This window comes from Acidovorax sp. WCS2018Noco2-16 (genome assembly GCF_031843945.1).
Classification (GTDB): Bacteria; Pseudomonadota; Gammaproteobacteria; order Burkholderiales; family Burkholderiaceae_C; genus Paracidovorax.
This window is the reverse complement of record NZ_JAVTJJ010000001.1, coordinates 401,134-516,476: the sequence shown is the minus strand read 5'-3', so window position 1 is coordinate 516,476 and position 115,343 is coordinate 401,134. Positions and strand designations below refer to the sequence as shown.

Here is a 115,343-nt window from a genome sequence, read left to right as displayed (position 1 = left end):
AGCCTATCGCTTTGCCGAACTGGTGTTTCCGCTGCTGCCGCTGGCGGTGCAGGAACAACTGGCCGGTGGCAACCCGCTGGGCCCCTTCGGCGAGACGGTGGGCAATCAGTACGTGCCGCGCTCGGCACAAAGCTGAACCGGGCCGAACCGCCCTCAGACAACGAAAGAACACTATGGCGATCCATTCCATCAACCACGTGCAGCTGGCGTTTCCGGCCGGTGCCGAAGGACAGATCCGCAATTTCTACAGCGCGCTGCTGGGCCTGACCGAGCTGCGCCACGCGGCCACCGGCAATGCGCTGCATTTCGCGGCCGGCGCACAGCGCATCGAACTGGTGCCGACGGAGCGCTGGGCTGCTGCGCCGGTGGTGTCGCACCTGGCCTTCGAAGTAGACAACCTGCCCGAGCTGCGCGGCCGCCTGTTGCAGGCCGAATTGCCGCTGGTAGAGAACCGGGCGCTGCCTGGCTACCTGCGGTTCTACGTGAAGGACCCGGCGGGCAATCAACTGGAATTTTTGGAACCCGACACTGAACAGGAGTTGCCGGTATGACGCAATCGATTCGCGAACTGCAGGTCTCCCCGCTGCCCGAAGCGCTGGAGGCGCCCGCCGGCGGCGCGCTGTCAGCCGGCGCCCGGCAGGTGCTGCTGACCGCCTGGCGCCTGTTTCTGCCCTGGCTGGTGCCGGTGGCGCTCATCGTGATCTGGCAGGTCTCGTCGTCGCAGGGCTGGCTGTCCACGCGCGTGCTGCCCGCACCTGTCGATGTGGTCAAGGCCGCCTGGACGCTGGCAGTGTCGGGCGAGCTGTGGGTTCACGTGAAGGTCAGCGCGGGCCGTGCGTTGGCAGGGCTGGCCATCGGCGGCGGGCTGGGCCTGGTGCTGGGCCTGCTCACCGGCTCGCTGCGCATCTTCGAGACGCTGCTCGACTCCACTATTCAGATGGTGCGCAACATTCCGGCGCTGGCGCTGATTCCGCTGGTGATTCTGTGGTTCGGCATCGATGAGTCGGCCAAGCTCTTTTTGATCAGCGTGTCGGTGTTCTTTCCGATCTACCTGAACACCTTCCACGGCATTCGCAATGTCGATCCGCAGCTGATCGAGATGGGCCGCACCTACGGGCTGAGCCGCTGGCAGCTGTACCGCGAAATCATCCTGCCCGGCGCGCTGTCGTCCATTCTGGTGGGCCTGCGGTTTTCGCTGGGGCTGATGTGGGTGATCTTGATCGTGGCCGAAACCATCTCGGCGCAATCGGGCATCGGCTACCTGACCATGAACGCGCGTGAATTCCTGCAGACCGACATCGTGCTGGTGGGCATCTTGTTGTATGCGCTGCTGGGCAAGCTGGCGGACGTGTTCGCCCGCGCGCTGGAGCAATGGTGGCTGCGCTGGCACCCCGGCTATCAAAAGTGAGCAACCCCCTGAGGCGCTGCGCGCCTTCCCCCTTCTCTCGCGCTGCGCGCGGGAAGGGGGACGCCGCCGGTGGCCTGGCGAAGCCAGTTCCACGGCGTCTGCTGGCTTGGGCCCGCGCCGGTTTCAGACCTCGTTACTTTTTCACAGGAACCGCTATGAGTTTGTCTTTCACTCGCCGCACGGCCCTGGCGGCCATCGGCCTGGCTACCGCGGGCGGCACTGCGCTGGCGCAGCAGCCAACCGCCTCCACCGTGCGCATCGGCTATCAGAAGTCGTCCACGCTCATCGCCGTGCTGAAGATTCAGGGCACGCTGGAAAAGCAGCTCGCGCCCCTGGGCGTGAAGACCTCCTGGCATGAGTTCACCAGCGGCCTGCCGCTGCTGGAAGCGCTGAACCTGGACAACCTCGATTTCAGCGCCGACGTGGCCGACACCGTGCCGGTCTTCGCACAGGCCGCCGGTGCGCAACTGACCTTCGTTGCGCAGGAGGCGCCTTCGCCCACCGCGCAGGCCATCCTCGTCAAGGCCGATTCGCCCTTGAAGACGGTAGCCGACCTGAAGGTCCGCAAAATCGGTTTTGCCAAGGCAGCGGGCGCGCATTACCTGTTGATTGCCGCACTGGGAAAGGCTGGCTTGTCGTTCGCCGACATTCAGCCTGCCTACCTGACGCCGGCCGATGGCCGCGCCGCTTTTGAAAAAGGCGCCATCGACGCCTGGGTGGTGTGGGACCCGTTCCTCGCCGCCGCTCGGGCGCAATCTGGCGCGCGCGTGCTGGCCGACGGCACGGGCATCGCGTCGTACCAGCGCTATTACCTGGCCAGCACCGCGTTTGCCAAGGCCCGGCCCGACGTGCTGCGCGTGATCTACGCCGAGCTGGAAAAAGTCGGCCGCTGGGTCAAGCAGAACCCGCGCGATGCCGCCGCGCTGCTGGCGCCGGTGTGGGGGCTGGACGCCGCCATCATCGAGCAGGCCAACAGCCGCCGCAGCTATTCCGTGCACCCGGTGTTCCCTGAAGGCCTGGTCGAACAGCAACGCATTGCCGACGCCTTCTTTAACGAGAAATTGCTGCCGCGCCGCGTCGATGCGCGCGACGTGCCGCTGTTTCAGCCCGGAGCCTGATCACCATGACGACGACCCCCGACACCCAACAAGCTGAAGGCTCCGGCGGCGTGCGCCTGCAGGCGCGTGGCCTGCACAAGCGCTATGGCCAGCGCGAGGTGCTACGCAACACGCAGCTCACCATCGAGCCCGGCGAATTCGTGGCCATCGTGGGCCGCAGCGGCTGCGGCAAGAGCACGCTGCTGCGCCTGGTCGCCGGCCTGGAGCCCGCCACCAGCGGGTCGCTGACCACCGATGGCAAAGACGTTCACGGCCTGCACGACGACACCCGCATCATGTTTCAGGAGGCGCGCCTGCTGCCCTGGCGCCGTGTGCTCGACAACGTCACGCTGGGCCTGCCCGCGCAGCGCCGCAACCGGGGCCGCGAGGTGCTGGCCCAAGTGGGGCTGGCCGAGCGCGAGACCGGGTGGCCCGCGCGCCTGTCGGGCGGGCAGCGCCAGCGCGTGGCCCTGGCGCGTGCGCTGGTGCACCAGCCACGCCTGCTGCTGCTGGACGAACCCCTGGGCGCACTGGACGCGCTCACCCGCATCGAGATGCACCGCCTGATCGAAGGGTTGTGGCAGCGCAGCCGCTTCACCGCGCTGCTGGTCACGCATGACGTGCAAGAGGCGGTGGCTCTGGCCGACCGCGTGATCCTGATCGAGGACGGCCGCATCGCACTGGACGAGCGCATCGACCTGGCGCGGCCCCGCTCGCAAGGCGATGCCGCATTTGCCGCCATCGAAAAACGCATCCTCGACCGCGTACTGCAAAAGCCCGATGCGGGCGGCGGCGCCCCCTCAGACAGCGGGTGACCCGGCGTTCCTGCGCACGGCCTGCGCTGGGCCGTGTAGCTGTCGTCTTCCTGCCAGTTTTTTCAGTCACCCACCACCCAGCCGTTCCCGGACTTATTCAAGGAAAAAACCATGACTATCCAAGCTATCAACGTGCGCAATCAATTCAAGGGCAAGGTACGCGAGATCGTTCGCGGCGACGTCGTGTCCGAGGTCGATGTCGAGACGCCCTGGGGCATCGTCACGTCGGTCATCACCACCCGCTCGGTTGACGAACTGGGCTTGGTCATCGGCTCCGACGTCGTGGCGCTGGTGAAGTCCACCGAAGTGTCGATCGCCAAGCTGTGAGTGGAGCTATTTAAGGTCAAAAAGGCCTGTAGCGCTTATGAATAAAGCGCTGATAGCTATAAAATAAATAGCAAAAGAAAAGGCGAGCTACGGCTCGCCTTTTTCTTTGCAACTCGCACTCCCAGTCGTTGCAGGGTGCAGCTACGAGTGCTTTAGCTCTTGCTCTTGCGCGAGGGGGCGCAGTCTGCGCAAAGGCCATAGAGCGTCAGTTCGTGGCGTTCCACCGTGAACCCTTTGGGCGCCAGGTTGCGCAGGTCGCCGGGGCATTCGTGTACGTCGAACACCCGCGAGCACGCCGTGCACTGAAAGTGGTGGTGGTGATCTTGCGCGGCGGATTCATAGCGCGGACTCTCGCCCGGCAGGTTCACCACCTGCACCGATCCATCTTCCACCAGCGCCTTGATGTTGCGATAGACCGTCGCCAGGCCCAGGCCTTCCACGCTTTCCCGTGCGCTTTCCAGCACCTCCTGGGGCGTCAGGGGACGTTGCGCGTGCGCAATGGCTTCGTTGATGGCAGTGCGTTGCTTGGTGGATCGTTCCATCGGGGCGTGTGGCGTCGGGGAGTTGGACACGAATTATCGGTGGGGTGCGTGATCGAGCCCCAGTCAGCGCCAGTTTCTGTTTTGATGATATCGATAATGCATTATCATTTTCGACTGATCTTGCAACGCCAAGTTTCCAGGGTTACGCACGGACTGTCCGGTCGTCGTAGCGAGCCTGCCTCTTTTCCTGCGTCCGACTGGAGAAAAATCCTCGTGCTTGAAGCCATCGGCCTGACCAAACGCTACGGCGCACACATCGCCCTGCATCCGCTCGACTTGCTCATCCGCCCAGGCGAGATCTACTGCCTGCTGGGCGCTAACGGGGCGGGCAAGACGACCACGGTCAACCTGTTTCTGAACTTCATCGACGCCGATGGCGGCAAGGCGTTGATCCAGGGGGTGGATGTCGCGCTGGAGCCGGTCGCCACCAAGCAGTACGTGGCCTACATCCCAGAGCAGGTGAATCTGTACGGCACGCTGACCGGTCTGGAAAACCTGCGCTACTTTGCGGCGCTGGCGCTGGGTGAGCCACCGCCACGCACGCGCCTGCTGGAGCTGATGGCGCAGGTGGGGCTCGACGCCGGCGCAGCCGACAAGCGGGTGGCCGCGTATTCCAAAGGCATGCGCCAGAAGATCTGGATCGCCGTGGCGCTGGCCAAGGACGCCAAGGCGCTGCTGCTGGACGAGCCCACCTCGGGCCTCGACCCGCATGCCGCGGCCGAGTTCACCACGCTGCTGCAGCGTGCGAGCGACGCGGGCGTGGCCATTCTGGCCACCACGCACGACCTGTTCCACGCCAAGCAGACGGCAACGCGCATTGGCATCATGAAAGAGGGGCGCCTGGTCGAGAGCCTGGACAGCCAGCAGATCAGCGACACCGACCTGCAGGCCCTGTACCTGCGGCACATGCGGGGCGGCCAATGATCTGGCTGATTGCCTTCAAGGACCTGCGCGAGCGCCTGCGCGACGGGCGGCTGTACTGGGCGGGCGGCCTGGTCATGCTGCTGCTGTTCACCGCGCTGGCCGTGGGTTACGGCCACCAGAAGGAAGCACGCGCAGAGCAGGCTGCTGCGCAGAATTCCGACTATCAGGACTGGTTGCGGCAGGGCGCACGCCATCCGCACGACGCTGCGCACCAGGGCATGCACGCCTTCAAGCCCGACGCGGCACTGGCGCTGCTGGACCCCGGCATCAACCCCTACATCGGCAGCACGGTGTGGCTGCAGGCGCACCGGCAAAGCGAGGTGAAGTTCCGCCCCGCGCAGGACGCCACCGGCCTGCAGCGCTTTGGCGATCTGTCGGTGGGCTGGATCCTGCAGGTGCTGGGCCCTTTGCTGGTGGTGGTGCTGGGCTTCAACGCGTTTGCGGGCGAGCGCGAGCAGGGCATCTTGCGCCAGACGCTGAGCCTGGGCGTGCCGCCGCTGCGCCTGCTGTGGGGCAAGGCGGCCGCGCTGGGCATGGGACTGGCGGCGTTGCTGCTGCCGGCCGCGCTGATTGCGGCGGCGGTGGTGGCGCTGTCTGCCGCCGGTGGCGAGCGCGGCGACGCCTTGCTGCGCTTTGCCGGCCTGGCGCTGGGCTATGCGCTGTACCTGGCGATCTTCGTGTTCATCACGCTCGGTGTGTCGGCCGCATCGCGCACCTCGCGCGTGGCCATCACCGTGCTGCTGGCGCTGTGGATCGCCAACACCGTAGTGGCGCCGCGCGTGATGTCCGAGCTGTCGCGCGCCGTGTTCCCCAGCCCGACGCGGCTCGAATTCAACCAGGCGCTGGATGCCGACCGCAAGGCCACCTCCGACAAGGTGTGGATGCAGGCCTTTGGCACCACCGAGCGCTGGAGCCGCGATGTGCCGCTCAACAAGTGGGGCATCGCCCTCAAGCTCGATGACCAGTCCAGCTACGCCGTGTACGACCGCCATTTCGGCCGGCTGTGGGACACCTGGGAGAACCAGCAGGCGGTGCAGGAAGCCGGTGGCCTGTTGATGCCGCTGCTGGCCATTCGCACCTTCTCCACCGCCATGGCAGGCACCGACTTTGTGCACCACCGTGATTTCACCACCGCTGCGGAGCGCCACCGCCGCGTCATCCAGGACATCGTGAGCCAGGACCTGGTGGAGCACGCCGACCCGCTGGGCCACCAGCACTTCGCCTACCAGGCCAGCCCGTCGCTGTGGGCGCGCGTGCCGGCTTTCGAGTACCACGCGCCCTCCGTGGGCTGGGCCCTGGCCCGCAGCGGCGCGAGCCTGGCGGTGCTGTGCGCCAGCCTGGCGCTGGCCGTTGCCTTCGCCTGGGCTGCCGTGGCGCGCCAGCGGGCGCTGTAAGGAAACCATCCGTGCAAGTATTTCAGTTCCAACGATTTCGCATGGTCGCCCGGCAAGAGCTGCGCTTGCTGCTCAAGGAGCGCAGCCTGTGGTGGGTGGGCGGCCTGTTCCTGCTGCTCATCGGCTACGCGCTCTTCAACGGTGTGCTGCAGACCACGCATCGCGACACTGCGCAGGCGGCCTTGGTAGCGGCCGATGTGCAGGCGCGCGCCGACCAGCTGGCGCAGCTCCAGCGCATCACGGCGGGCAGCGAAACGCCTACGCCGTTCGGCAACCCGGCCAACCCCGCCAATATGGCGAGCGGCCTGGGCGCGCAATACGCCGTGATGCCCAGCGCCGCGCTGGCGCCGGTGGCTCTGGGGCAGACCGACCTGTTCCCCGCGCAGTTCAAGGTCACGCACCAGAGCAAGGTCAACTTCCTGCACAACAACGACATCGAGAACCCCTGGCACCTGCTCAGCGGGCACTTCGACCTGGCGTTCGTGGTGGTGTACCTGCTGCCGCTGCTGATCTTCGCGCTCAGCTACAACCTGTTGTCGGGCGAGAAGGAAGACGGCACCTTGCGCCTGCTGCTCTCGCAGCCTCTGGCACTGCCCACGCTCATCGCCGGCAAAATCGCCGTGCGCGCGGCGGTGCTGCTGGGGGCCGCCGTGCTGGTGCCGCTGGCCGTGCTGCTGGTGGCCCGCCCGCAGGCCCTGGCCATGCCCGGCGCCACGCTGTGGTGGGCGCTGGTGGTGGGGGCCTATGCGCTCTTCTGGTTCACGGCGGTGGTGGCGGTGAATGCCTTCGGCCGGTCTTCGGCCACCAATGCGATGGTGCTGATCATCGGCTGGGTGGTGCTGGTGCTGGTGGTGCCGGTGCTGCTGAACATCGCGGTCACGCACACCAGCCCGGCCCCCTCGCGTGCCGAACTGGCCACGCGCACCCGCGTGGTCACCGCGCAGGCCATGTCGCAGAACGCCGCACTGCTGGCCACCGACTACGAGCATGTGGACAAGCCCGACGTGCTGGTGCCCAAGGACGGCCGCCTGGCCATGAGCGGGCGGGCCATGGCCAACTACCGCATCCAGCGCAAGGTGGACGACACGCTGCAGCCAGAGCTAGATCGCTTCGACGCGCAGCAGGCCCGCCAGCAGGCGCTGGTGGCCCGCTGGGGCGCCGTGTCTCCGGCAGCGGTGGCGTACGAGGGAATCACCGCACTGGCGGGCACGGGCCACAGCCGCAACGCCTGGTTCATGGCGCAGGTCAACGCATACCACCAGGCATGGAAGGACTTCTTCTTTCCCCGCATCGACGGCGGCCTGGCCATCACCGAGGCGGACTTCGCGCACATCCCTGCCTTTGCGTGGCGCGACGAAGCGCCGGGCACCGTGCAGGCCCAGGCCGCGCGGGCCGTGCTGCAACTGCTGCTGCCCACCCTGGTGCTGCTGGGCATAGCGCTCTGGCGGCTGCGCCGCTACCGCGTGGTGTAGCGGCCAGATCCGATCACGCCTATCCATCCCAAGAAGAACCCCGAGAAGACGATCCCATGAACCGATTCAACCGATTCAACCGATTCAACCGAACCGCCGTGGCGCTGGCGGTGGCCGCTGCCACGCAGGCCAGCTGGGCCCAGACCCCAGAGCCCGAGCGCGAACTGCCCGCCGTCAACATACAGAGCGGGCAGGACCGCGACAGCCTGCAGCTGGACAACCGCAGCACCAGCGCATCGCGCTTGGGGCTCACGCTGCGGGAAACTCCCGCATCGGTGGAAATCATTTCGCAGGACGTGATGCAAGAGCGCGGCGCACGCACCTTGAGCGAAGCGTTGCGCGGCGCGGCCGGCATGGCGGGCGGTGGCACGCCCGCGGCACCCACCACGCTGTCGATGCGCGGCTTCACCAATGTGCTGTACCTGTACGACGGCGTGCGCATGTCCGGCGCGGGCGTGACCAACCGGGTGGAAGACACCTGGAATTACGAGCGCATCGAGGTGCTCAAGGGCCCGGCGTCGGTGCTGCAGGGCGACAGCGCCATCGGCGGCATCGTCAACTTCCAGACCAAGCGGCCCGACCGCGGCAACCCCGGCCGCGAAGCCCTGTTGTCTTACGGCAGCTATGGCTCGACCCGTGCCGCCGTGGGCCTGGGCGGCGCGGTGGGCGAGACCGGCGCCTACCGCATCGACTACAGCCGCAACGACTCCCGCGTGGGAACCATCGACCGCAACAGCGAGAAGCTAGAACACCTGACCACAGGCCTGTCGTTCGACGTGGCGCGCGCTACCCGGCTCGACCTTTCGTTCGACTACTCGCGCGACGAGGGCCATGCCTACTGGGGCACGCCACTCATCCCGCGCAGCCTTTCCACCGAGCCCACCAACGTGGTCAGCACGCCCGACGGGCGCGTGGTGGACCGGCGCATCGCACGCACCAACTACAACATACTGGACGACAAGAACCAGTCCGAGGCCTACTGGCTGCGCGCCCGTATCACCAGCCGCGTGACGCCTGAATGGACGCTGCGCAATGAATTGACGGCCAACAAGGTCGACCGGCTGTGGCGCAATTCCGAGAGCGCGGCGTTCACCGCCCCCGCATCCATCACGCGCGACCAGACCACCATCGCGCACGACCAGCACTACCTGTCCAACCGGCTGGATGCGTCGCACCAGGGGCGCCTTGCGGGCATGGCAAACAAGTTCGTGGTGGGCGGCGAGATCAGCAAGACAGATTTCGACAACACGCGGCGCTTTTCGAACGGCTCGGCCGCCACCGCTGCCAGCCTTCGCGTGCCGCTGTTCGACCCGGTGGTGGGCAATTACAACGACGACCCGGCCCTCATGGCCGGCGGTGGCAACCGCACCAACTTCACCTCGGATGTGCGCAGCACCTCGGTCTTTGCCGAAGATTCGCTCAAGCTCACCCCTGCCTGGACATTGGTGGGCGGCCTGCGCCATGACCGTGTGGACGTGGACCGCAGCGTGACCGACCTCAACCTCGGCACTTTCAGCGCCTTTGGCACGAAGTACTCCGCCAACTCCGCACGCCTGGGCACGGTGTTCGACCTCAGTAAAGAGTCTTCTGTCTACGCGCAGTACACCAATGCCACCATTCCGGTGGGCTCTCTCTTCTTGCTGTCGGCGGGCAACGCGAGGTTCCCACAGTCCAAGGGCAAGCAGTTGGAGGTCGGGTTCAAGCAGAGTTTTGCCACGGTGGAATGGACGGCCGCCGCCTACCACATCACCCTGGACAACGTGCTCTCGCGCGACCCGAACGACGCGAATGTCACCGTCAACAATGGCCAGCAATCCTCGCGCGGAGTGGAGTTGGCGGCCGCCTGGCGCGCCACGAAGCAGCTCACGCTGTCGGGCAACGTGGCGGCTTTGGATGCGCGCTTCGATACGCTGACCGAGGCGGGCGGGGTATCGCGCGTGGGCAACACGCCGCCCAACGTGCCCGAGCGCATCGTGAACCTGTTCGCCAACTACCGGTTCAAGGACGTCCCGGTGGATCTGTTCCTCTCGGTCAACCGCACCGGCAAGATGTACACGGACAACGCCAATCAGATCCGTATCAACGGCTACACCACGGCCGACGTGGCGGCCAGTTGGCGCGTGAGGCCCGTGTTGCTCACCTTCCGAGTGCGCAATTTGACGGACAAGCTGTATGCCAGTTATGCAGGCCGGGCCACCAGCCAGGTGCTGCTCGCTCCACAGCGCACGTTCGAGTTGTCTGCCAGGTATGACTTTTGAGCGGCCTTGCTTGACGCTGTATCCATGCCCCTAGAATCGCGCCGTTGGTGCTCGTGGCATGGTTCGCATGCTGCAGTTCAACGGGAAGCAGGGAGGCACTACCGAACAGGAAAGTGCTGCGCCTGCGCTGCCCCCGCAACGGTCAACGGATGGGTCGCCAGATAGGTGACCCGCTCCCCTTTTTCACAGCCACTGGATTGCCTTGAACAAGCACCTGGGAAGGCTCAAGGGGATTGTTCCGCCAGCCCGGATACCGGCCAACAAGTGGGTTCTGCTCCGACGGAGCAGGGCCTTTACGCTCCAATGCTGGCGGGAGGCCGGCACCGGGCCTATTTGTCTTCGATCATCGTATGAGCCACTTTCCTCGTTCCCTGCGCCTGGCCGTGTTGCCTTTCGCCCTGGCCGCTGCTTTCCCTTTGCATGCACAGAACTCAGGTACCTTGCCTGATGTCGTCGTCAAGGAATCCGCTGCGCCCAGCCCGTTGCTTGAGCAGCGCACCGACAGCGCATCGCGCCTGGGCCTCACGGTGCGCGAAACGCCCGCTTCCATCGACGTGGTGCCGCGCGAGGTGCTGGCCGAGCGCGGCCTGCGCACGGTGACCGAAGCCGCCCAGGCGGCGGTGGGCGTGCTGGCCGGAGACTTTCCGGCCGAGCCCAGCGCGTTCTCGATGCGCGGCTTTGCCAACAGCCAGATCAACACGCTCTACAACGGCATCAAGATCGGCCCGCCCAACATGACCTCGCGCGTGATGGACACGGCCAACCTGGAACGCATCGAATTCCTCAAGGGCGCGGCATCGCTGATGTCGGGCGAGGGCGCCACGGGTGGCGCGGTGAATTTCGTCACCAAGGCACCGCACCAGGGGCCGGTGCGCACCGAGGTGAACACGTCGGTGGGCTCGTTCGGCGACCGGCGCTTGTCGATGGGCTCGGGTGGCACCACGGCGTGGAAAGACCTCGACTACCGAATCGACGCCAGCGCATCGAACAGCGATGGCTTCATCGACGACACCGGCCAGCGCAACCGGCATGTGTCGGGCGGGCTCGACTGGCGCGTGCTGCCGGGGCTCAAGCTCTTCGTGGCGGGCGAGGCCAAGCGCGATGACGGCAGCAGCTACTGGGGCACGCCGCTGGTGTCGGCCGGCGCTGCGGGCGTGCAGCCGCGCGGTGGCGTGGTGTCGGGCACCTACGTGTCCGGTTTCAATGGCAGCGACCTGGGACCGGTCACCATCGACCGGCGCACGCTGCGCACCAACTACAACGTGCAGGACAACCGCAACGAAGCGCGCGAGACTTGGGCGCGCGCCGGCGGCGAGTGGCAGGCGAGCGATGCCGTGGTGTTGCGCAGCCAGTTCTGGCGCTACACCGCCGACCGCACCTGGCTCAACAACGAGATCAGCGCGTTCAACGCTTCCACCGGCCTGGTCGACCGCGAGCGCTTCTACGTCGCCCAGGACCAGACCAGCTGGGGCAACAAGACCGAATGGCAGTGGGACAGCCGTGTGGCGGGCCTGGACAACCGCGTGGTGGCCGCCTTCGAATACAGCGACATGGACCTGGACCGCCCCGGCGCGGCCAACTTTCCGGGCGACAGTGTGAGCCTGGTGGACCCGCAGCGCGGCAGCTATGGCCGGCTGACCACGCAGCTGCAGACCACGCGCATCCGCAACACCGTGCTGGCGCTGGAAGATCGCCTCAAGCTGACCCCGGCCGTGGCGCTGATCGGCGGGCTGCGGCACGAGCGCATCGCGCTGGACCGCAGTTCGGCCAACGCGGCGGGCGCTCAGCGCACGGGCTTTCCGTATGAGAAGACCTGGAACCCCACCACCGGCCGCATCGGCCTGACCTGGGAGGCGGCGCCCGGCACCACCTTTTACGGCCAGTACGGCACCGCGGCTGACGTGGCGGCCAACAACATCTTTCTGCTGGGCGCCTCCCAGCCGCTGGATCTGACCCGCACGCGCAACGCCGAGGTGGGCGTGAAGCAATCGTTCTGGCAGCAGCGCGGCGAATGGACGTTTGCGTACTACGACACCGAGCGCCGCAACGTCTATGCCGCGCAAGGCGGCCAGCAGCTGGCGCAGGCCGGCGCGCTCAAGTCGCATGGGGCAGAGGCCTCCGTGGCGCTGCGGCCTGATGCGCGCTGGAGCGTCTGGTCCAACCTGGCATTGAACCGTGCGCGCTACGACGGCTACACGCTGGCCAATGGCGCATCGTTCTCGGGCAATCAGCCGCCCAACGCTCCACGCGTGGTGGCCAACGCGGGCGTGGGGTATCGCTTTATCGCGGGCGTGCCCATGCAGCTGTCGGCGTCGGTACGGCATGTGGGCGAGCGCTTTCACAGCGACGCCAACACCGTGCGGCTGAGCGCCTACACCGCGTTCGACGCCGCCCTGTCGGTGGACGTGGCGCGCGGCGTGCAGCTCACGCTGCGCGGGCGCAACCTGGGCAACCGCGTCTACGCCGCCTGGTCCGACCCGTTCTACCCCGACCAGATCCTGCTGGGCGCACCGCGCAGCTACGAGCTGGCCCTGCGCTGGACGCTCTAGCCTTCACATGACCTTGCCTACCCCGGTGCTGCAACTGCAGGGCGCCGCCTTTCACACGGCGCAGGGGCGCGAGCTGCTCGCGCCCATAGATGCGCGTGTGCAGCCCGGCGAATGCGTGGCGCTGGTGGGGCCCAACGGTGCGGGCAAGAGCACGCTGCTGAAGCTGTTGGCCGCCCGCATTGCGCCCACGCAGGGTGCTGTGCGGCTGTTGGGGCACGACCTGGCCACCTGGCCCGCAGCAGAGCGTGCCCGCCATGTGGCGCTGCTGGGCCAGGCCGACACGGTGGACACGGGCCTGATGGTGCGCGACTACGTCGCCTTCGGCCGGCTGCCGCATCAGCACCGCGCCAGCCGCGCCGAGCATGCGCGCGCCGTGGACCAGGCCCTGCAGACCTGCGCAGCCGGTGCGCTGGCGGGGCGCGCGCTGGGCACCCTGTCGGGCGGGGAGCGCCAACGCGTGCATCTGGCGCGGGCGCTGGCGCAAGAGCCCACGCTGCTGCTGCTGGACGAGCCCACCAACCACCTGGATCTGGCCGCACGTGCCGACCTGCTGGCGCTGGTGCGCGGGCTGGGCATCACCGTCGTTGCCGCGCTGCATGAACTGGGGCTGGTGCCCGGTTTTGCCACGCGCGCCTGGGTGCTGCACGGCGGCCGGCTGGTGGCCGACGGCCCGCCTGCCGAAGCGCTGAGCGCCGTGCGGGTGGCTGCCGTGTTCGGCATGGAACTGGTGCACACGCGGCACCCACGCCATGGCGGCACGCTGTGGGCTTTTGAACGGGCAGCGGCATGAAGTGTTTTGTGAATGTTCTGAAAATGGCAGCGGCGCTGGGGTTCTCAGTGCTGGCCTGCGTTGCGGGTGCCACCGAGTCGGGCTTTCCCGTCACCGTCAGCAGCTGCGGCCAGCCCGTGCGATTCGAGGCCCCGCCGCGCCGCCTGGTGGTGCACGACCTGAACATGGCCGAAATGGCGCTGGCCCTGGGCCTGCAGCCGCGCATGGTGGGCGTGACGGGCATCACCGGCTGGTACAAGGCCGACGCCGCGTTCTTTCGCGCGCTGGGCAACGTCCCCGAACTGGCGCCCAAATACCCCACGCTCGAAAACATCCTGGCCGTGAAGCCTGACCTGTTTTTTGCCGGCTGGTACTACGGCATGCAGCCGGGTGGCGAGGTCACGCCCAGCACGCTGGCCCGCCACGGCGTGGCCACGCTGGTGCTGACCGAGAGCTGCGTGCACACCCGCACGGACAAGCCTGCAGCCACGCTGGATTTGCTCTATGGCGACGTGCTGCGCCTGGGCACCGTCTTCGGCCGGCGCGATGCGGCCGAGCAGCTGGTGGCCGGCTGGCGCGACCGTGTGCGCGCCGCCGCCCAGCCGGCCTTGCCCCAACCGCCGCGCGTCTTCGTCTACGACTCGGGTGAAGACAAACCCTTCACCGCCGGCCGCGCCGCCATGCCGCATGCGCTGATCGCGGCGGCTGGCGGCGTGAATGCGCTGGGTGACGTCGCCATGGGCTGGGGCGCCACGTCGTGGGAGGCCGTGGCTGAGCGCGACCCGCAGTTCATCGTGCTGCTCGACTACCAGAACGGGCAGGGGCCCCACCACCTGCGCCGCGTGCTGGAGGCGCACCCCGCCATGCGGCTTACCCAGGCCGTGCGCCATCGGCGCTACATCTTGCTGCGCTATGCCGAGCTGACACCCGGCCCCGCCAACATCGAAGCCATCGAAAAGATCGCCCGCGCCTTGAGGGCGCCGCGTTGAAAGCCCGCACCGCTGGCGCCGTCGTCGCTGGTGTGGTGCTGCTGATCGCGCTGGCCGTGGCGTCGCTCAGCGTGGGCAGCACGGCACTGGGTTGGCGCGATGCGCTGGCCGCCCTGGCCGGGCAGTGGGCTCCAGCGCTGGGCTGGCCGGCATCGGGCGAGATGGCCCAGACCATCGTGCGCGACCTGCGCCTGCCGCGCCTGTTGCTGGCGCTGCTGGTGGGCGCTGCGCTGGCCGTGGTGGGCGGCCTGCTGCAGACCAGCACGCGCAACGACCTGGCAGACCCGTTTCTCTTTGGCCTGTCGTCCGGCGCATCGGCTGCGGCGGTGGCGGTGATCGGCTGGGCGGGTGACGCCCTGGGCGCGTGGACGCTGCCGGCCGCCACCTTCAGCGGCGCGCTGGTGGCCGCTGCCGCTGTGCTGCTGCTGGTGCATCGCGTGGGCGCCCAGGGGCCGGCCAACATGGTGCTGGGCGGGCTGGCCATCTCCTTCCTGCTGGGCGCGGTCACGCATGTGCTGGTGTTCGCGGGCGATCAGCGCGCGGCGCATGCGGTGGTGTTCTGGTCGCTGGGCGGCCTGGGGCTGGCGCGGTGGGACAACCTGTGGCTGCCGCTGGCAGGTCTGCTGGTGGCGGCCGCCTTCGTGGCGCGGCGCCATCGCGCGCTCGACACGCTGCTGGCCGGCGACGACACCGCGCACAGCCTGGGCGTGGCGCCGCAGCGGCTGCGCCTTCAAATCTTCGTGGTGGCTGCGGCGGCCACCGCCTGCTGCGTGGCGCTCAGCGGCGTCATCGGCTTCGTCGGCCTGATGGTGCCGCATCTGGCACGGCGCCTGGCCGGGCCGCTGCACGCGCGCTTTGTGCCGCTGGCTGCAATGTTGGGCGCAGCGCTGCTGGTGGGTAGCGATCTGGTGGCGCGCACTGCACTGGGCGCGCAGGAGCTGCCGGTGGGCATCGTCACGGCAGGCCTGGGCGCTTGCTTCGTGATTGTTTTGCTGCGCAGGCCGGGCCACGCATCTTCATAGATCTTTCAGATCCGATGTCATGGAGATAAAGTCTTTTTAGTTTGATAGCCGAACTCCTACTATCCTGACCGAAGTAGCGGCCATGCTCTACACCTCGCAGCCCGGCGTCAGCCGGCAGATCCGCGAGCTGGAAGAAGAGCTGGGCGTGGAGATCTTCGTGCGTGCCGGCAAGCGGCTGACCGGCCTCACGCCGCCCGGCGGAACGCTGCTGCCCATCGTCGAGCGCCTGCGGCTGGAGGCCGACAATCTCAAGCGCGCAGGCCATGGCTTCAGTGCCAGCCAGGAAGGGCGCCTTTCCGTGGCTGCCACCCATTCGCAAGCCCGCTATGCACTGCCCCAGGTGGTGCGCGACTTCCGCACGCTCTTTCCACAGGTCACGCTGCAACTGCATCAGGCTCGCCCCGCCAGGTTGCCGAGATGCTGCTGAACGGCCAAGCCGACATCGGCGTGGCCACCGAGGCGCTGGCAGGCTACGACGCGCTGGTGACGCTGCCGTGCTACCGCTGGACGCACAGCATCGTCGTCACGCCGGGCCACCCGCTGCTCGACAGCGACGCGCCCGTCACGCTGCACCAGCTGGCGCAGTTTCCGATCATCACTTACGAGCAGGGCTACACCGGCCGCGCGCACATCGACGAAGCGTTCGCCCGCGAGGGCCTGGCGCCCGACGTGGTGCTGACCGCCATGGACGCCGACGTGATCAAGACCTATGTGGAGCTGGGCATGGGCGTGGGCATCGTCGCCTCCATCGCGGTGGACCCCGACCGCGACCGCCACCTGCGCAGCCTGGATGCGCGCCACCTCTTCGAGGTCAACCTCACGCGGCTGGCCATCCGGCGCGGCAGCTGGCTGCGTGGCTATGCCTACCGCTTTATCGAGACCTTCGTGCCCACGCTGGACCGCGCAGCGGTGGAAAACGCCATGCAGCCTTGAGAGTTGCGGGCGCAGGTATCCCAGCCGGTCAGCGCTAGAGCGCCGCGCCGGGCACCCGATAGTGGTACCGATACAGGTCGGCGAACCCCAGCCCGGCGTAGAGCGCACGTGCCGCCGGGTTTTCCTCTCGCACCTGCAGGTACGCCCAACGCGCTCCGATAGCTATGCCCCAGCCCATCAGTGCGCGCATCAGCGTGGCGCCGTGGCCCTGGTTGCGATGCGCCGGATCAATGACGATGTCGTAGAAGCCCAGCGCGTCGCCTTCGCGCACGGCCAGGCCAAAACCGATGGCATCGCCGGCGTGGTGCAGCGTGGCAAAGCCCGTGGAGTGCGCGATGGAGCGCAGCATGGCGTGATGGATGCCCTGGTGCTGTGCACTCACGCCATTGGCGGCGGAGAATCCGTCCAGCCATGCGTCGGTGGGCTGCAATGCGATCGTTACGCCTTCGGTGATGAAAGCATCGGCAACCGATTCCGGTGCGCCCTCCAGAACACGCGTCATCACGCAGGACGGATCGAAAAGCACATAGCCCGCCGATGCCAGCTGGACATCGGCTTCGGGCGACGCCAGCGGGGTAATGCGAAAGATCGCCGGCAAACCATGCCGGCCGTACAGCGCTTCAGCCGCTGCCTGCACACCCTCGAATGACGCATCGGGCGCGCCGGGATTCGCTGAATTGGCGCGCTTGGTGAAGCCACCGGCCAGCCGCAGCAGCCAGTCGCCATGCCGTTCGGTCTGCGGTGCCGGCCACGCGTGGAAGGCGCATGCCTCAATCCCCTGTATGCGGGTCAGATCGGGTTTTGGAGCTTGCTTCAAGGGCGGACTGTGCAGCGGTGCCATCGTTTATGAATCATTTAGGCCTCTAGCGCTTATTTTGTAAGCGCTTGTAGCTATCAAAATAGGAGCACTATGCGGCGAGGCGGCGGGCGCGCCGGTGCAGCTTGGGTAGGGACTGTCGCACGATAGCAGCGGCTGCGGCGCTTTGCGCCGCTGGCTGGCCGATGAGCGGTGAGGTCGGCCGTGTAGACTGCGCGGTTTTTTGGTCCGGTACCCATGGCGCAGCGATCCGATCGCACTCCCCTGACCGGTTCCACGCTCGTCCGCCTCTTGGCGGGGCTCATCGACCCGCAGCAGCGGGTGCGCGACTCACGGATGTCGTTCGCCGACGCCCTGAACCAGTGGACGGGCTGGACCGAGTCCATCGCTCTCTCCAAGGCACTCGACCGCCCGCTGGCTGTGGCGCTTCCTGCAACCGCCGGCACCCCCGGCGCGCAAGACCGCCACGCCGCAGGCCTGGCCGAGCACAACCGCGTGCGCGCGCTGATGGCGCAGGCCATTGCGCGCGACGTGGACGCTGCCGGCCGTGGGCCGCTGGATGCCGGAATGGGCTTTGCGCCTTTCCGCCACTGCCTGCAGTCCCGCCAGCAGGCGATGGAAATCGCCATCGGCCCGCTGCGCGAGCGCGTGCGGGCTGCGCTGGCCGAGTGCCCGGGTGAGGCGGGCCGGCTGGCCGCGGTCGATGCCGTGATGGCCGAAGTGCTGGCCGTGCAGGAGCGGCGCCTGCTGGGCACCGTGGCAGCGATGCTGAGCCGGCATTTCGAGCGCCTGTGCGGCGCGGCTGCCGATGCGCCAGAGGAAGAGGGCGCTCCACCTGTGGATCCGGAGGCCGCCAACGCCGTGGTGGATTCCCGGCGTGAACTGTTCCGCCTCGACCTGCAAGCCGTGCTGCTGGCCGAGCTGGAACTCAGATTGCAACCGGTGCAAGGGCTGCTGGCAGCCCTTCGCCAACACTCCACCCAAGGTGGTTCATGAACAAGAACAACGATCTCCAACCCTCTCACGCCGCCGCCACCGCGGCCTTCGTCGCCGCCTTCGCCACGGGGCTGGCAGTGGCCGTCTGGGTGGGCGTGGGCTACGGGTCCAGCCACCTGATGGCGCTGGCCATCACCGTGGCGATCGCCGGCTTCTATTTGCTGGGCGCGCGTGAGCTGCACCGCTACCGCCAAGACACGCGTGCATTGTCCGGCGCGTTGCAGGCCTTCCCGGCCAATGCCGACGCCGCCGCCCTGCAAGGCTGGCTGGCCACGTTGCCTGTCAGCCTGCGCAACGCCGTGCGCCAGCGCATCGAAGGCGGCCGCAGCGGGCTGCCCGCGCCAGTGTTGGCGTCTTACCTGACGGGCCTGCTGGTGCTTTTGGGCATGGTTGGCACCTTCCTGGGTATGGTGGTGACGCTGGACGGCACCGGTGCCGCGTTGGCCGGCGCCGACGGCTTGGGCGCCATTCGCGATGCGCTGTCGGCGCCCGTGCGCGGCCTGGGGCTGGCCTTCGGCACGTCGGTGGCGGGGGTGGCGGCATCGGCCATGCTGGGCCTGATGGCGGCACTCGCCCGGCGCGAGCGGCTGCAGGCCGGCCAGCAGCTGGATGCGCTGCTGCCCACCGCGCTGCGCCCGTTCACGCCGCTGCACCAGCGCGAAGCCTCGCTGCGCCTGCTGGAACAGCAAGCCGGGTTGCTGCCCGCACTGGTTGATCGCATCACCGATGCGATGGTCGCCATGGAGCGCGGCCAGGCCGCGCTGGCCGAGCGCCTGCAGGCCGACCAGGCGCGCTTTTATCAAGAAACCGAAGCTGCCTACACCGGCCTGGCTGCCGCGGTCGAACGCACGTTGACCGCCAGCACCGCCGAAAGCGCGCGCCTGGCCGGCGCCGCCCTGCAGCCTGCGGTAGAAGCCACGCTGGCCGGCCTGGGCCGCGAAAGCGCCCAGCTGCAGACCGCACTGGCCGACCAGGTGCGCCACCAGCTCGACGGCATGGCCGGCCAGTTCACCGCGGCCACTACGGCCGTCACCACCCAGTGGACCGGCGCACTGGCCGAACACCAGCGCACCAGCGACGCCACGGCCCAGGCCCTGCGCGGCACGCTGGACGGCTTCACGCAGAGCTTTGAGCAGCGCAGCACTGCGCTGGCCGATGGCCTGACCGAGCGGCTTGTGCACCAGTCCGACGCGCTGTCGGCCCGCTGGGGCGAGGCGCTGGCGCAGCAGGCCGAAGGCGGCGCGCAACTCGCGGTGCGCCATGAACAGGCCCTGCAAGCCGCTGCCGATCAATGGGCGCGCCATGCCGACGTACTGCACACCACCGTGCAGGACAGCCACGCCCGCCTGCAGGCCGACCTGGCCGAGCGCGACGCCGCCCGCCAGCAGGCATGGGACGCATCGCTGCGCACGCTGTCGGGCGCGCTGCACCAGGACTGGCAGACCGCACAGGCGGGCGCCACCACCCAATGGCGCGACCTGGGCCAGCTGTTGTCCACCACCGCCGAGAGCATCACCGCCCGCAACGCGGATCAGGCCACGCACTTGCTCGCACAGATCGAGCACCGCGCAGCACAGGACGAAGCGCGCCAGGCCGCGTGGACGCAATCGCTGCAGTCCGTCGCCGAAACGCTGCGTGTCGAGTGGCAGGCCGCGCAAGCCCAATCCACCGGCCAGTGGCATCAACTGGGCGACGTGCTGGCCGCCACGGCCGACGGCATCAGCCAGCGCAGCGCCGATCAGGCCACGCAGCTGCTGGCGCAGATCGACCGCCGCGCCACGCAGGACGAAGCCCGTCAAACCGCATGGACGCAGTCGCTGCAATCCGTTGCCGAAACGCTGCGTGCCGAATGGCAGGCCGCGCAAGCCCAATCCACCGGCCAGTGGCATCAGCTGGGCGACATGCTGGCCGCCACCGCCGATGGCATAAGCGAGCGCAGCGCCGAACAGGCCACGCAACTGCTCGCGCAGATCGAACACCGGGCAGCGCAGGACGAAGCGCGCCAGACCGCGTGGACGCAATCGCTGCAGTCGGTTGCCGAAAGCCTGCGCGCCGAATGGCAGGCCGCGCAGGTGCAATCCACCGGCCAGTGGCACCAGCTGGGCGAAGTGCTGGCGGCCACCGCCGAAGGCGTGACCACGCGCGCGGCAGAGCAGGCCAAGCAGGCGCTCTCGCACATCGACCAGCGTGCCGCGCAGGACGAGGCCCGCCAGGCGGCCTGGGCGCAGTCGCTGCAGGCGCTGTCCACCACGCTGCGTACCGAATGGCAAGAAGCCGGCGCACTGACCGCTGCGCGCTGGGATGAAGCCAGCGAGGCGCTGGCCCGCAGCACCAGCGAGATCACGCAGGCGCTGGACACGCATGCGCAGCGCACGCTGGGCGAGATCGGCACGTTGGTGCAGACGGCGTCGGAAGCGCCCCGCGCCGCAGCCGAGGTGATTGGCGAGCTGCGCCAAAAGCTGGCCGACAGCATGGTGCGCGACAACGCCATGCTGGAAGAGCGCAGCCGCATCCTGCAGACGCTCTCTACGCTGCTGGACACGGTGGGCGAAGCTTCGGCGCAGCAGCGCGGCGCCATCGACACGCTGCTGGATGGCACGACCGGCGCCCTTGAGCGCGCGGGCACACGCTTTGCCGACACCCTGCAGGCCCAGACCGACCGCATGGACGGCGTGGCCGCGCAGCTCACCGGCAGCGCGGTGGAAGTGGCCAGCCTGGGCGAGGCGTTCGGTGCTGCGGTACAGCACTTCGGCCATGCCAACGAGCAACTGGTCGCGCAGCTGCAGCGCATCGAAGCCGCGCTGTCCAAGTCGCTGGTCCGCAGCGACGAGCAGCTCGACTACTACGTCGCTCAGGCGCGCGAGGTAATCGAGCTGAGCGTGGGGGCGCAAAAGCAGGTGATGGACGGGCTGCAGCAAGTCGTCGCCGCGCGCGCACCGGCTGCGGCCGAACCTGCCGGGGCCTGACGCGATGCTGGGCCACGAAGAACTGGAAGCCGGCACCAGCCTGGACGCCGACGTGCCCGTGTGGGCCGTCTTCGGCGACCTGATGGCGGGCGCCCTGGGCGCTTTCGCGCTGATTCTGGTGGCTGCGCTGGGCATGCAGATGGACCTGAGCGAGCGCCTGAAGATCGAGCAGCGCCAGCGTGAGGCGCAAACCCAGCGCCTGCAAACGCTGGAGCAGGCCCTGGCCGGGCCGCTGGCCGGTGGGCGCGTGACGCTGGTGGACGGGCGCATCGGCATCAGCGGCAACGTGCTGTTTGCGCTCAATTCGGATGAACTGCAGCCCGAAGGCCAGCAACTGCTGCGCAGCCTTGCCGGCCCGTTGACGAGCTATTTGGGATCGCGCAGCGAAATCCTGATGGTGAGCGGCTTCACCGACGACCAGCGCATGCGCGGTGGCAACCGCTTTGCCGACAACTGGGAGCTGTCGGCCCAGCGCGCGCTGACCGTGACGCGCGCGCTGATCGAGGCCGGCGTGCCATCGTCGGCCGTCTTCGCTGCGGCCTTCGGCGCTGAGCAGGCCGTGGCATCGAATGCCGATGCGGCGGGCCGGGCGCGCAACCGCCGGGTGGAGATGGCCCCCATGCCACGGCCGGCGCGCACGACGGCGGAAACGAACACGGCAGACGGCGCCGCGACGCGCTGAGCCCTGGTTTTACCCATGTCCACGACCGCATCCGAGGATGTTGCAGCAAGCCATGACCTGACGGCCTTGCTGGCCGACTGGCACACACAGGGCGGCCACCAGCTGGAGCCCGTGCGCTTCGCGTTGGTCGAAGCGCTCGCACGCCGTGCCGCGCAGCACCAGGGCGCTACGCGGCAACTGCTGAATGCGCGCATGGACACGCTGGTGGCCGACTTGCGCCTGCGGCTGGCGGGGCGGGGCGTTTTGCCGGGTGGCGAAGGCGTGGCTCCGGCTGGTGTTGTCAACGCAGCGGTGCCACCGTCACGCGGCGCATTGGGCCAATTGGCCGATGCCATGGCCGACCCTGAGGCGGTGTTCGCGCAACGTCCGGTGGAATCCACAGCGCCTGAACGCGGCAGGCGTGCGTCGCAGCGGCAACGGATTGGCGACACGCCCGCCATCGTCGCCCGCAAGCCCAGCGTGGACGTGCCCTTGGGCACCTTGCCCAGCGCGGCGGGCGGCGGAGCGGCTGCGCAGGCCGCAGCGCCGCGTGAACTGGCATCGGTGCAGCGTTTTCGCGGCACCTGGTCGCGCCTGTCGGCCGACGAGCGCCTGCGCCAGACGCTGGCGCAGGTGCCGCCGCAGGCCGGGCCGCTGAATTCACTGCATCTGTTGCACCGCGCGCTGGTGGGCATGCAGGACATCGCCCCTGATTACCTGCAGCATTTTGTCGCGCATGTGGATGCGCTGCTGTGGCTGGAACAGGTGCACACCGCGTCGCTGGCGGTGCCATCGGCCCGTTCGTCCACCCGCCGCAAGCCGGTGGTGCGCAAGCGCTGAAAATTCCTTTGAATATCTGAATCGCTCTGCAAGGCGACTTGCTTGGGTGGCAAGAACTCAGCGCGCAGGCTGGCCCTGCTGCGTGACCCACGCGGCCAGCACCGCAGCGTCTGCGGCCGACACCTGCGGCTGGCGCGGCATGATCACTCGGCCCCACTGGCCCACGCTGCCTTGGCGGATCTTGGTGGCCAAACGGTCTGCCGCGCCCGGGTCGCCGCGGTACCGGTCTGCAATCTGCTGAAAACTCGGTCCGACGAAATGGCGATCCACCGCGTGGCAGCGCAGGCAGGATTTGTCCTGGGCCAACGCCCATCCTTGCGCTTGGGACGGCGGTGCCGCATCCGCACCCGCCGCATGGGCCGTGCTGCAAAGAACGGCCGCCAGGCCAAGGCAGGCGGGCACGCTGATGTAGCGACGAAGCAGTGTGGACATGGTGGTCAAGATCCCAGGATTCTAAGAAAAAAGAGCATGTAGCGCTGGATGGATAAGCGTTACATGCTCTTTAATCGATCGCAGATCGAGCCTGGCGGCGTGACGGTTTCCGTCGGTCACGGCCCTGCGCAGGCCATCACGTTCACTTGGCAGGCTGTTGATGAGCAGGGTGCCGCTGCTGTTCCTTTTGCGCGGCCTTGGTGTCCTTTTCGGACTTGGGCGGCGCGGAACGCTTCATTTCCGCCAGGCTGGCCTGGGCTTCCTTCAGCTTGGCGGTCGCCTTGGCTACGTTGTCTTCCTTGCCGCCGCTGCGCGCAGCGTCCAATTCCTTTTGCAATTGCGTGACCTTCTTTTCCTGCGTGCTCACGCGGCGGTCGTGCATGGCGCGGGCACCGGGTTCGCTGCAGCTCACTGCCAATTCGCCGCGGGCGCGTTCCAGCGACAGGGCTTGGGCGTCTTCGCCAGCGCTCTTGGCGTTCTCCATCTCGCTGGTCAGGCCGGCCTGTCTTTGGGCGCACACCTCTTGGTCTGCAGGTTGGGCCATGGCCAGAGTGGAGGCCGACAGGACGGCGAGGGCGATCACGGAGCGTGCAATTCTTTTCATGGCAAACCTTGTTTTAACGATGAGAGGAAGATCGCACACGCCGCGCTGCCGGACCGTCGGACGAGGGCGCATCGCGGCGCAGGTGCGGCCACTGCAGGGCGCGCGTTGGCCGGCCGTGCGGTTGCGTGCGAATGGTCGGAGGATGCGGGGTTTCAAGCCAAAAAGGCCTGTGGCGCTTTATGGGTAAGCGCTAGTAGCTATCAATAAAATAGCATTGGCAAGGTGGCCTTCAGCGCGGCCGCTGATGCCTCACAGCACCCGAAAGTGGTGCGTGCCGTCTCGCGCCAACTGGTCGACCAGTCCGTATTCCCAGTCCAGGTAGGCCTGCATGGCGGCGCGTGGCGCGCTGGTGCCTTCGTAGGGGCGGCGGTAGCGATCGATGCGGGGCGAGGCCAGCTGCGTCTCGCCCGGCTCCACCGGCAGGCCCTCGGCGATCCAGGCCAGCGTGCCGCCTTTCAGCACCGCCACTTCTGCGCCGGTGATGCGCGCCAGCTTGGCCGCCGCGTAGCGCGCCAGAAAGCTCGAGCCACAGGTCAGCACGTAGCGGCGCGGTGGTTGCCCAGCCTGCTCAGCGGCAGCCTGCACGGTGCCCACGGCTTGCGCCAGTTGCGAGCGCAGCGCCCACCACGCGCCGGGGATGTGGCGCTGCACGTAGTTGGCGCTCGACGTCAGGTCCAGCAGCGCCGTGTCCCCTACCTGCAGCCAGGTTTGCAGCTGCTGCGGGCTGATCCACTGGATGGGGCCTGCGGGTTCCGGCACTTGCGGCGCTGGGTCGCCGGTTTCGGTGGCGGAATCAGCGTCGCCCTCGTCCAGCACCCACACATCCCAGCCCATCTGCGCCAGCCACGATGCACTCATGTTGGCGCGCACGCCGTCGCCTTCGTCCGTCAGCACGATGCGTGCGCCGCGCACGGGCGCGGAGTGATCGGTTTCCTGCACCAGCTGGCCGCCCGGCGTGCTGCGGAACCCTGGCCGGTGGCCGGCGGCGTATTCCTCGGGCGTGCGCACGTCGAAGCGGTAGGTGGTGGTGCCGGCGGCCTCGACGTCGAACCGGGCCAGGTCCGCGGCGGTGGCGCGGCGCACGCCGGCACGGTCGGCCACCTGGCGGGCGCGATCGGCAGCGGCAGCGCGCTGCTCTTCGCTCACCGGGCCGCCGCGCCGGTCGGCGCCGTGCTCCAGCGTCTGGCCGGCCAGCAGCCAGCCGATGGTGCCGTTGCGCAGTGCAGCCACCGGGTTGGGCACGCCCGCATTCACCAGCGACTGCGTGCCGATGATGCTGCGCGTGCGGCCCGCGCAATTGACGATGATGCGCGTGGCCGGATCGGGCGCCAGCGCAGTGGCGCGCAGCACCAGCTCGGCGCCCGGCACGCTGGTGCCGGTGGGAATGCTCATGGTCTGGTATTCGTCGAAGCGGCGCGCGTCCAGCACCACCACGTCGGCCTGCTGGTCGATGAGCGCCTTGACCTCTTGCGCCGTCAGCGAGGGCGTGTGGCGGTCGGCCTCGACCAGCTCGCCGAAGGATTTGCTGGGCACGTTCACGTCGATGAAGATCTCACCGCCCGCGTCCCGCCAGCCCTGCAGGCCGCCTTGCAGCAGCGACACCTGCGTGTAGCCCAGCGCCTGCAGCGCGCGCGCGGCGGGCTCGGCCAGGCCTTCATCGTCGTCGTACACCACCACGGGTGTGGCCAGGCGCGGGATGCGGGTGAGGGCGTCGATCTCTACCCGGCCGGCCGGCAGGTTGGCGGCGAACAGCGGGTGCGCGCGCGCGAACGGGTCTTCTTCGCGCACGTCGAGCAGCGCGATCTCGCTACGGTCCAGCAGCGACTGGCGAACTTGGGTGGAGGTGGTGACGGGCAGCGCAGAGTCGTGGGCGGTCATGAAAGCGGTGCGTGATTTGGGTGAGTGGTCTGGTGGTTCAGGCCAATGTGGCGGGGTTGCGCGACAAGTCCCACAGGTTGGGCAACGTGCCATTGCTGTAGCCCGAGATGAAAGGCTTGCGCGTGCCGTCCGGCAAATACACGCTGCGCTCCACCGCGCCGATGTTGGCGCCGTAGACGTGGATGCTGATCGATGTCTGGTCGGCGAAGGCATTGCTGACCTGGTGCACGTCGCCAACGGTGGGCGACACGGCCTCCACCTGGCCCGGCACCAGCCGCTGCGGCGCGCCCTGCGGCAGCCAGCGGCCGTCTTCGCCTTGAGCAAAGCCCTGCGCCAGTTCCGATCCGCGCAGCATGCCGATCAGGCCCCACACGGTGTGGTCGTGAATGGGCGTGGACTGCCCCGGCCCCCAGACGAAGCTGACCACCGAGAACCGGCCCAGCGTGTCGGCATGCAGCAGGTGCTGCTGGTAGCGGTCCGGGTTGGGTTGGGCGTAGGCGGTAGGCAGCCAGTCGTCGCGCGACACCAGCGTGCGCAGCAGGGCGCCGCCTTCAGCCAGGATGCGCTCTTCGGCGGGCGCATCGTTCAGCAACCAGCCCAGCGCCTGCACGAATTCGCGCAGCGGCGCGATGGTGGTGGGCGGGGTGGAGGTGGTGGTTCGTATTGCGGCGCGCTCGGCATCCGTGGTGTCCAGGCTCATGGGTGCCACGGTAGCGGCGGGCGCGCTGGCGGGCAACGGTGACTTATGCATAACCAAACTCGCTTTCTTGGCACGGGTTCTTATTGCAGACGGCGGTGCGTCCCGGCGGACGGCGCTGCATAACCATAGCCGCTTTCGTTTGCCGGGCGCAGCGCGGCGGGCCGATAGCGTTGCGGGCTTCTTTCGTCCCCGATCTGTCTGGAGAAGCGCACATGACCGTTCCTCTTCAAGCCTTGTCCCCGTCATGCCGTGGCGTACTGAATGCTGGCGATGGTCTGCGGCGGCACGAGCCCGCCAGCCCGGCGCGCAGGCCAAAAACCGCATGTCGACAGCCGCTTTTCTTCGTTGGTGCACAGCAGCCGTGTGCCTGAGGTGGCCACTTGTCGTACTCGATTGTCTGGCTGTCTTGCAAGGAGCTTCGATGGGTGTTCAGTTCATCGGCATGATCCAGCCGCACGAGTTGTCGGAAACCATCGCCCGCAAGGGGCCCGCGGTGGACCCCGCGTATGTGCGTGTTCGCCCAGGCGCATGAACACGCGGGTTTCGACCGCATCCTGGTGCCCGCCAGTTCGTCGAGCCCCGACACGCTGCTCACCCTGACGTATGCGGCTTCGGTCACGCAGAAGATCGGCTTTCTGCTGGCGCGCCGGCCCGGCTTCGTGGCGCCCACGCTGGCGGCGCGGCAACTGGCAAGACCAGCCCTTCGACCACGAGGGCGCGTACTACCGCGTCAAGGGCGCGGTGTCTGAAGTCAAGCCGCTGCAGCAGCTCTATGTGCCGATCTACTTTGGCGGCGCGTCGGCACCTGCGTTGCAGGTGGCCGGCAGGCATGCAGACGTCTACGCGCTGTGGGGCGAATCGCTGGCCCAGGCCGGAGTACGGCGTGTGCGGGCCGAAGCGGTGCAGAACGGGCGCACGGTGGAATTCAGCATCTCGTTTCGCCCCATCCTTGGCAAGACCGAGGAAGAAGCCTGGGCCAAGGCCGACCGCATCCTGCAAGAAACCCGCGCGCGCCAGGTGCCGCAGGGCTATTCGCGCGGCGCAGGCCCGCAGCAGAGCGAAGGCGCCCAGCGCCTGCTGGCCGACGCCGCCAACGGCGACCGCGTGGACGAACGCCTGTGGACGGCCATCTCGCGCGAGACGGGCGGGCGCTCCAACTCCACATCCCTGGTGGGCACGCCCGAGCAGGTAGCCGATGCACTGCTCAAGTACTACGACTTAGGGATCACCACCTTCCTGATCCGCGGCTTTGATCTGCTGGTGAACGCCATCGAATACGGGCGCGAGTTGCTGCCAGCATCTCGCAATATCAGCTGTACGGCGCGCTGGAAGAGGCGGGCGTCAACCGCGAAGAAGGGACGATCAAGTTCGTGCTGCCCACCGACGCAGCCGCCGCCTTTGCATCCAGGCAGATCGACGCCTGGGCCATCTTCGACCCGTACTACACCATGGCCCTGCAGCAAGGCGGCCGCATCCTGCGCGACGGGCGCGGCATCAACACCGCCCTGGGCTTCATCACCGCCACCGAGGCGGCCCTGGCCGACCCGGCCAAGCGCGTCGCCATCGTGCAGTACCTCGACCGCCTGGCCCGCGCCGGCGACTGGGCCCTGGCCAATCGCGAGGCGTATGCGCAGGTCTACACGCAGCTCACCCGGCTGCCCATCGAGGCCTCACGCATCATCACCAGCCGCGCGGCCATCGCCACCCGGCCGGTGACGCACGCGGATGTGGCAGCGCTGCAGACGGTGGCGGACCGGTCTGCGCGGGATGGGATCCTGCCGGTGCGGGTGGATGGGGCGGGGATTACGGATGCAGGGGTTTGGCAAGGGGCTGCATGAGCGTGTGGTTGCGAGCTTGAATATGAAAAATGACTCTGGCGCTTGATAGGTAAGCGCTAGCAGCTATTGAAATGAGAGCGTTTAGGCCGACACTGATGCCACAACCCTCCCCATAACGACGGATCTGGCAGCACATGCTTAGACCGTTCACCCGGAAATTTTGAGGGGCTGCGCAAAGTTTGAACAAGCCCAAACCAAACGGACATTTTCGAGATTGAAGAAATCTGTCAAATATCTATTCTTTTATCTATTCAAATTTTGATTCAAAAAGGGGGTATTCTGAGCGCATGCCATCCGCCGCCCAGACCCATGCCGATGCGATCCGAAACCTGCTGCGCTCCGGCCCCGCCCGGGCGCAGACACTGGGTCAGGCACTGAAAATCAGCCAGCCCACGGTGTCCAGGGCGCTCAGTGCGTTGGGTGAAGAGGTGGTGCATTTTGGCGCTGCGAGATCTATTCAATACACGCTTCGAGACCACCTGCGCGCCGATCTGCGGGCCACGGTGTACCGCGTCACCGCCCAGGGCGCACTGGAAACGCTAGGCACCCTGGTTCCGGTCAGCCCAGATGGCTTTGTCATGATCGAGGCGGGTGGGGCTAGGCTCCACAGCGACGGCCTGCCCTGGTGGATCTACGACATGCGCCCGCAGGGTTACCTGGGGCGCGCGTACTGCCAGCGGCACGGCCAGCGCCTGGGCCTGCCCGAGCGGCTGGGTGACTGGAGCGACACCCACGCGCTGCGCGCCATCCTCGACCAGGGCGACGACATGCCCGGCAACCTGCTCATCGGCCGCATAGCGCGCGACCAGTTCGTCAACGCGCCCGACCCTGTGCCGATGGCAGCCGCGCAAAAGCTGCACACCTACGCCCAGCTTGCCGACATGGCCGCGCGCGGCGAAGTGGCGGGCTCCTCAGCCGCCGGCGAGCAGCCCAAGTTCACCGCCTACGCACAGCATGCCGATGGCACCGCCGCGCACGTGATGGTCAAGTTCACCGCAGAACTCGACACCCCCGTCAGCGAGCGCTGGCGCGACCTGCTGCTGGCCGAGCACATCGCGCTGCAGGTGCTGCGGGACCATAGCGTGGCTGCCGCGCAGTCAATGACCTGGATGCACGGCACGCAACGATTTCTGGAAGTGCAGCGGTTTGACCGGCTGGGTACTCGCGGACGAAGGGCGCTGCACTCCTTCGCGGCGCTGGATGCCGAATTTGTCGGCAGCGGCGGCAACTGGCCGGTTATCGCCAGGGGGTTGTTGAAGGAAGGGGTCATCACCCCCCAGGCCTTTGACACCGCCTGTCTGCTGTGGGCGTTTGGCACCCTGATCGGCAACACCGACATGCACAGCGGCAATCTCTCGTGTTTGTCAGACGGGCGCAGGCCTTATGAACTGGCGCCGGCTTATGACATGACGCCCATGGCGTTTGCACCCACTGCCGGAGGAGGCTTGCCAGATCGGGCGCTTGAACTGACGGTGGGGGAGCAGGTCAGCGCGGCGGCTTGGAAAGAGGCGCTTGTGATGGCGCAGGTGTTTGTTCGCCGGTTGGAGGACGAAGATGAATTCAGCGCGGGGTTCGACGTGTGCAAGGCTGAGTTGCTGCGCCATGTGGCGGTGGCGGCAGAGCGTGTTGGGCGGCTCGTGCTTTGAGGGGGTTACCGGGGTGGCGGGGTGACCTCCAACATTGCCGCCGCCTCGCCAGTCAAGCTGCTGCATGGCGGTGAGTAGATGGGCGCATGCTGCACCACCGCAGCCGTGTCGCCTGCGACGGCGGAATAGAAGGCGGGGCTCGTAGCGGTTGTGTGTGAGATGACGAAATGATCAGTGGCGGCTGACTTTAACTACAGGGATCAGAGCCTGTTTGCTTAGATAGACTGGGAAAGACACAAAACGGTAATGGAAGGCAACATGGCAGGGCATTTCATGCACCCACGTGAACTTGAGCTTGATGGCAAATTGAAAGATGAACATGGCAACACAATAGGTGTGCACTGCCGACTTTCGTTTCCTGTAGCTAGTCACGAACGAATATTTGTTGAGCTTTCCATTCCTCACTCGGCAATGCCGGCCCCCTCGCTTGCCAATGCGTGCACGTTTGAAGGCACTACGCAACGCCCTCCTGGCCCCATTACTGTTCATATGAGAGGGCTGCATTGGCAGTGATACACACAGACAAGCGCAAATTTGACAGAGTTCGGCCGTTCTGTAATCGAACTGTTGCATATTGAATGGCTGGATATAAGCCGATCGAAGAATATAGAAAATATCCCAAAAGAGGAAGTTTTCACTGTTCATCTGACTAATCCAAAGTTGACGCAAAAAATGCGTCCTCTTGGCTGAGGGAAGTTGGCTGATGCTCATCCAATATTTGGTATTGAGACGGAAATCGGGCTCATCACCTTTTATCGTTATTGGAACTCTGTTTTCGATCACCAAGCCGATACCTTTAGTGGAGTTGCAGGTACATTTGCGACCATTTTTTTAAATGCCCCCCGACGGAATTGGAAAAAATTTCAAATCAGTTCGATCGGGTGCGCTTTTGTCTATCACTCCTTTCCCGACAGAGCGTGTTATTTCGTTCTAGCCACGGCTGCGTAGAAGGAAAGTCTATTTTTTCGCGCAGGTATCCCTTAGATAATGAAAATCCACCGTATATGGCTATGGAACCCCTTGACTATGCAGTACCTACCTCGAATGTGGAATCTGTAATGGAACGAGCTGTAGCAGCCGCCCTCCCTATGGAAAATGAGGCTTGGGAGATATTGACTTTTCTCATTACGGCGCGAGCCCCCGCAATTAGCATGAATACGGCCGGAAGATTCATGGCCCTTATGCATGGATTTGAAGCAATTCGCGTCGAAGTTCCTTCGTTCGATGAGGTCGCAGAACGGTCGAAATCGCTGGCAGTGGCAACTTGGCATCTAAGCCTATACGCCGAGCGGTACTGCTTCGATAGGCTTGGGGTACTGCTCTCAAAAACCACAATATGCCCGGATCGATTGCGAAGAGAGGAATGGTATTCCGTGGCTGCTTGGCAGAAGGCGAGGTCCGACGCGTTTAATCGCAACTAGGCGCCATGAATTCAAACATCAACGATTGGTTAGACCACCCGATCATTCTCCACACGACGTTGAGAGTCTGTTTTCACTTGCCCCACAGGCAGTTACTCACCCCACCGCCCGCATCCCCACCAACCCCGGCATAGCCCCCCGCATCGCCTCCAGAAACAACCGCAACCGCGCCGGATAAAAACGCGCATACGGGTACACCAAGTACACCGGCAGCGGCGCCGCATGCCATGTCGGCACCAGATGCAGCAGGTGCCCCTGGCGCACATCCGCATCCACGATCCACGCCGATGAAATGCACGCCCCCAACCCGCCCAGGGCGGCGCTGCGCAGGGCGTACAGACTGTCCGTCGCCAGCCGGGGCGTGATGCCGAAGGTGTGGGCTTCGCCGCTGGGCTCGTGCGTCAGCGTGACTTCGCGCCGGTAGAACGTGCTCAGCGCCAGCCAGGGCAGTTGCTGCAGGTCCTGCGCATGTGCTGGCGTCGGCCGGCCGGCCATCAGGGCGGGGGAGGCGAGCACGATGCGGGGTATTTCGGCCAGGCGCACTGCCACCACCGAGGGGTCGTCCACGGCGCCGACCTGGATGGCGCAGTCGATGCCTTCGGCGATGAAGTTGGGGCGGCGGTCGTGCAGCATCCACTCCACATCCACCTCGGGGTAGCGGTGCAAGTAGCCCATCAGCGGGGCGATGAACTGGTCTTGCCCGAAGGCGTGCGGCGCCAGCACGCGCAGGGTGCCGCGCGGGGTGTCGGCCGTGCCGCGCAGGTCGTCTTCCATGGCGCGCCAGTCTTCCAGCAGGGCCTTGGCGTGGGCAAAGCAGCGTTCGCCGTCCTCCGTCAACTTCATCACATGGGTGGACCGCTGCAGCAGCTTGATGCCCAGGCTGCGCTCCAGCGCCTGCAGGCGGCGGCTCACGGTGGGCTGGCTGGTGCCCAGTTGCTGGGCTGCGGCAGACAGGCTGCCGGTCTCCACGATGCGGATGAAGGTCTGCATCAGCTCGATGCGGTCGGCGCCAGGTGGCAGGGCGATGGTCATGCGCCCAGCGTATAACAAATCTGCAGCCCAGCCCACTACCCATAGGGCGATCGCGCAAGAACAATCGCGGCATTGCTTTTTGCTGAACAGGTGTCGAGATGTCTTCCATTCGAAACGTGCATGCAAGCCCTGCCATGGGCGCGGCGCCAGAGCAGCCTCCGGCCGAGGGTGCGGTAAGCACGCCGCTGTTGCTGCTGTTGGCCACCACGGCGGGCCTGAGCGTGGCGTCGCTCTATTACAGCCAGCCCATATTGGGCGTGCTGGGGCCCGACATGCAGGCCGACAGCCGCGTGGTGGGCCTGGTGCCCACACTCACGCAACTGGGGTATGCGCTGGGCATTCTGCTGCTGGCCCCGCTGGGTGACCGGTATGACCGGCGCCGCATCATCGTCATCAAGTCGGTGGCGCTGATGCTCGCCTTGCTGCTGAGCGGGCTGGCACCGGGCATGGGCGCGCTGCTGGCGGCCAGCCTGGCCGTGGGCCTGGCGGCCACGGTGGCGCAAGACGTGGTGCCGGCCGCAGCCACGCTGGCCCCGGCCGCACAGCGCGGTCGCATGGTGGGCACGGTAATGACGGGGCTGCTGCTGGGCATCTTGCTGTCGCGCGTGGTCAGCGGCTTTGTGGCGCAGCAGTGGGGCTGGCGCACGGTGTATGTGGCGGCGGCCGTGGCGATTGCGCTGCTGACGGTGGCGGTGTGGCGCGGGCTGCCGCGTTTTGCACCCACCACGCAGCTGGGCTACGGCGCGCTGCTCGGCTCGATGGTGGCGTTGTGGCGCCAGCACGGCGCGCTGCGCCGCGCGACCTGGGCGCAGGGGCTGCTGGCGGTGGGCTTCAGCGCGTTCTGGTCCACGCTGGCGGTCATGCTGCACCACCAGTTTGACCTGGGCACGGCGGCGGCCGGGGCGTTTGGCCTGGCCGGTGCGGCGGGTGCCTTGGCTGCGCCGTTGGCCGGTCGCCTGGCCGACAAGCGCGGGCCCGAGGTGGTGACCCGCTACGGCGCCGGGCTGGCGGCCGCATCGTTCGCCTTGATGGCGCTGGCGCCGTTGCTGCCGGCCCAGGCGCAGCTGGCGTTGATCGTGGCCAGTGCCATCGGCTTCGACTTCGGCGTGCAGGCCACGCTGGTGGCGCACCAGACCATCGTGTACGGCATCGACCCTGCCGCGCGCAGCCGGCTCAATGCGCTGCTGTTCACGGGCATGTTCATCGGCATGTCGGCGGGGGCCGCGCTGGGCAGCCTGGCCTTGGCGCAGTGGGGCTGGCTGGGCGTGGTGGGCCTGGCCACGGCGGGGTCGCTGGCCGCGCTGGCGGTACGGATGGCGCGGCGGACCGGTTAATGCGGCACAGATGATTTATGGAAGAAATAGGGCTCTAGCGCTTATGGGATAAGCGCTGGCAGCTATCGAAAAAAGAGCACTGCAGACCCTCAGGCCGTTTTCACCTCGATGTGATACAGCCCCCAGGGGCACACGCCAAAGCGTTCCTTCACCGGCTTGTCCTTGAAGGCGGGCAGCACGTCGGCGTCGTACACCGCCCACTGCGGGCCCAGGCCGCCAAGGGCCATGGGCTGGCCGTCGATGTGGGTGGCGACGATCATGCGCCAGGCCCGTGCGTCGGCCAGGCTCACGGCGACGGTGTAGCCGTCCACCGCGCGCAGCAACAGGTGAACGGGGCGTGGCCGTGCGCTGACCGGTTTTGGGGTCAAAAGGGCCTGCAGCGCTTGATGTGTAAGCGCAGTACGCTATTAAAAACATAGCGAAATGAATTGGGGCCGTGACCGTGTTGGCCATGCAGGTGCGCCATGGCGGCGCGGCAAGCGCAGGTGGAGCGGCCGCAGAAACGCACGGCCGGGCAGGGTAAAGCGGGCGGCGAAGATTCGCATTTAGACTTTAGGCCCCTGGGCGCCGTGCAAGCGGCGCTGGTCTTCCCACTCGCGCCTGCCCGCGCCGCTCGCTCACTTTTCATGTCTGCTGTCCCGTCATCGCCGCCCGACTTTCCGAAAGCTCCTGGCCAGATGAGCGCGAAGGTGCGCCAGTACGATTGGCATCGGCATCCTCTGGGCCCCATGGAGCAATGGCCGCTCGCGTTGCGAATGGCGTTGGAGTCGATGCTGGCCAACCGCATAGCTGCGTGCCTGATGTGGGGGCCGCAGCAATTCCTGTTCTACAACGACGCGTACGGGGCGATCCTGGGCGAGAAGCCCGAGGCGTTGGGCCGTCCCTGCAGCGAGGTGTGGGGTGAAATCTGGCCCACCATCCTGCCCATCGTCGAGAGTGCCTACGCCGGCGACTCCACCTTCATCGAAGACTACGAGTTGCAGATCAACCGCTACGGCGTGTCCGAGCAGGCGTTCTTCACCTTCTGCTACAGCCCGCTGCGCGACGAGCACGGCCATGTGGTCGGCCTGCTGGACACCGTGCTGGAAACCACCGGCAAGGTGATCGCCGAGCGCCGGCTGCGCGACCAGAACATGTCGCTGGAGACGCAGGTGGCCGCCCGTACCGCCGACCGCAACCGGCTGTGGCACAGCGCAGAGGCGCTGCTGATCGTGCTGCGCTTTGACGGCGTCATCGTCACCGTCAACCCGGCGTGGACCGCTGCGCTGGGCTGGTCCGAGGAAGAAACCGTGGGCAGGCACATCCTGTCGTTCGCGCATTCCGACGAGACCGGCAACATCTTGTCCGAGTTGGGCAGTTTGCGCAGCGGCGCAGAGCGCAGCCAGACCACGCAGCGTTACCGCCACCGCAGCGGCGCCGACCGCTGGATCGCCTGGACGGCGGTGCCTGCTGAGGGCTTCATCCAGGGCGTGGGGCGCGACGTGACGCAGGAGCGCGCGCAGGTAGAGGCGCTGCACGACGCCGAGGAGCGCCTGCGCCAAAGCCAGAAGATGGAAGCCGTCGGCCAGTTGACCGGCGGCATTGCGCACGACCTGAACAACATGCTGCAGGGCGTTGTGCTGCCGCTGCAACTGATTCGCCAACGCATGGCGCAGCAGCGCTACGGCGACATCGGGCGCTATGTGGAGGCGGGGCTGTCAGCGGCCAAACGGGCCGGCTCACTCACGCAGCGGCTGCTGGCTTTTTCGCGCCGCCAGCCGCTGGCGTCCCGCGCGGTGGATCTGGGCGAGTCGCTGCAGGGGCTGGAGCCGGTGCTGCGCACAACCTGCGGTGAAAACATCGGTCTGACGATGGATGTCGATGCCTACTGCTGGCGCGCGCTGACCGACGCGCACCAGTTCGAGAGCGCCATCCTCAACCTGGCCATCAACGCCCGCGACGCCATGCCAGCCGGCGGGCAGATCCGCATCAGCGTGCGCAACTGCTCGCTGGGGTCGCAGCAGGCCGGCCTGCACGAGGGCCTGGAGCCGGGCGACTACGTGTGCGTGACCGTGGCCGACACCGGCATGGGCATGCCGCGCGACGTGATCGACCGGGCGTTCGACCCCTTCTTCACCACCAAACCCATCGGCCAGGGCACCGGGCTGGGGCTGTCGATGATCTACGGCTACATGCGGCAGACGGGCGGCATGGCGGTGATCGACAGCACGGTGGGCGAGGGCACGCGCGTGCACCTGTACTTTGTGCGCACCGAGGCGTCGCTGGACCAGCCAGCGCAGGACTTTCTGGACAGCCAGCCGGCCGACAAGCGCCCTGACTCGACGCTGGTGGTGGAAGACGACGAGACCGTGCGGTCGCTGGCCGTCGAGCTGCTGCGCGACATGGGCTTTCAGGTCATGCAGGCCGCCAGCGGCACCGAGGCCATGGCGCTGCTGTCGGGCGCATTGCATTTCGACCTGCTGCTGTCCGACGTGGGCCTGCCCGGCCCGAACGGCCGGCAGGTGGCGGACTTTGCCCGCGAGAAGCTGCCCGGCATCCGGGTGATTCTGATGACGGGCTATGCCGAGCAGGCCGCCATGAACCCCAACTTTCTGGGTGCGCAGATGGAATTGCTGGTCAAGCCTTTCGACGCGCAGGCGCTGGTCGCCAAGGTACGCACGGTGATGGGAGCGCTGGCGCCGCCCATGCCCGCACGTTTTGAGCGTGACGGCGGGGCCGAGCCGGACACCATCTCGGGCGGGCTTTACCCCCATCCCTGAGGTGGGAGCTTCAGGTGTTTTAGGCCTCTAGCGCTTACTGGATAAGCGCTAATAGCTATAATAAAAATAGCAGACGACGCGAGCCCCGGTGATGCGCTAACACGCTGCAAATAACGGCAGCGTCTATCCACCCAACCATTGGTTGGTTGCCGCATCCACCCGGGCCTCTTACATTCCACCCCTTTTGAACCCTGCACACAGCGTCGCCGCGCGCTTGGCCGCCAGGCGCTTTGCTTTTTCTCACATGATCGATTTACGGGGTATCACCCAGATTTACCAAGGCTCGCAAGGGCCGGTGGAGGCGCTGCGCGGCATCGACCTGCACATTCAGCCGGGCGAGGTGTTCGGCATCATCGGCAAGAGCGGCGCGGGCAAGAGCTCGCTGGTGCGCGTCATCAACCTGCTGAACCGGCCGACCAAAGGCCAGGTGATCGTCGGCGGACGTGATTTGGTGCAGATGAACGATGCGCAACTGCGCGAGGCGCGCCGCGGCATCGGCATGGTGTTCCAGCATTTCAATTTGCTGTCGTCGCGCACGGTGTTCGACAACGCCGCGCTGCCGCTGGAGCTGGCAGGCATGGACAAGGCGGCCATCCGCGAGCGTGTGAATCCGCTGCTGGAGCTGGTGGGCCTGTCGGCCCTGGCCGACCGCTACCCGGCGCAGATCAGCGGCGGGCAAAAGCAGCGCGTGGGCATCGCCCGGGCGCTGGCCAGCCGGCCGCAGGTGCTGCTGTCCGACGAGGCCACGTCGGCGCTGGACCCGGAAACCACACGGTCCATCCTGGCGCTGCTGCGGCAGGTGAACAAGGAACTGGGCCTGACCGTGGTGCTCATCACGCACCAGATGCAGGTCATCAAGCAGGTGGCCGACCGCGTGGCGGTGATCGACGCGGGTCGCATCGTGGAACAAGGACCGGTGCTGGACGTGTTCACGCGCCCGCAGCAGTCCATCACCAAGAGCCTGATCGACGAGATCCTGCCGCAGGAGCTGCCTGCCAGCGTGCTGGACCATGTGCGCCACCTGGCGAGCCAACTAACCGCTGGGGAGACGGGCGAGTTGCTGCGCCTGTCGTATTCAGGAGAGCGCGCCTACCAGCCCATCCTGTCGCGGCTGATTCGCGAGCACGGACTGGACCTGTCCATCCTGCACGGGCAGATCGACGAGATCCAGGGCCAGACTTTTGGGTCGCTGGCGGTGTACGCCAGCGGCGACCCCGCACGGCTGGCGGTGGCGGTGGCGCAACTGCGTGCCGAAGGTGTGGTGGTGGACGAGGTGAAGGTGGCCGCAGCCGGTAAAGGCACGGCCTTGGGCCTGGAGGGCTGAAACGATGTTCGAGAATTTTTCGCAAATGATGCTGGAGCTGTTCGTCACCTCGCTGTGGGAGACGCTCATCATGGTGGGCATCTCCGGCGTGGCGGGCGCGCTGCTGGGCATTCCGCTGGGCGTGTTCCTGCGGCTGACGGACAAGGGCGGGGTGCTGGAAAACGGCGGCGTCAACAAGACGGTGGGCTGGATCGTGAACGCCGTGCGTTCCACGCCGTTCATCATCTTGCTGGTGGCGATCATTCCTTTCACCCGCTTCGTCACGGGCTCGTCCATCGGCACGGCGGCTGCCGTGGTGCCGCTCACCATCGCCGCCGCGCCCTTCATCGCACGGCTGGTGGAGGCCTCGCTGCGCGAGGTGGACAACGGCCTGGTCGAAGCGGCGCAAGCCATGGGTGCAACCACCAGCCAGATCGTCTGGAAGGTGCTGCTGCCCGAGGCGTTACCCGGCATCGTGGCGGGCCTGACCATCACCTTCGTCAGCCTGACGGGCTATTCGGCCATGGCGGGTGCCATCGGAGGCGGCGGGCTGGGCGACCTGGGCATTCGCTATGGCTACCAGCGCTTTCTGCCGGACATCATGCTGGCCGTGGTGGTGGTGCTGATCTTCTTCGTGCAGGCCGTGCAGAGCCTGGGCGACTGGGCAGTGCGGCGGCTGAGCCACCGCTGAGCCATGATTTGCGCTGCGCGTTCTTGTGCGGCGCCGCTCACGCTGACGACTAATAAGGTCATAGCAATTCCCGTCACCCGACTTTGACTGCAAACCCTAGAATCGATTGAAACAATTGTTTACAAGGCGATTTCATGCAGTTCTCTCGGATGACGGTGGCGAGGCGGCTTTACGCAGGGTTCGGGCTCATTCTTGCGGTGCTTGTCGTAGTGACGGGCATTGCGCTGGTGAAGGTCGACGTGGTCAATACGGCGCTGCACGCCAACAGCGACGAGCATGTGCTGGTGCAGCGTTATGCGATCAATTTCCGGGGCTCGGCCCACGATCGCGCCATCGCCGTGCGAGATGTGGTGTTGAGCACCACACCTGCTGAGCGGCAAAAAGAAATCGACACCATTACCGCGCTGGCGGCTTTCTATGCCCAATCGGCCGGCCCGCTGGAAAAGTTGATCGCTCGCCCGGGCGCCGCGCCCGAACTGGCGAAGCTCTACGCCGACATCCGCCAGATCGAATCGCAGGCCGTAGCCACCACGCGGTCGATCGTCGCGCAGGCCGAGGCCGGCGATGCCGCTGCCCGCGATGCGCTGTGGAGCCAGGCCAAACCGCAGTACGTGCAGTGGCTCGCGGCAATCAACAAACTCATCGACTTCGTCGAAGCCAGCATTCAGGCCGAGAACAAGACCGCACTGGAACATGCCGGCGGCTTTCTCGTCGTGATGTTGACGGCATTGGTGCTGGCGCTGATGCTGAGCGGGGCGGTGGCCTGGTTCGTTTCTCGCAGCATCGTGACCCAGTTGGGTGCTGAGCCGCAGGGGCTGGCCGAGGTCGCCAGCCAGGTGGCGTCCGGCGACCTGAGCCCGACGCCTGGTATCGACAGGGCGCGGGCGCTCGACGGCAGCGTGATGGCGTCCCTGGCAGCCATGCAGGCCAGCCTGGCGACGGTAGTGGGCAAAGTGCGTGCGGCTTCCAATTCCATGGCGACAGATTCTTTGGAAATTGCCAGCGGCAACGCGGGGTTGCTCAAGCGCACGGAAGAACAGGCCGCCAACCTGCAGCAGACGGCGGCGTCGATGGAACAGATGACCGCCACGGTCAAGAACAACGCCGACTCGGCCCGTCAGGCCACGCAACTGGCCGCGTCGGCCAGCGCTGCGGCTGAAAAGGGTGGCGTGGCGGTGGGCCAGGTGGTGGCGACGATGGACGACATCACCGCCAGCTCACGCAAGATCGCCGACATCATCGGCGTGATCGATGGCATCGCTTTCCAGACCAACATCCTCGCGCTGAACGCCGCCGTGGAGGCCGCCCGGGCGGGCGAGCAGGGCCGGGGCTTTGCCGTGGTGGCCAGCGAAGTGCGCAGCCTGGCGCAGCGCAGCGCCGGCGCCGCCAAGGAGATCAAGGCACTGATCGACAGCAGCGTGGGCAAGGTGGAGGAGGGTTCGCGGCTGGTGGGGGATGCCGGAGCCACGATGACCGACATCGTCACGCAAGTGCAGCGCGTGGCAGGCCTGATCGCCGAGATCAGCGCTGCCACCATGGAGCAGACCAGCGGGATTGCGCAGGTCAGCGACGCCGTGATGCAACTGGACCGGGCCACGCAGCAGAACGCGTCGCTGGTCGAACACAGTGCGGGCGCGGCCGAAGGTTTGAAGGCGCAGGCGGCCCATCTGGCCCAGGTGGTGAGCGTGTTCAAGCTGAGCCGGGCGTAGTCAAGCGGGAGGCGTAGGGGTGGCGGTGGGGCGTGCGGGCTTATATAAAGATCCGCTCCATATGCACGAATCTATTTTAAGAAATGAAAATCTATTCTTTTGGGTGTTAAGCCAGAACGCCTACTATCAAAACATCTTCATACACAAGGTGTTTTCCCGTGAACAAGCGCTCCCTGCTTCAAGCCACTCTCGCACTGTCTCTGGCTGCCAGTTTCTCTTCCGGGGTGCTGGCGCAAGACAAGCCGATCAAGATCGGCGTGACGGCCGGCCCGCATGCTCAGATTTTGGAAAACGTGAAGAAAACGGCCGAAAAAGACGGCCTGAAGATCCAGATCGTCGAATTCAGCGACTACGTGCAACCCAACGCCGCGCTGGCATCGGGCGACCTTGACGCAAACAGCTACCAGCACAAGCCGTATCTGGACGTTCAGGTCAAAGACCGGGGCTACAAGCTGGTGTCCGTGGGCTACACGGTCAACTTCCCCATCGGCCTGTATTCCAAGAAGGTCAAGAAGCTCGAAGACCTGAAGGAAGGCGCGCGCTTCGGCATTCCGAACGACCCCACCAACGGCGGCCGCGTGCTGCTGGTGCTGCAGGAGAAGGGACTCATCAAGCTGAAGGAGGGCGCTGGCCTGAAGGCCACGCCGCTGGATGTGGTGAGCAACCCCAAAAAGCTGCGCTTCGTGGAACTGGACGCCGCCCAACTGGCCCGGTCGCTGGATGACCTGGACGCTGCGGCGGTCAACACCAACTTCGCGCTGTCGGCTGGCCTGAACCCCGCCAAGGACGCCATCGGGCAGGAAAGCGCCAAGAGCCCTTACGTCAACCTGATCGCCGTGCGCGAGGCCGACAAGGACAAGCCCTGGGTGGCCAAGCTGGTGAAGGCCTACCAGTCGGAAGAGACGCGCCAGTTCATTCAGACGGAATTCAAGGGCGCGGTACTGGCCGGCTGGTAAGGCTGCTGCTGGCGGTTTTCGCTTTTTCTCACTTCGCTTTCTCAGCCGCTCAAGGCCGCACGCATCTTTCGAAGAAGCGGGCGGCCTTTCTTTTTCTTCACTTTGCTTCAGCGTTTTTTCGCTTTCACTCCATGACCTCTCCACTCAACGGCTCGCGCGGCCCATCTCGGTCTTTGTCGTCCACGCGCCGTGGCGTGGTCATGGCCGCACTGGCCGCCAGCCTGCCCGTGCTGCCATCACTGCGCGCAGCCCATCCTGCGTCGCTTCGGCGTCGAGGCCACGGTGCGGCCGTCGCTCGCGTTCTACAACACGTTCGATGAAATCGACCGGTTGATCGCGCACTGGCGTCACGACGCCCTGCGGGCCGTTAACCCTGCCGCAGCAGCGCAAGGGCGCGGGGCCGCAGGGTGTCGCGCCTTTTTTTATCGGGGCTTCACGCCGGGCGCCATGTCTTCCCGCACACGCAGATAGCTGGCAAAGCGCGGCAGACCGCCGTCGTGCGTGCCCCGGAAGCGATAGGTCACCCAGCTGCCTATGGGTGGAGGTGCGCGCCGTTCGGCATCGCTGAAACCCGTGCCCAGCTTGAAGCGCTGCCCTTCGAGTGTTTCCACCAACAGCGCGCCCAAAACGCCTGCATGCTTGCCCTGGCCGGGCAGATGGGCGATGACGCGTGCTTCGGCGTCGTCATGCGTCTTGACCTTGAGCACGTCGTCGCTGCGGCCGCTGCGGTAGGGCGCGCTGCCCCGGTGCAGCATCAACCCTTCGCCGCCGGCGCGCACGGTGCGGCGCAGCAGCGCCTGCAGTTCAGCATCGGTGGCGATGCGGTGTTGCGGCACGGCCTGCACCCATTGCTGGCCGATGCGCGCGACCAGCTCGCGCAGGGCTGGCAGGCGGTCGTCGAAGTTGCCAGCATGCGCCGGTAGGTCGAACACCATGAAGGCGATGTGGCGCCAGGCAGCGTCTTGCGGCTGCTGCTGGCGGACGGTGGATTGCGCGTGGGTGAAGCGGCCGCGGCCGGCCCACAATTCGCCATCCATCGGCGTGGTGGGCCACCCTTGTGTGAACCAAGCCGGCGCTTGAATGGTTTCGCCGCCGCGCGTGCGCAGCGTGTGGCCGTCCCAGTTACCGCGCACACCGTCGTACTTTTCGCTGACCCAGTAGTCCTGCAGCGGCATGCCGGCGCGGTAGCGGTTGGCCAGCCACACGGCGGGCGGTGCTGCTGCGGATTGCGCAAGCGCTGCCACCGGCGCAAAGGCACCGATGGCCGCTCCGCAGCCCAGAGCGCCCCAACACAGCAGCACGCGTCGTGATATCGTCATGCTACTAATTTGATAGCTGCTCGCGCTTGATGGATAAGCGCTAGAGGCATTTTTGGCTTGTATCAGGCCAGGTTGGCGCTGTCGCGGCTGATGCCGCCGGTCTGGCTGAAGCCGCCGTCCACGTACATGATTTCCGCCGTTACGCCGCTGGCCAGGTCGGACAGCAAAAACGCAGCGGCATTGCCCACGTCGTCGACCGTGACGTTGCGGCGCAGGGGCGCCGCATTGGCAACGGTGCCCAGCAGCTTGCCGAAGTCCTTGATGCCGCTGGCGGCCAGCGTCTTGATGGGGCCGGCGCTGATGCCGTTGGCGCGCATGCCCTTGGGGCCGAGCGATTCGGCCAGGTAGCGCACGCTGGCTTCCAGGCTGGCCTTGGCCAGGCCCATGGTGTTGTAGTTGGGCACCGCGCGCAGTGCGCCCAGATAGCTCAGCGTCAGCACGGCCGCCTTGTCGTTCAGATAGGGCAGGGCGGCCTTGGCCATCGCCGGAAAGCTGTAGGCGCTGATGTCATGGGCAATGCGGAACGACTCGCGCGACAGGCCTTCGAGAAAGTCGCCGGCAATCGCTTCGCGCGGCGCGAAGCCGATGCTGTGCACGAAGCCGTCGAACTTGGGCCAAGTGGCGGACAGGTCGGCGAACATGCGCTCGATCTGCTCGTCGCTCGCCACGTCGCAGTCGAACACCAGCTTGGAGTCGAACTCGGCCGCAAAGTCAGTGATGCGATCCTTGAAGCGTTCGCCGACGTAGCTGAAGGCCAGCTCTGCGCCTTGTGCGTGGCAGGCCTTGGCGATGCCGTAGGCGATGGAGCGGTTGGACAGCACGCCGGTGATGAGCAGCTTCTTGCCGGTCAGAAAACCCATTGTTGTTCTCCTGGGGGATGCGATTGATGTGGCGGGCTGATGACTTGCGGCGACCCGCCTGTAAAAGCGTGGATGCCGGGCCGTACAGCCGCCGGTGTAGTGCAGAATTGTCGCATGCGGTTTTGGACGATCTGTCTGCTGACGGCGAGCGCTGTATGCGCTGCGCCTGCCTGGGGTTCTCATGCGTACGCGCTCTGGGGAGCGCCCAAGCTCGCGCCCGGTTTCAGCCACTTCGGCTACGTCAACCCGGCAGCGCCGAAGGGCGGCGAACTGCGCCTGGTAAGCAACCTGCGCGTATCCACCTTCGACAAATACAACCCCTTCACCATTCGCGGCAATGCCCCGGCATACCTGTCGTCGCTGATGTTCGACACGCTGTTGATCGGCTCGATGGACGAGACGGCGACCGGGTATGGATTGCTGGCCGAAGACATCGATGTGGCGGCCGACGGCCTGTCTGCCACCTTCCGGCTGCGGCCTGAGGCGCGCTTTCACAACGGCAAGCCGGTGCTGGCGCAAGACGTGAAGTTCAGCTACGACACGCTGATGGGCCCCTTCACTTCGCCCGCATACAAGACGGCGCTGATCGACGTGGCCGGCATCGACGTGCTGGACGATCGCACCGTGCGCTACCGGTTCAAGCAGCCCAACCGCGAGCTGCCGCTGACCGTCGGCGGCCTGCCGGTGTTCAGCCGCGACTGGGGCGTCGAAAACGGCCGTGCCAAACCCTTCGACCAGGTGGTGATGGACATCCCGATCGGCAGCGGGCCGTACAAGATCGGGCCGGTGAACTTCGGCCGAGACATCACCTACGTGCGCGACACGAACTATTGGGCGCGCGATTTGAATGTGCGCCGCGGCACCGCCAACTTCGACCGCATCCTGGTCAAGATCTACAAGGACAACACCGCGCGGCTCGAGGCCTTGAAGGCGGGCGAGTTCGACCTGATGCGCTTTTTCAGCGCCGGAGACTGGGCGCGCCGCGTCAACGGCCGCAAATTCGATTCGGGCGAACTGGTCAAGGGTGACTTTGCGCACAAGCTGCCTTCGGGATTTCAAAGCTACGTGCTCAACACCCGCCGGCCATTGCTGCAAGACGTGCGGGTGCGCGAGGCGCTGGGTCTGGCGATGGACTTCGAGTGGATGAGCCGCCAGCTGTTCTATGGCAGCTACGCACGCGTGCACGGCCTCTTCGGCAACACGGCGTGCGAGACGCATGGCTCGCCCGGCCCGCAAGAACTGGCGCTGATGGAGCCGTACCGCAAGGACATTCCACCGACTGCCTTCGGCCCTATCAGCGCGCCGCCCAGCACCGATCCGCCGTCATCGCTGCGCGACAACCTGCGGCGTGCTCAAGGCTTGCTGAAAGACGCGGGTTGGGAGGTGCGTGATGGCGTGTTGCGCAATGCCCAGGGCCAGGCGCTGGTGCTGGAATACCTCGACAGCAACGAGGGCGGAGTGCGCACGCTGTCGTCCTGGATCCGCAATCTGCAGAAGCTGGGCGTCACGCTGAACTTCCGCTCGGTGGACTTCGCGCTCTACCAGCAGCGTCTGCAAAAGTTTGAGTTCGACATCACCACCATTGCTTATCAGGGCTCGAACAACCCGGGCCAGGAGTTTGCCGACCTGTTCGGCTCCGAGGCGGCCGACACCGAAGACTCGGGCAACTTTCCGGGCGTGAAGAACCGGGCGGTGGACGCCATGATCCGCAACATGGTCGGCGCCAAGACCGAAGAGCAACTGCTGCCTGCGTGCCATGCGCTGGAGCGCATCATCGTCAGCAGCCACTATCTCATTCCGCAGTGGTATGCCGCTTCCCACCGCATGGTCTACAACGGCTGGCGGCTGGCGCGGCCCGAGGTGTTGCCACCGTACTCGCCCGGAGAGGCGTGGGCCATCGACACCTGGTGGGCCCGCGCGCCAGCGCAGACCGCGCCAGCGCCCGCGAAGCCCTAGCTTTGGCCACCTCAATCGCAGCAACACCGCTCCACCATGTTTGCCTACATCCTCAAGCGCGTCTTGCTCATGCTGCCCACTTTGCTGGGTGTGCTTTTGCTGACCTTCGTTGTGATCCAGTTTGTGCCGGGTGGCCCAGTCGAGCAGTACATGGCCGAGGCCAAGGCCGGCATGGGCGGCCGAGCGGGCGGGGCCGAAGGGGGTGGGATCGCCTATCGCGGTGCGCAGGGCGTGGACCCCCAGCGGCTCGAGCAGATCAAGACGCTGTACGGGTTCGACAAGCCCGCGCACGAGCGCTTCGTGCAGATGCTGGGCCAGTTCGCGCGGTTCGATCTGGGCAAGAGCTTTTTCCAGAACAAGGACGTGTGGCAATTGGTGAAGGAAAAGCTGCCCGTCTCCATCAGCCTGGGGCTGTGGACGTTCTTCATCAGCTATCTGGTCGCCGTGCCGCTGGGCGTGGCCAAGGCCGTTCGGGCGGGCTCGCGGTTCGACTTCGTCACCACGCTGATCGTGCTGGTGGGCTATGCGATTCCGGGCTTCGTGCTGGGCGTGGCGCTGCTGGTCATCTTCGGCGGGCAGCTGCAGTGGTTTCCGCTACGGGGGCTGACCTCGGCCAATTGGGAAGAGTTGTCGTGGGGCGCGCGCATCACCGACTACCTCTGGCACATCACCTTGCCGGTCACGGCGATGGTGCTGGGCAGCTTTGCCGTCACGGCCATGCTGACCAAGAACGCCTTTCTGGAAGAGATTCGCAAGCAATATGTGTTGACGGCGCGCGCCAAGGGCCTGAGCGAGCGCCAGGTGCTGTGGAAGCACGTGTTCCGCAATGCGCTGATTCCGATCATCACCGGCTTTCCGGCCGCTTTCATCGGCGCCTTCTTTGCCGGTTCGCTGCTGATCGAGACGCTGTTTTCGCTCGACGGCCTGGGTCTGCTGAGCTACGAGAGCGTGATCCGCCGCGACTATCCCGTCGTGCTGGGCACGCTCTATCTCTTCACGCTGATCGGGCTCGTCACCAAGCTGATCAGCGACCTCTGCTATGTCTGGGTGGATCCGCGTGTCAAATTTGACTAACCCCCCTGGGCCGGGCGCCGGCGCCGCGCCAGGTCGCACGCCGTCTCCGGTGGCCTCACCATTTCTTTCACCCGGGCGCCGCGCGTGGTTGCGCTTCAAGCGCAATCGGCTCGGTTACTGGAGCCTGGTGCTGTTCTGTGTGCTGGTGGGGTTGAGCCTGGTGGCCGAGGTGCTCAGCAGCGACCGGCCGCTGATCGTGCGTTACGAGGGGCAGACCTATCTGCCCATGCTGCACGACTATTCCGAGAAGACGTTTGGCGGTGACTTCGATACGCCCACCGACTATCTCGATCCGTTCATCCAGCAGCGACTGAGCCAGGGCAGCAACTGGGCGCTGTACACGCTCAATCGCTACGGGCCCAACACGCTCAACTATTTCGCAGAGTCGCCCAACCCGTCCGGCCCCACGCAGCAGAACTGGCTGGGCACGGACGATCGTGGCCGCGACCTGCTGGCACAACTGATCTACGGCTTTCGCGTGAGCGTGCTGTTCGCGCTGGCGCTGACGGCGGTGGGCGTCGTGCTGGGCATCGTGACCGGGGCCATTCAGGGTTTCTTCGGTGGCAAGACCGACCTGGCGTTTCAGCGCTTCATCGAGATCTGGGGCTCCATGCCCGAGCTGTATCTGCTCATCATCTTCAGCGCCATCTTCGCGCCCAGCGTGGGCCTGCTGCTGGTGCTGCTGTCGCTCTTCGGCTGGATGGGCCTGTCGGACTATGTGCGCGCAGAATTCCTGCGCAACCGGCAGCTCGACTACGTCAAGGCCGCGCGCGCCCTGGGGGTGTCCAACGGGCAGATCATCTGGCGGCACATCTTGCCCAACAGCATGACGCCGGTCGTCACCTTCCTGCCGTTTCGAATGAGTGCGGCCATCCTCGCGCTGGCGTCGCTCGACTTCCTCGGCCTGGGCGTTCCACCGGGCACGCCGAGCCTGGGCGAGTTGCTGAGCCAGGGCAAGAACAACATCGACGCTTGGTGGATCTCGCTCTTTACCTTTGCCGCACTGGTGATCACGCTGCTGCTGCTGACCTTCATGGGCGACGCCTTGCGCGACGCCCTCGACCCCCGCAAGGCCGACCGATGAGCGAGCGACAAACCGCGATGACAGGCCGCAGTGGCGCCACCGAGCCATTGCTGCGGGTGCAAAACCTGGGCGTGCAGTTCGGCGACAAAGAGGTGGTGCGCAGCGTCAGCTTCGATATCGCGCACGGCGAAAAGCTGGCGCTGGTGGGCGAATCGGGTTCGGGCAAGACCATCACGGCGCTGTCGCTTCTGCGGCTGGCGGGCGATGCGCGCATCACCGGCCAGGCGTGGATGGGTGGGCGCGACCTTCTGCAATTGAGCGAGCGCGAGATGCGCGGCGTGCGCGGTGGCGATATCGCCATGGTGTTCCAGGAGCCGATGACCGCACTGAACCCCTTGATGACCGTGGGTGATCAGATTGCCGAGGTTTTGGAGCTGAAACAGGCTCTAACGCACACCCAGTCAGCGCAGGCAGCTATTGAATTAATAGCAAGCACCGGCATTCCGGAACCCGCACGGCGCGCACGCGCGTTTCCCCACCAGCTCTCGGGTGGCCAGCGCCAGCGCGCGATGATCGCCATGGCGTTGGCCAGCCGCCCCCAACTGCTGCTGGCCGACGAGCCCACCACGGCGCTGGACGTGACCTTGCGCGGCCAGATCCTCGATCTGCTGTCAGATTTGCAGCGCCAGACCGGCATGGCTGTATTGCTCATCACGCATGACCTGAACCTGGTGCGCCGTTTTGCCGACCGCGTGGCGGTGATGGAGCAGGGCGTGCTGGTGGAGCAGGGCGCTGTCGGTGAGGTATTCAGCGCGCCGAGCCATCCGTACACGCAGCGCTTGATGGGCAGCGTGCCCGTGCGCGACGTGGCTGAACTACCGGTGGCTGCCGATGCCGTGCCTGCCGCGCAAGCGCGTGGCCTGCGCGTGGCGTACCCGACGCCCTTGCCCGGTGTGCGCGGCTGGTTCGGCAAGGGCGAGTTCGTGGCCGTGCAATCGGCCGACTTTTCCATCGCGCCAGGGCGCACCCTGGGCGTGGTGGGCGAATCGGGTTCGGGCAAATCCACACTGGCTCAGGCGCTGCTGGGGTTGCTGCCGCATCAGGGGGAGCTGTCCATCGAAGCCCAAGCCTGGCAGTTGCCAGCCCAGCGCAACACGCCGGCCAATCAGGCGCTGCGCCGGCGGGTGCAGGTGGTGTTCCAGGACCCGTTCTCGTCGCTGTCTCCGCGCCTGACGGTGGAAGAGATCGTGGGCGAAGGCTTGCGCGTGCATGAGCGCAAGCTGCCTCCGGCCGACCGCCGCACGCGGGTGGAGTCGGCACTGGCCGACGTGGGCCTGACGGATGCGCAGTTCCCTGGCCTGCTGGCGCGTTATCCGCACGAATTTTCCGGTGGGCAGCGACAGCGGCTGGCCATCGCCCGTGCACTCATCGTGCAGCCGCAACTGCTGGTGCTTGACGAGCCCACCAGTGCGCTAGACGTGACCATTCAGCAGCAGGTGCTGTCCTTGTTGCAGCGGCTGCAGAAGGAACGTGGCCTGTCGTATCTGCTGATCACGCACGACGTGGCCGTCATTCGCGCCATGGCGCATGACGTGATCGTGATGAAAGATGGCGAGGTGCTGGAGGCCGGCCCAGTTGCGCAAGTGCTGGATGCGCCACACCACCCCTACACGCAGACATTGGTGGCTGCTGCCTTGGTGGACTGACTGCTCGACGATCTGCGCGCGCCCGCTACGGGCGCGGCGGATCAGCCGGTCATGCGCAGGTGTCTACGTTTTTTCCTTGGCGGCCCTGTGCGCCGGCACTGCTGGCGGAAGAGGCCGATTGCACGGTGTCGGTGGCCCCAGCCTGGCGTGTGCTGTCTTGCGTGCTTTCCGTTTGTTCTTGTTGCTTGCGCCGCTGGATCGCTTCGATCTGCGCCTGTACCGCCTGGATCTGGGCCTGCAGCAAACGTACTTTCTGCTCACGTGCCTTGCTGTCCGCCGTGGAGTCGGTCGCGGCCTGCTTGAGTTGCTCGGTCAGGTCACGCAACTGCTTTTGCAATGCGGCAGTGTCTGAGGACCCGCCTGAGGTCGAGCGGCCTGCGGTGGTGAGAGATGATGCTCGGGAGACTTGCATATCGCCTCATATCGGCAGCCTTGGCACAAAATGAAATGGTGCATGGGCCACGCATTCGGCAAGCACCATGCGCCGCTAACCCGCAACCACTTTCCTATGACTGACTCGCTTTTTCCAGATTTCAGTGCGCATGATGTTTCCACCGAGCCCGGCGTTCATATCCGGGTGAAGTGTGGCGGAAGCGGCCCGCCGTTGTTGCTGCTGCACGGTCATCCGCAAACGCATGCCATCTGGCACAAGGTGGCGCCGCGCCTGGCGCAGCACTTCACCCTGGTGCTGGCTGACTTGCGTGGGTACGGCGATTCCGCCAAGCCGTCTGGCGACGCGCAGCATGCGAACTACAGCAAGCGCGTGATGGCGAGGGACATGGTCGAGACCATGCGTCAGCTGGGCCATGAGCGCTTTTCGGTGCTGGCGCACGACCGGGGAGCGCGTGTGGCGCACCGGCTGGCGGCAGATCACCCGCGCGCGGTGCAGCGGCTGGTGCTGCTCGACATCGCGCCCACGCTGGCCATGTACGAACAAACGAGCGAGGCCTTCGCTCGTGCGTACTGGCACTGGTTCTTCCTCATTCAGCCCGCGCCGCTGCCCGAGCGGTTGATCGAAGCCGACCCCGCAGCCTACTTGCGCGATGTGATGGGCAGGCGCAGTGCGGGCCTGGCACCGTTCGATCCACGTGCGCTGGCCGAGTACCAACGCTGCCTGGCCTTGCCCGGCGCGGCGCATGGCCTGTGCGAGGACTACCGTGCGGCCGCAGGCATCGATCTGCAGCACGAGCGCGAGGATCGTGCAGCGGGGCGCAAGCTGCAGATGCCGTTGCTGGCTTTGTGGGGCCAGCAGGGCGCGGTGCACCAATGCTTTGAGCCACTGGTGGAGTGGCAGCGGGTGGCAACCGACGTGCGAGGCCTGGCCTTGCCCTGCGGCCATTACATTGCCGAGGAAGCGCCGGAGGCATTGCTTGCGCAGGCGCTGCCTTTTCTGCGCGATGAGCACCCTGCTGCGGCAGCTTAAGCAACGGGCAACGGGCAACGGGCAACGGCTGCTGGGTCGGGAGGTTGAGAGTCGAACGAATCCGGAACAGGTGCTTACCCCAACCCTCCTCGGGGAGGGTTTATGCGCGTGCACTTGAGCGATACCGTTCAACGCTCTCACTGGATGTTCAGCCGGCTGGCGCATGGTGCGCCGAATGGCCAGACATCAGCCACCTTGCACAACATGCCCATTCATTCCCATCGCCCACGTACCGCTGCCGCCCTGGCCGTTTTTGCTGCATTCGCTGCTGCGTCCCTCACTGCTTGTGGGGGTGGAGGTGGCGGAGACGACAGCCCTGCCACACCGCCCGTGACCGAGACGCCGGCTCCCGCGCCCAGCCCGTCGCCCGCTCCTGCGCCCACGCCGTCGCCGGCTCCTGCCCCGTCACCAACCCCCTCCGGCAGCAGCTCTGCCGCCTGTATCAACGCGGCGGATTACAACGAGGGCACAGTCGTGGTGGAAGAAGGCGTTACCAAGGGCAATGGCCCGAGCGACTACACCACCGTCTCCACCGTCACGACGGGCGGGCGGCAGAACTTTGCGGGTGCCAACCCGGTCACGTTCACACCGCAGTCGACAGGCGCACTGGGCAACAACCGGGAATTCCGCGACTTGGTGGCTGGAAACGAGGTGGCTTACGGGGGCATATCTGACGTGGATACGCAAGTAACGACCTGGGTTTATGAGCCCCCTGTCACCAGTCCCATCGACATGCAGCCCGGCCAGGTGCACGCCCGTGCCTATAAGCAAAAATCAACCGTCGTGGCCAAGGCCCCGGGCGGTGCGACGACCTTGGTCGAAGACAGCGTGGAAGACCGGTATACCTATGTGGGCCGGGAACTGCTGCCGACCGCGTTGGGGACCTTGAACGTCTGCAAGTTCTCAAACGCCAAGACCACGGTGAGGGCGAACGAGTCCAGCAAGACCACGTTCGAAATCTGGACAGTCGCCGAAGGGCCTTATCGCGGCCGCACCGTCAGGATCAAGACCACGGCCGATGTCGCGGGTACTTCCTCCACCTACGACGTTACCAAGATCACCTACACACCCAAGTGATGCGGATCGGGCTTGGAGCCCGGTCTCACGCTCACTGCCGCGGCCGCTGCTGCATCACCAGCGCATAGAGCGCCTGCGCAGCGGGCGACAGCCCACGGTCTCGCCTGCGCACCAGGTAGATCTGGCGGGTCAGGCCGGCCAGCCGCAGTGGCCGGGTGACCAGGCCCGGCTGGTTGAAGTGAAAGAGCGTGAGTGTGGGCACCACACTGATACCCAAGCCAGCGCGCACCATCCCCATCACGGTGGCCAGTTGTTCCACCTCCATCAGCGTGTGCATGGCCTGGGGGTGAAAGGCGGCTTCCAGGTATTGCCGCACGCTGCTGGTGCGCGCCAGGTGGATGAAGGGCCAGGTGGCCAGATCGCCCGGCGACAGGGCGGCCTGCTTGCCGCGCGCCGTTACGCGAAGGGCCAGCGGGTGGTCTTCACGGCACACCAGGTGAAACCCGTCCTTGCAGAACGGCTCGGCGCGCAACTCGGGGGTGTCTGCGCGAATAGCCGCCAAAGCGAAATCGGCCTTGCCGGCGGCGACGCGCTCGATGCAGGGCTCCGACAGCGCATCCGCGATGTCCAGCTCGATGCCGGGGTGCGCGGCGCGGTAGGTGGCAAGCACCTGCGGCAGCCATCCTGCAGCGAGCGAGGGCAGCAAGGCCATCGACACGCGTCCGCGCCGCAGCGTGACGGCATCGCGCATGCCCTCCAGCGCGGCGTCGACCTCGGCACGAATGCGGCGGGCCGACTCCAGAAAGTTGACGCCTTCGGGCGTCAGGTCCACATGGCGGGTGCTGCGGTCGAAAAGGCGCAGGCCCAGGTCGTTTTCCAGCGCGCGCACCAGTGCGCTGAATGCGGGCTGCGACAGGTGGCACTGCACCGCAGCGCGCGTGAAGTTGCGCTGCGCGGCCAGCGCCAGGAAGGCATCGATCTGACGGGTGGAGATATTCATTTGAATTTCAGATGAATTGATCTTCATTATCTATTTCACAGACAGGCCGCTCAGGTCTACATTGCATCGCAGGAGACACGACTGCGAAAGATGCAACCCATGGCGAGCCCATCCCCCCTGTTCATCGGCTGTGCCGCCGGCTTTTCGGGCGACCGTACCGACGCTGCCGCGCCGGTCGTGCAAGCGCTCATCGCCAGCGGGCATCCGGCCGTACTGATCTTCGAGACCCTGGCCGAGCGCACGCTGGCGCTGGCCCAGCTGGCGCGCCGCACGCAGCCCGACGCCGGCTATGAGCCTTTGCTGGACGACATGCTGCGCCCCGTGCTGGCGCAATGTCTGCAGCATGGCATTCGCATCGTCAGCAACTTCGGCGCGGCCAACCCGTGGGGCGCTGCCCGCCGCATTCAGCAACTTGCGCGAGAACTCGGTGCGCGGCCACCGCGTGTGGCAGTGGTGCAGGGCGATGATCTGAGCGGGCCTCAGCACCGCGCACTGCTGCAGGCGGCGCTGGGCGAGGCCTTGCCGGTGGAGCCCATCGTGAGCGCCAACGCCTACATCGGTGCGCAGCCGATTGCCGATGCCCTGCGCGGCGGTGCCGACGTGGTGGTCTGCGGCCGTGTGGCCGACCCTTCGCTGGTGCTGGGGCCGGCGCTGGCGCACTTCGGCTGGCGCACGGACGACTGGGACCGGCTGGCGCGCGCCACCATGGCCGGCCACTTGCTGGAATGCGGCGCTCAAGTCACGGGCGGCTACTTCGCCGATCCGGGCTTCAAGGACGTGACGGGCATGGCGCGGCTGGGCTACCCCATTGCCCGTATCGACGCCGATGGCCATTGCACCATCACCAAGCCGGCGGGCACCGGCGGGCGTGTGGACGAGCGCACCGTCAAGGAGCAGTTGCTGTATGAACTGCACGACCCCGCCGCCTACCTCACGCCAGACGTGGTGGCCGACATCACCGAAGCCCGCGTCACGCAGGAAGGGCCCGACAACGTACGGCTGGCAGGCGTGCGCGGGCATGCGCAGCCGCTCACGCTCAAGGTCAACGTGTGCTTTGAATCCGGCTGGTTTGCAGAAGGTGAGATCTCCTACGCCGGCCCTCGCGCTGGCGCCCGTGCCCGGCTGGCCGGTGCAGTGCTGCGAGAGCGGCTGGCCGGTGTGGCGCCTTTGCGCATCGACCTGATCGGTGTCACCAGCGTGTTTGGCGACGACAGCAGCCGGTGGCTAGAAGAGCCCGCCGCCCAAGCGCTGGGCGATGACGCCCGCGACGTGCGCTTGCGCGTGGCGTGGCAGCACCGCGACCACGCCACGGCGCAGCGGCTGGTACGCGAGGTGACCGCACTGTATTGCTGCGGCCCGGCCGGTGGCGGCGGCGTGCGCACCGCCATGCGGCCGCGCCTGGGCACCGTGTCGTGCCTGGTGCCGCGTGAGGCCGTTGCAGTGGGCTTCGAGTGGCTGGACTGACCCAGCAATCGCCATAGAAATCCATCCACCATGACAGACATAGCAACCTCCGCCGTGCCGCTCTACCGCCTGGCGCACAGCCGCACGGGCGACAAAGGCAACCGATCCAACATCAGCGTGATCGCATGGCACCCGGCCTTGTGGGACTTGCTGGTGAGCCAGGTCACCGAAGAGGCGGTGGCTCAGCACTTCGCCTCACGCCGCCCGCGCAGCGTGACGCGTTATCTGCTGCCGAATCTGCATGCGATGAACTTCGTCATCGACGACGTGCTGGATGGTGGCGTGAACGACGCGCTGAACCTGGACAGCCATGGCAAGGCGCTTTCATTCCTGCTGCTGGAACTGCCAGTGCACGTACCTGCCGATCTGCACAGCCACCTCGCTGGTCCAGCGTAAGGAGTTTTTCCAGCAGCCACCTTTTTTTGTGCCTTTTCTTTTCCCGTTCTTCCCCATCACATCAAACATTCAGGAGACAAGATGAACGCCACATTTCTCAATCAATCTTCGGGCCGATTTGCCCGCCGCCATGTTCTGGCCACGGCTGCGGCCCTGCTGGGGCTGTCGCTTGCCGGCGGCGCCATGGCGCAGGCGTATCCGTCCAAACCCATCACGTTCGTGGTGCCCTTTGCGGCCGGCAGTGCCACCGACCAGTTGGCGCGCGCCCTGGGCCAGTCGATCAACGTCGACACCAAGCAGCCCGTGGTGGTGGACAACAAGGCCGGCGCCAGCGGCATGATCGCAGCCCAATCGGTGGCCAAGGCGGCGGCGGACGGCTACACGGTGCTGATCACCACCAACACCACGCATGCGGCCAATGAACACCTCTATAAAAAGCTGCCCTACGACCCGGTGAAGGATTTCGCGCCGGTGACCGGTCTGGGCAAGGGCGGCCAGGTGCTGGTGGTGAACGCTGCGGCGCCGTACAAGAACGTGGCCGAGCTGCTGGCCGCCGCGAAGAAGAACCCCGGCAAGCTGTCGTTCGGCAGCGGCAGTTCCTCGAGCCGCATGGCGGGCGAAATGCTCAAGCAACTGGCGGGCGTGGACATCCTGCATGTGCCGTACAAGAGCAACCCGCTGGCCATCACCGACCTGCTGGGCGGGCAAATCGACTTGATGATCACCGACACCTCCACCGGCGTGCCGCAGGTCAAGGCCGGCAAGCTGCGCGCGCTGGGCTATTCCACGCAAAAGCGCAGCACGCAGTTGCGTGACGTTCCCACCATCGCCGAGGCCGGAGTGAAGGGCTATGACATGGGCTACTGGTTTGCCGCCTATGTACCGGCGGGCACGCCTGCGCCGGTCGTTGCGCGGTTGAACGAGCTGCTGGCCGCCGCCACCAAGAGCGCAGCCGCACAGTCCTTCTACGACATGGCGGGCTCGGAAGCGTGGACCACCACGCCCGACGGCCTGGCGCAGTTCCAGTCTGCCGAAACGCGCAAGTGGGGCCAGGTCATCAAGGCCGCGGGTATCGAGCCCGAGTAATCGCCGCTTGACGGGACAGCGGGCGGCTAGCTGACCGCTGCGTTTTCAGGCAAACCCTTCCTTTCCTTCTTCCTTCCCTTTTTTCAGATGCCGACGTTCGCCGCCAAGCACGGCGAGCGCGGCGCAGCCTGGCTGGTGGCGATGCCTGGCGCAGCTTCGCGCGGCGCATCACCAGACAGGGCCTTGCGTTCGGGTTCCCCCGGGGGCCCATCCTTCAGGAGACAAAGCCATGCAGTCCACTTCTTTCATCACTCCCTACGGCCATGCGTTGCGGCGCCGTGCGTCCACATCCTGCGTATCGAGCCTCTCGCGCCGCCCGTTCGCCCTGGCGGCCTGCGCCGCTGCAGCCATGGCGCTGTCGGCCTGCGGTGGGGGTGGCGGTGGCTCGGTGCAGAGCAAGGCGCCGCAGCTGCGACTGACGGTGACCGCGACCGAGGACTACCCTGGCAACTTCGGCAGCGTGGGTGCTTACGAAAAGGTCACCGGCACGCTGCAGGGCGAGGTGGATCCGGCCGATCCGAAGAACGCCGTGATTCAGGACTTGCAACTGGCGCCGAGAAACGCGCGCGGCATGGTCGACTACAGCGCCGACTTCATGATGCTCAAGCCCAAGAACATGGCCCAGGCCAACGGCGTGTTGCGTTACGACGCGCCCAATCGGGGCAACATCCTGACGCAGCCCAATCTGACCGCCAGCCCCAGCGACGCGATCTACTTCGAGCGTGGCTACGTGATGCTCTATTCCGCGTGGCAGGGGGATGTGCCCAAGAGCACGCCTGCGCGGCTGACCGTGACCGTGCCGGTGGCGCGCAATGCCGACGGCAGCAGCATCACCGGCGCTTACCGCACTGAACTGGTGCCCACTGCCGCCGCGGCCGCCATGACGCTGCCGGGCGGCGTTTTCAACGGCACGATGATTCCTTACGAGCCGGCGAGCCTGGACAACACGCAGCCTGGTTACTCCCTCAGTCGCCGGCGCAACGAGACCGATGCGCGTGAACCTGTGGCGGCTGGCGACTGGAAGTTCGCCACCTGCGATACGGCTGGCAATCCGTTTCCCGGCACGGCCAGCGCCACCAGCGTGTGCCTGCGCGCCGGCTTCGATCCGCAGTATTTGTACGAGCTGGTCTACGTCGCCAAAGACCCGAAGCTCATGGGCGTGGGCCTGGCGGCACTGCGCGACACGGTCAGTTTCTTCCGTGGCGCGGCGGCCGACGCGGACGGGCGGGCCAACCCGCTCGCGGGCCGCATCCAGCACACCATCGGCCAGGGAACGTCCCAGTCGGGTAACGCGATGAAGACCTTCCTGCACCTGGGCTTCAACCAGCGCCTAGACGGCGGCAAGGTGTTCGACGGCATCTTCGCCCACGTGGCCGCGCGGCAAACCCACGTCAACACGCGTTTCGCGGTGCCGGGGGGCGGCGGCGGCCTGCGCACCGACCACACTGCCTTCGGCCAGACGGCGCCGCGCGGGCTGGACAAGGACTATGTGGACGACGTCAGCGGCCGCCAGGGTGGCGTGATGAAGCGCTGCGCCGCCACCGACACGTGCCCGAAGTTCTTCCTGGGCCTGTCGGGCACCGAGTTCTGGCAGTTGCAGGGCTCGCCCGTGCTGACCGATGCCAAGGGCCTGCGCGACATCGCCCAGCCGGCCAACGCCCGCATCTACTACTACGCCAGCACGCAGCACGGCGGCGCAGGCGGCACCGAAAGCATCAGCTACGCCCCCACACGCAATGTGTACCCGGCGGGCACCGTGGTGCATTTCACCGACACCTTCCGCGCGCTGTTCGTCACGCTCGAAGACTGGGTGGTTCGCGGCACCGAGCCGCCGGCCAGCCAGGTGCCACGCCTTGCCGACGGCACACTGGCGCGGCCCGAGCAACTGGTGTTTCCGGCCATGCGCGGTCTGACCTGGAGCGTGGGCGGCGTGCAGACCGCCATTCCCACCTTCGACTACCGCGGGCTCTACAACGGCTTTCCGCTGCTCGACTTCGGCCCGCAGTACATCCCACAGGACGAATCGGGCATCGCGACGCTGCAGCCACCGCGTGTAGCAGCGCAGCAGTACGCCATTCTGGTGCCGCAGGTGGACGCCACCACCGGGCTCACCCGTGCGGGCATTCGCAGCCTGGAGGCCCGCGTGCCGCTGGGCACCAGCATCGAGTTCAACTACGTCGCCACGCCCGGCATCACCGATCTGTCGAACCTGACGGGCAGCTTCATTCCGTTCCACATCACCCGTGCCCAGCGGCTGGCAGCAGGGGACGCGCGCCCCTCGCTGCAGGAGCTGTACGGCACGCAGGCGGGCTACGTGACAGCGGTGGAGCAGGCAGCGGCCGACCTGGTGCGCGAGCGGATGCTGCTGCAGCGCGACGCCGATGCCTTGGTAGCCAAGGCCCGCACGCGGGTGGTACTGCCCTGAATGGATGGCAGCTGGGCGTCGGTGAGTTTTATGGGTCAAATGGGCCTCTAGCGCTTATGTATAAAGCGCTGGCAGCTATAAAAACCATAGTAATGGCGTGGTGCTGAGGGCGCGCGTCAGTGTCAGTTGGCACTGGCAGCAACTGTCGCCTTAGCCCGCCCCTTCTCTCGGCTTCAGTGGCTGGCAGGCGGCATGCGCAGGTGTTCCTGACCGCTTCCGTTGTACAGGCGAAAGTGGCGGCGCCCTGCGCGCTTGGCGGCGTACATGGCCGCATCGGCACTGCGTGACAGTGCCTCGAAGCTGTCGCCGTGCTGCGGGTACATGGCGATACCGCCGCTCAGATAGATCTGCCGCTCCTGGCCGTCCAGATCGAACGGCGCAGCGCATGCGGCCATCAGCTTCTCCGCCACCACGCAGGCCTGTTCGGCGGTGTCCAGCGCAGGCAGCAGCACCACGAACTCGTCGCCGCCCTGGCGGCACACGGTGTCCGACTGCCTGACAGACGCGGTGAAGCGCTGCGCCATCTGCACCAGCAGGGCATCGCCCGCATCGTGGCCCAAGGTGTCGTTGACTTGCTTGAACCCGTCCAGATCGATGTACATCAGAGCCAGGCTGCGGTTGTCACGCTTGGCACGGGCAATGGCCTGCTCGGCGCGGTCTTGCAGCAGCATCCGGTTAGGCAGGTCGGTCAGCGCGTCGTACTGTGCCAGGTGCGCCATGCGGCGCGACAGGGCCATGGCCTGTGTCACGTCGCGCAGCACCATCACGGCGCCGGTCACGTGGCCGTGCCGGTCGGTGATGGGGCTGGCCGACTCCTCAACGTCGACCTCTTTGCCATCGCGCCGGCGCAGCACCACGCCGCGCTGTGCCGCCTGGTTGGCGCCCTCGCTCAGGGCGCGTTGAATGGGGCTTGCGTCAGAAGTCTGGCCGTCCGGCATCTTCAACGGGGCGAGCAGGTCGACATGCTGTCCGGCGGCGTCGAAGGCCTGCCAGCCGGTCAACAATTCAGCCACTGGGTTGAGGTAGGTGACGTGGCCGTGGGCGTCAGTACAGATCACGGCATCGCCAATGGCCTGCAGCGTCAGACGGACCAGTTCCTTTTCTTCGAACAGCATGTCTTCCATGCGCTTGCGTTCGGTCAGGTCGTCGATTTGCACGAAAAAGCCCCGCACCTTGTCGCCGTCCAGGTCGGGAATGTAGGAAACGAGGGCGTGCTGCGTTTCACCTGAGCTCATGTGCAGCGTCCGCTCAAACACCTGCCGATGGCCTTGCAGCGCCTGTTCCACATGCACGCGCACCTGCGCATAGAAGCGCGGGCCTGCCACCTCTACCATGCGTTTGGCGCGCAACTCCTCGGCAGTCATGCCGGCCCACTGCAGATAGGCCTGGTTGGCAAACCGGTTGTGCAGGTCGCTGTCCCAGTACGCCACCATGGAGGGCAGGTTGTGCAGGATGGTGCTCATGTCGTGCTCGGCCTGCTTGAGTTGCGCACCGATGGCCTGCCGGCGCCGCAATTCGCGCACGAAGAGCCAGGCCAGCCCCAGGCTGGCCAACACCAGCAATGCGGCAAAACCGCCGAGCTGCGTGGCGCTGCGCCGCCATTGCGCCAGGATGCTGCCCACTGGCTGGGACACACTGACCACCAGCGGATGACCCTGAATTTGTCTGAATGCGTGCAGGCGTGTTGTGCCGTCTGCATCGTCGGCACTGGTAAAGGTGCCGTGGTCAGTCGCCAGCACGCGCTGGAGATGTGCCTGGTCGATGGTGACGGAGCCGATGAGTGCCTCGTTCTGCGGCGTCGTGGCAATCGTCATGCCGTCCGAGCGCCATAGATCCACGCGGTTGGCCGCATCGACATTCACCGATGCAAACAACTCGTCAAAGTATTTCAACCGGATGGAGCCCACCACCACGCCAGCGAAATTTCCATCTGCATCGAAGTAGGCTCGGCTGAGCGGCAGGCTGAGCTGATTACCGGAAAGCCGTGCATAAATCGGCTTGGCGATGTAGAGGCCATGCATGGCACCCTGCGCATGCACCTGGAAGTAGTCGCGATCGCTGAGGTTGCCCTTGCGCGGAATCTCCGACGTGGAGTCGAAGATGATATTGCCCGCTGCATCCAGCACCACGACGTTGCCGAGTCCCCGCGTGCGCAGCGAATTGTCGAAAAGCAGGGCGTTGCGAACCGATGGCTGCAGGGTATGCAAGTCGGGGCGCGCCAGGCCGACGACGATGCCTTCGAGCGAATACGCAAACCCATCGATGGTGCGACCGATGTTCTGCTCGATGGTGTGGACCAGCGTGGCGTTGGTCTGGCGCGCGTGGTTCCACGCGTCTTCGCGAAGCGCCAGGATGACCTGGGCGAAGAGGGCCGCAGTGGCCATCGACAAAGCCAGCGCGAGCGCTGCATATCGGCGGGGCGAGAGTTGGCGCATCGGTGATAAGCGGGCGAAAACAAGGCACGGCTCGCGTTGCCGCAAAGGCCAGAGCCTCCACCCGTCCGGCTGAATTCAGATCGTCAGGGCAACGTGTTAGCAGAGGTGGCCGGGGCAGAGCGCGGCGGCGCGAACAGGTCCCAGGTGGCAATGAACAGTGCGGCGATCACAGGGCCGATGACGAACCCGGTCAGACCGAAAAGCGCCATTCCGCCCAGCGTGGAAATCAGCACCACGTAGTCCGGCATCTTGGTGTCCTTGCCCACCAGCAGCGGGCGCAGAACGTTGTCCACCAGGCCGATCACCAAGATGCCATAGCCGGTCAATATGGCCCCTTGCATGACGGCACCCGTCGCAAAGAAATAGATGGCGACGGGCGCCCAGATCAGTCCGGCCCCCACCGCCGGCAACAGCGACAGAAAGGCCATCAGCACGCCCCACAACACCGGGCCCTGAATGCCCAGAGCCCAGAACGCAACCCCGCCCAGTGCACCCTGCACCGCAGCGACCACGATATTGCCCTTGACGGTGGCGCGGATGACGGTGGTGAACTTGCTGGTCAGCTGTCGCTTGTGACCATCTTCCAGCGGAATGGCATCACCGATGCGCTTACCCAACGCTGCCCCGTCGCGCAGCAAAAAGAAGAGCAGGTACATCATGATGCCGAAGCTCACCAGGAACTGCAGCGTGTTCTGCCCCACGTCGAACGCCCGCGTGGCCAGTGCCTGCCCAGCCTGCAAGCCCACGGTGGAGAGACGGTCCTGCAGATCGTTCATCGAGGTCAGGTTGAACCGGTCGAGCAGAGAGCGCACCCAGTCGGGCAGGGCTGCCAAAACCTGTTGCACATAGGCCCCCAGATTCAACTGGCCCGAGCGCAGTCGCTCGTAGATCAACCCGGCTTCCTGTACCAGCGAAATGCCGATGAGCGTCATGGGAAGAATCACCACCACAAGGCAGAGCACCAGCGTGGCCAGCGCCGCCAGGTTGTGCCGCTTGGGCATGAGCCGCAGCAGTTTGCGATAGAGCGGGGTGAACAGAATGGCCAGAACCATGCCCCAGAACACTGCACCGTGAAAAGGCCAAAGGATGGCGAAAAAAGCCACCGTGACGGCGGCGAGCAAAAGCAGCAAGGTGCGGCTCTGGAGCAGGGGAGGGTTCATGGATCCGTACTGTGGAAAAGTCCTGCAAATGTAAAGCAGGCGCGCGTTTTTTTGCCAAGCGTTGCGCGCCATCCGCAAATCAGCACTGGGTTGCCGCGGAGGTTCGGTGGCACAATGCAGGTCGCAACCCCCGGCCCTTCCCTAGCCACAGTCGCATCCGCCAACCGGTTCAGCCGTGTCGCGGAAGGTTTACCAACCAGCTAACGTTTCCCTCAGGGAAACAGAGGTCAGCGGAACAATGAGCGATACGACGTCCGTCTATCAAGCCTACCAAGGCAACACCTATCTCTTCGGCGGCAATGCGCCCTATGTCGAAGAGATGTATGAGAACTATCTTGCCAACCCGGGCAGCGTGCCCGACAGCTGGCGCGATTATTTCGATGCCCTGCAGCACGTACCTGCGGTGGATGGCAGCAATGCCAAAGACATTCCCCATCTTCCTGTCGTCAATGCTTTCGCCGAGCGCGCAAAGCAGGGCGGCACCAAGGTCGTGGTCGCCACTGGGGCCGACTCTGAACTGGGCCGCAAGCGCACCTCCGTACAACAGCTGATCGCGGCCTACCGCAACGTGGGCCAACGCTGGGCCGACCTCGATCCGCTCAAGCGCACTGAGCGCCCTGCGATCCCTGAGCTGGAACCCTCGTTCTACGACTTCACGGACGCCGATCAGGAAACCGTGTTCAACACCAGCAACACGTTTTTCGGCAAGGAATCGATGCCGCTGCGCGAGCTGATGAACGCGCTGCGCGAAACCTACTGCGGCACCATCGGCGCCGAGTACATGTACGCGTCGGACCAGAACCAGAAGCGCTGGTGGCAGGAAAAGCTGGAAACCATCCGCAGCAAGCCCAGCTTCGGCCCCGAGAAGAAAAAGCAGATTCTCGATCGCCTGACGGCCGCAGAAGGCCTGGAGCGGTTCCTTCATACGAAGTACGTCGGCCAGAAGCGCTTCTCGCTCGAAGGCGGCGAAAGCTTCATCGCTGCGATGGACGAGCTGATCCAGCAAGCCGGCGCCAAGGGCGTGCAGGAAATCGTGATCGGCATGGCCCACCGTGGCCGTTTGAACGTGCTGGTGAACACCCTGGGCAAGATGCCCAAGGACCTGTTCGCCGAGTTCGACCACACCGCACCGGAAGACCTGCCATCGGGCGACGTGAAGTACCACCAGGGCTTCAGCTCCGACGTATCCACTCCCGGCGGCCCGGTGCATCTGTCGCTGGCATTCAACCCGTCCCACCTGGAAATCGTGAACCCCGTGGTCGAAGGCTCGGTGCGCGCCCGCATGGACCGCCGCGCTGACCCGCAAGGCAAGCAAGTGCTGCCCGTGCTGGTGCACGGTGACGCGGCCTTCGCCGGCCAGGGCGTGAACCAGGAAACGCTGGCATTGGCCCAGACCCGTGGTTACTCCACGGGCGGCACGGTGCACATCATCATCAACAACCAGATTGGCTTTACCACGTCGGACCCGCGCGACGCACGCTCCACGCTGTATTGCACGGACATCGTGAAGATGGTCGAGTCGCCTGTGCTGCACGTGAACGGCGACGACCCGGAAGCCGTGGCGCTGGCCACTCAGCTCGCTCTCGAATTCCGCATGGAATTCCAGAAGGATGTCGTGGTCGACATCATCTGCTTCCGCAAGCTGGGCCACAACGAGCAGGACACTCCCGCACTCACCCAACCGCTGATGTACAAGACGATCGGCGCCCACCCCGGCACGCGCAAGCTCTACGCCGACAAGCTGGCCGCACAGGGCCTGGGCGAGACGCTGGGTGACGACATGTTCAAGGCCTATCGCGCTGCGATGGAAGCGGGCAAGCACACGGTCGATCCGGTGCTGACCAACTTCAAGAGCAAGTACGCGGTGGACTGGAGCCCGTTCCTTGGCAAGAAGTGGACAGACGCTGGCGACACCGCCATTCCGCTCGCCGAATGGAAGCGCCTGTCGGAAAAGATCACCACCATTCCTGAAGGCGTGACGCCGCACCAGCTGGTCAAGAAGGTGTACGACGACCGCGCAGCCATGGGCCGTGGCGACATTCCGGTGGACTGGGGCATGGGCGAGCACATGGCTTTCGCGTCGCTCGTCGCCAGCGGTTTCCCGGTGCGCTTGTCGGGCGAAGATTGCGGCCGTGGCACGTTCACGCACCGCCACTCCGTCATTCACGACCAGAAGCGCGAAAAGTGGGACATCGGCAGCTACGTGCCTTTGCAGAACGTGAGCGAGAACCAGGCTCCGTTCGTCGTGATCGACTCCATCCTGTCCGAAGAGGCTGTGCTGGGCTTCGAATACGGCTACGCATCGAACGACCCCAACACGCTGGTGATCTGGGAAGCCCAGTTCGGCGACTTCGCCAACGGTGCACAGGTCGTGATCGACCAGTTCATCGCCTCGGGTGAAGTCAAGTGGGGCCGCGTGAACGGCATCACGCTGATGCTGCCGCACGGCTACGAAGGCCAGGGCCCGGAGCACAGCTCGGCACGCCTGGAGCGCTTCATGCAGCTGTCGGCCGACGCCAACATGCAAGTGGTGCAGCCCACCACGGCCAGTCAGATCTTCCACGTGCTGCGTCGCCAGATGGTGCGCAATCTGCGCAAGCCGCTGATCATCATGACGCCGAAGTCGCTGCTGCGTAACAAGGACGCGACCTCGCCGCTGTCCGAGTTCACGAAGGGCGCCTTCCAGACCGTCATTCCTGAGCAGAAGGACGCCATCGACCAGAAGGCCGATAAGGTCAAGCGCATCATTGCCTGCTCCGGCAAGGTGTACTACGACCTGGTCAAGAAGCGCGAAGAGAAGGAAATCGACGACGTGGCCATCATCCGCGTCGAGCAGCTCTATCCCTTCCCGCACAAGGCCTTCGCCGCCGAGCTGAAGAAGTACCCCAACGCCACCGATATCGTGTGGTGCCAGGACGAGCCGCAAAACCAGGGCGCGTGGTTCTTCGTGCAGCACTACATTCACGAGAACATGCTCGACGGCCAGAAGCTGGGTTATTCCGGCCGCGCTGCTTCGGCATCGCCTGCTGTGGGTTACTCGCATCTGCACCAGGAGCAGCAAAAGGCTCTGGTAGAAGGCGCGTTTGCCAAGCTCAAGGGGTTTGTCCTGTCCAAGTAAGGCCGGCTACCCGCACTCCAATACCAACAGACACACCCCGAAAGAATTGATATGGCTATCGTAGAAGTCAAAGTTCCCCAACTCTCCGAATCCGTGGCCGAAGCCACGATGGTCACCTGGAAGAAGAAGGCCGGCGAAGCCGTGGCCGTCGATGAAATCCTGATCGAAATCGAGACCGACAAGGTCGTGCTGGAGGTGCCAGCGCCTTCCGCCGGCGTGCTGGCTGAAATCGTTGTGGGCGATGGCGGCACGGTGGTGTCCGATCAGGTGATCGCCAAGATCGACTCTGAAGGCAAGGCCGGTGCGACTGCGCCGGCTGCGGCTCCTGCTGCTGCCCCCGCTGCAGCAGCGCCCGTTGCAGCACCTGCGGCTGCGGCCACGGGCGGCTCCAAGAGCGACGTGGCCATGCCTGCCGCCGCCAAGCTGCTGGCCGACAACAACCTGGCAGTGTCGTCCGTTGCCGGCTCCGGTAAGGATGGCCGCGTGACCAAGGGCGACGTGCTGTCGGCCGTGGCAGGCGGTGCCAAGCCATCGGCTGCACCTAGCGTCATTCCTACCGGCGCGCCCACCAAGTCGCTGCCGCAAGTGTCGGCACCCGGCCGCAAGGAAGAGCTGGGCGACCGTCCGGAGCAACGGGTGGCCATGAGCCGCCTGCGCGCTCGTGTGGCCGAGCGCCTGCTGCAGTCGCAATCCACCAACGCCATCCTGACCACCTTCAACGAGGTGAACATGGCTCCGGTGATGGATCTGCGCAAGAAGTTCCAGGACGCGTTCACCAAGGAACACGGCACGAAGCTGGGCTTCATGTCGTTCTTCGTGAAGGCGGCCGTGCATGCGCTGAAGAAGTACCCCGTGCTGAATGCCTCGGTGGACGGCAACGACATCGTCTACCACGGCTACTTCGACATCGGTATCGCCGTGGGCTCGCCCCGCGGCCTGGTGGTGCCCATCCTGCGCAACGCAGACCAGATGAGCTTTGCCGACATCGAAAAGAAGATCGCCGAATTCGGCAAGAAGGCCTCCGAAGGCAAGCTGGGTATCGAAGAGATGACCGGCGGCACTTTCTCCATCTCCAATGGCGGCACTTTCGGCTCGATGATGTCCACCCCCATCATCAACCCACCACAGTCGGCCATCCTGGGCGTGCACGCCACCAAGGATCGCGCAGTGGTCGAAAACGGCCAGGTCGTTGTGCGCCCGATGAACTATCTGGCCATGTCGTACGACCACCGCATCATCGACGGCCGCGAAGCTGTGTTGGGCTTGGTCGCCATGAAGGATGCGCTGGAAGACCCATCGCGCCTGCTGTTCGACATCTAAGCTGATACATATCGACCCACCCGCGTGGCTGGCCCCTGGCCGCGCCCGCCGGTGGGTCTTTTTTCAACGGAACGAGTGAGATAGACATGAGCAAACAATTCGACGTGATCGTGATCGGTGGCGGCCCTGGTGGTTACATCGCCGCCATTCGTGCAGCCCAGCTGGGCTTCAACGTGGCCTGTATCGACGAGTGGAAAAACGAAAAGGGCGGCCCGGCTCTAGGCGGCACCTGCACCAACGTGGGCTGCATTCCCTCAAAGGCGCTGCTGCAGTCGTCCGAGCATTTCGACCAGGCCAACCACCACTTTGCCGACCATGGCATCGCGGTGAAGGGCCTGTCGATGGACGTGGCAAAAATGGTGGCCCGCAAGGACACCGTCGTGAAGCAGAACAATGATGGCGTGCAGTACCTGTTCAAAAAGAACAAGGTCACGTTCTTCCATGGCCGTGGTTCGTTCGCCAAGGCGGTCGAGGGCGGCTACGAGATCAAGGTGGCAGGCAAGGAAGAAGAGTCCATTACGGGCAAGCAGATCATCATCGCCACCGGCTCCAACGCCCGTGCGCTGCCTGGCACGCCGTTCGATGAAGAGAACGTGCTGTCCAACGACGGCGCGCTGCGCATCACCTCGGTACCCAAGAAGTTGGCGCTGATCGGCTCCGGTGTCATCGGCCTGGAGATGGGCTCCGTATGGCGCCGTCTGGGCTCGGACGTGACCGTGCTGGAAGGCCTGCCCACGTTCCTGGGTGCGGTGGACGAACAGATCGCCAAAGAGGCAAAGAAGGCTTTCGACAAGCAAGGCCTGAAGATCGAGCTCGGCGTGAAGGTGGGTGACATCAAGGCCGGCAAGAAGGGCGTCAACGTGGCCTACACCAACGCCAAGGGCGAGGCCGTGTCGCTGGACGTGGACAAGCTCATCGTCTCCATCGGTCGCGTGCCCAACACCATCGGCCTGAACCCTGAAGCCGTGGGCCTGCAACTGGACGAGCGCGGTGCCATTGCCGTGGACGGCGATTGCAAGACCAACCTGCCCGGCGTGTGGGCGATCGGCGACGTGGTTCGCGGCCCGATGTTGGCGCATAAGGCGGAAGAAGAGGGTGTTGCCGTGGCTGAACGCATCGCGGGCCAGCATGGCCACGTGAACTTCAACACCATCCCCTGGGTCATCTACACCAACCCCGAGATCGCATGGGTGGGCCGCACGGAGCAGCAACTCAAGGCCGATGGCGTGAAGTACAAAGCCGGCACGTTCCCGTTCCTGGCCAATGGCCGCGCCCGCGCGCTGGGTGACACGACCGGCATGGTCAAGATGCTGGCCGATGCCGACACGGACGAGATCCTTGGCGTGCATATCGTCGGCCCGATGGCGAGCGAGTTGATCGCTGAATGCGTGGTGGCCATGGAGTTCAAGGCCAGCGCCGAAGACATCGCACGCATCTGCCACGCCCACCCCAGCTTGAGCGAAGCCACGAAGGAAGCCGCCCTGGCGGTGGACAAGCGCACGCTCAACTTCTGATCTTTGCCCCACCGTGCCGCCGCTGCGGCAGTTGGCGCGAGGCCAGGTTTGGAGTCAAATTGGCTGCTAGCGCTTATTACGTAAGCGCTAGCAGCTATTAGTTTTATAGCATTGGGGTGCGGGCGTGAAAGTAAGGCAGGCATACGAGGCTGAACTGGCCGCGAAGGGGTTCCAAAGCGATCCGGCGCAACTGCGCGCAGTGGACGCCCTGCAGCGCTGCGCCGACGAGTGGGCTGTCTACAAAGAGCGCCGATCCAATGCGCTGAAGAAGCTCATCAATCGCCCGGGCGTGCCGCGTGGCGTCTACATGTACGGGGGCGTGGGTCGCGGCAAAAGCTTTCTGATGGAATGCTTTTTCAACGCCGTGCCCTTGAAACGCAAGGTGCGCCTGCATTTTCACGAATTCATGCGTGAGGTGCACCGCGAGCTGGCCGGGCTTCAAGGCACAGTGAACCCGCTCGACGTGCTGGGCGAGCGCATCTCCAAGCGCTACAAGCTGATCTGCTTCGATGAGTTCCACGTCGCGGACATCACCGACGCGATGATCCTGCATCGCTTGCTGCAGTCGCTGTTCGACAACGGCGTGGGCTTCGTCACCACTTCCAACTTCGAGCCTGACGGCCTGTACCCCGGCGGCCTGCACCGTGACCGCATCTTGCCGGCCATCGCGCTGCTCAACGAGCGCATGGAAGTCGTCAATGTCGATAACGGCACCGACTACCGGCGCCGCACGCTCGAGCTGGTGCAGCTGTATCACACGCCGTTGGGGCCGCAGGCCGATACGGCCATGACCGAAGCCTTTGACCGCTTGGCCGAGGTGCGCGACGAAGACCCGGTGCTGCACATTGAAGCGCGAGAAATTCGGTCGCGCCGCAAGGCCGGTGGCGTGGTGTGGTTCGACTTCCGAGAACTGTGCGGAGGGCCCAGGTCGCAGAACGACTACCTGGAAATCGCGACGCAGTTCCATACGGTGCTGCTGTCCGACGTGCCCTATATGCCGGTGGCCATGGCATCGCCGGCCCGCCGGTTTACGTGGTTGATCGACGTGCTCTACGATAGGCGCGTGAAACTGATCCTCTCTGCTGCGGTGCCGCCCGAGCAGCTGTACACCGAAGGGCCGTTGGCGCACGAGTTTCCGCGCACGGTGTCGCGGCTCAACGAAATGCAGTCGAAGGAATTTCTGGCGCTGGAGCGGCGTGTAGTCGATACGGGGCTGACTTGATGACAAAAAAAGTATTCTGTGGATTGGGCTGGCTGGCTGCGATGGCGCTGGTAGGTACCTCCGGTTTGTCGTTGGCGCAGGCGCCGGTACCACCGGCGGCTGATTCAGTCCTGAGCGCGCAGGCCGAGCGAGACACCGAGCGCGCGCAATTGCAGCAGACCCGCAATGCACTGCAAGCGCAGCGTGCTTCGGATGAAGCCCAGTGCTATCAGCGATTTGCTGTGGAAAGCTGCCTGCAGAAAGTGCGTGCAGACACGCGGTCTGCCGAGGCCTTACTTCGTGAGCGCGAAGTGACGCTGAATGACGCAGAGCGCCGTGAAAAGGCGGCAAACCGGCGCCGTTCCGTCGAAGAAAACCTGCAGCAGCAACAAGCGCGAGAGGCCGCTGCTGCGGCGCAGCCCAAGACACCGGCGGCGTCTGCGGCGGCCCGGCAGGCCAGCAGCGATGACAAGGCCCAGCAGGCACGCCAGCGGGCAGATCAGCAGCGCGCACGCCAGAGCGGACATGCGGCCGACCAGGAGCGCCGCGAGACTGCAGAGCCCAACCGCATTGCGGAATCGCGCGCCCGCTACGAAGCCAAGCAGCAGGCCGCCCAGGAACGTCGCGCCAAACACGACAAGGCCCGTGCAGAAGCCGAGACCTCTGGCCGCAAGCAGCCGGCGGCCTTGCCACCACCGCAATGGCCGGACTCTGCGGCCCCGTGACGGTGGGCATGGCGCACGTCAGCCACTATGCCAACGGCTCGATCTTCACGACGATCAGCGACAGGTTGTCGCCACCGCCGCGAGCGCGCGAGCGCGCCTTGTCGATGAGAAATTCCGACGCTTCCCGCGGACTCAGTGAATCGACCACCGACGCGAGTTCGGCGGGTGAAAAGTAGTGCCACACGCCATCGCTGCAGGCCAGCAGTACGTCGCCCGGCTGCAGCTGGTTGATGTGATGGGTGGCCACCGGCGGGTCACTCTCCGCACCCAGGCAGCCCACCAGGATGTTGGAGCGCGGGTGCGTATTGGCTTCGGCCTCGGTGATTTCCCCCCGGTCCACCAGGGCCTGCACGTACGAATGGTCGCTGGTGCGAAACACCATGCGCGATCGATTGAAGTGGTAGATCCGCGAGTCGCCGGCATGCGCCCAGTAGCAGTCGCCGCGCGGGTTGATGATGAAAGCGGCCACCGTGCTGTGCGGTTCCTGCTCGGCGGAGATGGCGGTCAGCCGGATCACGATGTGCGCCTCTTGCACCAGATGCTTGAGCAGGCTGGCAGCGTCATCGGCGTCAGGCGAATAGCGTTCGAACAGCTGGCGGGCCGTCAGCATGACCTGGTCCGAGGCCTTGCGTCCACCGCTGCGGCCCCCCATGCCATCGGCAACGACGCCCAGAACGCACCCATGAAAGCGCGGGTGCGAAAGCAGGGCGACCTGGTCCTGTTGGTACTCCCGGTCTCCCCGGTGAATACCTGTGGAAGCTGTGAGGCGGAACGCTTTGGTCATGGGATGGGTAGGCGCAGCGCAATCTTGGCGAAGGCGGCATTATCAGCTGTGGGTGTGCTCATACACGTCCCTATCGGCAGGCGGCGTGCAGAAAGGCGCTCATGTCACTGTTGACAGCGCTGGTGGACGCAGCCTTTGCGCCTGAAGGGACCCTGGCTCGGGCTCTGCCCCATTTCCATTCTCGGGCGGGCCAGTCGGACATGGCGCAGGCGGTGGCCGAGACCATCGATGCGGGCGGTGCGCTTGTGGTCGAAGCTGGCACCGGTGTGGGCAAGACCTTTGCCTATCTGGTGCCGGCGCTTCTGAGTGGCGAGCGCGTGCTGGTGTCGACGGCGACCAAATCGTTGCAGGACCAGTTGTTCGCGCGCGACCTTCCGCGGCTGCTGGAGGTGCTGGCCTTGCCGCTGCGCGCGGCGCTGCTGAAGGGACGATCCAGTTACCTCTGCCTGCACCGACTGGAGCAGGCGCGCCAGGACGGGCTGGCGGGTGAACGCTCGTTGCAGCACGTGCTGGCACGCGTGGAGACCTGGGCACAGGCAACACGCACGGGTGATCTGGCCGAATTGCCAGGGCTGGACGAGAAATCTCCAGCGATTCCACTCGTCACGTCTACCCGCGAGAACTGCCTGGGCTCCGCCTGTCCGCGCTTTCGGGCGTGTTTTGTGAACGTGGCACGGCGAGAGGCTTTGGCTGCCGACATCGTGGTCATCAACCACCATCTGTTCTTTGCCGACCTGGGCGTGCGTGAGTCAGGCATGGCGGAGCTGTTGCCTTCAGTGCGCGTGGTGGTGTTCGATGAGGCACACCAACTCAACGCAACGGGAGTGCAGTTTTTCGGCATGCAGTTCAGCACGGGGCAGATGCACGATCTGGCCCGCGACCTGTTGCAGGTCGGTTTGCAGCATGCGCGCGGGCTGGTGGACTGGGCCGCGCCAGCGCAGGCGATGCGCCTTGCTGCAGACGGCTTGCGCGCTGCGGCGGCAGGCGGGGACGCGGGAGCACCGGCGGGAGCACGGCTGCGATGGACGGGTGAAGCGCCGGAAGGAATCAATACGCGCAGCTGGAGCGCTGCCTTGCAGTCGCTGGAATGGGCATTGCGCGGTGCGCTGGAATGCATCGACACGGTGGTCGAGCGGGCGCCTGATTTCGCGCGGCTGCACGAACGTGCCGTGAGTGCCATGGAACGGCTGGTGCGCCTGTCGCAGCCGTGCCCGCCCGATGCGACGCGCTGGGCCGATGTGGCTTTGCACCTGCGGCTGGTGGAGTCTCCACTTGATATTGCACCGAGCCTGCAATCTCTTTGGATGGGTCCCGCGCAGGAACCCGGCGCTTGGGATGATGAAGATGAGGCGCCAGCGGCGCAGGTGCTAAGTGCGAAGGAGCGCGGTCGGGCATGGATATTCACCTCCGCCACGCTGGGCACGGACGATGCGCTGAGCTGGTTCACCGAACCTTGCGGGCTGCAGGCTGCGCGCATTGTTCGCATGGGCAGCCCTTTCGACTATGCCCGGCAGGCCGCTTTGTACATTCCTGCGCAGCTGCCAGCACCCGCCGATCCACGCCACACTGACAAGCTGGCCGACTGGGTCGGTGATGCTGTCGAGCGCCTGGGAGGGCGCACGCTGGTGCTGACGACCACACTACGGGCGCTGCGCAGCATCGGTGTCCAGTTGCAGCAGCGATTGGGTGCGGCGGGCAAGGTGGAGGTACTTGTTCAGGGGCAGGGCACCAAGCGCGAATTGATGGAGCGCTTTCGCAACGAGACGCGCGATCAGAGTGCCTGGGAGGAAGACGAAGCGCCACCAGGGTACGGACGCGTGCTGGTCGCATCCGCATCGTTTTGGGAGGGCTTCGACGTGCCGGGCAACGCCCTGCAGCTGGTAGTGATCGACAAGCTGCCGTTCCCGCCGCCGGGCGACCCGCTGGTGGAGGCGCGTGGTCAGCAGCTCGACCGCGCAGGTCGCAGCGCCTTTCGTGACTTTGCCCTGCCCGAGGCTGCCATGGCGCTCAAGCAAGGGGCGGGGCGATTGATTCGCAGTGAGACGGACACGGGCGTGCTGGTGGTGGCTGACACACGCCTGCTCACCATGGGCTACGGCAAGCGCCTGTTACGTGTGCTGCCACCGATGCGGCGCCTGGAAACGCAGGAGGCGTTCGATCAGGCGCTGGACGATCTCACCAGACCTTCCACCACGGGCCAGCCTTGGCCTTGACGCCGTTCTGGGTCAGCAACTGGCTCTGAGGATAGGACGCCTGCATCACACGCTGGGCGTCATCACGTAACTGCGTCATGCCCAAGGCGTCGTAGGACTTGATCAGGATGTACAGCGCTTCTTCTAGCGCAGGGACGTCCTTGTAATCGGCCAGGGCGATCTGCGCGCGGCTGATCGCAGCCACATAAGCGCCCCGTTCGAAGTAGTAGCGGGCCACGTGAACTTCGTATTGCGCCAGCGAATTCACGATGTAGGTCATGCGCTGGCGCGCGTCCTGCGCGTAACGCGAATCGGGAAAACGTGTGGCCAGATCGCGGAACGATTCGAAGGAGTCTTTTGCGGCTTTCTGGTCACGCTCCGATAGATCCTGGCGCGACAGCCAAGCGAACAGGCCCAGGTTGTCGTTGAAATTGACCAGACCTTTCAGGTACAGGGCGTAGTCGTAGGCCGGGCTGGCTGGATGCAGCTTCATGAAGCGATCCAGCGTGGCGATGGCCTGGGCTTTTTCACCCGCCTTGTAATGGGCAAAGGCCTTGTCGAGCTGCGCCTGTTGCGCCAAAGGCGTGCCGGCAGCGCGTCCTTCCAGCTTTTCCAGCAGTGGAACGGCCTTGTCGTATGCGCCGCTGTTGAGCTCGTCTCGCGCTTCCGAATAGATCTTGTCTGTACTCCACCCAGCGGTTTTGTCCTCTGGCGTGCTGGAGCAGCCCGCCAGCAGGCCTGAAGCCAGCAATACGGACAGAAGGGGGGCGGAAATACGCGACATGGGTGCGGCTTTCTGGCAGAGAGGACTCGTCGTCATGGACTCGGGCGTTGTGCGGGCGGGGCCGTGGGCCGGCGACAGGAACACCTGCCGTGCGCCACCCGAGCGCTAAAACGGGCATTGTAGCGAGCCAGGCAGGTGGGGCACGTCCGGCCAGCATCCATGCCGCGCGATCTGATTCGCCAGCTTTCTACAATGCCGGCATGTTTGTTCACTTGCGCCTGCACACCGAATTTTCCGTCGTCGACGGCACCAACCGTATTGACGAGGTGGCGAAGGCCGCCGCCAAAGACGGCCAGCCTGCGCTGGCCATTACCGACCTGAACAATCTGTTCGGTGCCATCAAGTTCTACAAGGAAACCCGTGGCAAGGGCGTGAAGCCTTTGCTGGGCGCTGAGATCTACGTTCCCTCGTCGACCGCGGCACCCTGCCGGTTGGTGGTGCTGGTGCAGAACATGCAGGGCTACCTCAATCTGTCGGAGTTGCTGGCCCGTGCGTGGACGCGCAACGTGGTGAAGCACTTGCCTGTGTGCACCTGGGAATGGCTGCGCGAGCTGAATGCCGGCCTGATCGTGCTGGCAGGTGCGCAGGCCGGGCCCGTTGGCCAGGCGCTGATGCGAGGCGACGATGCAGGCGCGGCCGATATGGCGCTGGAATTGGCGGGCACGTTTCCGCATCGGTTCTACATGGAAATCCAACGCGCCGGCCGGGTTGACGACGAGGCGCATGTGATTGCAGCTGTCCAACTGGCCGCGCGGCTGAACCTGCCTGTGGTGGCCACGCACCCGGTGCAATTTGCCGTGGCCGAGGATTACGAGGCGCATGAAGCGCGCATCTGCATTGCCGAAGGCGAAATTCTGGCCAATCAGCGCCGGGTACGCAAATTCACGCGTGAGCAGTATTTCAAGTCGAGCGCCGAGATGCAGGCACTCTTCGCCGACGTGCCATCGGCCATCGCCAACACACTGGAGATTGCAAAGCGCTGCAATCTGACACTGGTGCTGGGCAAGCCTCGGCTGCCTGACTTTCCCACGCCCAACGGCATGCCGATCGACGAGTATTTCCGCTACGCGTCATTTCAGGGGCTGGAAGAGCGGCTGGTTCAGCTTTTCACCAAAGAAACGGAACGCGACGCGCAACGCCCCCGGTACGTGGAACGCCTGGAGTTCGAACTGGGCACCATTCTCAAGATGGGCTTCCCTGGATATTTCCTGATCGTGGGTGACTTCATTCAGTGGGCGAAAAGCAATGGTTGTCCGGTGGGACCTGGGCGGGGGTCGGGCGCTGGTTCACTGGTGGCCTATGCGCTCAAGATTACTGATCTGGATCCGCTGCAATACAACCTGCTGTTCGAGCGGTTCCTGAACCCGGAGCGGGTGTCCATGCCCGACTTCGACATCGATTTCTGCCAGTCCAATCGGGATCGTGTGATCGATTACGTGAAGGACAAGTACGGGAAGAACGCCGTGAGCCAGATTGCCACCTTCGGAACGCTCGCCGCCAAGGCCGCCATTCGCGACGTGGGCCGGGTGATGGACATGAGCTACACCTTCTGCGATGGCATTTCCAAGCTGGTGCCGGGCAAACCAGGCATGTCGTACACCCTGGCCTATCCGCCCGAGGTGAAGAAGGAGGGCGATAAAAACAACTACGCGTTGGAGCTCGAGCCCATGCTGTACGAACGCGTGCGCAAGGAGGAAGACGTTCGCACGATCATCGAGATGGCGCAAAAGCTCGAGGGCATGACCCGAAACATCGGCATGCACGCGGGCGGCGTGTTGATCGCACCTGGCAAGCTCACGGACTTCTGCCCGCTGTACCAACAGCCTGGTAGCGAGTCGGCGGTGAGCCAGTACGACAAGGATGATGTCGAGGCCATCGGCCTGGTGAAGTTTGACTTCTTGGGCTTGGCCACCCTCACCATCCTTGAAATTGCGCGCGAATTCATCGTTCAGCGGCACAAGGGGCGGGAAAACTTCACCTATGAAACCATCCCGCTCGACGATGCACCCACATATCGCCTGTTTTCCGAGGGTAAGACCGAGGCCGTGTTCCAGTTTGAATCCCGCGGCATGCAGGGCATGCTGCGCGAGGCCAAGCCCAGCCGGCTGGAAGACCTGATCGCGCTGAACGCTCTCTATCGGCCGGGCCCGATGGACCTGATTCCGACCTTCGTGAACCGCAAGCACGGCAAGGAGCCGGTGGAGTACCCCCACCCCTTGGTCGAGCCTGTGTTGTCCGAAACCTACGGAATCATGGTCTACCAGGAACAGGTGATGCAGACCGCACAGGTGCTGGGTGGCTACAGCCTGGGTGGAGCCGACATGCTGCGCCGCGCCATGGGCAAGAAGAAGGCCGAGGAGATGGCCGAGCACCGCGAGATCTTCCGCAAGGGCGCGGCAGAAAAGGGCATCGGTCAGGACAAAGCCGACGAGGTGTTCGACCTGATGGAGAAGTTCGCGGGCTACGGCTTCAACAAGTCGCACGCCGCCGCCTACTCGTTGCTGGCGTATCACACGGGCTGGCTGAAGGTGCATTTCACGGCGGAATTTTTCTGCGCCAACATGACCGTGGAAATGGACGATACCGACAAGCTGAAGGTCTTGTACGAAGACGCCCTGAAGATGGGCCTGTCGTTCGAGCCACCTGACGTGAACAGAGGCAGGTACCGGTTCGAGCCGGTCACCGATAAGGTCATTCGCTACGGGTTGGGCGCCATCAAGGGCACGGGCCAGCAGGCCATCGAAGCCATCATCGCGGCCCGAGAAGGCCGTGGCGAAGGCGCGCATGGCGGCACCGTGGGCCCGTTCACGAGCCTGTTCGACTTCTGCGTTCGTGTCGACCGGGCGCGCATTAACAAGCGCACGGTGGATGCGTTGATCAAGGCGGGGGCGTTCGATGCGCTGCAGATGAACCGCGCCGCCTTGTCGGCGTCGCTCGATCGCGCATTCGATTTTTCCGCCGCCACGCATGCCAACGTGAACCAGGGCGGGTTGTTCGACATGATGGGAGACGACGCCCATGGCTCCAGCACGCAGGAGCCCGACTTGGTCGATGTGACTCCCTGGGGCATCAAGGAGCGGTTGACCCAGGAAAAAACCGCCATCGGCTACTACCTGTCGGGCCACCTGTTTGATGAGGTGGCGCTCGAAGTGCGCCGCTTTGTGCGCACCAAGGTCGAGGAGTTGGGTGACAGCCGTGAGCCGCAGATCCTGGCAGGCATCGTGAGTGACCTGAGGGTCATCAACGGCCAGCGCGGCAAACTGGCGCTGTTCAAACTGGACGACAAATCCGCCACCATCGAAGCCTCCGCCGACGAAGGCGTGCTGAACACGTACCGCGACGTCTTGAAAGACGATGAATTTGTCGTGATCAGCGGCCGAGTGCAGATCGACCACTTCAGCGGCGGATTGCGCGTGAAGGTGCAACAGGCTTGGGATCTGGCCGCTGCCCGGGCGAAGTACGGCCGATACCTTCAGGTGGCGGTGGGCGATTCGGTACCCGATGTGAACCGGCTGGTGCGTGAGTTTCCTGCCAAGCGCGAAGAAACCGAGCATGGCGACGTCTTGGTGCACGGTTTGCGGGTGCGCATGGGCGTGCGGTGCAGGGCAGAGCAGGGCGCGGCGACGGCAGAGCTGCAATTGGGCGAGTCCAGCCGGTTCTTTCCATCCGACGCGGCGTTGGCTGCTTGGAGCGCTCAGGCCGGCAGTGGAACGGTTTTGGTCGTATATGACGCTGGCTGATCGCTTGAAAAAAGCGGGTGTAACACCAGATTGATCAGGCTGTGCCGACCGGCTCGGCTCGCTAGAATGAAATTCATGGCAACCAAACCACCCTTTAAGACACCTGCCCCACCGACCCGAGCACCTGCACGGGACGACGGTGGATCGGTGGTGCTGGAGCGCCGCGCGCAGCGCACGCAGCCTCCCCAGATGTTCCAGGTGGTGATGCTCAACGACGACTACACGCCGATGGAGTTCGTGATCGTTGTTCTGCAGGAATTTTTCAGCAAGGATCGAGAGGCTGCGACCCAGATCATGTTGAAGATCCACCTGGACGGCAAATGCGTATGCGGTGTGTATTCTCGCGACGTTGCTGCTACCAAGGTCGACCAGGTATTCGAAGCCGCACACAAGGCAGGCCACCCACTTCAATGCGTGAGTGAACCTGTTGAATAAATGGCTTTTGATCCCGATCTACAGTAATCCCTTCCAAGCAAGCACAAAGGAGTTCACATGATTGCCCAGGAACTGGAAGTCAGCTTGCACATGGCCTTTGTCGAGGCCCGCCAGCAACGCCACGAATTCATTACCGTGGAACACCTGCTGCTCGCACTTCTCGACAACCCGAGCGCCGCAGAGGTGCTACGCGCTTGTTCGGCCAACATTGACGACCTTCGTGCGTCGTTATCGAATTTCATCAAGGACAACACGCCCCAGGTGGCGGGTGCCGACGAGGTCGACACCCAGCCGACGCTGGGGTTTCAACGCGTGATCCAACGCGCCATCATGCACGTGCAGTCCACAGGCAATGGCAAGAAGGAAGTCACTGGTGCCAACGTACTTGTGGCCATCTTCGGTGAGAAGGATTCCCACGCGGTGTATTACCTGCATCAGCAGGGAGTCACGCGCCTGGACGTCGTGAACTTCATCGCGCACGGCATCAAGAAGGGCGAGCCACCGGAGCCTGCCAAGGCCGACAACCCGTCGGAGGGTGAAGAGGGCGGCAATGCAGGTGAGCGCAACGAGAAAGCCTCGCCGCTGGAGCAGTACACCCAGAATCTGAACCAAGCTGCTAAGGACGGAAAGATCGATCCGTTGATCGGCCGTCATTACGAAGTCGAGCGCACGATTCAGATCCTGTGCCGTCGACGCAAGAACAATCCGCTGCTGGTGGGTGAAGCCGGTGTGGGCAAGACGGCCATCGCTGAAGGCTTGGCATGGCGCATCACGCAGAACGATGTGCCCGAGATTCTGGCCGAAGCGGTCGTCTATTCGCTCGACATGGGGGCGTTGCTGGCGGGCACCAAATACCGCGGTGATTTCGAACAGCGTCTGAAGGGCGTGCTCAAGTCGCTCAAGGACAAGCCGCATGCGGTGTTGTTCATCGACGAGATTCACACCCTGATCGGCGCCGGCGCTGCGTCTGGCGGCACCCTTGACGCTTCCAACTTGCTCAAGCCGGCACTGTCCAGTGGCCAGCTCAAGTGCATCGGCGCCACCACGTTCACCGAATACCGTGGCATCTTTGAAAAGGATGCTGCTCTGTCACGCCGTTTTCAGAAGGTCGACGTGGTCGAGCCGACGGTGCAAGAAACGATCGACATTCTGAAGGGGCTGAAGAGTCGTTTCGAAGAACACCACAGCGTCAAGTACGCTGCGGCTGCCCTGCAGGCCGCAGCGGAGCTGTCGGCCAAGTACATCAACGACCGCCACCTGCCCGACAAGGCCATTGACGTGATCGACGAAGCCGGCGCAGCGCAGCGCATTTTGGTGGCAAGCAAGCGTAAGAAGACCATCGGCAAGGCCGAGATCGAGGAGATCGTGGCCAAGATCGCGCGCATTCCGCCCGCGAACGTGTCCAACGATGACCGCAGCAAGCTGCAGACCATCGAGCGCGACTTGAAGAGCGTGGTGTTCGGGCAGGACAAGGCGCTCGAAGTGCTGGCCTCCGCCGTGAAGATGGCGCGCTCTGGCCTTGGTAAGGGGGACAAGCCCATCGGTTCGTTCCTCTTTAGCGGTCCTACGGGCGTTGGCAAGACCGAAGCAGCGAAGCAGCTGGCCTACATCATGGGCATAGAGCTGATTCGTTTCGACATGTCGGAGTACATGGAGCGTCACGCGGTCAGTCGTCTGATAGGCGCACCTCCCGGCTATGTGGGCTTCGACCAAGGCGGCTTGCTAACCGAGGCGGTCACCAAGAAGCCACACGCCGTGTTGCTGCTCGACGAGATCGAGAAGGCCCATCCGGACATCTTCAACGTGCTGCTGCAGGTGATGGACCATGGCACGCTGACGGACAACAACGGGCGCAAGGCCGACTTCCGCAACGTCATTCTCATCATGACGACCAATGCGGGTGCCGAGACCATGAACAAGGCCACGATCGGCTTTACCAACCCAAGGCAGGCCGGCGACGAGATGGGCGACATCAAGCGCCTCTTCACGCCCGAGTTCCGCAATCGGCTGGATGCAATCGTGAACTTCAAGGCACTCGACGAGCAGGTCATCCTGCGCGTGGTGGACAAGTTCCTGCTGCAACTGGAAACTCAATTGTCGGAAAAGAAGGTGGAAGTGACCTTCACCGACAAGTTGCGCAAGCACCTGGCGAAGAAGGGCTTCGATCCGTTGATGGGTGCCCGCCCCATGCAACGCCTGATTCAGGACATGATTCGCCGTGCATTGGCCGACGAGTTGCTGTTTGGCCGCTTGACCGACGGTGGTCGCCTGACGGTGGATGTGGATCTGACGACCGACGAGAAGGGTGTGGAAACGGCGGAAGTGCAACTCGACATTCAGCCCGTGCCGAAGAGGGATCGCACCGCCAAGTCGGAGCCTACAGAGCCGGAAGAGGCGACCGCTGACTGAACTGGCTTCAGGCCCTAGGCGATTCAACCCAAAACCCGCAGACCTAGCAGTCTGCGGGTTTTTTATTGCTATGGCTCAAGGTGTTGCGGTGAGCTTCTGAAGCAGTTCCACCGTCGGATAGCCGTCAGCGGGCAGCTGCATGCTTTGCTGAAACTTCCGCAAACCTACGCGGGTGGCGGGGCCCAGAATTCCGTCAGCAGTGCCTGCGTCGAACCCGCGCTGGTTGAGCGCGGTTTGCAGTTCCAGCACCTGGCTGCGCGACAAAGGCTGCAGATCACGCGGCCAGGCTGTGCGCACGCCAGCACCGCCGTCGATCTGCCGGGCCAGCAAGCCGACACCCAGCGCGTAGTTCACCGAGTTGTTGTAGCGCAGGATGGCCCGGAAGTTGGGCCCAATCAGAAATGCCGGCCCGCGTGCACCGGCAGGGGCGATCACCGACGCGGAATCGAAGGCAGGCAGTGCCGTCCCATCGATCGGTTGCACGCCTTCTGCAGCCCATTGGGCGGAGGCTTGCCGAATTGTCAATTCCGCGCGGCTGTGGTCGAAACCTGCCGGCAGTTGCACTTCGACACCCCAAGGCTCGCCACGACGCCAGCCGGCGCTGGCCAGGTAGTTCGCGGTGGATGCAGTGACGTCGGGAATGCTGCCCCAGATGTCACGGCGGCCGTCGCCATCCGCGTCGACCGCGTGCGCCAGAAATACGGACGGCAGGAATTGTGTGTGCCCCATTGCCCCGGCCCATGAGCCGACCATGCGACCCGCTGCGATGTCGCCTTGATCCACGATGCGCAACACCGCCAGCAGTTCGTTGCGCGCCCATTCGCGTCGGCGGCCTTCGAAAGCCAGCGTGGCCAGTGCGTCCACTGCACGGAAGCTGCCGAAATTGCCGCCGTAGTTGCTTTCCATGCCCCAGATGGCGGTGACGACGCTGGCGGGCACGCCATAACGGGCTTCGGCTGCTGCCAGCGGTGCATTGTTTTCCGCCAGTTTCGACCGGCCGCCAGCGATGCGCTGGGCCGAGACGGCACTGTCGAGATAAGCCCAGGGCGTGCGCGTGAATTCAGGCTGAGCGCGGTCCAGCTCGATCACTCGAGGCTGCAGGCGCACACCTGACAGCGTTTGCTTCACCGTGGCGGGACGCAAGCCTGCGGCTAGGGCGTCTGCGCTGAACGCGGTAATCCACGCGTCGAATGCTGCCTGTTCGTCGGCTGCGGAAGGAAATGCTGTTGGGTCTGCAGGTGCCGTGGCGGCAGCTTGCGGCGCAGTCAATGGCGGCTGCGGCGCCGGAGCCAAGGGTGTGGCGACGGTCGCTGGCGTGCTTGCCGGCCGATCACCCGGAGCCTGCGTGGACGCGCATCCGCCCAGAGTCAATGCAACGCAAGCCAGCGGCACAGCCCAGGGGGACAGGCGCCATGCTGCTGCACCGCGCGAAGAGAAATCACGGTTCAAATTGGAGTGCATGCCCCATTGTCGTTGCCCCGGCATACTTGCGGCTTTGTGTTTCCTGCGGTAGCGATTCCCATGCACACCTTCTATTGGCACGACTACGAAACCTTTGGTGCTAACACCCGGCGCGACCGTCCCGCGCAGTTCGCCGGCATCCGCACCGATGCCGAACTCAACGAAATCGGCGATCCGCTGATGGTTTATTGCCAGCCTGCGCCGGACTACCTGCCCGACCCGGAGTCCTGCCTGATCACCGGCATCACCCCACAAGTCTGCCTGGAGCGCGGACTGCCAGAGCACGAGTTCGCCGCTCGTATCGAAGCCGAAATGGCAAGGCCAGGCACCATCGGCGTGGGCTACAACACCATTCGGTTCGATGACGAGATCACCCGCTTCATGTTCTGGCGCAACCTGATGGACCCGTATGCCCGCGAATGGCAAAACCAGTGCGGTCGCTGGGACTTGCTGGACGTCGTGCGCATGACGTATGCCCTGCGTCCGCAGGGCATCGAATGGCCTCGCAAGGAAGATGGCTCGCCCAGCTTCAAGCTGGAACACCTGTCAAAGGCCAATGGCCTGGTCCACGAAGCAGCGCACGACGCCTTGTCCGATGTGCGTGCCACCATCGCCCTGGCACGCCTGATCCGCCAGCAGCAGCCAAAGCTCTTTGATTTCGCCCTGAGCCTGCACAAGAAAGACAAGGTGGCAGCGGAGCTGCGCCTGCCCGCCACGGCCGAAACCGCGCGACCCTTCCTGCATGTATCGGGCATGTTCCCCCCCGAGCGAGGTTGCCTGGGTGTGATGTGGCCGCTGGCCAGCCACCCTACCAATCGCAACGAACTGATCGCGTGGGATTTGGCCCATGACCCGGCCGAACTGGCGCTGCTCGACGCAGACACCATTCGGCTGCGCATGTTCACCCGCAGTGCCGACCTGCCCGAAGGCATGACGCGCTTGCCGGTCAAGACGGTGCACCTGAACAAGTCGCCCATGGTGGTGGGCAACGTCAACACACTGACTGCGCAAACCGCCGAGGGCTGGGGCATCGACCTGGAGCGTGCTGCTGCGCATGCTGAATCAGCGCGGTCACTGCCCGATCTGACGGCGATCTGGGCGGCAGTATTCGCCCGGCCGCAGGATGGCGCTGCAGCGACCGATGTGGATCAGGACCTGTACGGTGGTTTTGTCGGCAACGAAGACCGCCGGCGCCTGAATCACCTGCGCTCCCTGCCGCCGGAAAAGCTGGCCGTGGCGCGAACGGGCTTCGATGACGAGCGACTGGAAGAGCTCGTCTGGCGCTACCGAGCGCGCAATTTTCCGCACACGCTGAGCGAAGAAGATCTGGAGCGCTGGGAGGCCCACCGCGTGTCATGCCTGATGGAGGGCCAGGCGGGCGCGCTCACGTTCGATGACCTGTTCGCACGTCTGGACCAGCTGGGCGGCGAGGCGGACGAGCGCGGTGAGGCCATCCTGGGTGCTTTGTACGACTATGCCGAGAGCATCGCTCCGTCTCTGTAGGCGGCGCTATGGTTGAGCCATCACTGTTGCTGGCTGATGCACCGGGTGCCGCCGCCAATGCATCGGACCTTGCGGCATTCATTCGTTTGCACCCACGCCTCTTTGTGCTGACCGGCGCCGGCTGCAGCACGGCCTCGGGCATTCCTGATTACCGCGACGACGACGGGCAATGGAAGCGCCCGCAACCCGTCACGTTCCAGGCGTTCATGGGTGAGGAGGCCACGCGCAAGCGTTACTGGGCGCGAAGCCTGGTGGGCTGGCGCGTGATGGGGCATGCGCAGCCGGGATCGGCACACCACGCGTTGGCTGCGCTGGAGGCAATGGAGCATGTCGAGATGCTGCTGACCCAGAATGTCGATGGTCTGCACGGCGCTGCGGGCAGCTTGCACACGATCGACCTCCATGGCCGCATCGACACCGTGAGGTGCATGCATTGCGAAGCGCGCATGCCCAGGGCCAGGCTGCAACACCTGCTGCAGCAGGCCAACCCGGCATGGGCGTCGCAGCAAGCACAGGCTGCGCCGGATGGCGATGCCGAACTGGACGGGCTTGATTTCTCCAGCTTCGTAGTGCCGTCGTGCCCCCACTGCGGCGCTGGCCCGCTTAAGCCAGACGTCGTGTTTTTTGGCGAAAGCGTGCCGCCCGAGCGCGTGGCTGCGGCGCGCGCCGCGCTATCGAGGTCCGATGCCGTGCTCGTCGCCGGGTCGTCGCTCATGGTGTATTCGGGTTTTCGCTTCGTTCAAGCGGCTGCCGATGCGGCCAAGCCCGTGGTGGCCGTCAATCAAGGCCGCACGCGCGGTGACGGTCTCTTCTTGCTGAAAGTGCCTGCCGACGTGGGCGCGACGCTGTCCGCTGTCGTCTCCTTGCTGGGTTGAGCGCTGGGTATCAACGGTGCTATGGTGCTGGGGGCATGCAGCCGGCGAGCCAGCCTCGCCGGCCCATATAAGGCCGGCCCAGGCCCAGGAGACGCCATGCCACAGCACACACCCCTCGCCGCGCCATCCAGCGCAGGGCTGGACACGGACCATCACGACGCCGATCGCATTCAGCATGCGCACCAGCGCTCGGTTGCATTCGGCCTGCGCCGCCATGATCTGGCAGATCTCACCCCCATCGATGCCGAGGCGCTGTCGTGGTCGGTGGCCCGCAACGACGCCCTGTGTGCACATGCCCGGCCGGTCATGGAAACCCTGGCAGCGCAGATCGCCGGAACGCAGAGCATGGTGCTGCTGACCGATGCCACCGGTGTGATTCTTCACGCTTTGGGCGACGACGAGTTCCTGGGGCGTGCCAGCCGGGTGGCGCTACGGCCTGGGGCCATCTGGTCTGAAAGCAGCAAGGGCACCAATGCCATCGGCACGGCGCTCACGCTGGGTGAAGCGCTGCAGGTCAATGGCAATGAACACTTCCTGCAGGCCAACCATTTTCTGACCTGTTCCTGCGCGCCAATCCTCGACCCGCAGGGCCACATCATCGGCGCACTGGACGTGAGCGGCGACCACCGCGGCCAGAGCCAGCACACGATGGCGCTGGTACGCATGTCGGCCAAGATGGTCGAAAACCACCTGTTCGGCAAGGTGTTCGAAGATGCCGTGCTGCTGCGCTTTCATGCGCGTGAAGAATTTCTGGGCACCCTGGTGGAAGGCATGGCCGCATTCACGCTCGATGGCCGGTTCCTGGCGGCCAATCGCAGCGGGCAATTTCAGCTGGGCCTGTCGTCTGCCGCGCTGCAGGCGCACACGTTCGCCTCGCTGTTCAACATGCCCATGAGCACTTTGCTGCAGCACGCACGTGCCGCCGTGCCGGGCAAGCTATCGCTGTGGTTGCCTGGTGGAGTAGCGGTGTTTGCGGTGGTGGACTACCGCATCCGGCAGGCCACGCTCGTGATGCCGGCCGCAACCGATGACCGTGACGGCGCTGCCCACGCAATCGCGCAACGCCCGGCCAAGGCCACGCGGCTGTCCAGCCTGCGTTACCTTGACACCGGCGACGCGCAGCTCGCGCAGGTGATCGACCGCGTCACCCGGCTGCTGGGCCGCGACGTACCCACACTGATCCTGGGTGAGACGGGCACCGGCAAGGAGTTGCTGGCCCAGGCCATGCACCACGACAGTCCGCGCGCCGATGGGCCGTTTGTCGCGGTCAATTGCGCATCGATTCCCGAGGCGTTGATGGAAGCCGAACTCTTTGGCTACGACGAGGGAGCGTTCACTGGTGCCCGGCGCAAGGGCAACCCGGGCAAGATCGTGCAGGCGCACGGCGGGACCTTGTTTCTGGACGAAATCGGCGACATGCCCTTGTCGATGCAGGCGCGCCTGCTGCGCGTGCTGCAAGAGCGGAAGGTGGCGCCGCTGGGCTCCACGCGGCTGGTGGACGTGGATGTGAACGTGGTTTGCGCCACGCACCGCAACCTGCGCGAGATGATGGCCAACGGCAGCTTTCGCGACGACCTGTACTACCGCTTGAACGGACTGGTCGTGCGCTTGCCGGCGCTGCGCGAACGAACCGATCTGGCCGTGATCATCGCGCGCCTGCTGCGCTCGCAGCAAGAGTCCGACACCGGGCGCGGCTGCACCGGCGGCGCCGTACAGGTGTCGCCCGACGTCATGGCGCTGTTTGCCACGCACGGCTGGCCGGGCAACCTGCGGCAACTGAGCAACGTGCTGCGGACTGCCACGCTGATGGCCGAGGGCACGGGCAACGTGCAGGTGCACCATTTGCCCGAAGATTTTCTGGAGGACTGCGACATGCTGCTGGGGCAGGGGACTGCGGTATCGAATGCGCACAGTCGCACTACCTCCGCACCGTCAGATCGCAACCTCGGGTCGAAACCAGTCGACAACATGCGCGTGCGCCGGCTGGGGGACGTGACCGCCAACGCGCTGCACGAGGCGCTCGCCTTCCATCAGGGCAACGTCTCTGCCGCAGCCCGTGCGCTGGGCGTGTCACGCAACACGGTGTACCGCCACCTGAAAGCGGGCCGATGAGAGCGGGGCGAAATCAGTCCAAGGGCTGACGTCGCCACTGCCCGGCTACAACGGGCCAAGGGCCTCGATGGCCGCCCATTCATCGTCGCCATACAACCGCGACCGCGTCAGAAACCGCAGTCCCGTGGGCCGCTCCAGCGAGAACATGCCGCCATTGCCAGGCACGGCGTCGATGATCAGGTGGGTATGTTCCCAGTAGGCGAACTGCGAGCGGCTCATGTAGAACGGCATGCCCGCAATCTCGCCGAGCAGCACGTCGGAATCGCCCACCATGAACTCTCCCAGCGCAAAGCACATGGGTGCGCTGCCATCACAGCAGCCCCCCGACTGGTGGAACATGAGCGGGCCGTGTTGCACGCTTAGTTTTTCAATCAGTGCCACAGCCGCCGGTGTGGCCGAGACGCGGCCCACCGCAGCACCCGGCGCGTTGGATGAGTGTGTAGTGGGCGTGTCCATGGCTTGGTTCCTGAATCAGAAGAAGCCCAGCGGCGCCTGCGAATAGCTCACCAGCAGGTTCTTGGTCTGCTGATAGTGATCCAGCATCATCTTGTGGTTCTCGCGGCCGATGCCCGACTGCTTGTAGCCGCCGAAGGCCGCGTGCGCTGGGTAGTGGTGGTAACAGTTGGTCCACACGCGCCCGGCCTGTATGCCCTTGCCCATTCGGAAGGCGCGCGCCCCGTCACGGCTCCATACGCCGGCACCCAAGCCGTACAGCGTGTCGTTGGCGATCTCCAGCGCTTCCTCCTCGGTCTTGAAGGTCGTCACCGACAGCACGGGGCCGAAGATCTCTTCCTGGAAGATGCGCATCTTGTTGTGGCCCTTGAATACGGTGGGCTTGACGTAATAGCCGCCGGCCAGGTCGCCGTCCAGATTGTTGCGTTCGCCGCCGATCAGGCACTCGGCGCCTTCCTGTTTGCCCAGGTCCAGGTACGAGAGGATCTTTTCGAGCTGCTCTTGCGAGGCCTGTGCGCCGATCATGGTGCTCTTGTCCAGCGGGTGGCCCTGCTTGATGGCCGCCACGCGCTTCAGTGCGCGCTCCATGAACTTTTCGTAGATCGATTCCTGTACCAGCGCACGGCTGGGGCAGGTGCAGACTTCTCCCTGGTTGAGCGCGAACATCGCAAAGCCTTCCAGCGCCTTGTCGAAGAAGCCGTCGTCGGCCGCCATCACGTCTTCGAAGAACACGTTGGGGCTCTTGCCACCCAGCTCCAGCGTGACCGGGATGATGTTCTGGCTGGCGTACTGCATGATCAGCCGGCCCGTGGTGGTCTCGCCCGTGAAGGCTATTTTTGCGATGCGCGGGCTGCTGGCCAGCGGCTTGCCGGCCTCCAGGCCAAAACCGTTGACCACGTTCAACACACCGGGCGGCAGCAGGTCGCCCACCAGTTCCAGCAGCACGAGGATGGACGCGGGCGTCTGCTCGGCCGGCTTGAGCACCACACAGTTGCCGGCGGCCAGGGCCGGGGCCAGCTTCCATACCGCCATCAGGATGGGGAAGTTCCAGGGAATGATCTGCCCCACCACGCCCAGCGGCTCATGGAAGTGATAGGCCATGGTTTCGTGGTCGATCTCGCTGATGCCGCCTTCCTGCGCGCGGATGCAGCTGGCGAAGTAACGAAAGTGGTCGATGGCCAGGGGAATGTCGGCCGCCATGGTTTCGCGCAGCGGTTTGCCGTTGTCGATGGTCTCGGCCACGGCAATGGTCAGCAGGTTGGCTTCCATGCGGTCGGCGATCTTCAGCAGGATGTTGGCGCGGTCGGTGCCTGAGGTCTTGCCCCAGGCAGCCTTGGCCTTATGGGCTGCGTCCAGCGCGGCGTTGATGTCCTTGTCGTTCGAGCGCGGGATGGCGGTGAACACCTGTCCGTTGATAGGCGAGCTGTTCTCAAAGTACTGCCCATCAATGGGCGCCACCCACTGGCCACCGATGTAGTTGCCGTATTGCTTCTTGTAGGGGTTGGCGATGCCGAGGCTGGCGATTTCTGCCATGTTCATGATGCTTGTCTCCTGTAGTTGGGGCGTTGAGGTGGCTGTGCGCAGCGACGCACTCGCCACAAGAGAAGGGCAAATCGCATGCCAGCAGGCCGGCCGGCGGCTGTAAGCGCTGTTGCGAAGGGGGCAGCGCCGCCCTGCGCATGGAGCCACCACCGAGAGGGCAGCGCTGCAAATGCGCCAGGTGTTGTGACATGGCACGACCAGCGTGTCACAGTTGTTCCGTTATGGAGCAGTTGCTCATCTCAAGATTTCTTGCTATGAAAATAGTAGCTTTAAGCGCTTGATGGACGGGCGCTAGAGCCTGTTATTGCTTGATTTTCCTTCGCAAGTGTCTCGCAGCAAGCTATTCACCGACTGCACCACCAGCCAGACCATCGGTGTGAAGCGCGTGAGCATCCATCCTTGATGCCGGTACTGCTGCCGCCGCCGCGCGCGCTCTAGAATCGGCCGCTGCACCTTGGCTTCAATTGCCGGGGAGAGACCGGTTCGCAGTCCGTAAAGACCGCGACCCGCACGGTGGGCGCCCTGGCTGGTTGCAGGACCCCATCCACCAACATTCGCAGGAGGCGCCACCATGGGTGCGCAATGGAAAGCAAAGGGCAAGGCGCAAGTCGCCGACGCCAGGGGCAAGCTGTTTGGCAAGCTGGTCAAGGAAATCACGGTCGCGGCGCGCGGCGGCGCCGACCCGGCTGGCAATGCGCGGCTGCGCCTGGTCGTGGAGCAGGCCCGCAAGGCGTCCATGCCCAAGGACACGCTGGAGCGCGCCATCAAGAAGGGCTCCGGCGTGGGTGCCGACGCGGTGGATTACCAACGCGTCATCTATGAAGGCTTCGGGCCGCATCAGGTGCCGGTGATGGTCGAATGCCTGACCGACAACGTGAACCGCACGGCCCCTGAAATGCGCGTGCTGTTCCGCAAGGGCCAGCTGGGCACCTCGGGCTCCGTGTCGTGGGACTTCAACCATGTGGGCCTGCTCGAAGCCGAGCCCACGGCTGGCCACGCCGGTGCCGACGCAGAAGTGGCCGCCATCGAAGCCGGAGCGCAAGACTTCGAGCCGGGTGAACATGAGGGCGCCACGCTGTTCATCACCGACCCGGCCGACCTGGACGTCGTCAGCCGCGCACTGCCGGCACAGGGCTTCACGGTGCTGTCGGCCAAGCTGGGCTACCAGCCCAAGAACCCGGTCGACCCCGCCAACCTGAGCGCCGAAGCGCTGGAAGAAGTCGAAAACTTCCTAGCCGCCATCGACGCGCACGACGACGTGCAGGAAATGTTCGTGGGCCTGAAGGGCTGACGGACCACGAACTGCTAACTGAGGTTTCTGCCGCCGGCAGCCCGGCGGCGGCTGGCGAGGTGATCTTTTGACGCGGCGATGCTGCGCCGTGCCTGGCGCAATGCCAGGCACACTTTCGTCGGAACAATCAAAATTGATAGCTGCTAGCGCTTAATGGATAAGCGCTGGAGGCACTTTTTACTTGAAATTGCTGCGGTTGGGCCCGTGTGGATCGGTGAGAAAGCCAATCTGCTGCGGCCGCCCTGGCAGCGTCAGCTGGGCAACCGGCGCCGGGCTGCTGGCCACCAGCTGCCCGCGCCGCCACACTGCCAACCGCGTCGCGCGCAGGCGGATCGCTTCTGCGGGGCTTTGCGCATGCAGCAGCACCAGGTCGGCATGGCAACCCGGGCCGATGCCATAGCCCTGCAGGCCCAACAACCGCGCGGGGTTCACGGTGATGGCGTCGAAGCATTGGCGCATGGCGGCCTGACCGGTCATCTGCGCCACGTGCAGGCCCATGTGGGCCGACTCGAGCAGGTCGGCGCTGCCGCCGCCGTACCACGGGTCCATCACGCAGTCGTGGCCGAAGGCGACCGTCAGGCCGGCGGCCATCAACTCGGGCACGCGCGTCATGCCGCGGCGCTTGGGGTAGGTGTCGTGCCGGCCCTGCAGCGTGATGTTGATGAGCGGGTTGGCCACCACGCCCAGCTGCGCCTCGGCCATCAGCGGGATCAGCTTGCTGACGTAATAGTTGTCCATGCTGTGCATGGAAGTCAGGTGCGAGCCGGTGACCCGGCCCTGCAGGCCCAGCCGCACGGTTTCGGCCGCCAGCGTCTCGACATGGCGCGAGAACGGGTCGTCGGACTCGTCGCAATGCATGTCCACGCGCAGGCCACGCTCCGCTGCCAGCTCGCAGAGAAGGCTCACGCTCTCGGCGCCCTGTGCGGCCGTGCGTTCGAAATGGGGAATGCCGCCGACCACCTCCACGCCCATGTCCAGCGCGCGCTTCAGATTGACCAGGCCGCCCGAAGATCGCAGCACGCCGTCTTGCGGAAAGGCGACCAGCTGCAAATCCAGATACGGCGCCACGCGTTGCTTCACGTCAAGCAACGCCTGCACGGTGAGCAGGCTCGCATCGCTGGTGTCCACATGGCTGCGGATGGCGAGCAGCCCGCGCGCCACCGCCCAGTCGCAATACGCCAGCGCGCGCTGCACGATGGAGTCATGCGACAGCGTGGGCTTGAGTTCGCCCCAGAGCGCGATGCCTTCGAGCAGCGTGCCGCTTTCGTTCACGCGCGGCTGGCCGTAGCTGAGCGCCGAGTCGAGGTGAAAGTGCGCGTCGACGAAGGGCGGCGACAGCAACAGCCCGCCGGCGTCAACCGTCTGGTGGGCGGGCGCCGAAAGGCCCTCGGCCACCTCGGTGATGCGGTCGCCCTGCACGGCGACGGACATGTGCTGGCGCCCGTCGGGCAGGGTGGCGTTGTGGATCAGCAGGTCGAGCATGGGGCGGCCCAGTGGGTATTTTGAAACCAGTATCCGGCATATTCTCAGCTTCCGCGGGCATTGCCCACGTCCCTTTGAACTCTCGTTTTTTCGGAGCTTGGCCCATGCAATTCGGCTACACCATCCTGTACGTGGAAGACGTACCCCAGACCATCGCTTTCTACGAAGCCGCTTTCGGCCTGCAGCGCCGCTTCGTGCATGAGGCGGGCGACTTTGGCGAGCTGGAAACCGGCACCACTGCGCTGGCTTTCTCGTCGCTGCGGCTAATGACCGAGCTGGGCAAGAACCCGCAGCGCACCTCAGCGGCCGCACCCAGCTTTGAGATCGCCTTCACCACTCCCGACGTGCCTGCGGCTGTAGAGCGCGCCGTGGCGGCGGGGGGCCGCCTGGTTCAGGCGCCAGAGCAGATGCCCTGGGGCCAGACCGTCGCCTACGTGGCGGACTTGAACGGTGCGCTGGTGGAGCTGTGCACGCCCATGGGCGCGGGCTGATCGAAGGCCTGCCACTGCGCGCGTGACAGCCGGTAGAGGCAATGCGGGCGTACCGGGTGGCCTGGCGGCACGGCAGGGTGATCGAAGGCTTCGGCGGGGCTTGCGCGAAACCCCAGGCGCTCCATCACGGCGCGGGATCGCTGGTTGCGCACGGTGGTGAACGACACGATCTCGTCCAGGTGCAGCGCTTCGAACCCCACGCGCAGGGCCAGTCTTGCAGCCTCGCTGGCAAGCCCTAAACCCCAGAAGGGCCGAGCCAGGCGCCAGCCAATTTCAACGCAAGGCGAGAAGGGCAGATCGGCGGCGGGCGTGTGCAGGCCGACAAAGCCCATGAACTGCGGACCATCGTCCAGCAAAAAGTCGGCGGCCCAGAAACCCCAGCCGCGCTGATCAATCAGCGCCTGAATGCGGTCTGCCATCGCGTCGCTGGCAGCGGCCGTGAGCACGGCGGGAAAGTGCTCCATCACCACCGGGTCGGCATTCATTGCGGCGAACGGTGCGCGGTCGGCTGCGGACCACTGCCGCAGCCGCAGGCGGGGCGTCGCCAGCCAGTCGACTTCCACGGTCGTGGAGCCGCCGCCGCTCATACGCCTGCCTTACTTGGTGCCGAAGATCCGGTCGCCCGCGTCGCCCAGGCCCGGCAGGATGTAGCCGTGGTCGTTGAGTTCGCGGTCGATGGCGGCGGTGTAGATCGGCACGTCGGGGTGGGCTTTCTGCAGCGTGGCCACGCCTTCGGGTGCGGCCAGCAGGCAGACAAACTTGATCGAGCGCGGGTTGAGTTTTTTGAGGCGATCCACGGCAGCCGCAGCGGAGTTGCCGGTGGCGAGCATCGGGTCCACCACGATGATGTCGCGCTCTTCCATCTCGGACGGCATCTTGAAGTAGTACTCGACCGGCTGCAGCGTCTCGGGGTCGCGGTACAGGCCGATGTGGCCGATGCGCGCGCCCGGAATCACGTTCAGCATGCCGTCCAGAAACCCGTTGCCCGCGCGCAGGATGGACACCAGCACCTGCTTCTTGCCGTCAATGACCTTGCCGACCATGGTTTCCATGGGCGTTTCGATCTCCAGGTCAGACAGGGGCATGTCGCGCGTGATCTCGTACGCCATCAGCGTGCTCAGCTCGCCCAGCAGGCGGCGAAAGCTGTTGGTGCTGGCGTCCTTGCGGCGCATCAGGGTCAGCTTGTGCTGCACCAGGGGGTGGTCGATAACGTGGACATTGGTCATGGGAGTCTGGGCTGAGGGGTGATAGGAGCTACCGGCGAGGCAACCTGCGGTGGGTGGAAGCGATACAGGCCATGCAGCCACGCAAGCCAGGCAGGACCGCCAGGGACGCGTGGATTTTCCCACGCTCCCACGCGTTCGACGGGTTCGCCCCGCGATCAGGGCGTGATGCCCAGCAACTGCAGCCGCAGTTGCGCAGCCACTGCAGCCAGCGGTGCGATCACCGCGACACCTGCACTGCGCTGCAGTTCGGCCGCGGCCTGCCCCAGCGGGCCACCGCCGATGACTACCGCCTGGGCGCCGTCCTGTTGTACGCAATCACGCACGGCGCCTTCCAGGGCGTGCCGCAGGCGCGCAGGGTCGGCCGCGAGGGCGCGGGGGTCGCCTTCGGTGAATCGAATGCCGGTGTACGCGTGTTCCAGGCCCTGATCGCGCACGCGCTCGGCGATGAGGCGTTCCAGGCCGGGCGTGACCGTGGCGATGCCGAAGCGCCGCCCGCCTTGCGCCGCCGCGTGCAGCGACGCCTCGCAGATGCCGGCCACGGGCAGCCGCGTCTGCCCGCGTACGAATGCGATGCCCGGGTCACCGAAGGCACTCACGATGACTGCGCTCCAGTGCCGGTTCCGCGCATGCCGTTGCCAGCTGTGGCCGACCTGCACGGCCGCGTGCGCCATCTCTTGCTCGTTCACGATCATGGGCACGCCGCTGGCTGCCGTGCAACCCGTCACTTCCCAGCCGGCAGGCAGGCGCTCTTGCACGAGGCGGACCATCATCCCGGTGGTCACTGGCGACGTGTTGGGGTTGATGAGCAGGATGTTCGGCATGCCCCGCGATGGTCGTTGTGAAAGCTGATGTGGGTGATCGTGAACCCCGCTGCTAGAGGGGCAGTTCCCCGGCAGGGCGGCCCAGCCACTTGTTGGACAACCGGTCGATCTCGCCGTTGTTGCGCGCTTCCAGCAAGATGGCATTGATGCGGTCCTTCAGCGCTGTCTGCCCCTTGGCCACCCCTATGTAGTTGGGGCTGACCTTGAGCACGAGCTTGAATTCTGTCTCCAGCTTCGGGTTCTGGTTCATGAGGGTTCCGCCTTCGCCGGCGCTGGTGGCAATGGCCTGCACCTGGCCGGAGACGAACGCCGACACGGTGCCCACGTGATCTTCAAAGCGCCGGATCTGCGTGGCCGCAGGGGCTACCTTGCTCAACTCGGCGTCGGCCATGGCGCCCCGCGTGACCGACACGCTCTTGCCAGCCAGGTCGGCCCAGCTCTTGATCTGCAGCGACTTGGGGGCGAACAGCGCCTGGAAGAATGGCGAATACGCATGGGTGAAATCGACCACCTGTTCGCGCTCCGGCGTCTTGCCCAGGGTGGAGACGATCAGATCCACTTTGCCCGTCTGCAGGTAGGGAATGCGGTTGGCACTGGTGACCGCAATCAGCTCGGGCGTAACGCCCAGTTTGCCCGCGACGTAGTTCGCCATGTCGATGTCCAGGCCCATGGGGCGCAGGTCTTTGCCCACCATGCCGTAAGGCGGGTAGTCGGTGGGCACGGCAATGCGGATCTTCTTGGCGCGGGTGACTTGCGCGAGCGTGTCGTCGGTCTGGGCGGCTGCGGTGCCCAGCAGGGTCAGTGCGAGAAAGCCCAGCGTGAGGCGGCGGAGGCGATGCGTCATGGTCTAGATCCTTTCGGTGTCAGGGAAGCTGCGAGGGGAATGCGGGAAGGGCCGTTGATGGTTTCGCGGTGAAGCTGCGCGCCAGCGAGTTGCTGCTGCATCCAATGCGCGGCTGACACCAGGGGCGACACGAGGGCCTGCGAGAAAAGGGGCGCCAGCGCCAGCGCCGCCTGCCCGAGCGGCCCGCCGCCGATCACCACGGCTTGTGCGCCGTCCTGGTCGATGCAGGCGGCGACCGCTTGTGCCAGCGCGGCTTGCAGCTCGGCGGGCTGGGCCACCAGTTGGTGCGGCTCTTGCGCGGTGGCGCGCACTCCGCTGTAGCTTTCGGCCAGTCCCAGGCGCAGTGCGCAGGCGGCGATGTCCGCTGCCAGGCCCGGCGTGGTGGTCGCCACACCGAATCGCCGGCCAGCGTCGGCGGCGTCGCGCATCGCGGCTTCGCCGATGCCCGTCACGGGCGCGTCGGTCTGCTGGCGCAGCCACGCCACGCCTGGGTCGCCGAAACACGCCACGATCACTCCGTCCCAGCCGCTGCCGGCCTCGGCCCAGCAGGTACGCACCTGATGCGCGCTGTCCACCAGCTCGGCATGGTTCACGATCATGGGCACCCCGGTACGGGCCGTGACGCCACGCACGACGACATCAACATGGAGATGCGCCCGGACGATGTCCGCCATCATCCGTGTCGTGGCCTCGGAAGTGTTGGGGTTGATGAGCAGGATGGAGGGCATATCGAATTGATTTTTCAGAAAATTATTTTCATGAAAATTCATTTTCATTTCACAACCAGTTAGCAATGTGCATGCCAGATCAACCTGATCGCGGCGTTGTGCCGTCCTTGGCCCTGGTTCCGGGGGGCTTTCCCTCTGCCGGGCTTGGGTAGTCAGCAGTTGCCCCGCTGGATCAGCCGGGCTGGCCGAAGGGAAGGGTGATCCTGACTGCCGGCGGGACGCCCCTCATCTGGTGCGCCAGCCCTCGCCGGTAAGCACCATGCAGGTGCCAGCCGCGGTGGCAATCCCCTTGCGGCGTCACAGCTCGCCGATGTCCTCGTGCAGCACTTCGATGGCCGCAAGGCGCTTGCGCCCGGCCGGGCCTGCGGCCTGCACCACGTGGGTGGCCAGCAGGTCGCACAGCGCCATGACGGCCACATGGTTGTCCAGCGGGCCGGGGCCTGCGCAATGGCATTGAATCGACCAGGTGGCGGCGTCGAAGTCGGGCGATGTCTGGTCGCTGATGAACAGTACCCGGGACTTGGCGCGCGCACTGGCCTGCAGCAGTGCGCCCATCTGCGCGGTCTGGCGGCGCATGCCGAATACCACCACGCAGTCACGTGCCGTCAGGTGGGCCAGGTGCTCGCCCAGGGTTTCTCCAGGGCCGGGCAGCGCCGTCACCTGGGGGCGCACCTGGTAGATCTGCCAGCGCAGATAGGTGGCGAAGGCGTGGCTGCTGCGGCTGCCGAAGATCAGCACTTGCGGCGCGTCCAGCAAAGCCTGCACGATCTCGGCCACGGCCGCCTCGGTCAGGCGGTCGAACATGCGTGCCAGATTGACCTGTGACTGTTGCAGGTGGGCCTGCAGCGCGCCTTCAGCAGCCGGCCCGGTGCGCGCCTCGGCCTGGAACAGCGGCGATCCCGACTGCCTTTCTTCGCGGGCGTGGCGGCGGGCGTCTTCGTACGTGCCGTAGCCCAGGCGCTGGATGAGGCGGGTGACCGTGGCGTTGGAGACGCCCGCCAGCGTGGCCAACTCACTCGCGTTGTAGCTGGCCAGCTCGCCCGGAAAGTCCAGCAGCAGCTCGGCCAGCCGCCGCTCTGCGGTCGACAGGCTTTCCAGCTGGCCGCGAATGCGGCGCACGAACGATTCGGGCTGGCGCACAGGCTCAGTCGCCCAGGAACCGGGCGTAGCGGGCCAGATCCACGTTGCCGCCGCTGATGACGATGCCCACGCGCTTGCCGTGCAGGTCGATGCCTCCGTGCAGCGCGCCTGCCAGTGCCAGCGCGCCGGTGGGCTCCACGACGATCTTCATGCGCTCGGCGTAAAAGCGCAGCGCGGCCACCAGCTGCTCGTCGGTGGCCGTGATGATGTCCGTCACGTCGCGCTGGATGATGGGGAAGGTGATCTCGCCCGGCGCCTGCGACTGCGCGCCGTCGGCAATGGTGCGGGGCGTGTCGATGCGCACGATGTGGCCGGCGCGCAGCGACTGCTGCACGTCGTTGCCGGCCTCGGGCTCCACGCCGAACACTTGGCAGTGCGGCGCCAGGGCGCGCGTGGCCAGCAGGCAGCCCGACAGCAATCCGCCGCCACCCAGGCAGACGAAGAGGTAGTCGAGGTGCGGCACTTCTTGCAGCAGCTCCATCGCCACCGTGCCCTGGCCGGCGATGACGTGCGGGTGATCGAACGGCGGCACCAGCGTCATTCCGCGCTCGCTGGCCAGTCGCTGGCTGATGGCCTCGCGGTCTTCGGTGAAGCGGTTGAAGGTGACAACCTGCGCGCCGTATTCCCGCGTGGCGGCAATCTTGGCGGACGGCGCGTCTTCGGGCATGACGATGAGAGCGGGCATGTCGAGCAACCTTGCCGACAGGGCAATCGCCTGCGCGTGGTTGCCAGACGAGAACGCCAACACCCCGCGCTCGCGCTGCTCGTCGCTGAAGCGGCTGAGCGCGTTGAAGGCGCCGCGGAACTTGAAGGCGCCCATGCGCTGCAGGTTTTCGCACTTGAAGAACAGCTGCGCGCCCAGTTGCGCGTCGGCCGTGCTGGATCGCAGCACCGGCGTGTGGTGCGCCACGCCCTTCAAGCGGTGCGCGGCATCGGCAACGTCGTCGTAGGTGGGCAGTGCGGGCTGGGTCATGGCGGCATCCGTGCGAGATGGGGGTTGAGCTGCATGATAGCCCGCATACGCTCTGCGGCATCGGCCAAAGTGGGTTGCAGCGCACGGCTGGCGTGCGCTGGCAGCTATCAAATTGGGTGCAAGCCAGGGCATGAATGCTGGGACTGGTGCCCCCGCCGCCTGCCGGCCCGGGGCATCAACCCGCTGCCAGCTCACCAAATCACTAGCCAAATTAGCCTCTAGCGCTTGATCAATAAGCGCTGGCAGCTATGAAAATAGTAGCAAACGGCACCGTGTCAGGCACCACATAGACCACGCCGGGCGTCTGACCCAGCGTGGGCGCCACGACACGGTCGTAGAAGGCATTGGCCACATTCACGCAGCCGTTGGAGATGCGCCGCTCGCTGGCCAGCGGGCTGGCCAGCCGTTCCTGCCGCCGCTCGCGCGGGTGCACGCTGCGAATGCGGTGCAGCGACACGGCGGCGTCGTAGTCGATCCACACCAGGTCATCGCCGCGCGTGTTGCGGCCCGGCTCGCTGGCGAAGCGGCCGGCGGGCGTGGTGCGCTCTTCGGGGCGGATGCGCGCGAGCGGCTTGTCGCCAATGCCGGGTGCTGACGTGTCGCCCAGCGCCGAGCCCAGCAGCACCGGCGCGCTGCCCAGCCAGCGGCCCGTGGCGTCGAACACATGCAGCCGCGCATCGGGCTTGTCGACGATGGCAAAGGGCACGCCCTGCGCATCGCCCGACTGCAGCGCCCAGCGCACCAACTGCGCAGCCTGGGGCGAGGCGCCTTCCGGCCAACGGTAACTTGCAACTGCGCCGCTGGCCCATGCCCGGCCCGCCAGCATAGCCCCGCCCAGCACGATGAGTGCGGTGCGGCGGTCATGTGGGAGTGTGGGCAATGGCAGGCGTCGGCGCATGGGCTGATGCTATGCGGCACCAGGCACTGCGTGTGCAGGAAAAACGCGCATGCGTTCGGCGCCGCGCCAGCACGAACAAGAAAAACGGGGCCTTGCGAGCCCCGTCGTCGTGCGTTCTGTTCTGTCTTGCGCGGGCGATCAGCCGCCGCGTGTGACCGGCACGCCGGCGTCGCGGCCGTAGCTGCCGTACTTGCCCAGCTCCCACTTGGCGATCGCGTTGCGGTGCACTTCATCGGGGCCGTCGGCAAAGCGCAGCGTGCGGGCGTTGGCGTAGGCGTAGGCCAGCGGAAAGTCGTCGCACATGCCGCCGCCGCCGTGCACCTGCATGGCCCAGTCGATCACCTGGCAGGCCATGCTGGGGGCGACCACCTTGATCATCGCGATCTCGGTGCGGGCGACCTTGTTGCCAGCCACGTCCATCAGCCACGCGGCTTTGAGTGTGAGCAGGCGCGCCATGTCGATCTTGCAGCGCGCCTCGGCAATGCGTTCCTGCGTGACGGTCTGCTGCGCGACGGACTTGCCGAAGGCGATGCGCGATGAAGCGCGCTTGCACATCAGCTCCAGCGCGCGCTCGGCCAGGCCGATCAGGCGCATGCAGTGGTGAATGCGGCCGGGGCCAAGGCGTCCCTGGGCGATCTCGAAGCCCCGGCCTTCGCCCAGCAAAATGTTGGCGGCGGGCACGCGCACGTTCTCAAACGTCATCTCCACGTGGCCGTGGGGCGCGTCGTCGTAGCCGAACACGTTCAGCGGCCGCAGCACGGTGATGCCGGGCGCGTCGGCTGGCACCAGCACCATGCTCTGCTGCGAATGGCGCGCGGCTTCGGGGTCGGTCTTGCCCATGGTGATGTAGACGGCGCAGCGCGGGTCGGCCGCGCCGGAGATCCACCATTTGCGGCCGTTGATGACGTATTCGTCGCCCTGGCGCTCGATGCGGGTCTCGACGTTGGTCGCGTCGCTCGAGGCGACGTCCGGTTCCGTCATGGCGAAGGCCGAGCGGATCTGCCCTTCGAGCAGTGGCTTGAGCCAGCGCTGCTTGTTCTCTTCGCTGCCGTAGCGGGCAATCGTTTCCATATTGCCTGTGTCAGGCGCGGAGCAGTTGAAGACCTCGCTGGCCCATGGCACGCGGCCCATGATTTCGGCCAGCGGCGCATATTCCTGGTTCGTCAGGCCGGCGCCGTCGTAGCCCGATGCGGCAGCGCTGTCGACCGGCAGGAACAGGTTCCACAGGCCTGCGGCGCGGGCCTTGGGTTTGAGCTGCTCAATGGTCTGCAGCGCAGTCCAGCGGCGGCCGGCAGCGGTGTTCGCGGCCAGCTCGGCGGCATAGGCAGGCTCGGCCGGGTAGACGTGGTCGTCCATGAACTGCAGCAGGCGCGACTGCAAGTCCTTCGTTTTGGGGGAATAGTCAAAGTCCATGGGGTCTCCGTGTCGAATCGAGGGGCAGGTAGCTTGGGGCGCCGTGTCAGCTGCGCCGTCAGCCTTGTTGTGCGAAGCGCCAGGCCATTTCGGCGAGCGGGCGAGCGCCTTCGCCGGATGCGCGGGCCTGCGCGCTGGAAGCGGTGCCGGCCTCTACCCGCTTGGCGATGCCTTGCAGGATGGCCGCCAGGCGGAACAGGTTGTAGGCCATGTAGAAGTTCCAGCCGGCGCGCAGTTCTTCGGGCGTGGCTTGGGCCGTGCGCTCGCAGTAGCGGCGGATGTAATCGTCTTCACTGGGAATGCCCAGGCTGGCCAGGTCCAGCCCGCCAATGCCCCGGAACATGCCCGGCGGAATGTGCCAGGCCATGCAGTGGTAGCTGAAGTCGGCCAGCGGGTGGCCCAGCGTGGACAGCTCCCAGTCCAGCACGGCGATCACGCGCGGCTCGGTGGCGTGGAACATCAGGTTGTCGAGCCGGAAGTCGCCATGCACGATAGACACGCGGCGCTCGTCGCGCGCGCTATCGGGCATGTTCGCGGGCAGCCATTCCATCAGCCGGTCCATCTCGTCGATGGGCTGGGTGATGGAGGCGAGGTACTGCTTGCTCCAGCGGCCGATCTGCCGGTCGAAATAGTTGCCCGGCTTGCCGTAGCCCGCCAGGCCGCGGTCGGCGAACGGCACGGTGTGCAGCGCGGCGATCACGCGGTTCATCTCGTCGTAGATGGCGGCGCGCTCGGCCGGCTGCATGCCGGGCAATGACTGGTCCCACAGCACGCGGCCCTGCTTGAACTCCATCACGTAGAAAGCACGGCCGATGACCGATTCGTCCTCGCACAGCGCCAGCATCTTCGGCACGGGCACGTCTGTGCCGGCCAGGCCGCTCATCACCGCGAATTCGCGCTCGATGGCGTGGGCCGAGGGCAGCAGCTTGGCCACCGGCCCGGGCTTGGCGCGCATCACGTAGCTCTGGCCGGGCGTGAGCAGCTTGTACGTGGGGTTGGACTGGCCGCCCTTGAACATCTCCACCGTCAGCGGCCCCGCAAAACCTCTCAGGTTCGTCTTCAACCAGGCGGTCAGCGCCCCGGTGTCGAAAGCGTGCTGGTCAGAGACGGGACGCGTGCCGATGAAGTGGTCGTAATTGCTCATGAAGTCCGTTCGCCGGCGGTGGTGGAAGGGGAGTGGGTCAGCTGTCGGACTCCGCAATGCGCAGCAGCGCGTCGCGGTCGCAGACCACCAGGCCGACCGGCTCGATGCGGATGATGTCCTCGCGCTCCATGGCTTTGAGTTCCTGGTTCACGCGCTGGCGCGATGCGCCCAGCAACTGCGCCAGCTCTTCCTGCGCCAACTGCAGACCGATGCGCATCTCGGTGCCGTGCGACAGGCTGGGAATGCCGTAGCTGCGCACCAGGTGCAGCAGCTGTTTGGCCAGGCGAGAGCGCAGCGGCAGCGTGTTGAGGTCTTCCACCAGCCCGAACAATTGGCGAATGCGGCGCGCATGCAACCGCAGCATGGCCTCGTACAGCTCGGTGTGCATGCCCAAGATCTTGCGGAAGTCGGCCTTGGCCACGCACAGGATGGTGGTGTCGCCATGCGCATAGGCATCGTGCGTGCGGCGGTCCCCGTCGAAGATCGCTACGTCGCCGAACCAGATGCCCGGCTCCACGTACGTCAGCGTGATCTGCTTGCCCGAGATGGACGTGGAGCTGACCCGCACGGCCCCCTTGGCGCAGGCAATCCACTCCTCTGGCGGGTCGCCGCGTGCGGCGATCAGTCCACCGTCCTTGAAGCGTTTGACGTAGGCGCATCGAAGTATGTCGTGCCGTAGTGAAGGAGAGAGGGATGAAAACCAGCGACCGGTATTGATCGCCTCGCGTTCGTCGATGGTAAGAATGGGGTCGTCCATGTTCTGTCGTTTGCGTGACTGGGTTGCGGGCCATTGTCGCGTGCGAGACGGGCGCGGCAGATGCGGGTTGTCACTTGCGTGTCAACACAAAAATGCGGAGTGGTGCGCGCGTGCCGACGCCCTTTGGCGAGTCGCCAGGGTGGCGCGGGGGCGCTCGGCTCTGGCGTTCACAACCCCTGCGCGCCACCGGGGCTGCAGTCGCGGGTTATTTTAATGAAATCGGCCTCTAGCGCTTTATGGGTAAGCGCTTCCAGCTATCTTATTGATAGCGTGGAGGGCGCTTCTCCAAAAACGCGGCAATGCCTTCGCCAGCGTTCGCATGCTGCACGTTGCGCACGAAGTGGTCGCGCTCCAGCGCCAGCTGTGCGGTCAGCGTGTGCTCGGGCGCATCGTTCAGCAGTTCCTTGGTGCTGGCGATGGCGTTCGGTGCACGTTCGTTCAGCGTGTCGGCCAGCGCCAGCGCGTCGTGCAGCGCACGGCCGGGCTCGGCCAGCCGGTTGACGATGCCCAGCGCATGCAGGCGCTCGGCGTCGATGCGTTCGCCGCACATCAGCAGCTCGGCCGCCAGTTGCCGGGGCAGGGCGCGCGACAGGCTCCACGACGCGCCGGCATCGGGCGACAGGCCGATCTGGCTGTAAGACATCACGAACGCGGCATTGCGCGCCGCCACGATCAAGTCGCAAGCCAGCGCCAGCGAAAACGCACCGCCGGCCGCTGCGCCTTCCACCGCCGCGATCACCGGCTTGGGGTACGTGCGGATGGTCTCGATCCAGCTGTGCAGGCCTTCTACTGCCTGGGCTTGCGCCTCGGCGCCTTCCTGGCGGCGTGCCTGCAGCCGCTGCAGGTGGCCGCCGGCGCTGAAGACACCGTCTGCACCGGTGATGACGATGCTGCGCACGTCATCGCTGCGCTCTGCCACGCTCAGTGCTTCGACGCCTGCGGCGTACAGCGATTCGTCGAAGGCGTTGCGGGCTTCGGGGTGGCGCAGGGTGAGGATCAGGGTCTTGCCCTGGCTGGTGCTGAGGAGTTCTGCGGGCATGCGGTGCTTGTTCGGTGCTGGTTCGGTGCTTTGGGTGATCAATCTTCGACGTGCGTGAGGCTCAGGCCGATCGCGCCGCGCCGGCGCAGCCAGGGGCTGGGGCGGTAACGCGTGTCACCGTACACGGTCTGCAGGTTGAACAGCACTTCCAGGATATTGGTCGGCCCCCAGCGGTCGCCCATGGCCAGCGGCCCCAGCGGGTAGCCCAGGCCCAGCGTGACAGCGGTTTCCAGGTCTTTGGGCGAGCACACGCGCTGCTGGCAGATGTCGCTGGCGATGTTGATGATGGTGCCCACCACGCGCTGCGTGACGAAGCCGCCGCTGTCACGGATCACGCTCACCGCCTTGCCGTCGCGCGCGAACAGGGCATGCGCGGCGTCGCGAATGTCGCTGCGGGTGGCGGGGTTGGTAGCCAGCACGCGGCGGCGCGTGGCGGCGTCGTCCACCAGCATGTCGATGCCGATGGTGCGTGCCGGGTCCAACCGCTCCACCACGGCCACGGTGGTCACGTCAAAGCCCAGCGGCGCGACCAGCGTGATGGCGGTGGGCGAGGGCGATGCGCCGGTTTCTATGCGGGCGCCCAGGTCTTTGAGCAACTGGTACAGCTCGGCACGGCGCGACGCGCGGGGCGACACCCACACGGGCGGCATTTCGCCCACCTGGGGCACCGGCGGTTCGGGCGCCACCTGCGCGACGCCATCGACGTAGCGGTAGAAGCCTTCGCCCACCTTCTTGCCCAGCAGGCCGCCGGCCAGCCGCTGCGCGGTGATCACGCTGGGGCGAAAGCGGGGCTCCTCGTAGTACTGGTGGTAGATCGATTCCATCACCGGGTGCGATACGTCCAGCCCCGTCAGATCCATCAATTCGAACGGCCCGAGGCGAAAGCCCACCTGGTCGCGCAGGATGCGGTCCACGGTAGCGAAGTCGGTTACGCCCTCGCTGACGATGCGCAGCGCCTCGGTGCCGAAACCACGGCCCGCATGGTTGACGATGAAGCCGGGCGTGTCCTGTGCCGTCACTGGCGTGTGGCCCATCTGCCGGGCGAAGGCCGCCAGCCGCTCGGTGACCTCAGGCGCTGTCCTCAGCCCGCCAATCACTTCCACCACCTTCATCAGCGGCACCGGATTGAAGAAGTGAAACCCCGCCAGGCGCTCCGGTTTTTGCAGCACCGCACCCAGGGCGGTGATGGAAAGCGACGATGTGTTGCTTGCCAACACCGCATCTGCTGCAACAATGGATTCCAATTGAAGAAGGAGATCGCGCTTGGTATCCAGCTGCTCGACGATGGCTTCCACCACCAGCGTGCAGCCGGCCAGATCGTTCAAGGTGCCGACCGCGACCAGCTGGCCGTGCCAGTGTGAGGCGTCTGCCGCGTCGATGCGGCCCTTGTCCGACAGACGGAGCCATTGTTGATGGATATCGTCGCGCGCAGTAGCCGCGGCGCCGGGACGGTTGTCGAACAGCAGCACCTGGCTGCCCGCCTGAGCGGCGATTTGTGCGATGCCGCGGCCCATGGCGCCGGTGCCCACGATGCCGACGTTGCTGAATGGCTTGATCATGGGGCGCCATTATGGTGGCGTGTTTTGGGGAGACTACATGTGCCAGAATGGTGTGCGAATAAAAGAAACTACTGTGAAAATTAGTAACGCCATTGTCGGTGTCAGCCTCTCTGTCATGGCTTGCGGTGCCAGCGCCCTGTCGCTCGGAAACAGCCGCGGCGGCGTAGTCCTGGGCGCGCCTGTCGACTTGACTTTCGACGTAACGCCCGACCCGGGCAGCGATGTGGCGTCGTCTTGCATCAGCGCCAAGCTGGTCTCGGGCTCCACCCCCATTGCAGATTCCAAGGTCCAGGTCACGCCGGTCACGGGTGCCGGCACACCCCGCGTGCGCGTACGTGCATTCATTTCAGCGGACGAGCCCGTGCTGACAGCCACCTTGACGGGCGGCTGCGCCGGCCAGATCACGCGCCAATACACTTTCCTGGCAGAGCTGCCCGAGGCTGCCAGCGCCGCTGCGGCCGCCAGTGGCAGCCGCCCGGTCGATTTAGGGCGTCTGTCGCCCGCCGCCCAACCCGGCTCTGCAGGCGAAGGCACCGGTACCTCGCGTGCGGCGGTGGCTGCGGCTGCCGATGCTGCACCGCCCGCTGCCAGCGCAACGGCTCGCTCGGCGCCTGCAGCCACCACTCCCGCCATCCCACGCCGGGCTCGCCCTGCCGCTGGTGAAGCCGCCCCGCCCGCCGCATCACGTGCCAACGCGCCACGCTCCCGAGCCGCAGCCCCTGCAGCCGCCGAGCCCGCCCGTCCGCGCCTGGTGATGGAGCCGCTGGAGCTGTGGCTGGAATCGCCCCTGGTGCTGCGCAGCTCGCAAGAGCTGCCGGCGCCGGCTGCAACGGCCAGCGACGCGCAGCGTGCTGAAGCCGCCGCGCTGTGGCGGGCGCTGAACACTCCGCCCGAAGAAGTACAGAAAGCCGCTGGCCGTATCACCCAGCTGGAAGCCGACGCCGCCGGCCAGCGTACGCAGGCCAATGCGGAGCGTGCCGCCGCTGCTGATCTGCGCCAACGCCTCGACACGGCGGAGTCGCAGAGTTATTCCAGCACGGTCGTGTACGCGCTGGTGGCGCTGCTTTTGGCGGCAATCGCCTTGGCCTTCTGGATCTGGAGCCGATCGCGGCGTGCGGTCAACGATGCATGGACGCATTCGGTTCAAGCGAACAGCGGCCCGCCCGGCGGTGTCATTCTGGATGGCGTAGACGGTGCCGAGTCGCTGCACACCAACCCGCTACCGGCCGACCACTGGGAAGCGCCGGCCCCGCAGCGCGCAGCACCCGTTGTCGTGGCAGCGACGGCTCCTGTCGCCGCCCCTCTAGCCCGTGAGCCGCTGACACCCATCGCAGCCACTCCCAAACCCGCTTTTGCGCCATCCTCCGCAGCCGGGGTTGCCGCTGCAGCCGTGGCGGCGGTAGGTCGTCCTGCCGCGCCGCGCCACGGTGTCGAAGCCCACCCGGAAGCGCTTTTCGACGTGCAGCAGCAGGCGGAATTCTTCGTGTCGGTAGGCGAGCACGACCAGGCCATCGGCGTGCTGCAGACCTATATCGCCGCGCATGGCAGCACCTCGCCATCGGCCTATCTGGAACTGCTGCGGCTCTACCACACGCTTAGCCGCGCGGAGCCGTTCAACCAGCTCAGCAGCCGGTTCCAGGCCTTGTTCAACGCCCGGGTGCCGGAATTCTCGGCATTCCATCGGCCAGGCCGCACCTTGCTGGAATACACGGAAACGTTGGCGCACATCGAGTCGATCTGGTCCACCCCTGAAGTGGACGGCCTGATCGAGAGCTGCGTCTTCCGCGGCGAAGGCGGCGCCTGCGCCGACCCGTTCGACCTGGCCGCCTTCGACGACCTGCTGCTGCTGCTGGCCATCGCGCAGACCACGCCGCCGCAGTCGCGCGGCGCGCCACCTCCGCGTGAACGCACCACGCCGCAGGCGCCAGCGGCTGAGCCCGTGGCCGCTGCTGCCGCAGCCGCGCCGCTCGATGCCATCGACATGCTGCCCGACGTGTCGTTCGACTCCATGGTCGGCGGCCTGTCCCTGGAGCCGCGGCGTCCACCGCCGCCGGTACGCGGGCTGGTGGTCGATTCCTTCGACCTCGATCTGGACCTGTCGGAGCCGCCGCCCATCACCACCAGCGACCTGCCGCCGCTGCCCGTCACGCAGCCGCCAGCGCCCGGTCAGCCCGTCGGCTTTGGCTCGACCAGCGACCGTTTCGAGGTGCGACTGGAGCTGGAAGAGTGGGAAAAGCGCAAGCCTGAGTGAGTTGGGTTACCTGGCGGTACCTGGAGCCTGCCCGTCGTCGTGGCAGATTCAAGAGAAAAGGGGCTGCGAAGCCCCTTTCTTTTTTTCTTGATCGCGGATTGATGGCTAGGAAGTCGAACCGGCCATGGCACGCATCAACTCATTCGCTGCGGCTTCTGGATCGAGCGCAGTCACCAGAGCGCGCACCACGGCAATCGAACCTACGCCAGTCGCCAGTACCTCGGAAAACTGAGGCAACCCGATACCCCCAATGGCGACTTGCGGGTAGCCACGCATCAGGCGGGCGTAGGCGGCCAGGCGGGCGACGCCCTGGGGAGCGGTGGCCATCTTCTTGAGCGTGGTGGGGAACACCGCGCCCATGGCCACGTAGCTGGGGCTGGCCGCGTCGGCACGCACCATCTCGGCATAGCCATGGGTGCTGACGCCCAGGCGCAGGCCGGCTTGGCGAATCGAATTCAGCTGGGCAGGTTCAAGCGCATCCAGGTCTTCCTGGCCCAGGTGCACTCCATAGGCGCCAACGTCGATGGCCTGCTGCCAGTGGTCGTTGATGAACAGCAGCGCTGGCGTGCCCTGCACGGCCGCTACCGCTGCACGCACCTCTTGCGCAATGGCGACTGCGTCATCGGACTTGAATCGCAGCTGCACCGTCGGCACGCCCGCGCGGGCCATGCGGCCTACCCATTGCGCATCAGGCAGCACGGCGTAGAGGCCCAGGTCTTTGGGGCAGGCCGCGAACGGCTTTGCGTGCGGGCGCGTCTGCATTCCGAAGTCCGCGGGTTCATCGGGCCAGCGGCTGGCGTCGAAGCGGCCCAGGCGCTGCGTCTGCGCCGCCCAGGCGCGGGCGATGGTTTCAGCGTCGTGGGCGATGAAGCCCAGTGCGCTGCACGCCTGCAGTGCGGCGTGATGGACCAGGTCGTTTCCGGTCAGGGCAGGCGCGGGCTGCGGTGGAAAGGGCGCATAGGCCGCAGCGTGGTGCTGAAGAATGGATTGTGCCAAGGCATCTACTTCGGCAGCACCCGCGATTGCGCGGGGAAGCGATGACTCAGCCATGGTCGTGGTGCCAGAAAGGGGTGCCCAGCACCGGCGTGCTGGGTTGCGCGGCGTCGTGCGCCGTCATGGCGCCGGCGGTGCGTGCGGCGCGGCCGGCGGTCACTGCATCGGCAAAGGCGCCGGCCATGGCGACCGGGTCGCTCGCCAGGGCCACCGCCGTGTTCAGCAGCACGCCGTCATAGCCCCATTCCATGACCTGGCAGGCGTGCGACGGCAGGCCCAGGCCGGCATCGACCAGCATGGGCACGTCCAGCCGCTCGCGCAGCAGTTGCAGCGCATACGGGTTGACGGGGCCACGGCCGGTGCCGATGGGCGCGGCCCAGGGCATGACGGCCTGGCAGCCCACGTCCACCAGGCGCTGGCACAGCACCAGGTCTTCGGTGCAGTAGGGCAGCACCTGAAAGCCTTCACGGATGAGGTGTTCGGCTGCGGCCACCAGGTTCAGCGTGTCGGGCTGCAGCGTGTAGTCGTCGCCGATCAGTTCGAGCTTGATCCACGGCGTGCCGAACACTTCGCGCGCCATCTGCGCCGTGGTGATGGCCTCTTGCACGCTGTGGCAGCCGGCGGTGTTGGGCAGCACCGGCACGTTCAGCTGGCGCAGCAGCTCCCAGAAGCTGCTGCCGGTTTCGGCCGCGTTGCTGCCCTGGCGGCGCAGCGACGCGGTGACCATGGCCGGCCTCGCGCGCCGCACGGCCGCTTCCAGCACGCTGGGCGACGGGTAGCGGGCGGTGCCCAGCAGCAGTCGGCTTTGGAACGTCTGGCCATACAGCACCAATGCGTCGGCACTGGCATCGGTGGCGTTGGTAGAGGAAGGAATGGACGACATGGATGCGGCAATAGGTGGAAAAGAAAACGAAATCAGCCGCCGGTGACCGGCGAGATGATTTCCACCCGATCGCCATCGTTCAATGCGTGATGGGCATAGCGGGTGTTGGGTACGAACTGCAGGTTCACGGCGACGGCGAAAGGCGGGCAGACGCCGGCCAGGGCCACGGCGTCGGCCACGGTGGCCTGGGCGGCCAGTTCGGCGGGGCGCTGGTTGATGAGGATGTTCATGGAGCGGTGGATTCAGCAGGCGCTGGGCAGTTATGCAGGTGCAGCGCCAGGTCGAAGCGGGAGGCGAGTGCCGATTGTCCGGTGTGCAGCACCTGCAGCACAACGTCGAGCAGCGCCGGGGCGATCATGAAGCCGTGACGGTACAGGCCGTTGACTTCCAGCACCCGGTCAGCCACCACGCGCACGGCGGGCAGGTTGTCGGGCAGGGTGGGGCGGCATTGGGTGGCGATCTCCAGAATACGCGCCTCGGCAAAACCGCTGTGCACCGCGTAGGCTGCGCTCAGCAATTCGAGCGTGGAGCGCACGCTGGCGGGCGACAGGTCGTCCGATTCGATTTCGGTCGCACCGATGACGAACACATGGTCTTGCTTGGGCGCGATGTAGATCGGATAGCGCGGGTGGACGATGCGCGTGGGGCGCTGCAGCGTCACCTCAGGCGCATGCAGGCGAACGACCTCGCCGCGCACGCCGCGCAATGCGGGCCATTGCGTGCGGGCGCCCAGGCCCCGGCAGTCGATCACCCAGTCGGGCTGACCGGTCGTGCCGGGCTGAAAGTCTTGCGGTGAACGCGCGCTGTGCCAGTGCATGCGCACGTTCAGCTGTTGCAGCGTGCCTTCCAGCGCGGCAAGCAACTGGCGGTTGTCCAGCTGGCCTTCGCCCGGCAGGTACAGGCCTTGCGCGAAGCGGTGTGCCACCGTGGGCTCCATGGCCGCCACGCCCGCGCTGTCCAGCGCCTGCATGGCGGGCAAGTCGGGCAATAGGGACTGCGTGCGTTCGAGCGTGCCGCGCAGCCGGGCCGCGTCTGCCGCGTCTTGCCGGTGCCAGAGAATCAGCGTGCCGTTTTGCTGGAAGTAGACCGGTGCTTCCAGCTGCGCCAGCAGTTCGGGCCAGCGCCGCAGCGCGTGCTGGCCCATGCGCACCACGCCGGGCTCGGTCACGGCCGATTCGGCCAGGGGCGCCAGCATGGCGGCCGCCACGCGTGCGGCCGATCCTTCGGCCGCCGGGCCACCGGCTTCGTACACGTCGACCTGATGTCCCTCGCGCGCCAGTGCAACGGCCAGCAGCCGGCCCATGAGGCCCGCGCCGAGCACGGTGATGGAAGCGCGTGAATCAAGAAGGGGGAGCATCGTCATCGGTTCGTCGGTCAAGCCAAGCCAGGTGGAAAGACAGACAAAACGGGTGATTCCGATGTTGAAACTCCCCACGCCAGCATGATCTGGATCGGGTAGCGGGGCTTGGCCGCGATGCGCTGCGAGCGCTTCGGCGATGAAGAGGGCCCCAGGGTATTTTCTCAGTCGCCGCCGGTGCTCAATGACCTGCGGGACACCCCTGTTTCGTCCGTGCGATGAATTACAGCACATCGCTGCAACCCTTGCGGTTGATGTGGCGCAGGCGTGGTGGCCGTGGCGATCTCGGCGGCCAGAGCCCGCGCATGCCGGATAATTTTTGCCATGAACACGAACAACCCAACGCCGACCGACTCCACGCCCGGTGGCCGCCGCTACGCGCGCGTGCTGTCCATCGCCGGCTCCGACAGCGGCGGCGGCGCGGGCATTCAAGCCGACCTGAAGACCTTCAGCGCGCTCGGCTGCTACGGCATGACCGCCATTACCGCCATCACGGCGCAGAACACGCTGGGCGTGCGCGGCATCCATGGCATTCCGCCCGACATGCTGCGCGCACAGATCGACGCAGTGGTCGAGGACATCGGCGTCGACGCCGTGAAGATCGGCATGCTGCATTCGCCCGAGGTGGTGCGCGTGGTGGCCGACGCGATTCGCAGGCACGGCTTGCCGCACGTGGTGCTCGACCCGGTGATGGTCGCTACCAGCGGCGACCGGCTCATCGCCACCGAGACGGTGGGTGCCCTGGTGAGCGAGTTGTTTCCGCTGGCCGAAGTGGTCACGCCCAACCTGGACGAAGCCGGCTGGCTGCTGGGCCGCCGCATCGACGGCGTGGACGCGCTCGATGACGCCGCCGCCGACCTGCTGGCGCTGGGCGCACAGGCCGTGCTGCTCAAGGGCGGACACCTGCCGGGCGACTGGGTGGTGGACGTGCTGGCCGGCGCCGGCGGCCTGCGCGAGCGGCTGCAATCGGCCCGCATCGTGACGCACAACGGTCACGGCACCGGCTGCACGCTGTCGTCGGCCATCGCGTCGCATCTGGCACTGGGCTTGCCGTTGAAAGAGGCCGTGCAGGCGGCGCGCGCCTACATCCTGGCGGCGATTGCGGCCGGGGCTGACGTGCGCACCGGCAGCGGCCACGGCCCGCTGAACCACGGCCACGCGCCGCTGGCGCAGCGCGTGCTGGGCTGACGAGCCCAGCTTAAAAACCTGTCACCAACCCCAGGCCAGCCGGCGCGCGACCCAGCCTTTCTGGCCGCCGTCGCGCTGCACATGCGCCCAGCCGGCGGTTTTCTTCAGCGTGCGCACCACCTCGTGCTGCTCCAGCTGGCCGACCACCTTGTGGCGCTGGCCGGGGCCGGCGCGCAGATTGGCGGTGCGGGCCGTCACCACCATGTGCGGCGTCTTGGCCGTGAGCGGCGCGTACACCCAGCCCAGCGTGGATTCAAAATCGCGCACGCGCAGCCAGGATCCCTTGCGCTGCGTCACCTGCAGCGGGTAGCCGGAGCCCAGCTCCCACAGCGTGTCTGACCGGGTGGACGGCGTTTCGCGCACGTTCACGCTCGAGCCCTTGATGCTGACGAAGCTCTGCGCCTGCGCGGTAGCCGCGGTCAGCAGCAGCCCTGCGCACAGCAGGGCAGAGAGTGCCAGGCGGGGCAGGGTGAAGACAGGGACGGCGGTGGTGGTGACGGTGCTGCTGCACGTAGCTGCGGACGAATCAGGCACGGGGCAAGTACTCCTTTGAAACGATCAGGGGTGAAAGAAACGCAAGCCCCGGTGGAGAACCTCATGCCGGTGAAGTTCCTGCCTTTTTTGAGTCGACCCACTCAACACGATCTGATGGTTTCGCTATCAAAACCATAGCGGCTAGCGCTTGCCCCACGGGCAATTCAGCATCGATTGGCTTGAAGTGCCCATGAATCAAGCGCCAGACGCTCATCTATCGATAGCAATTAGGCCGATCACAATAGGCAAAGAATCACGGCGCCGCATGCCACCGCAGCGCTGAGCAACCTGTCCTTCACCAACCCATCGCTGCCCCACCAGTGCCCCAGCTACCCGACTACGCGGAACTGCACTGCCTGTCCAACTTCAGCTTCCAGCGCGGTGCGTCGCACCCGGCGGAACTGGTGGAGCAGGCCGTGGCGATGGGCTACGACGCCCTGGCCATCACCGACGAATGCTCGGTGGCTGGCGTGGTGCGCGCGCACGTCGCGGCACTGCAGCACGGGCTGCGGCTCATCGTAGGGGCGGAGTTCGCCTTCGGCCCTTTGAAGCTGGTGGCCCTGGCGCGCGATGTGGAGGGTTGGGGCAATCTGTGCGAATTCATCACCGCTGCGCGCAGCCGGGCGCCAAAGGGGCAGTACCGGGTGGATGCCGATTCGCCCTTTCAGCTGCTGCTCGGTTGCGAAGTGCTGCTGGCGCCCGAGCGTGCGCAGTTCACCGATGCGGGCGATCTGCCGTTCATTCGAGCCAGCCTGGAAAGCGCCCTGGCGCATCTGGATGCCGCCAGCACCTGGCTGGCAGTGGAGCTGCACCTGTCGCAAGACGACGGCCTGTGGCTGGAGACGCTGGAGCGCGCCGGCGCCGACCTGGGCCTGCCGCTGGTGGCCGCGGGCGACGTGCACATGCACCGGCGCAGGCGCAAACCGTTGCAGGACGTGATCACCGCCGTGCGGCTGGGCCGGCCGGTGTCGCAATGCGGCTTTGAATTGCAGGCCAATGCCGAGCGATACCTGCGCCCACGCGTGCGGCTGGCCACCACCTACCCACCCGCACTGCTGTCCGCCACGCTGCAGGTGGCTGCTCGCTGCACGTTCGAGCTCACGCAGATTCGCTACCGCTACCCGCTGGAAACCGTGCTGCCCGGCATGACGGCGCAGCAGACGCTGGCCTGGCTGACCTGGCAAGGCGTGCAGGCGCGCCACCCGCAAGGCACACCGCCGGTCATCGAAGCGCAGATCCACAAAGAGCTGGACCTGATCGCCGACCGAGGGTACGAGATGTACTTCCTGACGGTGCACGACATCGTGCGCTACGCGCGCAGCGTGGGCATTCTGTGCCAGGGGCGCGGCTCTGCCGCTAATTCGGCGGTGTGCTATTACCTGGGCATCACGGCCGTCGACCCGGAACACTCGCACCTGCTGTTCGAGCGCTTCATCAGCAAGGAACGCAGCGAGCCGCCCGACATCGACGTCGACTTCGAGCACGACCGGCGCGAACAGGTCATCCAGTACATCTACAGCAAATACGGCCGCGACCGCGCCGCCATTGCCGCCGTGGTCACCAGCTACCGCACACGCAGCGCGCTGCGCGACGTGGGCAAGGCGCTGGGCGTGGCGCCGGCGCTGATCGACGCTTTTGCCAAAGACCATCATTGGTTCGACGAGGCCATTGCCGAGGACCGGCTGCAGGAGCTGGCCCAGGCCTGCAGCACGCCGCTGCCGCCGCACCTCACCACGCTGTGGCTGAACCTGGCGCGCGAGCTGAACGGCTTTCCGCGCCATTTGAGCCAGCACGTCGGCGGCTTCGTGCTGACCCAGGGCCCGCTGACCCGCCTGGTGCCGGTGGAGCCTGCCAGCATGAAGCAGCGTTCCATCATCCAGTGGGACAAGGACGATCTGGACGCCATGCAGATGTTGAAGGTGGACGTACTGGCGCTGGGCATGCTGAGCGCGCTGCGCCGCTGCCTGGACTCGCGCGCCGCGTTGCGTGGAGAGCGCTGGGATCTCACCGGCATTCCTAACGAGGACGCCGCCACCTACGAAATGATCTGCCGCGCCGACACCGTGGGCGTGTTCCAGATCGAAAGCCGCGCGCAGATGAGCATGCTGCCGCGCCTGCAGCCGCGCACGATCTACGACCTGGTGGTCGAAGTCGCCATCGTGCGGCCTGGCCCCATTCAAGGCGGCATGGTGCACCCGTATCTGCAGGCGCGCGAACGCCAGCGTCAGTGGGTGGCCGATGGCAATGAAGGACCGATGCCGATTGAGCATGAGCGGTTGCGGGACGCGCTGGGCCGCACGCTGGGCGTGCCCATTTTCCAGGAGCAGGTGATGCAGATCGCCATGCAGGCCGGCGGCTTCACGGCCGGCCAGGCAGATGACCTGCGCCGGTCGATGGCCGCATGGCGGCGCAAGGGAGGCGTGCACCGGTTCGAAGACATGCTCAAGCAGGGCATGCACGATCGAGGCTATCCGCAAGAGTTTGCCGACCGCATCTTTCAGCAGATCTTGGGCTTCGGCGAATACGGCTTCCCGGAAAGCCACGCCTACAGCTTTGCGCAGCTGGCCTATGCCAGCAGCTGGCTCAAGCGGCATGAGCCGGCGGCGTTTCTGTGCGCGCTGCTCAATTCGCAGCCGATGGGCTTCTACAGCCCGTCGCAACTGGTGCAGGACGCGCGCCGCCACGGCGTGCGGGTGCTGCCCATCGACGTGTCGCACAGTGACGTGGACAGCACGCTGGAGGGCCATTTGCAGCCGGTGAGAGGCGTGGCGCTGCCGCAGCCGGCCGTGCGCCTGGGCCTGCGGCTGGTGGCGGGGCTGGAGGCCGCAGTCGCGCTGCGCGTGGCGGACGTGCGCAGGCAACGTCAGGAGCGCGGCGATGCGCCGTTCACCTCCGCGCAGGACTTGGCCCTGGCCGCGCGGCTGGAGCGCCATCACCTGCAGGCCCTGGCCGCCGCCGACGCGCTGCAGTCGCTGTCAGGCCACCGCCGCCAGCAGGCCTGGGACGCAGCGGCCCAGTTGCGCGCGCCGCCCTTGCTGCGCGATGCGCCGGTGCATGAAGCGCCGCTGGAGTTGCCCGAGGCGCCCGAGGGCGAAGAGATTCTGTTCGACTACGCCGCCACCGGCTTCACGTTGCGCCGCCACCCGCTGGCGCTGCTGCGCCCGCGTCTGGACCGCTGGCGGCTGCGCACCGCCTTGCAGCTGCAGGACGTGGCGACGGGTGAGCGCGTGCGCGCCTGCGGCATCGTCACCGTGCGCCAGCGGCCGGGCTCGGCCAAGGGCACGATGTTCGTCACGCTGGAAGACGAGACCGGTTCGGTGAACGTGATCGTCTGGCCCGCGCTGGTGGAGACCTGGCGCGCGCCGCTGCTGCGGTCGCGCCTGCTGGCGGTGGAGGGTGTGTGGCAGAGCACCACGCCCGTGGGCAGCCAGACAGCAGTGCGCCACCTGGTGAGCCAGCGCTTTCGTGACATGACCGGACTGCTGGGGCGCATGGCCCAGGCGCTGGACGGGAGCCGGGACTTTCATTGAATCCCGAAGTTTGAGTCTTTTTGGCCTCTAGCGCTTATCCATCAAGCGCTATCAGCTATTAAATATATAGCATTCAGCGTTGCGGCGGGCTGCGCCATTCCGGCGGCAGCAGCTCATACAGGGGCGACGGGTCACGGGTGAACGGCTGCGGGCTGGGGGCGGGCAGCACGGACAACAGCGCGCCAGACTGGCTCACGTCAAAGCGGGCCAGTTGCTGCATCCAGCTGATGTCGACCGTGCCGCCGGGAGCGGGGCGCGAATACACCAGCTCAAGCATGCGCCGCGCCGGGGCCGATCCGCTGGCCGATGCCTGCTGGTACAGGCGGATCGCCTCGGAGTAGTTCGACGGCACGCCATCGCCACGATGAAAGCGCTGCGCCTGCTGGAAGAGTTGCTCGCCGCTTTGGCGCGATGGCGTGTCGACCGTGGTGTCTGCCGGCTGCATGGCGGTAGCACGGGTGGCCACCGCTGTCGCGCGGGTGGGCTGCGCGGGAGGGGCGGCCACGGAGTCGCCCGGGCCGCGGGCTGCCAGCTGCTGCAAGTTGGCAGCGGCAGCGGGGGATCGCGGTGCGGCGGTGCGCAATTGCTCCAGCGCTGCGCTGGTGTCGCCCTGGGCGATGTTTTCGAGCGCCAGCTCGGTCAGCGCGCCGGCGCTGCCGGCACGGGCCGCGCGGGCCAGCAGCGCCCGGTGGGGCGGGGCGCTTTCGCTGGTTGGTGTTGCGCCGGGCGATTGGGCGGGCCGCGCCACGGGCAGCGGGGCCAGCCGCGTGGCGACCCACCAGTCGAGATACAGCGCCAGTGCCGGGTCGGCCGCGCGCAGCTGGCTGATCCAGGGGCGCGCAGCGGCCGGGTTGGGCGGCCCACCGCAGCCGTCGATGTCGCACCAGGCAAGGCCGGCGGGCGCGAGTGGGTGGCCGGCCTGGCGCGCGATGTCGAACCAGTGGCGGGCCTGCGCGGCATCCTGGGTCATGCCGACGCCGTGCAGCGACAGCAGGCCCATGAGCCAGGCCGCGTCGCGTTGCGCGGTGGACGGGCGCTGCGGAGCGCGGGCCGCACGGCGCGGGGCTTTCTGGCCGGTGGCGTCAGTGGGCGGCGCCGCGGCCGGGGCAGCGCCTTCGGCCAGGGCACGCAGGCGTTGGATGGGCTGGTCCATGGCGGGGTCGCCGTTGCCGGTCAGGCGGGGCGATGTGCTGGTCAGCGGTTGCG

92 protein-coding genes, 4 pseudogenes and 1 riboswitch (2 of these 97 only partly in view) are annotated in these 115,343 nt (G+C 65.8%); of the genes and pseudogenes, 56 read left to right on the top strand and 40 right to left on the bottom strand.

Annotated elements, in window-relative coordinates; genetic code table 11:
• The 6 genes from RQI28_RS02275 to RQI28_RS02250 form a co-directional block, all read left to right on the top strand.
• Positions 1-136: the 3' end of an FMNH2-dependent alkanesulfonate monooxygenase gene (locus RQI28_RS02275; RefSeq protein ID WP_311220966.1), read on the top strand. 1,112 nt of this gene lie to the left of the window's left edge; only the last 136 of its 1,248 coding nucleotides appear in the window; its start codon lies off the left edge, out of view; the stop codon is at positions 134-136.
• Positions 137-173: 37 nt separating this feature from the next.
• Positions 174-551 (top strand): VOC family protein, encoded by a 378-nt coding sequence (locus RQI28_RS02270; protein WP_311220965.1) that lies wholly within the window; start codon positions 174-176, stop codon positions 549-551.
• Positions 548-1,408, top strand: coding sequence for an aliphatic sulfonate ABC transporter permease SsuC (gene ssuC, locus RQI28_RS02265; protein ID WP_311220964.1), 861 nt, complete (start codon positions 548-550; stop codon positions 1,406-1,408). The genes RQI28_RS02270 and ssuC overlap by 4 nt, the downstream gene beginning before the upstream one ends.
• 155 nt (positions 1,409-1,563) lie before the next feature.
• A complete protein-coding gene (locus RQI28_RS02260; RefSeq protein ID WP_311220963.1) occupies positions 1,564-2,526 on the top strand; it encodes an aliphatic sulfonate ABC transporter substrate-binding protein in 963 nt (320 codons plus the stop codon).
• Between the two features lie 5 nt (positions 2,527-2,531).
• The gene (locus RQI28_RS02255; RefSeq protein ID WP_311220962.1) at positions 2,532-3,320 is read left to right on the top strand and encodes an ATP-binding cassette domain-containing protein; all 789 of its coding nucleotides are present in this window, start codon (positions 2,532-2,534) and stop codon (positions 3,318-3,320) included.
• Positions 3,321-3,431: 111 nt separating this feature from the next.
• A complete protein-coding gene (locus tag RQI28_RS02250; protein ID WP_311220961.1) occupies positions 3,432-3,647 on the top strand; it encodes a molybdopterin-binding protein in 216 nt (71 codons plus the stop codon).
• 152 nt (positions 3,648-3,799) lie between these two features.
• Here the strand turns inward: RQI28_RS02250 and RQI28_RS02245 are convergent, their stop codons facing one another.
• Positions 3,800-4,189 (bottom strand): transcriptional repressor, encoded by a 390-nt coding sequence (locus RQI28_RS02245; RefSeq protein WP_311220960.1) that lies wholly within the window; start codon positions 4,187-4,189, stop codon positions 3,800-3,802.
• Positions 4,190-4,402: 213 nt separating this feature from the next.
• On the opposite strand from RQI28_RS02245, the gene RQI28_RS02240 reads away from it, so the two are divergent.
• The 9 genes and pseudogenes from RQI28_RS02240 (at position 4,403) to RQI28_RS02200 (ending at position 16,499) form a co-directional block, all read left to right on the top strand.
• Positions 4,403-5,113 carry an ABC transporter ATP-binding protein gene (locus tag RQI28_RS02240; protein WP_311220959.1) on the top strand — a complete coding sequence of 237 codons (711 nt, stop codon included), beginning with the start codon at positions 4,403-4,405 and terminating at the stop codon, positions 5,111-5,113.
• Positions 5,110-6,507 carry an ABC transporter permease subunit gene (locus RQI28_RS02235; RefSeq protein WP_311220958.1) on the top strand — a complete coding sequence of 466 codons (1,398 nt, stop codon included), beginning with the start codon at positions 5,110-5,112 and terminating at the stop codon, positions 6,505-6,507. Before RQI28_RS02240 ends, RQI28_RS02235 begins: the two co-directional genes overlap by 4 nt.
• 41 nt (positions 6,508-6,548) lie before the next feature.
• Positions 6,549-7,979, top strand: a complete 1,431-nt coding sequence (locus tag RQI28_RS02230; RefSeq protein ID WP_404976856.1) for an ABC transporter permease subunit — start codon at positions 6,549-6,551, stop codon at positions 7,977-7,979.
• A gap of 56 nt (positions 7,980-8,035) precedes the next feature.
• Entirely contained in the window at positions 8,036-10,237 is a 2,202-nt protein-coding gene (locus tag RQI28_RS02225) for a TonB-dependent siderophore receptor (protein WP_311220956.1), read from the top strand.
• 28 nt (positions 10,238-10,265) lie between these two features.
• Positions 10,266-10,514: riboswitch (cobalamin riboswitch) on the top strand.
• Between the two features lie 73 nt (positions 10,515-10,587).
• Entirely contained in the window at positions 10,588-12,786 is a 2,199-nt protein-coding gene (locus RQI28_RS02220; protein WP_311220955.1) for a TonB-dependent receptor domain-containing protein, read from the top strand.
• 7 nt (positions 12,787-12,793) lie between these two features.
• On the top strand, positions 12,794-13,576 hold the full coding sequence (locus RQI28_RS02215) for an ABC transporter ATP-binding protein (protein WP_311220954.1): 783 nt from the start codon (positions 12,794-12,796) through the stop codon (positions 13,574-13,576).
• A gap of 8 nt (positions 13,577-13,584) precedes the next feature.
• Positions 13,585-14,544, top strand: coding sequence for an ABC transporter substrate-binding protein (locus tag RQI28_RS02210; RefSeq protein ID WP_311220953.1), 960 nt, complete (start codon positions 13,585-13,587; stop codon positions 14,542-14,544).
• Positions 14,541-15,566 carry an iron ABC transporter permease gene (locus tag RQI28_RS02205; RefSeq protein ID WP_311220952.1) on the top strand — a complete coding sequence of 342 codons (1,026 nt, stop codon included), beginning with the start codon at positions 14,541-14,543 and terminating at the stop codon, positions 15,564-15,566. Before RQI28_RS02210 ends, RQI28_RS02205 begins: the two co-directional genes overlap by 4 nt.
• Before the next feature lie 82 nt (positions 15,567-15,648).
• Positions 15,649-16,499: pseudogene (locus tag RQI28_RS02200) on the top strand (CysB family HTH-type transcriptional regulator).
• A 34-nt stretch (positions 16,500-16,533) separates the two neighbouring features.
• Here RQI28_RS02200 and RQI28_RS02195 read toward each other — a convergent pair.
• Positions 16,534-17,316 (bottom strand): GNAT family N-acetyltransferase, encoded by a 783-nt coding sequence (locus RQI28_RS02195; RefSeq protein ID WP_311220951.1) that lies wholly within the window; start codon positions 17,314-17,316, stop codon positions 16,534-16,536.
• 237 nt (positions 17,317-17,553) lie between these two features.
• Here RQI28_RS02195 and RQI28_RS02190 point away from each other — a divergent pair, with 237 nt between their 5' ends.
• The 4 genes from RQI28_RS02190 to RQI28_RS02175 are packed head-to-tail and all read left to right on the top strand — an operon-like array spanning position 17,554 to position 22,779.
• Entirely contained in the window at positions 17,554-18,312 is a 759-nt protein-coding gene (locus tag RQI28_RS02190; protein WP_311220950.1) for a DUF3348 family protein, read from the top strand.
• Positions 18,309-21,278, top strand: a complete 2,970-nt coding sequence (locus RQI28_RS02185) for a DUF802 domain-containing protein (protein ID WP_311220949.1) — start codon at positions 18,309-18,311, stop codon at positions 21,276-21,278. Before RQI28_RS02190 ends, RQI28_RS02185 begins: the two co-directional genes overlap by 4 nt.
• A 4-nt stretch (positions 21,279-21,282) precedes the next feature.
• Positions 21,283-21,960 (top strand): OmpA family protein, encoded by a 678-nt coding sequence (locus RQI28_RS02180; protein WP_311220948.1) that lies wholly within the window; start codon positions 21,283-21,285, stop codon positions 21,958-21,960.
• Between the two features lie 15 nt (positions 21,961-21,975).
• Positions 21,976-22,779 (top strand): DUF2894 domain-containing protein, encoded by an 804-nt coding sequence (locus RQI28_RS02175; protein WP_311220947.1) that lies wholly within the window; start codon positions 21,976-21,978, stop codon positions 22,777-22,779.
• Between the two features lie 57 nt (positions 22,780-22,836).
• On the opposite strand, the gene RQI28_RS02170 is transcribed toward RQI28_RS02175, so the two are convergent.
• From RQI28_RS02170 to RQI28_RS02155, 4 genes are all read right to left on the bottom strand, one after another.
• Positions 22,837-23,211, bottom strand: a complete 375-nt coding sequence (locus RQI28_RS02170) for a c-type cytochrome (RefSeq protein WP_311220946.1) — start codon at positions 23,209-23,211, stop codon at positions 22,837-22,839.
• A gap of 142 nt (positions 23,212-23,353) precedes the next feature.
• A complete protein-coding gene (locus RQI28_RS02165) occupies positions 23,354-23,815 on the bottom strand; it encodes a DUF1090 family protein (RefSeq protein WP_311220945.1) in 462 nt (153 codons plus the stop codon).
• A 249-nt stretch (positions 23,816-24,064) separates the two neighbouring features.
• Positions 24,065-25,693 carry a rhodanese homology domain-containing protein gene (locus RQI28_RS02160; protein ID WP_311220944.1) on the bottom strand — a complete coding sequence of 543 codons (1,629 nt, stop codon included), beginning with the start codon at positions 25,691-25,693 and terminating at the stop codon, positions 24,065-24,067.
• A gap of 37 nt (positions 25,694-25,730) precedes the next feature.
• The gene (locus RQI28_RS02155; protein ID WP_311221547.1) at positions 25,731-26,393 is read right to left on the bottom strand and encodes a cysteine dioxygenase; all 663 of its coding nucleotides are present in this window, start codon (positions 26,391-26,393) and stop codon (positions 25,731-25,733) included.
• Between the two features lie 421 nt (positions 26,394-26,814).
• Between RQI28_RS02155 and RQI28_RS02150 the strand changes: the two are divergent.
• The 3 genes and pseudogenes from RQI28_RS02150 to yjjJ all read left to right on the top strand — a co-directional run.
• Positions 26,815-27,734 (top strand): annotated as a pseudogene (locus tag RQI28_RS02150) (LLM class flavin-dependent oxidoreductase); the annotation flags it as partial.
• Positions 27,668-28,231, top strand: a complete 564-nt coding sequence (locus RQI28_RS02145; protein WP_311221546.1) for an ABC transporter substrate-binding protein — start codon at positions 27,668-27,670, stop codon at positions 28,229-28,231. The pseudogene RQI28_RS02150 and the gene RQI28_RS02145, both read left to right, overlap by 67 nt.
• A gap of 287 nt (positions 28,232-28,518) precedes the next feature.
• The gene (yjjJ, locus tag RQI28_RS02140) at positions 28,519-29,877 is read left to right on the top strand and encodes a type II toxin-antitoxin system HipA family toxin YjjJ (RefSeq protein ID WP_311220942.1); all 1,359 of its coding nucleotides are present in this window, start codon (positions 28,519-28,521) and stop codon (positions 29,875-29,877) included.
• 171 nt (positions 29,878-30,048) lie between these two features.
• Here yjjJ and RQI28_RS02135 read toward each other — a convergent pair whose 3' ends face one another.
• Together RQI28_RS02135 and RQI28_RS02130 are read right to left on the bottom strand one after the other, a co-directional pair.
• The gene (locus tag RQI28_RS02135; protein WP_311220941.1) at positions 30,049-30,663 is read right to left on the bottom strand and encodes a hypothetical protein; all 615 of its coding nucleotides are present in this window, start codon (positions 30,661-30,663) and stop codon (positions 30,049-30,051) included.
• Between the two features lie 731 nt (positions 30,664-31,394).
• Positions 31,395-32,330, bottom strand: a complete 936-nt coding sequence (locus RQI28_RS02130; RefSeq protein ID WP_311220940.1) for a LysR family transcriptional regulator — start codon at positions 32,328-32,330, stop codon at positions 31,395-31,397.
• 98 nt (positions 32,331-32,428) lie between these two features.
• Here RQI28_RS02130 and RQI28_RS02125 point away from each other — a divergent pair, with 98 nt between their 5' ends.
• Entirely contained in the window at positions 32,429-33,664 is a 1,236-nt protein-coding gene (locus tag RQI28_RS02125; protein WP_404976843.1) for an MFS transporter, read from the top strand.
• Between the two features lie 89 nt (positions 33,665-33,753).
• Here RQI28_RS02125 and RQI28_RS02120 read toward each other — a convergent pair.
• Positions 33,754-33,996 (bottom strand): annotated as a pseudogene (locus RQI28_RS02120) (molybdopterin-dependent oxidoreductase); the annotation flags it as partial.
• Positions 33,997-34,290: 294 nt separating this feature from the next.
• Between RQI28_RS02120 and RQI28_RS02115 the strand changes: the two are divergent.
• The 6 genes and pseudogenes from RQI28_RS02115 to RQI28_RS19695 all read left to right on the top strand — a co-directional run.
• A complete protein-coding gene (locus RQI28_RS02115; protein ID WP_311220939.1) occupies positions 34,291-36,423 on the top strand; it encodes an ATP-binding protein in 2,133 nt (710 codons plus the stop codon).
• A gap of 244 nt (positions 36,424-36,667) precedes the next feature.
• Positions 36,668-37,747: a methionine ABC transporter ATP-binding protein gene (locus RQI28_RS02110; protein WP_311220938.1), complete on the top strand. Its 1,080-nt coding sequence runs from the start codon at positions 36,668-36,670 to the stop codon at positions 37,745-37,747.
• 4 nt (positions 37,748-37,751) lie between these two features.
• Positions 37,752-38,417 (top strand): methionine ABC transporter permease, encoded by a 666-nt coding sequence (locus RQI28_RS02105; protein WP_311220937.1) that lies wholly within the window; start codon positions 37,752-37,754, stop codon positions 38,415-38,417.
• A 134-nt stretch (positions 38,418-38,551) separates the two neighbouring features.
• Positions 38,552-40,126 carry a methyl-accepting chemotaxis protein gene (locus RQI28_RS02100; RefSeq protein ID WP_311220936.1) on the top strand — a complete coding sequence of 525 codons (1,575 nt, stop codon included), beginning with the start codon at positions 38,552-38,554 and terminating at the stop codon, positions 40,124-40,126.
• A 158-nt stretch (positions 40,127-40,284) separates the two neighbouring features.
• On the top strand, positions 40,285-41,082 hold the full coding sequence (locus RQI28_RS02095; protein ID WP_311220935.1) for a MetQ/NlpA family ABC transporter substrate-binding protein: 798 nt from the start codon (positions 40,285-40,287) through the stop codon (positions 41,080-41,082).
• Between the two features lie 234 nt (positions 41,083-41,316).
• Positions 41,317-41,421, top strand: a pseudogene (locus tag RQI28_RS19695) (aminotransferase class V-fold PLP-dependent enzyme); the annotation flags it as partial.
• A gap of 83 nt (positions 41,422-41,504) precedes the next feature.
• On the opposite strand, the gene RQI28_RS02085 reads toward RQI28_RS19695, so the two are convergent.
• Both RQI28_RS02085 and fabI read right to left on the bottom strand, forming a co-directional pair.
• Positions 41,505-42,401 (bottom strand): DNA ligase, encoded by an 897-nt coding sequence (locus RQI28_RS02085; RefSeq protein WP_311220933.1) that lies wholly within the window; start codon positions 42,399-42,401, stop codon positions 41,505-41,507.
• Positions 42,402-42,463: 62 nt separating this feature from the next.
• Positions 42,464-43,261, bottom strand: a complete 798-nt coding sequence (gene fabI / locus RQI28_RS02080; RefSeq protein WP_311220932.1) for an enoyl-ACP reductase FabI — start codon at positions 43,259-43,261, stop codon at positions 42,464-42,466.
• Between the two features lie 114 nt (positions 43,262-43,375).
• Between fabI and RQI28_RS02075 the strand changes: the two genes are divergently transcribed.
• Genes RQI28_RS02075 through RQI28_RS02060 form a run of 4 tightly spaced genes read left to right on the top strand, consistent with a single transcriptional unit; the run spans position 43,376 to position 49,021 of the window.
• Entirely contained in the window at positions 43,376-45,217 is a 1,842-nt protein-coding gene (locus tag RQI28_RS02075; protein WP_311220931.1) for an extracellular solute-binding protein, read from the top strand.
• A gap of 36 nt (positions 45,218-45,253) precedes the next feature.
• Positions 45,254-46,291 (top strand): microcin C ABC transporter permease YejB, encoded by a 1,038-nt coding sequence (locus tag RQI28_RS02070; protein ID WP_311220930.1) that lies wholly within the window; start codon positions 45,254-45,256, stop codon positions 46,289-46,291.
• The gene (locus RQI28_RS02065; RefSeq protein ID WP_311220929.1) at positions 46,257-47,375 is read left to right on the top strand and encodes an ABC transporter permease; all 1,119 of its coding nucleotides are present in this window, start codon (positions 46,257-46,259) and stop codon (positions 47,373-47,375) included. The genes RQI28_RS02070 and RQI28_RS02065 overlap by 35 nt, the downstream gene beginning before the upstream one ends.
• A complete protein-coding gene (locus tag RQI28_RS02060; protein WP_311220928.1) occupies positions 47,372-49,021 on the top strand; it encodes a dipeptide ABC transporter ATP-binding protein in 1,650 nt (549 codons plus the stop codon). The genes RQI28_RS02065 and RQI28_RS02060 overlap by 4 nt, the downstream gene beginning before the upstream one ends.
• A 49-nt stretch (positions 49,022-49,070) precedes the next feature.
• On the opposite strand, the gene RQI28_RS02055 is transcribed toward RQI28_RS02060, so the two are convergent.
• Positions 49,071-49,433, bottom strand: coding sequence for a FlxA-like family protein (locus RQI28_RS02055; RefSeq protein ID WP_311220927.1), 363 nt, complete (start codon positions 49,431-49,433; stop codon positions 49,071-49,073).
• Between the two features lie 96 nt (positions 49,434-49,529).
• On the opposite strand from RQI28_RS02055, the gene RQI28_RS02050 reads away from it, so the two are divergent.
• Both RQI28_RS02050 and RQI28_RS02045 read left to right on the top strand, forming a co-directional pair.
• Positions 49,530-50,444 carry an alpha/beta hydrolase gene (locus tag RQI28_RS02050; protein WP_311220926.1) on the top strand — a complete coding sequence of 305 codons (915 nt, stop codon included), beginning with the start codon at positions 49,530-49,532 and terminating at the stop codon, positions 50,442-50,444.
• A gap of 330 nt (positions 50,445-50,774) precedes the next feature.
• A complete protein-coding gene (locus tag RQI28_RS02045; RefSeq protein ID WP_311230881.1) occupies positions 50,775-51,521 on the top strand; it encodes a hypothetical protein in 747 nt (248 codons plus the stop codon).
• Between the two features lie 31 nt (positions 51,522-51,552).
• Here the strand turns inward: RQI28_RS02045 and RQI28_RS02040 are convergent, their stop codons facing one another.
• Complete coding sequence (locus tag RQI28_RS02040; protein WP_311220924.1) at positions 51,553-52,461, bottom strand: LysR family transcriptional regulator; 909 nt, start codon at positions 52,459-52,461, stop codon at positions 51,553-51,555.
• Between the two features lie 99 nt (positions 52,462-52,560).
• Here RQI28_RS02040 and RQI28_RS02035 point away from each other — a divergent pair, with 99 nt between their 5' ends.
• The 4 genes from RQI28_RS02035 (at position 52,561) to RQI28_RS02020 (ending at position 57,832) form a co-directional block, all read left to right on the top strand.
• Entirely contained in the window at positions 52,561-53,925 is a 1,365-nt protein-coding gene (locus RQI28_RS02035) for an acyclic terpene utilization AtuA family protein (protein ID WP_311220923.1), read from the top strand.
• A gap of 30 nt (positions 53,926-53,955) precedes the next feature.
• Positions 53,956-54,321, top strand: coding sequence for a hypothetical protein (locus RQI28_RS02030; RefSeq protein ID WP_311220922.1), 366 nt, complete (start codon positions 53,956-53,958; stop codon positions 54,319-54,321).
• An 81-nt stretch (positions 54,322-54,402) separates the two neighbouring features.
• On the top strand, positions 54,403-55,407 hold the full coding sequence (locus RQI28_RS02025; RefSeq protein WP_311220921.1) for a tripartite tricarboxylate transporter substrate binding protein: 1,005 nt from the start codon (positions 54,403-54,405) through the stop codon (positions 55,405-55,407).
• Between the two features lie 349 nt (positions 55,408-55,756).
• Positions 55,757-57,832 carry an alpha/beta hydrolase domain-containing protein gene (locus RQI28_RS02020; protein ID WP_311221544.1) on the top strand — a complete coding sequence of 692 codons (2,076 nt, stop codon included), beginning with the start codon at positions 55,757-55,759 and terminating at the stop codon, positions 57,830-57,832.
• 173 nt (positions 57,833-58,005) lie between these two features.
• On the opposite strand, the gene RQI28_RS02015 is transcribed toward RQI28_RS02020, so the two are convergent.
• Together RQI28_RS02015 and RQI28_RS02010 are read right to left on the bottom strand one after the other, a co-directional pair.
• Positions 58,006-60,267: a diguanylate cyclase domain-containing protein gene (locus RQI28_RS02015; protein WP_311220920.1), complete on the bottom strand. Its 2,262-nt coding sequence runs from the start codon at positions 60,265-60,267 to the stop codon at positions 58,006-58,008.
• 83 nt (positions 60,268-60,350) lie between these two features.
• Entirely contained in the window at positions 60,351-61,427 is a 1,077-nt protein-coding gene (locus RQI28_RS02010) for an AI-2E family transporter (protein ID WP_311220919.1), read from the bottom strand.
• A 238-nt stretch (positions 61,428-61,665) separates the two neighbouring features.
• Here RQI28_RS02010 and RQI28_RS02005 point away from each other — a divergent pair, with 238 nt between their 5' ends.
• The 5 genes from RQI28_RS02005 (at position 61,666) to RQI28_RS01985 (ending at position 69,305) form a co-directional block, all read left to right on the top strand.
• Positions 61,666-64,545: a 2-oxoglutarate dehydrogenase E1 component gene (locus RQI28_RS02005; protein ID WP_311220918.1), complete on the top strand. Its 2,880-nt coding sequence runs from the start codon at positions 61,666-61,668 to the stop codon at positions 64,543-64,545.
• Positions 64,546-64,596: 51 nt separating this feature from the next.
• Positions 64,597-65,865, top strand: a complete 1,269-nt coding sequence (odhB, locus tag RQI28_RS02000; protein ID WP_311220917.1) for a 2-oxoglutarate dehydrogenase complex dihydrolipoyllysine-residue succinyltransferase — start codon at positions 64,597-64,599, stop codon at positions 65,863-65,865.
• 86 nt (positions 65,866-65,951) lie between these two features.
• Positions 65,952-67,379, top strand: a complete 1,428-nt coding sequence (lpdA, locus tag RQI28_RS01995) for a dihydrolipoyl dehydrogenase (protein ID WP_311220916.1) — start codon at positions 65,952-65,954, stop codon at positions 67,377-67,379.
• Between the two features lie 124 nt (positions 67,380-67,503).
• Complete coding sequence (gene zapE, locus RQI28_RS01990) at positions 67,504-68,601, top strand: cell division protein ZapE (protein ID WP_311220915.1); 1,098 nt, start codon at positions 67,504-67,506, stop codon at positions 68,599-68,601.
• Positions 68,601-69,305 carry a hypothetical protein gene (locus RQI28_RS01985; RefSeq protein ID WP_311220914.1) on the top strand — a complete coding sequence of 235 codons (705 nt, stop codon included), beginning with the start codon at positions 68,601-68,603 and terminating at the stop codon, positions 69,303-69,305. Before zapE ends, RQI28_RS01985 begins: the two co-directional genes overlap by 1 nt.
• A 25-nt stretch (positions 69,306-69,330) precedes the next feature.
• Here RQI28_RS01985 and RQI28_RS01980 read toward each other — a convergent pair whose 3' ends face one another.
• The gene (locus RQI28_RS01980; protein WP_311220913.1) at positions 69,331-70,089 is read right to left on the bottom strand and encodes a protein phosphatase 2C domain-containing protein; all 759 of its coding nucleotides are present in this window, start codon (positions 70,087-70,089) and stop codon (positions 69,331-69,333) included.
• Positions 70,090-70,190: 101 nt separating this feature from the next.
• Between RQI28_RS01980 and RQI28_RS01975 the strand changes: the two genes are divergently transcribed.
• A complete protein-coding gene (locus RQI28_RS01975; RefSeq protein ID WP_311220912.1) occupies positions 70,191-72,302 on the top strand; it encodes an ATP-dependent DNA helicase in 2,112 nt (703 codons plus the stop codon).
• Here the strand turns inward: RQI28_RS01975 and RQI28_RS01970 are convergent.
• Positions 72,265-73,065 (bottom strand): outer membrane protein assembly factor BamD, encoded by an 801-nt coding sequence (locus RQI28_RS01970; protein ID WP_311220911.1) that lies wholly within the window; start codon positions 73,063-73,065, stop codon positions 72,265-72,267. The genes RQI28_RS01975 and RQI28_RS01970 overlap by 38 nt on opposite strands.
• 200 nt (positions 73,066-73,265) lie before the next feature.
• Here RQI28_RS01970 and dnaE point away from each other — a divergent pair, with 200 nt between their 5' ends.
• The 3 genes from dnaE (at position 73,266) to clpA (ending at position 79,649) form a co-directional block, all read left to right on the top strand.
• Positions 73,266-76,805 (top strand): DNA polymerase III subunit alpha, encoded by a 3,540-nt coding sequence (gene dnaE, locus RQI28_RS01965; protein WP_311220910.1) that lies wholly within the window; start codon positions 73,266-73,268, stop codon positions 76,803-76,805.
• A gap of 66 nt (positions 76,806-76,871) precedes the next feature.
• Complete coding sequence (clpS, locus tag RQI28_RS01960; protein ID WP_311220909.1) at positions 76,872-77,240, top strand: ATP-dependent Clp protease adapter ClpS; 369 nt, start codon at positions 76,872-76,874, stop codon at positions 77,238-77,240.
• A 57-nt stretch (positions 77,241-77,297) separates the two neighbouring features.
• On the top strand, positions 77,298-79,649 hold the full coding sequence (gene clpA / locus RQI28_RS01955) for an ATP-dependent Clp protease ATP-binding subunit ClpA (protein ID WP_311220908.1): 2,352 nt from the start codon (positions 77,298-77,300) through the stop codon (positions 79,647-79,649).
• 75 nt (positions 79,650-79,724) lie between these two features.
• Here clpA and RQI28_RS01950 read toward each other — a convergent pair whose 3' ends face one another.
• A complete protein-coding gene (locus RQI28_RS01950) occupies positions 79,725-81,110 on the bottom strand; it encodes a lytic murein transglycosylase (protein ID WP_311220907.1) in 1,386 nt (461 codons plus the stop codon).
• Between the two features lie 60 nt (positions 81,111-81,170).
• Between RQI28_RS01950 and sbcB the strand changes: the two genes are divergently transcribed.
• The 3 genes from sbcB to RQI28_RS01935 all read left to right on the top strand — a co-directional run bounded on the left by sbcB (position 81,171) and on the right by RQI28_RS01935 (position 85,600).
• The gene (sbcB, locus tag RQI28_RS01945) at positions 81,171-82,613 is read left to right on the top strand and encodes an exodeoxyribonuclease I (protein ID WP_311220906.1); all 1,443 of its coding nucleotides are present in this window, start codon (positions 81,171-81,173) and stop codon (positions 82,611-82,613) included.
• Between the two features lie 8 nt (positions 82,614-82,621).
• Entirely contained in the window at positions 82,622-83,488 is an 867-nt protein-coding gene (locus RQI28_RS01940) for an NAD-dependent protein deacetylase (RefSeq protein WP_311220905.1), read from the top strand.
• Positions 83,489-83,584: 96 nt separating this feature from the next.
• Positions 83,585-85,600, top strand: a complete 2,016-nt coding sequence (locus RQI28_RS01935; RefSeq protein WP_311220904.1) for a sigma-54-dependent Fis family transcriptional regulator — start codon at positions 83,585-83,587, stop codon at positions 85,598-85,600.
• Between the two features lie 45 nt (positions 85,601-85,645).
• Here RQI28_RS01935 and RQI28_RS01930 read toward each other — a convergent pair whose 3' ends face one another.
• Positions 85,646-86,056, bottom strand: a complete 411-nt coding sequence (locus RQI28_RS01930) for a DUF779 domain-containing protein (protein ID WP_311220903.1) — start codon at positions 86,054-86,056, stop codon at positions 85,646-85,648.
• A gap of 15 nt (positions 86,057-86,071) precedes the next feature.
• Complete coding sequence (gene adh, locus RQI28_RS01925) at positions 86,072-87,592, bottom strand: aldehyde dehydrogenase (RefSeq protein WP_311220902.1); 1,521 nt, start codon at positions 87,590-87,592, stop codon at positions 86,072-86,074.
• Between the two features lie 574 nt (positions 87,593-88,166).
• Here adh and RQI28_RS01920 point away from each other — a divergent pair.
• Positions 88,167-88,886, top strand: coding sequence for a YebC/PmpR family DNA-binding transcriptional regulator (locus tag RQI28_RS01920; RefSeq protein ID WP_311220901.1), 720 nt, complete (start codon positions 88,167-88,169; stop codon positions 88,884-88,886).
• Between the two features lie 177 nt (positions 88,887-89,063).
• On the opposite strand, the gene RQI28_RS01915 is transcribed toward RQI28_RS01920, so the two are convergent.
• On the bottom strand, positions 89,064-90,368 hold the full coding sequence (locus RQI28_RS01915) for an amidohydrolase family protein (RefSeq protein WP_311220900.1): 1,305 nt from the start codon (positions 90,366-90,368) through the stop codon (positions 89,064-89,066).
• A 104-nt stretch (positions 90,369-90,472) separates the two neighbouring features.
• Between RQI28_RS01915 and RQI28_RS01910 the strand changes: the two genes are divergently transcribed.
• A complete protein-coding gene (locus RQI28_RS01910) occupies positions 90,473-90,859 on the top strand; it encodes a VOC family protein (RefSeq protein WP_311220899.1) in 387 nt (128 codons plus the stop codon).
• Here RQI28_RS01910 and RQI28_RS01905 read toward each other — a convergent pair.
• The 13 genes from RQI28_RS01905 to RQI28_RS01845 form a co-directional block, all read right to left on the bottom strand.
• Positions 90,799-91,446, bottom strand: a complete 648-nt coding sequence (locus RQI28_RS01905) for a GNAT family N-acetyltransferase (RefSeq protein WP_311220898.1) — start codon at positions 91,444-91,446, stop codon at positions 90,799-90,801. The genes RQI28_RS01910 and RQI28_RS01905 overlap by 61 nt on opposite strands.
• Before the next feature lie 9 nt (positions 91,447-91,455).
• A complete protein-coding gene (gene upp, locus RQI28_RS01900) occupies positions 91,456-92,085 on the bottom strand; it encodes a uracil phosphoribosyltransferase (protein ID WP_311220897.1) in 630 nt (209 codons plus the stop codon).
• Between the two features lie 155 nt (positions 92,086-92,240).
• Positions 92,241-92,906: an aspartate/glutamate racemase family protein gene (locus RQI28_RS01895; protein ID WP_311220896.1), complete on the bottom strand. Its 666-nt coding sequence runs from the start codon at positions 92,904-92,906 to the stop codon at positions 92,241-92,243.
• A 52-nt stretch (positions 92,907-92,958) separates the two neighbouring features.
• The gene (locus tag RQI28_RS01890) at positions 92,959-93,750 is read right to left on the bottom strand and encodes a transporter substrate-binding domain-containing protein (RefSeq protein ID WP_311220895.1); all 792 of its coding nucleotides are present in this window, start codon (positions 93,748-93,750) and stop codon (positions 92,959-92,961) included.
• Positions 93,747-94,478, bottom strand: a complete 732-nt coding sequence (locus tag RQI28_RS01885) for an aspartate/glutamate racemase family protein (RefSeq protein WP_311220894.1) — start codon at positions 94,476-94,478, stop codon at positions 93,747-93,749. Before RQI28_RS01885 ends, RQI28_RS01890 begins: the two co-directional genes overlap by 4 nt.
• A 297-nt stretch (positions 94,479-94,775) precedes the next feature.
• The gene (locus tag RQI28_RS01880) at positions 94,776-95,618 is read right to left on the bottom strand and encodes a MurR/RpiR family transcriptional regulator (protein WP_311220893.1); all 843 of its coding nucleotides are present in this window, start codon (positions 95,616-95,618) and stop codon (positions 94,776-94,778) included.
• Positions 95,619-95,622: 4 nt separating this feature from the next.
• Entirely contained in the window at positions 95,623-96,591 is a 969-nt protein-coding gene (locus tag RQI28_RS01875; RefSeq protein WP_311220892.1) for a threo-3-hydroxy-L-aspartate ammonia-lyase, read from the bottom strand.
• 229 nt (positions 96,592-96,820) lie between these two features.
• Positions 96,821-97,471, bottom strand: coding sequence for a hypothetical protein (locus RQI28_RS01870; RefSeq protein WP_404976844.1), 651 nt, complete (start codon positions 97,469-97,471; stop codon positions 96,821-96,823).
• Positions 97,472-97,627: 156 nt separating this feature from the next.
• On the bottom strand, positions 97,628-98,902 hold the full coding sequence (locus tag RQI28_RS01865; protein ID WP_311220891.1) for an acyl-CoA dehydrogenase family protein: 1,275 nt from the start codon (positions 98,900-98,902) through the stop codon (positions 97,628-97,630).
• A 58-nt stretch (positions 98,903-98,960) separates the two neighbouring features.
• The gene (locus RQI28_RS01860) at positions 98,961-100,046 is read right to left on the bottom strand and encodes a phosphotransferase (protein ID WP_311220890.1); all 1,086 of its coding nucleotides are present in this window, start codon (positions 100,044-100,046) and stop codon (positions 98,961-98,963) included.
• 37 nt (positions 100,047-100,083) lie between these two features.
• Entirely contained in the window at positions 100,084-100,803 is a 720-nt protein-coding gene (locus RQI28_RS01855; protein ID WP_311220889.1) for a Crp/Fnr family transcriptional regulator, read from the bottom strand.
• A 259-nt stretch (positions 100,804-101,062) separates the two neighbouring features.
• Positions 101,063-101,842: an oxepin-CoA hydrolase, alternative type gene (locus tag RQI28_RS01850; protein ID WP_311220888.1), complete on the bottom strand. Its 780-nt coding sequence runs from the start codon at positions 101,840-101,842 to the stop codon at positions 101,063-101,065.
• Between the two features lie 38 nt (positions 101,843-101,880).
• Entirely contained in the window at positions 101,881-103,401 is a 1,521-nt protein-coding gene (locus RQI28_RS01845; protein WP_311220887.1) for a 3-hydroxyacyl-CoA dehydrogenase, read from the bottom strand.
• A 187-nt stretch (positions 103,402-103,588) separates the two neighbouring features.
• On the opposite strand from RQI28_RS01845, the gene RQI28_RS01840 reads away from it, so the two are divergent.
• A complete protein-coding gene (locus RQI28_RS01840) occupies positions 103,589-105,652 on the top strand; it encodes a hypothetical protein (protein WP_311220886.1) in 2,064 nt (687 codons plus the stop codon).
• 105 nt (positions 105,653-105,757) lie between these two features.
• Here the strand turns inward: RQI28_RS01840 and RQI28_RS01835 are convergent, their stop codons facing one another.
• From RQI28_RS01835 to RQI28_RS01820, 4 genes are read right to left on the bottom strand one after another with little or no spacing between them, the layout of a single operon-like run.
• On the bottom strand, positions 105,758-106,702 hold the full coding sequence (locus RQI28_RS01835) for a thiamine phosphate synthase (RefSeq protein WP_311220885.1): 945 nt from the start codon (positions 106,700-106,702) through the stop codon (positions 105,758-105,760).
• Positions 106,695-107,528, bottom strand: coding sequence for a thiazole synthase (locus tag RQI28_RS01830; RefSeq protein WP_311220884.1), 834 nt, complete (start codon positions 107,526-107,528; stop codon positions 106,695-106,697). The genes RQI28_RS01835 and RQI28_RS01830 overlap by 8 nt, the downstream gene beginning before the upstream one ends.
• A gap of 32 nt (positions 107,529-107,560) precedes the next feature.
• The gene (gene thiS, locus RQI28_RS01825) at positions 107,561-107,758 is read right to left on the bottom strand and encodes a sulfur carrier protein ThiS (RefSeq protein WP_311220883.1); all 198 of its coding nucleotides are present in this window, start codon (positions 107,756-107,758) and stop codon (positions 107,561-107,563) included.
• A complete protein-coding gene (locus tag RQI28_RS01820; RefSeq protein WP_404976845.1) occupies positions 107,755-108,885 on the bottom strand; it encodes an FAD-dependent oxidoreductase in 1,131 nt (376 codons plus the stop codon). Before RQI28_RS01820 ends, thiS begins: the two co-directional genes overlap by 4 nt.
• Before the next feature lie 324 nt (positions 108,886-109,209).
• Between RQI28_RS01820 and thiD the strand changes: the two genes are divergently transcribed.
• Positions 109,210-110,073, top strand: coding sequence for a bifunctional hydroxymethylpyrimidine kinase/phosphomethylpyrimidine kinase (gene thiD / locus RQI28_RS01815; RefSeq protein WP_311220881.1), 864 nt, complete (start codon positions 109,210-109,212; stop codon positions 110,071-110,073).
• 21 nt (positions 110,074-110,094) lie between these two features.
• Here thiD and RQI28_RS01810 read toward each other — a convergent pair whose 3' ends face one another.
• Complete coding sequence (locus RQI28_RS01810; protein ID WP_311221542.1) at positions 110,095-110,532, bottom strand: SH3 domain-containing protein; 438 nt, start codon at positions 110,530-110,532, stop codon at positions 110,095-110,097.
• A 395-nt stretch (positions 110,533-110,927) separates the two neighbouring features.
• On the opposite strand from RQI28_RS01810, the gene RQI28_RS01805 reads away from it, so the two are divergent.
• Positions 110,928-114,137 carry an error-prone DNA polymerase gene (locus RQI28_RS01805; protein WP_311220880.1) on the top strand — a complete coding sequence of 1,070 codons (3,210 nt, stop codon included), beginning with the start codon at positions 110,928-110,930 and terminating at the stop codon, positions 114,135-114,137.
• Positions 114,138-114,210: 73 nt separating this feature from the next.
• Here RQI28_RS01805 and RQI28_RS01800 read toward each other — a convergent pair whose 3' ends face one another.
• A protein-coding gene (locus RQI28_RS01800; RefSeq protein ID WP_311220879.1) for a hypothetical protein crosses the window boundary here: on the bottom strand, positions 114,211-115,343 show its 3' portion. It continues 154 nt past the right edge of the window; only the last 1,133 of its 1,287 coding nucleotides appear in the window; its start codon lies off the right edge, out of view; it ends in the stop codon at positions 114,211-114,213.

Bases quoted from the DNA above. Each gene is read 5' to 3' on its own strand.
- RQI28_RS02270 (WP_311220965.1), top strand. From the start codon at position 174: ATGGCGATCCATTCCATCAACCACGTGCAGCTGGCGTTTCCGGCCGGT.
- ssuC (WP_311220964.1), top strand. From the start codon at position 548: ATGACGCAATCGATTCGCGAACTGCAGGTCTCCCCGCTGCCCGAAGCG.
- RQI28_RS02260 (WP_311220963.1), top strand. From the start codon at position 1,564: ATGAGTTTGTCTTTCACTCGCCGCACGGCCCTGGCGGCCATCGGCCTG.
- RQI28_RS02255 (WP_311220962.1), top strand. From the start codon at position 2,532: ATGACGACGACCCCCGACACCCAACAAGCTGAAGGCTCCGGCGGCGTG.
- RQI28_RS02250 (WP_311220961.1), top strand. From the start codon at position 3,432: ATGACTATCCAAGCTATCAACGTGCGCAATCAATTCAAGGGCAAGGTA.
- RQI28_RS02245 (WP_311220960.1), bottom strand. From the start codon at position 4,189: ATGGAACGATCCACCAAGCAACGCACTGCCATCAACGAAGCCATTGCG.
- RQI28_RS02235 (WP_311220958.1), top strand. From the start codon at position 5,110: ATGATCTGGCTGATTGCCTTCAAGGACCTGCGCGAGCGCCTGCGCGAC.
- RQI28_RS02230 (WP_404976856.1), top strand. From the start codon at position 6,549: ATGGTCGCCCGGCAAGAGCTGCGCTTGCTGCTCAAGGAGCGCAGCCTG.
- RQI28_RS02225 (WP_311220956.1), top strand. From the start codon at position 8,036: ATGAACCGATTCAACCGATTCAACCGATTCAACCGAACCGCCGTGGCG.
- RQI28_RS02220 (WP_311220955.1), top strand. From the start codon at position 10,588: ATGAGCCACTTTCCTCGTTCCCTGCGCCTGGCCGTGTTGCCTTTCGCC.
- RQI28_RS02215 (WP_311220954.1), top strand. From the start codon at position 12,794: ATGACCTTGCCTACCCCGGTGCTGCAACTGCAGGGCGCCGCCTTTCAC.
- RQI28_RS02190 (WP_311220950.1), top strand. From the start codon at position 17,554: ATGGCGCAGCGATCCGATCGCACTCCCCTGACCGGTTCCACGCTCGTC.
- RQI28_RS02185 (WP_311220949.1), top strand. From the start codon at position 18,309: ATGAACAAGAACAACGATCTCCAACCCTCTCACGCCGCCGCCACCGCG.
- RQI28_RS02180 (WP_311220948.1), top strand. From the start codon at position 21,283: ATGCTGGGCCACGAAGAACTGGAAGCCGGCACCAGCCTGGACGCCGAC.
- RQI28_RS02175 (WP_311220947.1), top strand. From the start codon at position 21,976: ATGTCCACGACCGCATCCGAGGATGTTGCAGCAAGCCATGACCTGACG.
- RQI28_RS02170 (WP_311220946.1), bottom strand. From the start codon at position 23,211: ATGTCCACACTGCTTCGTCGCTACATCAGCGTGCCCGCCTGCCTTGGC.
- RQI28_RS02165 (WP_311220945.1), bottom strand. From the start codon at position 23,815: ATGAAAAGAATTGCACGCTCCGTGATCGCCCTCGCCGTCCTGTCGGCC.
- RQI28_RS02160 (WP_311220944.1), bottom strand. From the start codon at position 25,693: ATGACCGCCCACGACTCTGCGCTGCCCGTCACCACCTCCACCCAAGTT.
- RQI28_RS02155 (WP_311221547.1), bottom strand. From the start codon at position 26,393: ATGAGCCTGGACACCACGGATGCCGAGCGCGCCGCAATACGAACCACC.
- yjjJ (WP_311220942.1), top strand. From the start codon at position 28,519: ATGCCATCCGCCGCCCAGACCCATGCCGATGCGATCCGAAACCTGCTG.
- RQI28_RS02130 (WP_311220940.1), bottom strand. From the start codon at position 32,330: ATGACCATCGCCCTGCCACCTGGCGCCGACCGCATCGAGCTGATGCAG.
- RQI28_RS02125 (WP_404976843.1), top strand. From the start codon at position 32,429: ATGTCTTCCATTCGAAACGTGCATGCAAGCCCTGCCATGGGCGCGGCG.
- RQI28_RS02115 (WP_311220939.1), top strand. From the start codon at position 34,291: ATGTCTGCTGTCCCGTCATCGCCGCCCGACTTTCCGAAAGCTCCTGGC.
- RQI28_RS02110 (WP_311220938.1), top strand. From the start codon at position 36,668: ATGATCGATTTACGGGGTATCACCCAGATTTACCAAGGCTCGCAAGGG.
- RQI28_RS02105 (WP_311220937.1), top strand. From the start codon at position 37,752: ATGTTCGAGAATTTTTCGCAAATGATGCTGGAGCTGTTCGTCACCTCG.
- RQI28_RS02100 (WP_311220936.1), top strand. From the start codon at position 38,552: ATGCAGTTCTCTCGGATGACGGTGGCGAGGCGGCTTTACGCAGGGTTC.
- RQI28_RS02085 (WP_311220933.1), bottom strand. From the start codon at position 42,401: ATGACGATATCACGACGCGTGCTGCTGTGTTGGGGCGCTCTGGGCTGC.
- fabI (WP_311220932.1), bottom strand. From the start codon at position 43,261: ATGGGTTTTCTGACCGGCAAGAAGCTGCTCATCACCGGCGTGCTGTCC.
- RQI28_RS02075 (WP_311220931.1), top strand. From the start codon at position 43,376: ATGCGGTTTTGGACGATCTGTCTGCTGACGGCGAGCGCTGTATGCGCT.
- RQI28_RS02070 (WP_311220930.1), top strand. From the start codon at position 45,254: ATGTTTGCCTACATCCTCAAGCGCGTCTTGCTCATGCTGCCCACTTTG.
- RQI28_RS02065 (WP_311220929.1), top strand. From the start codon at position 46,257: ATGTCTGGGTGGATCCGCGTGTCAAATTTGACTAACCCCCCTGGGCCG.
- RQI28_RS02060 (WP_311220928.1), top strand. From the start codon at position 47,372: ATGAGCGAGCGACAAACCGCGATGACAGGCCGCAGTGGCGCCACCGAG.
- RQI28_RS02055 (WP_311220927.1), bottom strand. From the start codon at position 49,433: ATGCAAGTCTCCCGAGCATCATCTCTCACCACCGCAGGCCGCTCGACC.
- RQI28_RS02050 (WP_311220926.1), top strand. From the start codon at position 49,530: ATGACTGACTCGCTTTTTCCAGATTTCAGTGCGCATGATGTTTCCACC.
- RQI28_RS02040 (WP_311220924.1), bottom strand. From the start codon at position 52,461: ATGAATATCTCCACCCGTCAGATCGATGCCTTCCTGGCGCTGGCCGCG.
- RQI28_RS02035 (WP_311220923.1), top strand. From the start codon at position 52,561: ATGGCGAGCCCATCCCCCCTGTTCATCGGCTGTGCCGCCGGCTTTTCG.
- RQI28_RS02030 (WP_311220922.1), top strand. From the start codon at position 53,956: ATGACAGACATAGCAACCTCCGCCGTGCCGCTCTACCGCCTGGCGCAC.
- RQI28_RS02025 (WP_311220921.1), top strand. From the start codon at position 54,403: ATGAACGCCACATTTCTCAATCAATCTTCGGGCCGATTTGCCCGCCGC.
- RQI28_RS02020 (WP_311221544.1), top strand. From the start codon at position 55,757: ATGGCGCTGTCGGCCTGCGGTGGGGGTGGCGGTGGCTCGGTGCAGAGC.
- RQI28_RS02015 (WP_311220920.1), bottom strand. From the start codon at position 60,267: ATGCGCCAACTCTCGCCCCGCCGATATGCAGCGCTCGCGCTGGCTTTG.
- RQI28_RS02010 (WP_311220919.1), bottom strand. From the start codon at position 61,427: ATGAACCCTCCCCTGCTCCAGAGCCGCACCTTGCTGCTTTTGCTCGCC.
- RQI28_RS02005 (WP_311220918.1), top strand. From the start codon at position 61,666: ATGAGCGATACGACGTCCGTCTATCAAGCCTACCAAGGCAACACCTAT.
- odhB (WP_311220917.1), top strand. From the start codon at position 64,597: ATGGCTATCGTAGAAGTCAAAGTTCCCCAACTCTCCGAATCCGTGGCC.
- lpdA (WP_311220916.1), top strand. From the start codon at position 65,952: ATGAGCAAACAATTCGACGTGATCGTGATCGGTGGCGGCCCTGGTGGT.
- RQI28_RS01985 (WP_311220914.1), top strand. From the start codon at position 68,601: ATGACAAAAAAAGTATTCTGTGGATTGGGCTGGCTGGCTGCGATGGCG.
- RQI28_RS01980 (WP_311220913.1), bottom strand. From the start codon at position 70,089: ATGACCAAAGCGTTCCGCCTCACAGCTTCCACAGGTATTCACCGGGGA.
- RQI28_RS01975 (WP_311220912.1), top strand. From the start codon at position 70,191: ATGTCACTGTTGACAGCGCTGGTGGACGCAGCCTTTGCGCCTGAAGGG.
- RQI28_RS01970 (WP_311220911.1), bottom strand. From the start codon at position 73,065: ATGTCGCGTATTTCCGCCCCCCTTCTGTCCGTATTGCTGGCTTCAGGC.
- dnaE (WP_311220910.1), top strand. From the start codon at position 73,266: ATGTTTGTTCACTTGCGCCTGCACACCGAATTTTCCGTCGTCGACGGC.
- clpS (WP_311220909.1), top strand. From the start codon at position 76,872: ATGAAATTCATGGCAACCAAACCACCCTTTAAGACACCTGCCCCACCG.
- clpA (WP_311220908.1), top strand. From the start codon at position 77,298: ATGATTGCCCAGGAACTGGAAGTCAGCTTGCACATGGCCTTTGTCGAG.
- RQI28_RS01950 (WP_311220907.1), bottom strand. From the start codon at position 81,110: ATGCACTCCAATTTGAACCGTGATTTCTCTTCGCGCGGTGCAGCAGCA.
- sbcB (WP_311220906.1), top strand. From the start codon at position 81,171: ATGCACACCTTCTATTGGCACGACTACGAAACCTTTGGTGCTAACACC.
- RQI28_RS01940 (WP_311220905.1), top strand. From the start codon at position 82,622: ATGGTTGAGCCATCACTGTTGCTGGCTGATGCACCGGGTGCCGCCGCC.
- RQI28_RS01935 (WP_311220904.1), top strand. From the start codon at position 83,585: ATGCCACAGCACACACCCCTCGCCGCGCCATCCAGCGCAGGGCTGGAC.
- RQI28_RS01930 (WP_311220903.1), bottom strand. From the start codon at position 86,056: ATGGACACGCCCACTACACACTCATCCAACGCGCCGGGTGCTGCGGTG.
- adh (WP_311220902.1), bottom strand. From the start codon at position 87,592: ATGAACATGGCAGAAATCGCCAGCCTCGGCATCGCCAACCCCTACAAG.
- RQI28_RS01920 (WP_311220901.1), top strand. From the start codon at position 88,167: ATGGGTGCGCAATGGAAAGCAAAGGGCAAGGCGCAAGTCGCCGACGCC.
- RQI28_RS01915 (WP_311220900.1), bottom strand. From the start codon at position 90,368: ATGCTCGACCTGCTGATCCACAACGCCACCCTGCCCGACGGGCGCCAG.
- RQI28_RS01910 (WP_311220899.1), top strand. From the start codon at position 90,473: ATGCAATTCGGCTACACCATCCTGTACGTGGAAGACGTACCCCAGACC.
- RQI28_RS01905 (WP_311220898.1), bottom strand. From the start codon at position 91,446: ATGAGCGGCGGCGGCTCCACGACCGTGGAAGTCGACTGGCTGGCGACG.
- upp (WP_311220897.1), bottom strand. From the start codon at position 92,085: ATGACCAATGTCCACGTTATCGACCACCCCCTGGTGCAGCACAAGCTG.
- RQI28_RS01895 (WP_311220896.1), bottom strand. From the start codon at position 92,906: ATGCCGAACATCCTGCTCATCAACCCCAACACGTCGCCAGTGACCACC.
- RQI28_RS01890 (WP_311220895.1), bottom strand. From the start codon at position 93,750: ATGACGCATCGCCTCCGCCGCCTCACGCTGGGCTTTCTCGCACTGACC.
- RQI28_RS01885 (WP_311220894.1), bottom strand. From the start codon at position 94,478: ATGCCCTCCATCCTGCTCATCAACCCCAACACTTCCGAGGCCACGACA.
- RQI28_RS01875 (WP_311220892.1), bottom strand. From the start codon at position 96,591: ATGACCCAGCCCGCACTGCCCACCTACGACGACGTTGCCGATGCCGCG.
- RQI28_RS01865 (WP_311220891.1), bottom strand. From the start codon at position 98,902: ATGGACTTTGACTATTCCCCCAAAACGAAGGACTTGCAGTCGCGCCTG.
- RQI28_RS01860 (WP_311220890.1), bottom strand. From the start codon at position 100,046: ATGAGCAATTACGACCACTTCATCGGCACGCGTCCCGTCTCTGACCAG.
- RQI28_RS01855 (WP_311220889.1), bottom strand. From the start codon at position 100,803: ATGGACGACCCCATTCTTACCATCGACGAACGCGAGGCGATCAATACC.
- RQI28_RS01850 (WP_311220888.1), bottom strand. From the start codon at position 101,842: ATGCCCGCAGAACTCCTCAGCACCAGCCAGGGCAAGACCCTGATCCTC.
- RQI28_RS01845 (WP_311220887.1), bottom strand. From the start codon at position 103,401: ATGATCAAGCCATTCAGCAACGTCGGCATCGTGGGCACCGGCGCCATG.
- RQI28_RS01835 (WP_311220885.1), bottom strand. From the start codon at position 106,702: ATGGCTGAGTCATCGCTTCCCCGCGCAATCGCGGGTGCTGCCGAAGTA.
- RQI28_RS01830 (WP_311220884.1), bottom strand. From the start codon at position 107,528: ATGTCGTCCATTCCTTCCTCTACCAACGCCACCGATGCCAGTGCCGAC.
- thiS (WP_311220883.1), bottom strand. From the start codon at position 107,758: ATGAACATCCTCATCAACCAGCGCCCCGCCGAACTGGCCGCCCAGGCC.
- RQI28_RS01820 (WP_404976845.1), bottom strand. From the start codon at position 108,885: ATGCTCCCCCTTCTTGATTCACGCGCTTCCATCACCGTGCTCGGCGCG.
- thiD (WP_311220881.1), top strand. From the start codon at position 109,210: ATGAACACGAACAACCCAACGCCGACCGACTCCACGCCCGGTGGCCGC.